The following is a 111,939-nucleotide window of genomic DNA, read 5'->3' on the forward strand; positions in this document are numbered from 1 at the left end:
CGGCGCGCTTGCGCGAGCTGGACCTGTCGATCGAAGAAGCGGCCAGCCGATGGCTGGCAGCAGCCGGACAAGCGTCGGGCGCCTGCGCCGGTCTAACGGCCGACACGGTGCAAATGTGGGAGGGGGCTTGCCCCCGATAGCAGAGTGTCAGTCACTGAAGCTGTGACTGATCCACCGCCATCGGGGGCAAGCCCCCTCCCACATTTTGACCGCGTTCCAGGTTGATCAGGCCGTCCACGGCGACTGGCGAATCACCTCGACAAAGTTCATCGGCTTGAACCCCGGCTCCTGATCCACCAGCACATCGGTCTTCACGTTGCCGAACGTGGTCAGCGGGCGATGGCGCAAGCCGTCGGCGAACGCGCAGATGATGCATTCCTTGAACCCTTCACCGCGTGGATGTGCATGCACCACGGCTTCGCGCTGCACGGGGGTAAATGCGGCGTAGTCCATGCCCAGCACGTCCATCTCGACGCCGGCGGTGACCAGCGCCACGGTCGGCCGCAGATGCTGTGGCACGCCCGGCGTGGTGTGCAGTGCGATGGACAGCCACACCTGTTCGATGTCGTCATCGCTCAGCCCATGCGGCTTGAGGAAGTCCGCCGCCGCGTTGGCGCCGTCGACTTCGAAACGCTGGTCGTCGCTGCGATGGCCTTCGACCAGGCCCAGGTCATGGAACATCGCGCCGACGTAAAGCAGCTCCGGGTTATAGGCCAGTTGCTTGCGCTCACCGCTCAACGCACCGAACAGAAACACCCGGCGCGAGTGGTGGTAGAGCAGGTCGGATTCGATATCGCGGATGTAGTCGGTGGTGGCCCTGGCCAGGGCGCTGTCCGGGATCTTGATGCCGGCGATGCTGGTGCTCATGGTCGTTCTCCGCAAGAAAGCGCCGGGGTGGCGCCGAGGCAGCCAGTCTGGTCGCGCGCCGGGGAAGGGGCTATCGCAGCGAGGGTGCGATGTCGGCCAATGTGCTGCTACATCGTGCCAAGTGAAAGTCGGCTAGGGTGTAGCTGGCGATATCGCCCTTGAAGCCTGCGAAAATCCAAAGGTGGAAGGGCGTTTGCCCCCTCCCACAAGGGTTCTGTGTTTATCCGGTTAGGTAAAGGTGTGCCTGTTCATGAGCAAGACCGTCGGCATTCTGATTTTCCCCGGCGTCCAGTCACTGGACGTGACCGGCCCGCTGGATGTGTTCTGCGAAGCGAACCGTTTCCTGTCGCCCGACGACCAGTACCAGTTGGACGTGATCGGCCTGGACCACGGCAATATGGCCTGTTCCAACGGCCTGTCGTTGCAGGCCCATCGGCATTACCGCGAAGCGTTGCAAGCCTATGACCTGCTTCTGGTCGCCGGCGGGCCGCAGTTGCCTTTCGAGGATTTCGGCGCGCACTTCGATGATTGGCTGCGCGGGGCCGCGGCGCGGGCGCAGCGCTTCGGTTCGATTTGCAACGGCGCTTTCATACTGGCCCGCGCCGGCCTGCTCGACGGGAAAACCGTCACCACCCATTGGGGCGATGCCGCCGACCTGGCGCGGTTGTGCCCCAGCACCCGGGTCGAGGCCGACCATCTCTATATGCAGGACGGCAACCTCTACACCTCGGCCGGGGTCACGGCGGGGATCGACCTGTCGCTGTACCTGCTGGCCCAGGACCACGGGCCGGAAGTGGCGTTGAGCGTGGCCAAGCGCTTGGTGGTGTTCACCCAGCGTGCGGGCGGGCAGTCGCAGTTCAGCCCGTTCCTCACTCCCCACGCCGAAACCACCTCGGCGGTGGCGCTGGTGCAAGTGTATGTGCTGGCGAACCTGACCGGCGACCTGACCATCGCGGACCTGGCCAACGCGGCCAATATGAGTGCGCGCAACTTCTCCCGGGTGTTCGCCCGTGAAGCGCGGATCACCCCGGCGGAGTTCGTCGAGCGGGCGCGAGTGGATGCGGCGCGGGTGATGCTCGAAAGCAGCCGCGCACCGCTCAAGACCGTGGCCTATCAATGCGGGTTTCGCGATGCCCAGCACATGCGCAGCGTGTTCAACCGCCGACTGGGGGTGACGCCGCAACAGTTCCGGCTCAACTTCGCCGCGCCGGTGTAGGGGCAACACCGCAGATACAAGCCCCCTCCCACATTTTGACCGCGTTCCAGGCGGTCAGCGGGCTGGCAGCAGCTTCAGCGTACCGCGCGTATTGGCCGTGATTTCCTCGTCGCTGAAATGCGCCTGCTCATAGCCGCCCTCGATATACGTTTCCGCCTGGTCCCCATAGTGCTTGTCGAACGGCACACCGCTTTGCCCCACCGGGTTGATAGTCAGCGCGTGGGGCACGTCGGCGAAGTCGATCAGGCGCCGGGTCGACGGGCCGTAGGTCACCGGCCATGGCGCCGGGCCGATATTGGCTGACTGGTTGTTCGGCACTTCGTGGCTGCCCGGGGCGGGGAAGGGGCCGACGTTGACGAGCCGGTCCAACGGTTTCTGCGAACCCAGCGGGTGGCCGTGGGTCAGCGTATGGGCCTTGCCCCACTGCCATTGGCCCGGGTCATCGCCGAAGGTCGCCTTGAGGTGCGCGAGGCTGTTGTCCCAGGCGAGCTTGACGGTGTCGGCACGCTTGCCGTTCCACCAGGGCGAATCCGGGCTCGCGGCCAGGCGGGGCAACGCCGCATCGATCACCCGCGTGCTGAGCAGGGTCTTGAACATGGCGTCGCCGAGTTTCGGGTGGAAGGCCGCGTCAGCCAGGTTGAACAGGAACTGGTTGAACAGCGTGGCGCTGGTGGAGTCCAGCGGATAATCGCCTTTCCAGGCCGCCAGTTGCTCCACCAGTTGCAACTGCGCCGGGTCCTTGACCACCTCGCGCAGCACCGGCAACAGCGGTGCCAGCAGGCGCGGGCCGAAGGCGGTGGTGGTGCCCAGTTGCAGGGCCTGGCTGTTGTTCACGTCCCACTTCACGCGCTTGTCGCTCAACTGCGCGTTCAACTGCTGGCCACGGTCGGCCAGGTTGTAATAGCCGGGGATCTCCATGCCGCTGGGCGACACCGGCTGCGCATTGGCCGACACCACATAGCCACGCGCCGGGTTTTCTTCCTGGGGGTTGGCGCTGAACGGGTAGAAGCCCAGCTTGTCGGCCTGGGCCGTGCTGCCGTCGAGGATAAACCCGGGGTTGACGCCGGCCGGGCGGATCGGCAACTGCGCCGCCGCCCACCAGCCGATATCGCCCTGGGCATTCGCCCACACAATGTTCAGCCCCGGCGCCGACACCTTGGCTGCCGCGGCACGGGCCTTGGCCAGGGTGTCGGCGCGGTTGAGCTGGTAGAACCCTTCGAGGATCGGGTTCTGGGTGTCGAGGAACGCCCACCACATCGCGATCGGCGTCTTGCCGGCGTTCTCGCCGAGCACGTCATTGATGATCGGGCCGTGGGGCGATTGGCGCAGGGTCAAGGTGACCGGTGCCTGGCCCTTGACCGCGATCTGTTGCTCGCTGCGGGTCATGTCGACCCATTGGCCGTGGTACCAGACCTGGTTGGCGTTGTCCGGATTGACCTGCTCGGCGATCAGGTCGAGGTCGTCGTTCTGGAACATGGTCAGGCTCCAGCCGAAATCCAGGTTGTGCCCCAGGAACGCCACCGGCACCAGCGCGTTGTGATAGCCGTACAACTCAAAGCCCGGCGCCGACAGCTGCGCCTCGTACCACACCGACGGCACCGAGAAGCGGATATGCGGGTCACCCGCCAGCAACGGCTTGCCACTCTGGGTGCGGCTGCCGCTGATCGCCCAGGCGTTGCTGCCTTCGAACTGCGGCAAGCCGTTGTCGGCCAGGGCCTGTTCACTCAGGGCCGCGATGGCGCCGAGGTTTTGCCAGTCGCTGGCGGCCAGGTTGAGCGCGCCCTTGGGTTGCCAGGCGAGGTCGAACACGTTCAGGTAATCGCTGCCCAACTGGTCGCGTACATAGGTCAGCAATGGTTCGGTACGAAACGCCGCAGCAAAGCTGTAGGCCATATACCCGGCGACGCTGATGGTGTCCTCGGCGGTAAACGGCCGCTTGGGGATGCCCAGCACATCGAACTCCATCGGGCTGGCGTGGTTGTCCTGATACTGGTTGATCCCGTCCAGATAGGCTTGCAGGGCCTTCCAGTGCGCCGACTCGTGGTCCAACTGCGCCACATAAGTGGCGGAGCGCTCGCGAATGCGCAGGCTGCGGAACAGTTTGTCGGTGTCCAGCAGCTTGGGGCCGAGCACTTCGGCCAATTCGCCGCGCGCCAGGCGTCGCATGATTTCCATCTGGAACAGCCGGTCCTGGGCATGCACATAGCCCAGGGCGCGGTACAGGTCGGTCTCGTTCTCGGCGCGGATATGCGGTACGCCACGCTCGTCGTAGCGCACCGTGACCGAGCCTTGCAGGTTCGCCAGCGTTACGGCGCCCTGGCGGGTGGGTTGCTTGCTGTAGACGTACCAGCCGGCACCGACGGCGACCAGCGCCAGCAGCACCGCGAGAACCTGCAAGAGGCGCTTCATGAACATTCCTTACCAAGAGTGGGGCGACGGGCTACGAACCGGTTGGCCACGAACAATAGCAGCCCACCGCCAGGGTGTGAGTGGCATTCACTGCGCGGCCTGCTGCAAGGGCCTTGAGGATCGGCTCGATAAAGCTGTTGCTGGCGTTGCACGTCAGCCCTTCGCTGTAGGGCCCGAAATACGCGAGCTTGCCGCTGCGGTCCCAGATCGCCACGGCCGGGGTCGCGGGTATCTGATCGGCGCCGGGCAGGCTGCTGAGGATTTTCATCTGGCGCAGGTTGTCGGGCAACTGGCCGTGGCTGCCGGGTTTCTGCAGGGCGTAGAACTCGACGCCCTGGGGTGCGTAGTGCTCGATCAATTCGCCGAGGTGCTGCTGGTTGCCGACGTTGCACGGGCAGGCCGGGTCCCAGAAATGCACGAGGCGGATCGGGCCGGGGCCGGCGAGGTCGTCGGGCAGGCGCAGGGCGTCGCCGGAAAACACCGCCGTGTGTTCGCTGAAGGCACGCAGGTAGCGGCCTTGGAACCAGTCATACGCCGCCCATAACACGCCGGCGCAGAGGATCAGCAGCAGGCTGGCGAACAGGGTGGTGCGGTAGGGCTGTCGCATTCAGATCAATCCTCGAAGGACGCGTAGCTTGCCATGCTTGCCCCGACAGATGAATATCGCAGCTCGATATTCCTCTGCGCAGCGCGTGAAGCCCCAAGTCTGGAACCTCTTATGCCCGTCACCTTTGACCCCGATCACCTGCGCGACAGCTTGCGGCCCCTGGTGGATGCGCAGCCGCTCAGCGCCGAGGCGCGGGTCTATCAGCGCTTCTATGGGCTGGACCTGCGCGCGCGCCAGGTGCCGGCGGTGAGCCGCCTTGGCCGGTTCGAGGTCGATGGGTTCGCGGTGGTCGCCCAGGTGTGGTGGCCGCCGGTGCCGGTGGCGACGATGTTCATGTTCCACGGGTTCTACGACCATATGGGGCTGTACCGCCACGTCGTCGACTGGGCGCTGGACCAGGGTTTCGTGGTGATCGCCTGCGACCTGCCGGGCCATGGCTTGTCCAGCGGCGCGCGGGCCAGTATCGATGATTTTGCGGTGTACCAGGACGTGGTGCAGGCGCTGTTCGCCCAGGCCGAAGCGCTGCACCTGCCACGGCCCTGGCACCTGTTCGGGCAAAGCACCGGCGGTGCGGTGGTGGTGGATCACTTGCTCAACCATGGCGCCGACAGCCCGGCCCAGGGTAAGACTTTTCTGCTTTCACCCTTGGTGCGTCCGCGTGGGTGGGGCTGGTCGCAGGTCAGCTATTACCTGCTGCGGCCGTTCGTCAAAGGCATCGCCCGACGGTTCAGCGAAAACACCAATGACCCGGCCTTCAAGCCGTTCCTCGAAGCCGACCCCTTGCAGCCGCGCCAATTGCCGACGGCCTGGGTCGGGGCACTGGCGCGCTGGATCAGGCAAATCGAAGCCGCACCGCGCAGCCCGCGGCGGCCGCTGATTGTGCAGGGCGAAGAGGATATGACGGTGGATTGGCAGCACAACCTGCAGGTGCTGCGGGGCAAGTTCGATCAGCCGGAGGTGTTGATGCTCAAGCGCGGCCGGCATCACTTGGCCAATGAGATCCCGGAGATTCGCCAGGAATACTTCAAGTACCTCACCGACCACCTGAAATAACACGGACCAAATGTGGGAGGGGGCTTGCCCCCGATAGCAGGGTGTCAGTCAGCACATCTGATACTGACCCACCGCTATCGGGGGCAAGCCCCCTCCCACATTTCCTACTGCGCCAGGCTTGAGGTGCTTTGGCCGACCGCCAGCCCTGCGCGAACGGCGGCAAGCGCCGCCTGGTAATACGCCTTACCCTGCGGCGACTCGGCAAACGTAGCGAATTCTTCCAGCTCCGGGTCGGACAAATCCCGATAGACGTACAGCAACGTGTTGTTCAGGTCATTGCCGATCTGTTGCATCAGCCGTTCGCGTTGTCCATCCAGCATGCCCTGGGCCTGGCCGCCGCCCAACAGGCCGGGGATCATCTGGCTCAAGCTGTCGGCCGCCACGCCGGCGATCGCCAGGCTGACTTCGGCGCCGGCTTCGCGGGCGGGCAGGGCCTGGGCCAGGTGGCCGATGATTAGGCTGCGGGTGGCGTCGGCTTCGATGTGCGGCAGGCCTTGGGCATTTTTTGCCAGCTGGTCGCGGCGGGTGGCCAGCAGTTCGGCAGCGACAATCTTGCGCCCCAGCGGCGACTGGAAAAACGCCAGGGCCGGTGCCGGGTCCGCCAGGTGCTTGCGCAGTTGGGCTTCGGCGCGCCGGTCCACGGCCTGGGCGGCGAAGCGCTTGTTGCTGTTGTCGACCAGCGCCTGGTACACCGCTGGCGGCAGGCTGTTGCGGTAGCGTTGCTGGGCGGCACTGAGGGCGTCATTGAAATGCGCGCGTTGTTCGGCCCAGCCGGCGACCTTGTACAACTGGTCATGGCCGTCTGCCCAAGCGGGCAAAACGCAGAACATCAGCAAGGAAAAAAACAAACGACGCATATGGACTCCTGTCAGTCGGCCACTATTGTCCGTGTCGGGCGTAGGATTTGTCGAGAAGTCCTATCAGTCACCTGACTAAAGTGCGTTCAGACGCTCAGCGGCTCTGTCGGATTCACAGGCGTATGGATACTATGCGCGCCATGCAAATATCCCACGATCACCCATTGCTGCAACGCATTGTCGACGACCTGGCCGAAAAGGGCTGGTCGCAGCAAAACGGCTTCCTGCCCCAGGCTCTGACCCTGGAACTGGCGGCTGAGTGCCATAAACGTGCGGCTGAAGGTGAGCTGGCCCCGGCGGCGGTCGGGCGCGGGCCGGCCCAGGAGATTCGCGAGGGTATTCGTGGCGACCATATCCAGTGGCTGGAGGAGGGCGACGCCGTCGTCTGCGACCGCTATATGACGGTGATGGACAGCCTGCGCCTGGCGATAAACCGCAGCTTGTTCCTCGGCCTGGAGGATTTCGAAAGCCATTTCGCGATGTACCCGCCGGGGGCGTTTTACCTCAGGCACCTGGACCGGTTTCGCGACGACGACCGGCGCACGGTCTCGGCGGTGATCTACTTGAACGACGAGTGGCTGCCGGAACACGGCGGCCAGTTGCGCATGTACCTCAAGGACGGCGTCGAACTCGACGTGGTGCCCAGCGGAGGTTGCCTGGTGGTGTTCCTGTCCGGCGAAGTGCCCCACGAAGTGCTGCCTGCTACCCGCGAGCGCCTGTCGCTGACCGGCTGGTTTCGTCGGCGCGGTAACGAGCCGTTTTAAGCATGGAAAAAATTCTCGTCAGCCGCTGCCTGCTCGGGCACAAAGTGCGCTATGACGGCGGCGCCAGCGGGCCGTTCGATCAACTGGCGGCATGGCAGGCCGAAGGCCGCGTGGTTGCGATCTGCCCGGAAGTGGCGGGCGGTTTGCCCACGCCCAGGCCTTCCGCTGAGATTCCGGGCGGGCAGGGTATCGACGTGTGGGAGGGCCGCGCCCAGGTGCTGACCGCCGCGGGCGAGGACTTCAGCGCCGCCTTCCTCGACGGCGCCCGCCAGGCGTTGGCGCTGGTGCAGCGCCACAATATCCGTATCGCCGTGCTCAAGGCCAATAGCCCGTCCTGTGGCAATGTGCTGACCTATGACGGCACTTTCAGCGGTGTGAAGGTGAGCGGCGAGGGTGTCACGGCGGCGCTGCTCAAGCGTCATGGGGTGCTGGTGTTCAGTGAGTTGGAGTTGCTTGAGGCGGCGCAAGCCCTGGCCCGTCTCCCAAGCCCTCCCACATTTTGATTTACTGTGCTTTGACTTCCGCCGTGTCGCTTTCGAGCCACTTCTGCCCCAGCGCCTTCAACCGGCCATCGGCTTTCACCCGTTGCAGCGCATTGTCCAGGCTCGCCTTGAACGCCGGGTTGCCCTTCTGGAACGGAATGGCCAGCGCCGGCTTGTCGCGATAAGGCTCACTGAAATCGAACTGATCCTGCAACTCGGCAGTCATAGCGATATGGTTGATGGCCACGTCGTACTTGCCGCTTGCCACGCCGGGCAGCATGTCGCTGTCGTCGGTGGTGATGAACGAGGGGCGCACATCCATCTCTTTGGCCAGTTGTTCACCGAGTTCCACTTCAAAACCGGTGAGTTTCTCGCCGTCCTTGAAGTTGAAGGGCGGGGTATTGGCCTCGAGGGCGATGCGCAGTTCACCGCGGTCAAACACATCATCGATCAATTCGGCGTGAGCCAAGGGGCTCATCAGAGGAAGCAGCAGTAACAGGCCAGGCGAAAAGCGCATGGTCACTCCTAAATAATTCGAATGTGCGAGGCGCGGTTCAGCATCGCTTTGTTATGGTGTTGAGTGCCTTGGACAGCAATTAGTCGCTAAGTTGTCATAACCCTACAAATTTCATAGAAAAGTGGAGAAGCGAATGAAAGCCCTTTTGTCTCGTGTAACGATTGCCGGCGTACTATTGGGTGCTTCGATGTTGGTGACCGCCGCAGACGGCATCCCTCGCAGCGCGCCACCTGAAAATGCCAAAGTGTTTATCGTTTCGCCGAAAGACGGCGCCACCGTCGATAAAACCTTCACCGTCAAGTTCGGCATGGAAGGTCTGAAACTGGCCCCGGCCACCGACCAGACCCCAGGCACCGGCCACCATCACCTGCTGGTCGACCAGAAGGCGCTGCCCGACGCCAGCGTGCCGATCCCGGCCACCGACAGCGTAATCCACTTCGGCAAGGCCCAGACCGAAACCGAGCTGACCCTGACCCCTGGCAAGCACACCTTGCAACTGGTCGCCGGCGATAAACTGCACATGCAGTTCAACCCGACTGTAGCGTCGAAAGTGATCACGGTTAACGTCAAGTAAGATTTGTTCAGACAAAAAAATGGGAGACCCCTGCGGGCCTCCCATTTTTCGTAGGGCGTTTGAAGCGTTAGAACAACACGCGGCAACGAATCGTGCCGTTGATGTGTTGCAGCTTCTGTTGCGCCAGGTCCGAGTACTCGGCGTCGACGTCGATCACCACGTAGCCGACCTTCTCGTTGGTCTGCAGGAACTGACCGGAAATGTTGATGCCGTTTTCCGCGAAGACCTTGTTGATCTCCATCATCACACCCGGGATGTTCTGGTGGATGTGCAGCAGACGGTGCTTGCCAGGGTGAGCCGGCAGGGCCACTTCCGGGAAGTTGACCGAGGATACCGACGTACCGTTGTCGCTGTACTTGACCAGCTTTTCCGAGACTTCCAGGCCAATGTTGGCCTGGGCTTCAGCGGTGGAGCCGCCGATGTGCGGGGTCAGGATCACGTTGTCCAGGCCACGCAGCGGGCTTTCGAAGATGTCGTCGTTGGAGCGTGGCTCCACCGGGAACACGTCGATGGCGGCGCCGATCAGGTGCTTGTCCTTGATCGCGTCGGCCAGGGCGTCCAACTCGACCACGGTGCCGCGGGCAGCGTTGATCAGGATGCCGCCTTTCTTGATCGCGCGGATTTCCTTCTCGCCGATCATCCACTGGGTCTCAGCGGTTTCCGGCACGTGCAGGGTGACGATGTCGGACATGCCCAGCAGCTCGGTCAGGCTCGACACTTGCGTGGCGTTACCCAGTGGCAGCTTGGTCAGGGTGTCGTAGAAGAACACCTGCATGCCCAGGCTTTCGGCCAGGACCGACAGTTGAGTGCCGATTGAACCGTAACCGATGATCCCCAGCTTCTTGCCGCGGATTTCGAAGGAGTTGGCTGCGCTCTTGATCCAGCCGCCACGGTGGCAGGAGGCATTCTTCTCCGGAATGCCGCGCAGCAGCAGGATGGCCTCGGCCAGCACCAGCTCCGCGACGGAACGGGTGTTGGAGTACGGTGCGTTGAACACCGCGATGCCGCGCTCGCGCGCTGCGTTAAGGTCGACCTGGTTGGTGCCGATGCAGAAGCAGCCGACCGCCACGAGTTTCTTGGCGTGATCGAAGACCTCTTCGGTCAGCTGAGTGCGGGAGCGAATGCCGATGAAGTGCGCGTCGGCGATCTTTTCCTTGAGCTGGGCTTCCGGCAGAGAACTGGTGATGTACTCAATGCTGGTATACCCGGCGGCTTTCAGAACTTCGACAGCCGATGGGTGGACGCCTTCCAGAAGAAGGAACTTGATCTTGCTCTTATCGAGAGAAGTCTTGCTCATCTGCGTAAACCTGTATCCCGGAGAAAAATGGCAGGGAATCGGATCGCCGGATGTGTCCTGATTCACCAATACTGTTCCCGTTTGACGGCGTCTGTTGCCGTCATGCTGCGTTGCCGCTCCTCCCCATAGCCCCAGCTATGAGTCGTCGCGGCGCCTTGCCTGACGACAACAGCCACTCGTCAAACAGAAACGTATTGGTAAATCAGGGCACAGAGCTGACCCGGACGGCAGGAAAGCCGTCACCGCAGAACGCCCTTGGGCTCTGTCCTACGGGGGCGGTATGCTAGCATACGCGCCCCGCTAAACACCTATTCCTGCGACGTGAAGCGTTCTCAGGATGACCATGAATTGTTCGAGAGTTCTGTCGATGACCCATCCTGCCCTGATTGATGAGCTAAAGACCCTGGTTGAGCCCGGCAAAGTGCTGACCGACGCCGACTCCCTGGAGGCTTACGGCAAGGATTGGACCAAGCACTTCGCCCCGGCCCCGACTGCCATCGTATTCCCCAAGACGGTTGAACAGGTGCAGGCCATCGTGCGCTGGGCCAATGAGCACAAGGTCGCGCTGGTGCCGTCCGGTGGGCGTACCGGCCTGTCGGCTGCCGCCGTTGCGGCCAATGGTGAAGTGGTCGTCTCGTTCGACTATATGAACCAGATCCTCGAGGTGAACCTCACCGACCGCACCGCCAAGTGCCAGCCGGGCGTGGTCACCAAGCAATTGCAGAACGTCGCCGAAGAGCACGGCCTGTACTACCCGGTGGACTTCGCTTCGTCCGGTTCTAGCCAGATTGGCGGCAATATCGGCACCAATGCCGGCGGGATCAAGGTCATTCGCTACGGTATGACCCGTAACTGGGTCGCCGGCATGAAGGTCGTCACCGGCAAAGGCGACGTGCTGGAACTGAACCGCGACCTGATCAAGAATGCCACCGGCTACGACATGCGCCAGCTGTTCATCGGCGCCGAAGGCACCCTGGGTTTTGTGGTGGAAGCCACCATGCGCCTGGACCGTGCGCCGAAAAACCTCACCGCGATGGTGCTCGGCACCACCGACTTCGACGCGATCATGCCGGTGTTGCACGCATTCCAGAGCAAGCTGGACCTGACCGCTTTCGAGTTTTTCTCTGACAAGGCCCTGGCCAAAGTCCTCGGCCGTGGTGACGTGCCGGCGCCGTTCGAGACCGAGTGCCCGTTCTACGCACTGCTGGAATTCGAAGCCACCACCGAAGAAGTCGCCAACCACGCCCTGGAAACCTTCGAGCACTGCGTCGAGCAGGGCTGGGTGCTGGACGGGGTGATGAGCCAGAGCGAAACCCAGCTGCACAACCTGTGGAAACTGCGCGAGTACATCTCCGAGACTATTTCCCACTGGACGCCGTACAAGAACGACATTTCGGTGACGGTATCGAAAGTGCCGGCATTCTTGAAGGAAATTGACGCGATCGTCGGCGAACACTACCCCGACTTCGAGATCGTCTGGTTCGGCCATATCGGCGACGGCAACCTGCACCTGAACATCCTCAAGCCGGAAAACCTGAGCAAGGATGAGTTCTTTGCCAAGTGCGCCACCGTGAACAAGTGGGTGTTCGAAACCGTGGCGAAGTACAACGGCTCGATCTCCGCCGAACACGGCGTGGGCATGACCAAGCGCGACTACCTGACCTACAGCCGCTCGCCGGTTGAAATCGAATACATGAAGGCCGTGAAAGCGGTGTTTGACCCGAACGGGATCATGAACCCCGGCAAGATCTTCGCTGTTTAACCGCCCCTGAAGGAGTCGTTCCATGAGCTACCAGCACAAGTATGTCGACGGCACCAACATCCACTTCCCGGTGGGTAAAGTGGTGTGTATTGGGCGTAACTACGCCGAACATGCCAAGGAACTGGATAACCCGGTACCGACCGAACCGTTGCTGTTCATCAAGCCGGGCAGCTGCGTTGTGGCACTGGAAGGCGGTTTCAGCATTCCCACCGACCGTGGTTCGGTGCATTACGAAGCGGAAATTGCGGTGCTGATCGGCAAACCCCTGTCGACCAAGCCCAGCCGCGAAGAAGTGCTCGATGCCATCTCCGGTTTCGCCCCGGCCCTGGACCTGACCCTGCGCGACAAGCAGGCCGAATTGAAAGCCAAGGGCTTGCCGTGGGAAATCGCCAAGTCCTTCGACGGCGCGGCGGTGATCGCGCCGTTCGTGGTCGGCAGCACCTTCCCGGACCTGACCGATATCGGCATTCGCCTGAGCATCAACGGCGAAGTGCGCCAGAATGGCAACAGCGCGGCCATGCTCAACCCGATCATCCCGATGATCCAGTACATGGCCGGCTGCTTCTCGCTGCAGGCCGGCGACGTGATCCTCACCGGCACCCCCGCTGGCGTTGGGCCGTTGAATGTCGATGACAAGCTGGTGCTGGAACTGTCCGGTGTGACCCGCTTCGAAAGCAGCGTTCGCTAACTTCGGCACAACCCTGTGGCGAGCGAACAAGCTCGCTCGCCACAGCTCCCGCACCCGTTTCGGTTGTTTGCATATTTTTCACACCCCATCCGGATAATCTTCAGCCTCTAGCGCGCGGGCCGGTTATTCCTGTGCTATCACCTAACGCTGACTTTCCGGAAAAAGCGCCCAATGGCCGTGTCCCTGCCTACCTTCACCCCCAAGCCACGCTCTCGTTTTGCTCTGCGCTGGTATTCCTGGCTGCTTCTGGTCGGGGCGATCGTGTATGGCGTTGCCTGGGCCATGCATTGGGACGATCGCGGTGTGTTGTGGGTCGTGGAGCGTTTTGAAAGCCCGGCCAAACGCCAAGCGAGCGTGTGGCTCCCGGATTACCGCGCCGTCATCGACGCCAAGCTGCTGCCCGGTATGGAGAAGGACGAGGCCTCGGACCTGTCCTACAACCCGCAGACGAAAACCCTGTTTTCCGTCATGGGCAAAAATCCATTCCTCGTCGAGTTGACCCTGCAAGGCGATGTGCTGCGCAAGATGCCCCTTAACGGTTGGAACAACCCGGAAGGTGTGACGGTGATGGAAAACGGCCTGATGGCCGTGGTCGATGAACGCCAGCACAGCCTGACCATCGTCAAGGTCGACGCCAGCACCACGGCGTTGAACAAGGCCGACTTCCCGAGTTACGACCTGGGCCCGTCCAAAGACCAGAACAAAGCCTTTGAAGGCGTCACCTGGGACAAGCGCAACCAGCAGTTCGTGCTCGGCGAAGAACGCCCGCCAGCGCTGTTCACCTGGAAAAGCGACGGCAGCCAGACCCTGGTCGGTGACAAGCAAAAGCTCGCCAATACAAAGCTCGACATGCGCAACCTCTCGGCGCTGGCCATCGATCCGCGCACCGGGCACCTGCTGGCGCTGTCGGCCGAGTCCCACCTGCTGCTGGAACTGGATGAAAAGGGCGAGCCAGTCAGCTTCATGACCTTGCTCGGCGGCTTCAACGGCCTCAAGAACACGATCCCGCGTGCCGAAGGCGTGACCCTGGACGAGAACGGCAACCTCTACATGGTCAGTGAGCCGAACCTGTTCTATCGTTTCGAAAAACAGAAATAACAACCGATTACGTCGGATATTTCTCTATCCGCGGCATACGCCACACACCGGGCGCGTTTAAGTTTAAATTCAGGCGGGCGTGATATTCATTCGCCATTTTTGACTTTGAGCCCGCCCGATGCGTCGACTTGCCCGCCCCAAACCGGCTTTTTTCATACTGGTGCTGATCGCCTTGATGGGCGCGGGCGTTGTCGCACAACAGTTTCGTCTGTTCGAACGGGCCTGGTTCAATTGGCAGGTGTGGGGCCAGCCTGTTGGCGACCGCGCCATTGGCCTGGCGGATTACCGGGTCAGCGTCGAGGGCCAGGTGATCGAAGGCCTGGATGACGACGTCTCCGCGCTGACCTACGACCCGGTGCGTAAAAGCCTGTTTACCGTCACCAACAAAAACGCCGAGCTGGTCGAACTGTCCCTCGCTGGCAAGATCCTGCGAAGGATTCCCCTGGTTGGCTTCGGAGATGCCGAGGCCGTGGAATTTATCAGCGACAACATCTATGTCATCAGCGATGAGCGCCAACAGCGCCTGATCAAGGTGCATGTGGATGACGATACGCAGTTCCTCGACGCCGCCGACGCGGAGCAGATGACCCTGGGTGTGCATGTGGGGGGCAACAAGGGGTTTGAAGGGCTTGCCTACGACTCGGTGGGCAAGCGCCTGTTCGTGGCGAAGGAACGCGACCCGATGGTGATCTATGAGGTTCATGGGTTTCCCCATTTCAAACCGGAAAAAACCTACTCGGTCCACGTCATCAACAACCCCAAGCGCGATGCCGGGCTGTTCGTGCGCGACCTGTCGAGCCTGCAATACGACGAACGCAGCGGCCATTTACTGGCGCTGTCGGATGAATCGTTCCTGGTGTTGGAGCTGGATATCGACGGTCGCCCGTTAAGCAGTTTGTCGCTGCTTAACGGGCGCCATGGCCTGAATACGCGGGTGCCGCAGGCCGAAGGGATCGCCATGGATGACGCGGGTACGTTGTACCTGGTCAGCGAGCCGAACCTGTTCTACGTGTTCAAGAAACCAGAAGCCTGAACACACCGCCGACCCCACATTCGGTTGTGCGTCAGGCCTTGAGGGTTTTCACGCCTTCCGGGGTGCCCAGCAGCAGCACGTCAGCCGGGCGTGCGGCGAACAGGCCGTTGGTGACCACGCCGACGATGGCGTTGATCTGCGTCTCAAGCTCCACCGGGTTGGTGATCTGCATGTTGTACACGTCGAGGATGATGTTGCCGTTGTCGGTCAACACGCCTTCGCGGTACACCGGGTCGCCGCCCAGCTTCACCAGCTCGCGGGCCACGTGGCTGCGGGCCATCGGGATCACTTCCACCGGCAGCGGGAAGGCGCCGAGTACCGGCACCAGTTTGCTGGCGTCGGCGATGCAGATAAAGGTCTTGGCCACGGCCGCGACGATCTTCTCGCGGGTCAGGGCCGCGCCACCGCCCTTGATCAGGTTCAGGTGCGCGTCGCTTTCATCGGCGCCGTCGACGTAGAACTCCAGGTCGCTGACGGTATTGAGCTCGTACACCGGAATGCCATGGCCCTTGAGGCGCGCGGCGGTGGCTTCGGAGCTGGCCACGGCGCCATCGAACGCGCCCTTGTGCTTGGCCAGCGCATCGATGAAGCAGTTGGCAGTGGAGCCGGTGCCGACGCCGACGATGCTCTTGTCATCGAGTTTAGGAAGGATTAAATCGACGGCGGCCTGGGCCACTGCCTGTTTGAGTTGATCCTGGGTCATGCGGGCTCCGGAACGGGCGGGGAGTAGAGAGGGCGCGAGTATAACCCATCAAAACCTTTGGATTCGTGTGGTCGCCCGGCCAAACGCTGAGTTAGACTCGTCGACCCTGCCCACTCCGCCCAGTGATGCCTGCCGATGCTTGAACAGTACGTCAAAAAGATCCTCACCTCGCGCGTTTACGACGTTGCCATAGAAACCCCGTTGCAGGCCGCCCGCCAGCTCTCCGAGCGGCTGGGCAACAAGGTCTTGCTCAAGCGGGAAGACTTGCAGCCGGTGTTCTCGTTCAAGATTCGCGGCGCGTACAACAAGCTGACCCAGTTGACGGCCGATGAGCGCGCGCGCGGCGTGGTCACCGCTTCGGCGGGCAACCATGCCCAGGGCCTGGCCCTGGCGGCCAAGGTGCTGGGGGTCAAGGCCACTATCGTGATGCCCAAGACCACCCCGGAAATCAAGGTCGAAGGCGTGCGTTCCCGTGGCGGCAAAGTGGTGCTGCACGGTGATTCGTTCCCGGAAGCCCTGGCCTACTCGCTGAAACTGGTCGACGAAAAAGGCTACGTCTACATTCACCCCTACGACGACCCGCACACCATTGCCGGGCAGGGGACCGTGGCGATGGAGATCCTGCGCCAGCACCCTGGGCCGCTGGACGCGATCTTCGTGCCGGTCGGCGGCGGTGGGCTGATCGCCGGTATCGCGGCGTATGTGAAATACCTGCGTCCGGAGATCAAGATCATCGGCGTCGAGCCGGACGACTCCAACTGCCTGCAGGCCGCCATGGCCGCCGGCGAGCGCGTGGTGCTGCCGACCGTGGGGATTTTTGCCGATGGCGTGGCGGTGGCGCAGATCGGCCAGTACACCTTCGACATCTGCAAAGACTATGTGGACGAAGTGATCACCGTCAGCACCGATGAAATCTGTGCGGCGATCAAGGACATCTATGACGACACCCGCTCCATCACCGAGCCAGCGGGCGCCCTGGGTGTGGCGGGCATCAAGAAATATGTCGAGAGCCGTGGCGTCACCGGGCAAACCCTGGTGGCCATCGACTCCGGCGCCAACGTCAACTTCGACCGCCTGCGCCATGTGGCCGAGCGCGCCGAGCTGGGTGAAGGCCGCGAAGCCATCATCGCCGTGACCATCCCCGAGAAGCCGGGCAGCTTCAAGGCGTTCTGCGAGGCCGTGGGCAAGCGCCAGATCACCGAATTCAACTATCGCTACCACTCCGGCCGCGAGGCGCACATTTTCGTCGGCGTGCAGACCCATCCGGAAAACGATCCGCGCAGCGCATTGATCGCCAGCCTGACCAGCCAGGGTTTCCCGGTGCTCGACCTGACCGAGAACGAACTGGCCAAGTTGCACATCCGCCACATGGTTGGCGGGCACGCGGCGAAGGTCAGCGATGAAGTGGTGTTTCGCTTCGAATTCCCGGAGCGGCCGGGCGCCTTGTTCAACTTTCTTAACAAATTAGGCGGGCGCTGGAACATCTCGATGTTCCACTATCGCAACCACGGCGCAGCCGACGGCCGCGTGGTCGCCGGCCTGCAAGTCCCGGCGGACGAGCGCCATCTGGTATCGGCAGCCCTTGAAGCCATCGGCTACCCGTACTGGGATGAAAGCGATAACCCGGCTTACAAACTGTTCCTCGGTTGAGCGACTACGCTGATTGGGGCGGCCTTTAAGGAAGACGACACATGGAAACCCTGACCACCCTCAAAGTTATCCACATGGCGGCGACCGTGTTGCTGCTGCTCAGCGGCCTCGGCCTGGCGCTGCTGGCCTGGCGCAAACGCAGTGCCGGCCCGGCGATCACCGTGCAGCGCCCGTGGGCGTTCGTATGGTTGTTGATGGGGATCTGCCTGATCAGCATGCCGTTTACCGGCTGGTGGCTGGTGCATCTGGTCGGCTGGCCGCTGGGGCAGACCTGGATCCTGGGTTCCAGCCTGCTTTACACCGTCGCGGCGCTGTGCTGGTTCTGGCTGGTGGCGCGGCTCAATCGCTTGCGCAAGGGCGAGGGCGGTAGCCTGAATTTCACCTTGGCATTGGCGGTGGTCAGCCTGGTGGGGTTTGTGGCGATTGCGGGGTTGATGGGGGGCAAGCCGGTTTAAGGCTTGGGACCGAGTTGTCTGCATCGGGAGCAAGCTCCCTCCCACATTTAACCGCGTACATCCGTTGAAATGCAGTTAAATGTGGGAGGGGGCTTGCCCCCGATAGGGCCATCAGCTCCGCAGCGTAATCACCGGCCAGCCGCGTTTTTCAGCCTCAGCCCGCAGATTCGGATCCGGGTCTACCGCGATCGGATACGTCACCTGCTCCAGCAGCGGCAAGTCATTCATCGAATCGCTGTAGAAGTAGCTGTCTTCCAGGCTGTGCCCGGTTTCTTCCAGCCAACGGTTCAGGCGCGTCACCTTGCCTTCGCGAAAGCACGGCACATCGGTGCTGCGCCCGGTGTAGCGGCCGTCTTCCATCTCGCATTCGGTGGCGATCAGGGCGTCTACGCCCAGGCGTGCGGCAATTGGCGCGGTGACGAAGCGGTTGGTCGCGGTGATGATCACCAGCTTGTCGCCAGCGGCGCGGTGCTTGGCCAGCAGTTCAAATGCCTGCGGCAGCATGATCGGCTCGATGCAGTCGCGCATGTAGTCGTTGTGCCATGCCTCCAATTGGGCCATTTCGGTGCGGCCGAGGATTTCCAGGCAAAAATTCAGGTAGGCCGCGTTATCCAGCTGGCCGGCCAGGTAGTCCTGATAGAATTCGTCGTTGCGTGCCTTGTAGGTCACCGGGTCGAGAAATCCGCGTTCACAGAGGTAATCGCCCCAGGCGTGATCGCTGTCACCCCCCAGAAGCGTGTTGTCCAAGTCGAATAAAGCCAGGCGCATTACAGTTACCCGCTGAAAAGTCTGTAAAAAGGCGTCCAGAATACGGTCTTTTCACAAGACTGCACATAAGCTAAGAAGCCTCGTTGCCGCTGGAACAACCTTTGTGGAACAATGCGACGACATGCGTTTGCGAGGTTGTTGCCGTGATCGACCCCGATGGTTTCCGTCCTAATGTCGGGATTATTCTTACGAATGATTCCGGACAGGTCCTATGGGCTCGCCGAATCAACCAAGATGCCTGGCAGTTTCCTCAAGGTGGGATCAACCCTGACGAAACCCCTGAAGACGCCTTGTACCGCGAGTTGAACGAAGAAGTCGGCCTTGAGCGCGAAGATGTGCAAATTTTGGCCTGTACCCGTGGCTGGTTGCGTTATCGTTTGCCGCAACGCCTGGTGCGTACCCACAGCCAACCGCTGTGTATCGGCCAGAAGCAGAAATGGTTTCTCCTGCGCCTGATCTCCAACGAGCAGCGGGTGCGGATGGATTTGACCGGTAAACCGGAGTTCGATGGCTGGCGTTGGGTCAGTTATTGGTATCCGTTGGGCCAGGTGGTGACATTCAAGCGCGAGGTTTATCGTCGCGCTCTCAAAGAGCTTGCCCCGCGCCTTTTAACGCGCGACTGACGACGGAGTTCGACCCCGAGCCATGCTCAATACGCTGCGCAAGATCGTCCAGGAAGTTAACTCCGCCAAGGATCTCAAGGCGGCGTTGGGGATTATTGTGTTGCGCGTCAAGGAAGCCATGGGCAGCCAGGTCTGCTCGGTTTACCTGCTGGACCCCGAGACCAACCGTTTTGTGCTGATGGCGACCGAGGGCTTGAACAAGCGCTCCATCGGCAAGGTCAGCATGGCGCCCAATGAAGGTCTGGTGGGCTTGGTAGGGACGCGTGAAGAACCCCTGAACCTTGAAAACGCGGCTGATCACCCGCGTTATCGCTACTTTGCCGAAACCGGCGAAGAGCGCTACGCCTCGTTCCTCGGCGCGCCGATCATTCACCACCGCCGCGTTGTCGGCGTGTTGGTCATCCAGCAGAAAGAACGCCGCCAGTTCGACGAAGGCGAAGAAGCCTTCCTCGTGACCATGAGCGCGCAATTGGCCGGGGTGATCGCCCATGCCGAAGCCACCGGCTCGATTCGCGGCCTGGGGCGCCAGGGCAAGGGCATCCAGGAAGCCAAGTTCGTCGGCGTACCGGGCTCGCCAGGTGCGGCCGTCGGTACGGCCGTGGTCATGTTGCCGCCGGCCGACCTCGATGTGGTGCCGGACAAGACCGTCAGCGACATCGACGCCGAAATCAAACTGTTCAAGACCGCCCTGGAAGGCGTGCGCGCCGACATGCGCAACCTGTCGAACAAGCTCGCCACCCAACTGCGCCCCGAAGAGCGAGCGCTGTTCGAGGTGTACCAGATGATGCTGGATGACGCGTCGCTGGGCAGCGAAGTCAAAAACGTGATCAAGACCGGCCAGTGGGCCCAGGGCGCGCTGCGCCAGGTGGTCTCCGATCACGTCAACCGTTTCGAATTGATGGACGACGCCTACCTGCGCGAGCGCGCCTCGGATGTGCGCGACCTCGGTCGCCGTCTGCTCGCTTACTTGCAGGAAGACCGTTCCACCAACCTGGTCTACCCCGACAACACCATCCTGATCAGTGAAGAACTGACCGCCACCATGCTCGGCGAAGTGCCGGAAGGCAAACTGGTGGGCCTGATCTCGGTGCTCGGTTCGGGCAACTCCCACGTCGCGATCCTGGCCCGGGCCATGGGTATTCCGACGGTGATGGGCCTGGTGGACCTGCCGTATTCCAAGGTCGACGGCATCGAAATGATCGTCGACGGCAACCGTGGCGAGGTGTTCACCAACCCCAGCGAAGTGATGCGCAAGCAGTACGCCGAGGTGGTGGAAGAGGAACGCCAGCTGTCCCAGGGCCTCGACGCCTTGCGCGAACTGCCCTGCGTGACCCTCGACGGGCATCGCGTGCCGCTGCTGGTCAACACCGGCCTGCTCGCCGATGTGGCCCGCGCGCAACAACGCGGCGCCGAAGGGGTGGGGCTGTACCGCACCGAAGTGCCGTTCATGATCAACCAGCGCTTTCCGAGCGAGAAGGAGCAGCTGGCGATTTATCGCGAGCAACTGTCCGCCTTCCATCCGTTGCCGGTGACGATGCGCAGCCTGGACATTGGCGGCGATAAGTCACTGTCGTATTTCCCGATCAAGGAAGACAACCCCTTCCTCGGCTGGCGCGGGATTCGCGTCACCCTCGACCACCCGGAAATTTTCCTCGTACAAACCCGCGCCATGCTCAAGGCCAGCGAGGGCCTGAACAACCTGCGCATCCTGCTGCCGATGATCTCCGGCACCCATGAGCTGGAAGAAGCCCTGCACCTGATCCACCGCGCCTGGGGCGAGGTGCGCGACGAAGGCGCCGACGTACCGATGCCGCCGATCGGCGTGATGATCGAAATTCCGGCGGCGGTGTACCAGGCCAAGGAACTGGCGCGGCAGGTGGACTTCCTGTCGGTGGGCTCCAACGACCTGACCCAATACCTGCTGGCCGTGGACCGCAACAACCCACGGGTGGCCGACCTCTACGACTACCTGCACCCGGCGGTGCTGCAAGCGCTGCAACATGTGGTGCGCGACGCCCATGCCGAAGGCAAGCCGGTGAGCATCTGCGGGGAAATGGCCGGCGATCCGGCGGCAGCGGTGCTGTTGATGGCGATGGGCTTTGACAGCCTGTCGATGAACGCCACCAACTTGCCGAAGGTGAAGTGGCTGCTGCGCCAGGTCAACCTGAGCATGGCCAAGGAACTGCTGGCCGAGCTGATGACCATCGACAACCCGCAAGTTATCCACAGCTCGCTGCAACTGGCGCTGAAGAACCTGGGGTTGACGCGGATGATCAACCCGGCCTCTGCCAAAACCCTCTAAAACCTGGCGCCGATCAAAAATGTGGGAGGGGCGGTGCGACGATTCGACTTGCCCTCGATTACGGAGTGTCAGTCAGCACACGAGCTTGCTCGCGAAAAACCTGAGGGTACTGCGTGCATTCAGGGGGGGCGCGTCATTGTTGACGTTTTTCGCGAGCAAGCTCGCTCCTACAGGTTGAGTTCGACTTCGCCGAGCCGCCCACCGTGCGGCCCAAAACTGCGCTCCACCATCTGCCGCGTGCCGTCCGCATTCACAATCAGCGCTGTACTCGCCCGTGTCCCATAACTGGGGCTGGCGATAAATACGCTTGATAGCAAACTCTCGGTCGCCAAGCCCACGCCGGTGTCCGGCAAGTCGGCAAACGGCGCGGTCTGCGGGTCGCTCAAGATATCCAGCAAGGTTTCCGGCTGCGGGTTCTCCAGTACCTCGCCCAGCGCTGCCTTGGCCTTGAGCAATTTCGGCCATGGCGTGTCGAGCCCTGCATTGGAAAGGCCGTACACCCCGGCGGGCAGCTGCGTAGGCACGCTGTCGCGGGCGTTGTAATGCCACAGCTCCTCCCGCGTGCCCACCAACAGGTTGAACCCGGCATATTCAATCGCGCGGCCGTTGATCTCCGCCAAATACTGCTCAAGCGGCAGCGAACCGCTGAGAAACCGCGCCACCAATTCCCCACGCGACTTGCGGGCCGGCGGCTGGTGCGGGTCGCGGATATTGGTCAGGGCGGCAAACCGCCCGTCGGCGTTCACCCCCAGCCAGGTGCCGCCCGCTTCCTGGTCGCGGCCGGCATAGACGGCAGGCGCATCCGGCCATTGGGCCAGCGGCAGGCTGGGGCGGGCGTAGAACTCGTCACGGTTGGCCGCGACGATCAGCGGTTGGGCATGGCCCGGCCGCCAGGCGAAAACAATCAGGCACATCAGGCGATCTCCCTTTGTGTGTTTGGCCACTCTACCTACACTGGCGCGGGCGTTCCATCGTATCCAGTTGGGTCGCATGCCTTCCATCCGTTAACATGCCGGACTTGGTTTGGGGGCTCCCATGGAATTTCTGCTGTATTTACTGCTGGGCGCCTGTGCCGGGGTGCTCGCCGGGCTGTTTGGCGTGGGCGGCGGGATCATTATCGTGCCGGTGCTGGTGTTCAGTTTCACCTTGCAGGGCTTCGACCCGCAGGTGCTGACCCACCTGGCCGTGGGCACGTCCCTGGCGACGATCATCTTCACCTCGATCAACGCCGTGCGTGAGCACCATCGACGGGGCGCGGTGCGCTGGCCGATCTTTGTGTGGATGACCGTGGGCATCCTGATCGGCGCCGGTTTTGGCGCGCTGACGGCGGAGGCGATTTCCGGCCCCCACTTGCAGAAGATCATCGGCGTGTTCGCGCTGATCATCGCCGTGCAGTTGGCCCTGGAGGTCAAGCCCAAGGCCAGTCGAACGGTGCCGGGCAAGCTCGGTCTGACCCTGGCGGGCACGGTGATCGGCTGGGCCTCGGCGATTTTCGGGATTGGCGGCGGTTCGCTGACCGTGCCGTTTTTGACCTGGCGCAGCGTGCCGATGCAGCAAGCGGTGGCCACTTCGTCGGCCTGCGGGCTGCCGATTGCGCTGGCCAGTGCATTAAGTTTCATGATTCTGGGCTGGCATGACCCGCTGCTGCCCGCTCATAGTCTAGGGTTCGTGTATTTGCCGGCGCTGCTGGGCATTGCCCTGACCAGCATGGTGTTTGCCCGCTTCGGCGCGCGCCTGGCGCACCGTTTGTCGCCGCGCTTGCTCAAACGCCTGTTTGCCGGGCTGCTGTTTTGCGTGGGTTTGAATTTCTTGCTGTAACGCAGCCTTAATCGCGCCCGGGCATGGTCCCGGTCGCCATAACGAATGATTTAACGAGGAGTCGCAATGCTGCCTTACCCGCAGATCGACCCGGTGGCCCTGGCCATCGGTCCGCTGAAAATCCACTGGTACGGGTTGATGTACCTGATCGGCATCGGCGGCGCCTGGCTGCTGGCTTCCCGGCGCCTGAACCGTTTCGACCCGACCTGGACCAAGGAGAAACTCTCCGACATGGTGTTCTGGTTGTCGATGGGGGTCATCGTCGGCGGACGCCTGGGGTATGTGCTGTTTTACGACTTGCCCGCCTACATCGCCAACCCGACGCTGATCTTCGAGGTATGGAAGGGCGGCATGGCCTTCCACGGTGGGTTTATCGGCGTGATGCTCGCCGCCTGGTGGTTTGGCCGTCGCAACGGCAAGTCGTTCTTCGAGCTGATGGACTTCGTTGCGCCGCTGGTGCCGATCGGTCTGGGCGCCGGGCGTATCGGTAACTTCATCAATGCCGAACTGTGGGGCAAGCCGACCGACGTGCCGTGGGCCATGGTGTTCCCTCCGTTCAGCGACCCGGCGCAATTGCCGCGCCATCCGTCGCAGCTGTACCAGTTCGCCCTGGAAGGTGTGGCACTGTTCCTCATTCTGTACATTTTCTCGCGCAAGCCACGGCCGACCATGGCTGTGTCGGGTATGTTCGCGTTGTTCTACGGCATCTTCCGTTTTGTCGTCGAGTTCGTGCGCGTCCCGGATGCGCAACTGGGCTACCTGGCGTTCGGTTGGGTGACCATGGGCCAGATCCTCAGTCTGCCGATGATCATCGTCGGCCTGGGCCTGCTGTGGTGGGCGTACAACCGTCCGCAACCGTTGAAGAACACCGCGCTTTGAATTCGAATGCCGAGGCCTGCGAGGTCTCGGCTGCACCGATACGGGTAATGACATGAAGCAATATCTCGAACTACTGAACGACGTCGTGACCAATGGCCTGACCAAGGGCGACCGCACCGGCACCGGCACCAAGGCTGTGTTTGCCCGTCAGTATCGGCATAACTTGGCCGACGGCTTCCCGCTGCTGACCACCAAGAAGCTTCACTTCAAAAGCATCGCCAACGAATTGATCTGGATGTTGAGCGGCAACACCAACATCAAGTGGTTGAACGAGAACGGCGTGCGTATCTGGGACGAGTGGGCCACCGAAGACGGTGATCTGGGCCCGGTGTACGGCGAGCAGTGGACCGCCTGGCCGACCAAGGACGGCGGCACGATCAATCAGATCGACTACATGGTCGAGACGCTGAAGACCAACCCCAACAGCCGCCGCATCCTGTTCCACGGCTGGAACGTCGAGTACCTGCCGGACGAGACCAAGAGCCCCCAGGAAAATGCGCGCAACGGCAAGCAGGCCCTGCCGCCGTGCCACCTGCTGTACCAGGCGTTCGTGCATGACGGCCATCTGTCGATGCAGTTGTATATCCGCAGCTCCGACGTATTCCTCGGCCTGCCGTACAACACCGCCGCGCTGGCGCTGCTGACCCACATGCTGGCCCAGCAGTGCGACCTGATCCCCCACGAGATCATCGTCACCACCGGCGACACCCACGCCTACAGCAACCACATGGAACAGATCCAGACCCAACTGGCGCGCACGCCGAAGAAGCTGCCGGAATTGGTGATCAAGCGTAAGCCTGCGTCGATCTATGACTACAAGTTCGAAGACTTCGAAATCGTCGGTTACAACGCTGACCCAAGCATTAAAGCCGACGTCGCCATCTAAAGGCTGCCTCCGTCTAAAGGTGTGGGCTTGTGTGGGAGGGAGCAAGTCCCCTCCCACACTTTGATTCGGTTACCAGGCTGAATTAATGCCCATGGCTTCTGCCCACATGCGAAGGCTCAGCCTCGCTGGCGGCGACACTGCCGCTGACCTCCAGCCGCTGCAATATCCCGCACTGATCCAGCTCCGGCCCGCTGCCACAGCGCTGGCGCAGGTCGATCAGCTGTTCCTGCAATGCCAACAGGCCATCGATCCGTGCTTTGACATGGTGGATATGCTCGTCGATCAGCGCATTCACGTTTTCGCATTGGTCCTGCGGGCTGTCTCGTAAGCCCAGCAGGCTGCGGATTTCTTCCAGGGTCATGTCCAGGCTGCGGCAGTTGCGGATAAACACCAGCCGCTCGGTGTGCGCCTGGGTGTACACGCGGTAGTTGGCCTCGGTACGTGCCGGTGGTGGCAGCAAGCCTTCCTTCTCGTAATAACGGATGGTTTCCACCGGGCAGTCGGTCAGCTTGGCCAATTCGCCGATCTTCATCGCAACAATCTCCAAATGGGTGCTTGACCCTATAGTGGCTACAGGGTCTTTACTTGGCAACAGGCACCTTACGGACGCGACCAGATGAGCGACTCCCATCACACCCCGCACACGCACGATCACGCGCATGACCACGCTCATGCGCCGAAAAAACTGACACCGGTGCATGACCACGGCCACGCCGGTGCCTGCTGCTCCGGCACGCCAGCCCCGGCGTTGGTGCAACTGAGCGCCGCGCCAAGCGCCGATTCGCGCCTGAGCACCTTCCGCATCGAAGCCATGGACTGCCCCACCGAGCAGACCCTGATCCAGAACAAACTGGGCAAGCTTGCCGGTGTGCAGCAGCTGGAATTCAACCTGATCAACCGCATCCTCGGTGTCACCCATGACCTGCCGAGCACCGCGCCGATCATCGACGCCATCAAGTCCCTGGGCATGCAGGCCGATCCGATCGAAGAGGGCACCCCGGCTGCCGCACCGCCGGCGAAGAAACACTGGTGGCCGTTGGCGTTGTCCGGCGTCGGCGCCCTGGCGGCCGAAGTGATCCACTTCACCAACGCGGCCCCGACCTGGGTGATCGCCCTGGTGGCGCTGGTCTCGATCCTCAGCGGCGGCCTGACCACCTATAAAAAGGGCTGGATTGCCCTGAAAAACCTCAACCTGAACATCAACGCGCTGATGAGCATCGCCGTGACCGGCGCGATCCTGATCGGCCAATGGCCGGAAGCGGCGATGGTGATGTTCCTGTTCACCGTGGCCGAATTGATCGAAGCCAAGTCCCTCGACCGCGCGCGCAATGCCATCAGCGGCTTGATGCAGATGACCCCGGAACGGGCCACGGTGCGCCAGGCCGACGGCAGTTGGGCCGAACGGGAAGTGAACAGTGTGGAATTGGGCGCCATCGTGCGGGTTCGCCCCGGCGAGCGCATCGGCCTGGACGGCGAAGTCACCGCCGGCCAGTCGACCATCGACCAGGCGCCGATCACCGGCGAAAGTCTGCCGATTGAAAAAACCGTGGGCGATAAAGTCTTCGCCGGCACCATCAACCAGGCCGGTTCCCTGGAATACGCAGTCACGGCGGCCGCCAGCAACTCGACCCTGGCGCGGATCATCCACGCCGTGGAACAGGCTCAGGGCGCCCGCGCGCCGACCCAGCGTTTTGTCGACCGTTTTGCGAAGATCTACACCCCGGCGGTGTTCCTGTTTGCCCTGGGCGTGGCGCTGATCCCGCCGCTGTTCATGGCTGGCGTCTGGTTCGACTGGATCTACCGCGCCCTGGTGCTGCTGGTGGTCGCATGCCCGTGCGCCTTGGTGATCTCCACCCCGGTGACCATCGTCAGCGGCCTGGCCGCAGCGGCGCGCAAAGGCATCCTGATCAAGGGCGGCGTGTACCTGGAGGGCGGTTACAAACTCGACTACCTGGCCCTCGACAAGACCGGCACCATCACCCACGGCAAACCGGTGCAAACCGACTACCTGGCACTGTTCCCGAATGTCGAAGACAGTGCGCCGGGGTTGGCCGCCGCCCTCGCCGGGCGTTCCGACCACCCGGTATCGCTGGCCATCGCCAACGCGGCTGTGGATAAAAACCTGCCGCGCCATGCTGTGGATAACTTCACTGCCCTGACCGGTCGCGGTGTGCGCGGTGATATCAACGGCGCAACCTACCACCTGGGCAACCACCGCCTGGTGGAAGAACTCGGCCTGTGCTCGCCCGCTCTGGAAGACAAACTCTTCGCCCTGGAGAAACAAGGCAAATCCGTGGTGCTGCTGCTCGACACATCCGGCCCGCTGGCGCTGTTCGCCGTGGCCGACACGGTCAAGGACAGCAGCCGCGAAGCGATCCAGCAGTTGCACGAGCTGGGCATCAAAACCCTGATGCTCACCGGCGACAACACCCACACTGCCCAGGCGATTGCGGCCCAGGTCGGCATCGACCAGGCCCAGGGCGACCTGTTGCCCACCGACAAACTGCTAGCCATCGAAGCCCTTTACGGCCAAGGCCGGCGCGTGGGCATGGTTGGCGACGGCATCAACGACGCCCCGGCGTTGGCCCGCGCCGAGATCGGTTTTGCCATGGCCGCGGCAGGCACCGACACTGCCATCGAAACTGCCGACGTGGCCTTGATGGACGATGATTTGCGCAAGATTCCGGCTTTCATTCGGTTGTCGCGGCAAACCTCGAGTATCCTCAAGCAGAACATCGCCCTGGCGCTGGTGATCAAGGCGGTCTTCCTTGCGGTCACCTTCCTGGGCATGGCCACCATGTGGATGGCGGTGTTTGCCGACATGGGCGTAAGCCTGCTGGTGGTGTTCAATGGCCTGCGCCTGCTGCGCAAATAAATGATGTGAGGGTGGTGTGCTGAGTGCCGAGTTGAAGGCGTTTTTTATGGTCGCCCGCCTGGGCAGCATTACCCAGGCGGCGAAAAAGCTCGGCCTGAGCCAGCCCACCGTCACCACGCAGATCCGCAACCTGGAAAGCCAGTACGGCGTCGAGCTGTTCTATCGCGGGGGCCGCCGCCTGACGGTCAGCGACGAAGGCGCGCGCCTGCTGCCGATGGTCAAGACGCTGTTGCAGCAGGAAGCGGATATCGAGTTTTTCCTGCGTAACAGTGGCCAGGTCCAGGGCGCATTGCGGATTGCCGCGACGGCGCCGTATTACATCCTCGACCTGGTCAAAGCCTTCCGCGAGCGTTTGCCCCAGGTGGAAGTGTCGGTGGAAATCGGCAACTCCCAACAGGTGCTCGAAGCCCTGGATGATTACCGCGTCGACGTCGCCGCGTCCTCGCAACTGCTGGAAGACCCGCGCCTGATTCGCCGTGTGCTGGGCACCGATCCGCTGGTGCTGGCGGTGCATCGGAACCACCCGTTGGCGACGCTCGATCATGTGCCGTTGACCGCGCTGGCCGGGCATACGCTGTTGATGCGTGAAGCCGGCTCCACCACGCGACGCCTGACGGAACAGCTGCTGCAGGGTGCCGGCGTGAGTTACGGGCCGCTGCTGGAAATCGGCAGCCGCGAGTCGATTCGTGAAGCGGTGCTGCGCAATATCGGCATCAGCATCATCGCCCGCCAGGAAGTGCCCCATGACCCGCAGTTGCGGGTGCTGACCATCGAGAACGCGCCGCAGATCGCTGAGTACCTCTACTGCCTCAAGGAAAGAAAAGGCGCTCGCCTGCCAGCTGCTTTTCTCGGGTTGGCGCAGGAAATGTCGCCGATCTGAAATCCGGTGGTGGTCTTGAGGGCGCTATCGGGGGCAAGCCCCCTCCCACACTTGACCGAGTTCCAACATGAGAATGCGGTCAAAATGTGGGAGGGGGCTTGCCCCCGATAGCGCCAGACCTGGCACCCCCCTACCCAAATCCACCAATACCACTATCGCCACGTTTTGCCTTTCTGCCACATCAGGGACGCATTGCCTGCCTAGCATGGCCCTCATCTGTTTGATGAGGTGCCTCCATGAACACAGCCCTGACCCAACCCGGCGCGCCAATGAAGGTGCGCGGTATCCAGAAACGCTTCGGCGCCTTTACCGCGCTGGACAACGTGTCCCTGGACGTCGCCGCCGGCGAGCTGGTGTGCCTGCTGGGCCCGTCCGGTTGTGGCAAGACCACGCTGCTGCGCTGCATCGCCGGCCTCGAGCGCCAGGACAGTGGGGAGCTTTATCTGGGTGAGCGGGATGTTTCCCTGCTGCCGCCGCAGGCGCGGGACTACGGCATTTTGTTCCAGTCCTACGCGCTGTTCCCCAACCTCAGCGTTGAAGCGAATATCGGCTACGGCCTCACCGGCAGCGGTCGCGATGAAGTGCGCAAGCGTGTCGGTCAGATGCTCGAACTGGTCGGCCTGCTCGGCAGCGAAAAGAAATACCCCGGCCAACTCTCCGGCGGCCAGCAACAACGGGTCGCGCTGGCCCGTGCCTTGGCGCCGGCACCCTCGCTGTTGCTGCTCGATGAGCCGATGTCGGCCCTCGACGCCCGCGTCCGTGAGCACCTGTGTACCGAGCTGCGCCAACTGCAACGGCGCCTCGGTGTCACCACGCTGATGGTCACCCACAATCAGGACGAAGCCATGTTGATGGCCGACCGCATTGCCGTGATGAACAACGGTAAGGTCGAGCAATACGCCACGCCCCAAGAGATCTACGACCGCCCGGCCACACCGTTCGTGGCGGAGTTCGTCGGCCAGGGCAATTGGCTGCCGTTCAGCCGCAGCAGCGCGAGCCACGCCCAGGTCGGCGGGATGCACATGCGCCTGGCCGATGATGCTGGCGCGGCCACCTCCGGGCGCCTGTTCTGCCGCCCGGAGGCGATCAGCGTCAACCCGCTGGTGCATGAAGAGAACCTGTTTGCGGCCAAGGTCCGCGAGATCACCTTCCTCGGCAACCGTTGCCGCATGAGCTTTGAACTGGCGCAACTGCCCGGTCATCCGCTGCTGGCCGAACTGGCTCCGGAAGCCATGCCGCGCCTGGGGGCCCAGGACATCTGGGTCGCGTTGCCGCCGCGCAGCCTGCAGGTGTTTGCCTGACATGGGTGCGCTGATGACGCTGCCCATTGCACGCCGGGTGTCCCGCGCCGAGTTGGGCGACCGCCTTTTCGTGCTGGGCGGCAAATGGCTATGGCTGTGCCTGCTGGGTATCGCGGTGTTGTTGCCGCTGCTGGCGATCTTCTGGCGCGGCTTCAGCAGCGAAGCCGGGCAGGGCGGCGGGCTGGTGGCGGCACGGGAACTGGTCAGCAGCGCCAACTTCCACTGGCTGCTTGGGAATAGCCTGAAAGTCTCCCTCAGCGTGGCGGTCATTGTCGTACCGCTGGCGTATCTGTTTGCCTACGCGCTGCAACGCACACTGATCCCGGCCAAGGCGCTTTGGCGCGGCCTGTCGCTGCTGCCGTTGATGGCGCCGTCAATGCTGCCGGGGATCGCGTTGGTCTATCTGTTCGGCAACCAGGGCCTGCTGCGCGGTTTGTTGTCGGAGAATATCTACGGCTTCTGGGGCATTGTCCTCGGTGAGGTGATCTACACCTTCCCACACGCCTTGATGATCCTGTTGTCGGCGCTTTCCCTGGCGGATGCGCGCTTGTTCGATGCCGCCTCGAGCATGGGTGCCAGCCCGGCCCGGGCATTTCGCAGCATCACTTGGCCTGCCACGCGCCAGGCGGTGTTCGCCGCGTTTTGCCTGGTGTTCACCCTGACCATCACCGACTTCGGCGTACCGGTGGTGGTCGGCGGCGATTATCAGGTGCTGGCGCTGGAAGCCTACAAGGCCGTGGTCGGCCAGCAACAGTTCGGGCGCGGGGCGTTGATCGGCATGGTGTTGCTGCTGCCGGCGCTGTTCAGCTTTGGCGTCGATACCTGGCTGCGTCGGCGCCAGGGTGATGCTATGGGCGGCCGTGCCCAGGTGTTCCAGCCGGCCCCGTCGCGGCGGCGCGATGCCTGTTACCTGGCCATCGTGCTGCTGATCTGCGCGGTGTTGCTGCTGGTGTTCGGCATGGCGGTGTACTCGTCGCTGGTGAAGTTCTGGCCCTACAACCTGTCGCTGTCGCTCAACCACTACCAGTTCGAAGACACAGCCGGCGGCGGCTGGCTGGCGTACCGCAACAGCCTGACCCTGGCGCTGTGTACGGCGTTGATCGGCAGCGTGCTGATCTTCACCGGCGCGTACCTGATGGAAAAGACCCAGGGCCAGAAAGGCCTGAACCTGGCGCTGCGCATGCTCAGCTTCGTGCCGATGGCCGTGCCGGGCCTGGTGCTGGGCCTGGGCTACGTCTTCTTCTTCAACCTCAGCGGCAACCCGCTGCATGTGTTCTACGGCACCATGACGCTGCTGGTGGTGTGTACCATCGCTCATTATTTGACCACCGCGCAGATGACCGCCACCACCGCGCTGCGCCAGCTCGATGCCGAGTTCGAAGCCGCCGCGCTGTCGCTCAAGGCGCCGCTGTACCGCCACTACCTGCGCGTCACCGTGCCGATCTGCCTGCCGGCGCTGCTGGACATCGTGCGCTACCTGTTTGTGTCGGCGATGACCACTGTCTCGGCGGCGATCTTCCTCTACAGCCCCGACACCATCCTCGCCGCCGTCGCCGTGTTGAACATGGACGACGCCGGCAATGTGGGCGGCGCGGCGGCCATGTCCACTTTGATTCTGTTCACTTCGGCCAGCGTCTCGCTGCTGCTGGCGTGGGCCTCACGTGGCGCGTTGCGCCGCTCCCAAGCCTGGCGCCAGACCGCGCCGGGCCAATAACCCTGAAGGAGGTATGCCATGTTCAAGCCCCTCGCGTTGGTCGCTGCCGTACTCACTGCATTCAGCCTGAATGCCTTCGCCAAGACTGAATTGACCGTGTACACGGCCCTCGAAGCCGAGCAATTGAAGACCTATAAACAGGCCTTCGAGCAGGCCAACCCCGACATCGAAATCAAATGGGTGCGTGACTCCACCGGCATCATCACCGCCAAGCTGCTCGCGGAAAAAGACCGCCCGCAAGCCGATGTGGTCTGGGGCCTGGCCGCGTCGAGCCTGGCGATCCTCGACCAGCAAGGCATGCTCGAAAGTTACGCGCCCAAGGGCCTGGACAAGATCGGCAAACACTACCGTGACGCCGCCAACCCGCCTGCGTGGGTCGGCATGGACGTCTGGGCCGCGACGATCTGCTTCAACACCGTCGAAGCCGAGAAGCAGGGCCTGAGCAAACCGGTGAGCTGGCAAGACCTGACCAAGCCTGAGTACAAGGGCAAGATCGTGATGCCCAACCCGGCGTCCTCGGGCACCGGTTTCCTGGATGTGAGCGCCTGGCTGCAGACCTTCGGCGAGAAGCAGGGCTGGCAGTACATGGACGACCTGCACCAGAACATCGGCCAGTACGTCCACTCCGGTTCCAAGCCATGCAAGCTGGCGGCTTCGGGTGAATTCCCGATCGGTATTTCCTTCGAATACCCGGCCGTGCAGCTGAAGCGCCAGGGCGCGCCGCTGGACATCATCCTGCCAAAAGAAGGCCTGGGCTGGGACATCGAAGCGACGGCGGTGATCAAAGGCAGCGCCCACGCCGACGCGGCGAAGAAACTCGCCGACTTCTCCGCCAGCACCGCCGCGATGGACCTGTACAAGGACAACTTCGCCGTGCTCGCCCAGCCGGGCATCGCCAAGCCACAGACCGAATTGCCGGCGGACTACGAGCAGCGGCTGATCAAGAACGACTTCACCTGGGCCTCGAAAAACCGCGACAGCATTCTGACTGAATGGCGCAAGCGCTATGACGGCAAGTCGGAAAAACAATAAATTTCACCTCTACCTGTAGGAGCGAGCTTGCTCGCGAAGAACCCATAGACGACGCGGGCTACCTGATAGCGCTGCGTTATCGTTGACGTGCTTCGCGAGCAAGCTCGCTCCTACAGAGGGTTACGTATGTCATGACAGATTTATTGATCATCGGCGCCGGCATCCTCGGCCTGTCCCACGCCTACGCAGCAGCCAAGCGCGGGCTCAAGGTCAAGGTGTTCGAGCGCAGCGCCACACCGTTGGGCGCCTCGGTACGCAACTTCGGCCAGGCCCTGGTCACCGGCCAACCGCCAGGCCCGATGCTCGACCTGGCGCGGCAAAGCCGCGATATCTGGGGCGAATGGGCGCGGCTGGCCGGCTTGCAGCTCAAGCGCAACGGCTCGTATCTGTTCGCCCGCAGTGAAGCCGAAGAACACCTGCTGGAAGCCTTCTGCGCCGGCCGCGCCCAGGCGTATGGCTATAACGTCAAACTGCTGCAGGGCGCGGCGTTGCGGGATCTGTACGGCGGCCAATTCCGTCATCACCGCGCAGCGTTGCACGGCAAGGACGATCAGCAACTGTATTCGCGCGAGGCGATCCCGGCGCTGATCGATTACCTGCGCGAGGAACTGCAGGTGGAGTTTCACTTTTCGACCCTGGTGCGCGACGTCGAGCCCGGCCAGTTGCACAGCACGGCGGGCAGTTTTCGTGGCGCGCAGATCTTGGTCTGCTCGGGCCACGATTACCAAACCCTGCTGGCCGAAGCGATTGCCGAACTCGACCCGCATATCTGCCGCCTGCAAATGCTGCGCGCACGGCCGGCGGTCAACCTGAACCTGCAACATGCCTTGCTCACCGGCCTCAGTTGCGTGCATTACGGCGCGTTTGCCGACCTGCCGGAAGCGGCGGCGGTGCAGGCGCAGATCCTGCGCGAAGCGCCGTACCTGCATGAGCACGGGATTCACTTGCTGATCAGCCCAACGCCCCATGGCGAACTGATCATCGGCGACTCCCACGACTACGGCCGCGATGCGTCGCCGTTCAACGCCGAGCAGGTCGATGACTGGATGCTCGAACTGGCCGAGCAGACCCTGGGTTGCAAGGTCCAGGTGGTCGAGCGTTGGCAGGGCGTCTACGGCGCACGCGGGCGGGTGCCGTTCTCGTTCCTGCGCGTGGCGCCCGGTGTCAGCGCCGCGTTGATGCATACCGGCGTGGGCATGAGCGTGGGGCCGGCGCTGGGCGAGCGCAATATCAGCGCACTGTGGGGGGCGGCATGATGAATCCGCAGCAGGTGATTGCCGAGGTTTTCGGCCTGTACGAGCAACACGGCACGGCGGATTACATCGGCGAGGCGGTGTCGCAGCTCGAACACATGTCCCAGGCCGCGCAGTGGGCCATGGCCGAAGGCTTCGACGATGAAGTGGTGCTGGCGGCGTTTTTCCACGATATCGGCCATCTTTGCGGCCAGGGCGGTGCGAACATGGGCGGCTATGGCGTGGTCAGCCATGAGCGGCTGGGCGCCGATTACCTGCGCCGCGTCGGTTTCAGCGAGCGCCTGGCGCGGCTGGTGGAATATCACGTCGAGGCCAAGCGCTACCTGACATTCAGCCAGCCGGACTACTACGCCCGGTTGAGCGAAGCCAGCCGCCGCACGCTGGCGTATCAAGGCGGGGCAATGACGCCTGACGAAGCGCGGGCGTTCGAGCAAGACCCGCTCTACGCCATCAGCCTGCGTCTGCGCCACTGGGACGAACAGGCCAAGCAAGCGCAGGTGCCGGTGCTCGATCTGCAGGTACTCAAGGCCAAGGCCGCGCGGCTACTGGTTGCGTAGATTGGCCTTACGCCAAACGCAGATGCGCCGCCTAGAGCCCCTGAGGTCGGATCACTAAGGTGGCTTGCTTCTTCAATCCAAGGAGCAACGCTGATGCGCTACTTAAAAGTGACGGCCCAGGACATGAGCGGCAACGGTCGGGCGGACACAGTCATCCTGCACTTCTATGAGCAGCAGGCTGGCTGTCCCGATGAACTGATCCACGAGATCTTCGCCGTGGACATGAGCGCGGACGGCCGGGTCGACCTGCAATGGGCGGACGATCTGAACCCGGTCACCCGTCCCTGTCGGCTGGAAAAACAGCGGGTGGACACCTTCGCCGACTGCTTTTTGAAGTTGAACTGGTTCAATCGGCGCAGCCACTGGCAGCGCACGTTGACGCTGTACGTCGATCATTACGCCAAGGCCGGCACGCCCAACGCGGTCAAGCTGGAATTCCAAGAGCGCACGGCGCCGCAGTGCAAGGGCTCGCTGATCTACAAGGCCGCCGCCTATGACGGCGATGGCGACGGGGTGCTGGAATCGTTTACCAACAGTGACATCGACCGAGACGGTATCGCGGACAAGGCCGATAAAGAGCTGATCCGCACGTTGTGTACGACCTTTCTGGGCTTTGAGTGGTACGCGCGTCAATAAGCGGGGTCAGGCTTCATCGAGCCGGGCGGCCAGGGCTTCGACCTGCTCCTGGCGCTCGGCCTGGCTCAATTTGGCGTGAGGGTTGAGGGACGACCACTGCGGGTGGGCGCGGGCCTTGTGCAGGGCGTCGGGCAGTTTGCCTTCGCGCCAGGTCTTGTCCTGCGGCGTGTCGACCTTGATGCTGTGCATCGCCGCATGACCGCGCAGGTTCAGGGCCTTGAGCAATTGGCGTTGGCGCAGGGCCAGCAGGCGCAGCACGCTGTCGTCGACGGTCAGCTCGCGCTGGCCCTTGATTTTGCCCAGCAGGCGCCCGCCATAGCTGCGCGCGGTTTGCAGCGCGCCACCGGCAATGGCGCCCGCCAGCGCGGCGGCGCCAAGGGTCAACCCACCCACCAGCAGGTCGACCCCGGCACCGGCGGCCGCGCCGGCGGCAATCCCGCCGCCGACGCGCACGCCGAGTTGCTTGAGGGTTTCCGGGTTGAACAGGTCATCGCCCCAGCGCCCGTCGAGCAGCGGCAAGTCGCTGGCGGCGGCGTCCTGCGGGCGGAAGCCGAACAGCTTGAGCAAGGCTTCCACGCAACGCTGCTCGCGCTGGCGCACGGCCTTGCGCAAATCGCCGATGGCTTGCGGTTCCTCTTCAGTGACCACGCTGCGCCGGCACGCGGCGCAGTCGATCAGCAGTTCGGCGATCAGCCGCGCGGCGCTTTGCTGGCGGGCCTGGCGTTGGGTGTGCTGGTCGAGGATCAGCCGTTCCAGTTGGGGCCGGGCGTTTTCCAGCAGCAGGGCGAGGCTTTCATACAGGCGGCGTTCGCCGTCTTCCGGCGGCGCGACGCTGTCGAACCGCACCAGTGCGTGCAGGCCGAGGCGGGCCAGGGCTTCGCGCCAGTCCGGTTCGCGATGATCGTTGCTGCTGACGAAGTTGAGCACGGGCAATAACGGTTTGCCGCAACTGGCCAGCACTTGCAGTTCGTCGCGGTACTTGGCCAGCACCGGCTCGCGGGCGTCGATCACATACAGGCCGGCGTCGGAGGCCAGCAGTTGGCGCAGCACCTTGGCTTCCTGTTCGAAACGCTGACGGGCTTCGCTGCCTTCCAGGAAACGCGCCAGGCGTGCCGGGCCGTCGAGGCGTTCGCCGGGGCGATCGAGGCGCTCCAGATAGTCGAGCAGGGCGATGGCGTCTTCCAGGCCGGGGGTGTCGTAGAGTTCCAGCAGGGCTTCGCCCTCGACCGACAAGCGCGCGCCTTCGACATGCCGCGTGGTGCTGGGGCGATGGGAGACTTCGCCGAAACCGACATCGCGGGTCAGGGTGCGCAGCAGCGAGGTCTTGCCGACATTGGTGTGGCCGACCACGGCGAGTTTCAGGGGTTTAGTCATGGCCGCTCTCCAGCCAGTTCAACGGCGCGCAATCGGCGAAGGGCAGTTCCAGTTGTTGCAGCGCCGCGTGCCAATCGCCCAGGCGCTCGGCGTCCAGCGCCTGGCCGGGTGGCGCTTGCAGCAGCCACACGCGGGTGGCGCTGGCGCTGCGCGCCAGTTCGGCGATCAGCGCCAGGCTGCCCCGGTCGGGCGAGCGGCGCGGGTCGCAGGCGATGGCCAGGCGCGCGGGCGGGAAGCGGGTCAGTTGTTCCAGCAGTTTGTGGCGTGATTCGCGGCTGTCGAGGATGCCGGCGTTCTGCACGTTGCCCGGCAGCTTCGGCGGCCACGGGTGCTGGTCGTCGAGTTCGATGGCGACCACCAGAGCGCCGTCGCTGTGCAGTTCGCTGACGCCGCCGCTGACGGCGTGCAACTGCTCCGGTGCCGCATCGTTGACCCCAAGCCGTTCGCTGCTCGGCATCAGGCGTTCGCGCAGTTGGCTGTAGCCGGGCAGGTTGAGGTCCAGGCGCAGGGCGGCGCGCCCGCGTTTCCAGCGCCACAGGCACAGCAGGGCGAGGGTCAACCGCGGCAACAGGCCGTAGATCAGCAGCACGCCCACCAGCCAGGCAGCCCAGGCCTGGCGGGCGCTGTCGATGTTCAGGGCGGAATCGCCGCTGGCGCGGATCATCTCCACCGTGGGGACGTTGAAACCAAGCAGGGCGGGCAGGGCGCCGAGGGCTTGGGTCACGGCGACGAAGGTGTCGGCGCCGAGGATGGTGGTTTCCCACACAAAACCGTAGCGCCGGGTGGCGAGCAGTGTCAGCAGGATCGCCAGCGCGCTGAGCAATGCGAGTAACCACAGGCTGTTGACCAGCACCCCGACGGCCCAGCGATTGAGCTTCTGGCGCTGCAATAGCAGCAGCAACGCCGGCGCCAGTTGCGCGGCTTTGGCGTCACGCGCGAGTTTTTCGCTGAGCCACAACCACAGCCGGCCGAGGCTGGCGCTGTGTTCTCCGGCAAACAGCAGGCCCAATGCCCAACTGATCAGCAGGATCAGGTTCAAGCCGAGCAGGCTGCCCAGCGCCCAGAACACATTCACCGGGGTCAAGCCGTTACCCAGCGCAGCAAAGACCAGGCCCGCGCCACTGATCACCGCGACTATCGCCAGCAGTATCAGGGCCAAACGCGCGCCTTGCAGCCAGCGGATGAGGGCGGTTGTCAGCCCATCGCGCTCGGCCAGGTACAGGGCGCGCTGTTGAATGCGCGTCGGCAGGTCGCCACCGGCCGTGCGGGCCAGGCGATTGGCTTGCTGATCTTCCAGCGGGCCGGCGTGTTCTTCGCGCAGGCGCACGGTTTCCGTCAGCCAGAGTGTTTGCAGGGGGGTCAGTGCAGTCACGCGCCGTCCTGTTGTGTCAGTGAGCCTGGAGCATAACCGCTGTGCAGCCGGTTGGGGTACGCTTCGCGTGGCTCTGGTATTCTCGTCGCCATGAAAAAAACTCTCCCTCTAAGCCTGATCGCAGCCCTCGGTGAAAACCGTGTGATCGGCGTCGACAACAGCATGCCCTGGCATTTGCCGGGGGATTTCAAATATTTCAAGGCCACCACCCTGGGCAAGCCGATCATCATGGGGCGCAAGACCTGGGATTCCCTGGGTCGACCGCTGCCGGGGCGCTTGAACATTGTGGTCAGTCGTCAGACCGACCTGGCGCTGGAAGGTGCGGAAGTTTTTCCGTCGCTTGAAGCGGCGGTGGCGCGTGCGCAAGCGTGGGCCCTGGAGCAGGGCGTGGATGAGCTGATGTTGATCGGCGGCGCGCAGCTTTATGCGCAGGGGCTGGAACAGGCGGATCGCCTGTACCTGACGCGGGTGGCGCTGAGCCCGGAAGGGGATGCGTGGTTTCCGGCGTTTGATGAGAACCAGTGGAAGTTGGTTTCCAATCTGCAGAACCCAGCCGAAGGTGACAAGCCGGCTTACAACTTCGAAGTCTGGGAAAAAGCCTAAAAGCATCGGGGGCAAGCCCCCTCCCACACTGACCGCATTCACTCGGTCAAATGTGGGAGGGGGCTTGCCCCCGATAGCGGTCTATCAGGCCTGCGCCAACTCCGCATGCTCATCCGCATTCAGCCGTTCTTTATCCGTCTGCTGCATGATCTGGCTGGTAATCGCCCCGGCTGTCATCGAACCGTTCACGTTCAACGCGGTACGGCCCATGTCGATCAGCGGCTCCACGGAAATCAGCAGCGCCACCAGTGACACCGGCAAGCCCATCGCTGGCAGTACGATCAGCGCGGCAAACGTCGCCCCACCGCCCACGCCGGCAACGCCCGCCGAACTCAAGGTCACAATCGCCACCAGGGTCGCGATCCACAGCGGGTCCAACGGGTTGATGCCGACCGTCGGCGCGACCATCACCGCCAGCATTGCCGGGTAGAGACCGGCGCAACCGTTCTGGCCGATGGTCGCGCCGAACGAGGCGGCGAAACCGGCGATGGCGTGCGGGATGCCCAGGCGGCGGGTCTGCGCTTCGATACTCAGCGGGATCGCCGCCGCGCTGGAGCGGCTGGTGAAGGCGAACGTCAGCACCGGCCAGACCTTGCGCAAGAAGCGCAGCGGGTTGATCCCGGCCAGCGACAGCAGCAGGCCATGCACGACGAACATCAGCCCCAGCGCCAGGTACGAGACCACGACAAAACTGCCGAGCTTGATGATGTCTTGCAGGTTGGAGCCGGCGACCACCTTGGTCATCAGCGCCAATACGCCGTAGGGCGTGAGCTTCATCACCAGGCGCACCAGGCGCATCACCCAGGCTTGCAGGGTGTCGATGGCGTTGAGCACTTTCTGGCCCTTTTCCACGTCATCCTTGAGCAGTTGCAGCGCGGCCACGCCGAGGAAGGCGGCGAAGATCACCACGCTGATGATCGAGGTCGGCTTGGCGCGGGCCAGGTCGGCGAACGGGTTTTGCGGCACGAACGACAACAGCAACTGCGGGATATTCAGGTCGGCGACCTTGCCCGCGTAGTCGTTCTGGATCACTTGCAGGCGCGCCATTTCCTGGGTGCCGGCCACCAGGCCTTCGGCGGTGAGGCCGAACAGGTTGGTCAGGCCGATGCCGATCAGCGCCGCAATCGCGGTGGTGAACAGTAGGGTGCCGATGGTCAGGAAGCTGATCTTGCCCAGGGACGCGGCGTTGTGCAGACGTGCCACGGCGCTGAGGATCGAAGCGAACACCAGCGGGATCACGATCATTTGCAGCAACTGCACATAACCGTTGCCGACCAGATCGAACCAGCCGATAGAGGCTTTGAGGACCGGGTTGCCATCGCCGTAAATGGCGTGCAAGGCCGTACCGAACGCCACGCCGAGTATCAGGGCGAACAGGACCTTCTTGGCGAGGCTCCAGTTCGTTCGACGGGTTTGTGCCAGGCCCAGCAACAGGGCCACGAACACCAGTAAGTTGAGAATCAGGGGCAGATTCATTGAAGCTCCGTTGAGAGTGTTGCCAATCGCGTGAGCCTGCGATTGCGAACCGGGAAGCCTAACAGCTTGATATATATTGATTTAATACCAATATGGAATGGTGTCTGTCGTTTTTGGAATAAGTAGTTGGCGCTCAGGCACATGGCAATGGCGGAATCAGAACGCAAGCGGTCGCGACCGGGCGAAAACTGTCACAGGGATTTGTTAGCGTCGATGTCTTTCACTCAGGGAGACAACGCCTATGAAGCTCGCGCCGAAACTACTGGTATCCGCCGCATTCTGCCTCGCACTCGCCGGCCAGGCGTTCGCCGCCACCGAGTTGAAACACTGGCCGGCCCCGGCCGCCAAGCAACTGAACGAAATGATCGCCGCCAACGCCAACAAGGGTAACTTCGCGGTGTTCGACATGGACAACACCAGCTACCGCTACGACCTCGAAGAGTCCCTGCTGCCCTACATGGAAAACAAGGGCCTGATCACCCGCGACAGCCTCGACCCGTCGCTCAAGCTTATGCCCTTCAAAGACACCGCCGAGCATAAGGAAAGCCTGTTCAGTTACTACTATCGCCTCTGCGAAGTGGACGACATGGTCTGCTACCCGTGGGTGGCCCAGGTGTTTGCAGGTTTTACCCTCAAGGAACTCAAGGTCCAGGTCGATGAGTTGATGGCCTCCGGCAAGCCAGTGCCGGTCAGCTATTTCGAAGGCGACGCGGTGAAGAACTCCGAAGTCCAGCCGCCGAAAGTCTTCACCGGTCAGGCTGAGCTGTACAACAAGCTCATGGAAAACGGCATCGAGGTGTATGTGATGACCGCCGCGTCGGAAGAGCTGGTACGCATGGTCGCTGCCGATCCGAAGTACGGCTACAACGTCAAACCGCAGAACGTCATCGGCGTGAGCACCCTGCTCAAGGACCGCAAGACCGGCGAACTGACCACCGCACGCAAGCAGATCACTGCCGGCAAATACGACGAAAAAGCCAACCTCGGTCTGGAATTGACCCCCTACCTGTGGACCCCGGCGACCTGGATGGCCGGCAAGCACGCCGCGATCCTGACCTACATCGACGAATGGAAAAAACCGGTAATCGTCGGCGGCGATACCCCGACCAGCGACGGCTACATGCTGTTCCACGATGTGGACGTGGCCAAGGGCGGCATTCACCTGTGGGTCAACCGCAAAGACAAGTACATGACCCAGCTCAACGGCATGATGGCCAAACACGCGGCCGCCCAGGCCAAGGAAGGCTTGCCGGTGACGGCGGACAAGAACTGGGTGATCGTCAAGCCTGACGAGATCCAGTAACCACGGGTGTACGCCGGTAATTGTGGGAGGGGGCTTGCTCCCGATAGCAGTGTTGACTGACCCACCGCTATCGGGAGCAAGCCCCCTCCCACCTGTTGATCCCCCGTGTGTTGGAGGTTTTCTCCAGGCAAAAAAATGCCCCGCACGGCGCGGATTTTTATCGGGCCTGTGCCGCTGAGCGACGGCTATAGTCAACTATCGGGATGGTCAGGGGACTGCAACATGTGGCTATGGCTATGTCGCTCGATGGTGTTGCTGGCGGTGTCAGGCGGATGCAGTGCGCTGTTCTCGATTCGGGCCTTGGCGGCAGAACCGCAAGCAGTGCCTGTTTCTGGTTTAGTGACGTTGGCCGACAAGCTCAAGGTTTCGCACGGTAGTTCCGTCAATATCGTGCAGTTGGGCGACTCCCATACGGCGGCTGATTGGTTTTCCGGTGAAATGCGCCGTTTGTTCCAACTGCAATATGGTGAGGGCGGAATAGGTTTCGTCGCGGCTACACCGGTCCCAGGCACCCGTTACGATCAAGTGGTACTGGCGGCTGATAGTGACCAATGGCGCCTGATTTCAAGCCGTTATCAGCACAGCGATGAATTCCCGCTCGGTGGTTATCTGGCGTTGCCCGTGGCGCCCAACGCCCACGTCAGGATTGGTGTGCGAGAACCCCATGAAATGCGCTACCGGGTTTCTGCGCTGTACCGAGCTGATGTTGACAGCGGTTTGGTGGCGGATGACGGCATTCGTCACATGGCGGTGCCATTGTTGTCGACTTCCGGGCAATGGCGGTTCAGTCGGGCGCTCGAAAATCTGGCCCTGCCATTGGACCTGGCGATCATCAGTGAACGGGGGGTTGCGCTCGGCGGCTGGAATATCGAGTCACAGCAACAGACTGGAGTGACTTACTCGGCACTGGGTATCAACGGTGCAACCCTGAATTCGGTCGATTCGTGGCAGGCCGGATGGGAGCATACGTTGAACGCGCTGCATCCCGACCTGCTGGTGCTGGCGTATGGCGGTAACGAAGCGTTCGATGACGATCTGGATCCGAGGCGTTATCACGATGAGTTGCTTGAAAAGCTCGCGTTCTTGCGCCGCACATTACCCGCCACCGTGCTTTTGTTGGTCGGGCCGGCAGACTCGATAAAGCAGCGGTCCGGCATGGCGTGCGAAGAGCGTCAGCCGAAAAATCTGTCTCGGGTCATCCAGATCCAACGGCAGGCCGCCTTACGCGCGGGGGCTCTGTTCTGGGACTGGCAAGCGTATATGGGAGGCCCCTGTTCGATTGAGGCTTGGCAGGCCGACCACCTTGCTCAGAACGATCTGGTTCACCTGAACGAGCAAGGCTATCGAAAGAGTGCGGCCGGGCTTTATCGTTATTTGCAAACCCGCTTGGCTGGGCAGTAAACCTTTAACAAAAAGCCCCGCACTGGGCGGGGCTTTTTTATGCGCAGGATTAGGCCTTACAGCCCGTCCAGCATCGCCTTGTTACGCACCGCACCCTTGTCGGCACTGGTCGCCAGCAACGCATAAGCCTTCAACGCAGTAGTCACCTTGCGTGGACGCTTCTCCACCGGCTTCCAGCCCTTCTTGTCCTGCTCGACCCGGCGCGCGGCCAGTTCTTCGTCGCTGATCAACAGGTTGATCGAGCGGTTCGGAATGTCGATCAGTACCTTGTCGCCGTCCTGTACCAGGCCAATCGCGCCGCCGGCAGCGGCTTCAGGCGAAGCATGGCCGATGGACAGGCCCGAGGTGCCGCCGGAGAAACGGCCGTCGGTCAGCAGCGCGCAGGCTTTGCCCAGGCCTTTGGATTTCAGGTACGACGTTGGGTAGAGCATCTCCTGCATACCCGGGCCGCCTTTCGGGCCTTCGTAGCGGATGATCACGATGTCGCCTTCTTTGACTTCGTCGGCGAGGATGCCGCGTACCGAGCTGTCCTGGCTTTCGTAGATCTTGGCGCGACCTTCGAAGACGTGGATCGACTCATCCACACCGGCGGTTTTCACCACGCAGCCGTCGAGGGCGATGTTGCCGTACAGCACGGCCAGGCCGCCTTCTTTCGAATAGGCGTGCTCGACACTGCGGATGCAGCCGTTTTCACGGTCGGCGTCGAGGGTGTCCCAACGGGTCGACTGGCTGAACGCGGTCTGGGTCGGGATGCCCGCCGGGCCGGCCTTGAAGAAGGTGTGTACGGCTTCGTCGTCAGTCTGGGTGATGTCCCACTTGGCGATGCCTTCGGCGAGGGACTTGCTGTGTACGGTCGGCAGGTCGGTGTGCAGCAGGCCGCCGCGCGCCAGGGAACCTAAGATCGAGAAGATCCCGCCGGCGCGGTGCACGTCTTCCATGTGGTACTTCTGGATGTTCGGCGCGACTTTGCACAGTTGCGGCACGTGACGGGACAGACGGTCGATGTCGCGCAGGTCGAAATCGATCTCGGCTTCCTGGGCCGCGGCCAGCAAGTGCAGGATGGTGTTGGTGGACCCGCCCATGGCGATGTCCAGGGTCATGGCGTTTTCGAACGCCTTGAAGTTGGCGATATTGCGCGGCAACACCGACTCATCGTTCTCGCCATAGTAGCGTTTGCACAGCTCGACGATGGTGCGGCCGGCCTGCAGGAACAGTTGCTCGCGGTCGCTGTGGGTGGCCAGCGTGGAACCGTTGCCCGGCAAGGCCAGGCCCAGGGCTTCCACCAGGCAGTTCATCGAGTTGGCGGTGAACATGCCGGAGCACGAACCGCAGGTCGGGCAGGCGCTGCGCTCGTATTCCGCGACCTTCTCGTCAGAAGCGCTGGAGTCGGCGGCGATGACCATGGCATCGACCAGGTCGAGGCCGTGGGAGGCGAGTTTGGTCTTGCCGGCTTCCATCGGGCCGCCGGAGACGAAGATCACCGGGACGTTCAGGCGCAAGGCGGCCATCAGCATGCCGGGGGTGATCTTGTCGCAGTTCGAGATGCACACGATGGCGTCGGCGCAGTGGGCGTTGACCATGTACTCCACGGAGTCGGCGATGATCTCGCGGCTCGGCAGGGAATACAGCATGCCGTCATGGCCCATGGCGATGCCGTCGTCCACGGCGATGGTGTTGAATTCTTTGGCGACACCGCCGGCGCGTTCGATCTCGCGGGCGACCAGTTGGCCCAGGTCCTTGAGGTGGACGTGGCCGGGGACGAACTGGGTGAACGAGTTGGCAATCGCGATGATCGGCTTCTTGAAGTCGTCATCTTTCATCCCCGTGGCACGCCACAGTGCGCGGGCGCCGGCCATGTTGCGGCCATGGGTGGATGTTTTCGAGCGGTAATCTGGCATTTGAGCCCTCCGGGCGGCTAATCAAAACTAATCAGGTGCTAAGGGGAGTGAGCTTCTATGGACGTCTGGAACACCCGAAAAATGGCCGTGGTGTCCGGACGTTGCCGCAAACGTTACGGGATCGCCGTGCGTTTTGGCCTCGAGCTCATAAACCCGCCGGGGGATGACTGGCGATGAATAGGCCGATTCTACACCGCTGGCGGCTGGAGGGAATGGCGAAAAGCGCCGTGGCGACGCACGCCCGGATCAACCAATCTGATGTAGGAGCGAGCTTGCTCGCGAAAAACGAACAGGCGACACGGGCCTCCTGATAGTACGGCGTTATTGTTGACGTTCTTCGCGAGCAAGCTCGCTCCTACAGGGGGGGACATATTCAGAACCACTGTTTAGAGGCCGGTTGACGTCGCTGCGCCTACCGTTTCTCTTTCACTCACAGAAGAGGACGAAGGAATGTCCACCCAGCAACGTGCACATCGGCTGCGCATCGGGCGCTGTTCGGAGTCGGGCCGTATTTACCTGATCACTGCGGTTACCCATCAACGACAATCGGTCTTTCAGGACTGGCGCATCGGCCGCCTGCTTGTCAGTGAGTTCAGGCAGGCTCAGGACGAGGGTGAGGCGACTTCGCTGGCCTGGGTGGTCATGCCTGACCATTTCCATTGGCTGGTCGAGTTGCATAACGGCGACTTGCCAAGGCTGATGCGAATCACCAAGTCGCGAAGTGCCCGTGCCATCAACCAGGCCAGGTGTTCGTTCGGGACCCTATGGCAAAAAGGTTACTTCGACCGCGCACTGCGTCGGGAGGAAGATTTGAAAGCAATGGCCCGCTATATCGTGGCCAATCCCTTGCGTGCAGGGCTGGTCAAGCATATCGGCCAGTACCCGCTATGGGACGCCATCTGGTTGTGACCTCTTCCCCCTTGTAGGAGCGAGCTTGCTCGCGAAGCACGTCAACGATGACGCAGCGCTATCAGGTAGCCCGCGTCGTCTATGCGTTTTTCGCGAGCGAGCTCGCTCCTACAGGGGGACGGTTTTGGTCTTTAGCTATTTGGCAGCAACCGGCAGGTGATGCTCTTGATGTAGCGCGTCTCAACAATCGCCGGATGCACCGGGTGATCCGGGCCCTGGCCGCCGCGCTCGAGCATCTGGATGTTACGGTCCAGGTGGCGGGCGCTGGTCAGCAGGATGTTCTGCAGGTCGTCTTCCGGCAGGTGCATCGAGCACGAGGCGCTGACCAGGATGCCGTCCTTGCTGAGCAGGCGCATGGCTTGCTCGTTGAGGCGGCGGTAGGCGCCTTCGCCGTTCTTCATGTCTTTTTTGCGTTTGATGAAGGCCGGTGGGTCGGCGACGATCACGTCGAAGCGTTCTTCGCTGGCTTTCAGCTCTTTGAGGGCTTCGAAGACGTCGCCTTCGATGCAGGTCATTTTCTCGGCGACGCCGTTCAGCGCGGCGTTGCGCTCGACGCCGTCGAGGGCGAAGGCCGAGGCGTCGACGCAGAACACTTCAGTGGCGCCGAAGGCCGCGGCTTGCACGCCCCAGCCGCCGATGTAGCTGTACAGATCGAGGACGCGCTTGCCTTTGGCATACGGGGCCAGGCGTGCGCGGTTCATGCGGTGGTCATAGAACCAGCCGGTTTTCTGGCCCTGGATCACCGGGGCTTCGAATTTCACGCCGTTTTCTTCCAGCGCGACCCACTCCGGCACCAGGCCGAACACGGTTTCGACGTAACGGTTGAGGCCTTCGGCGTCGCGCGCGGCGGAGTCGTTCTTGAACAGAATGCCGCTCGGCTTGAGCACTTGGGTCAGGGCGGCGATCACGTCTTCTTTATGCGCTTCCATGGTCGCCGAGGCGATCTGCACCACCAGGATGTCGCCGAAACGGTCGACCACCAGGCCCGGCAGCAGGTCGGAATCGCCGTAGACCAGGCGGTAGAACGGCTTGTCGAACAGACGGTCGCGCAGGGACAGGGCGACGTTCAGGCGGTGTACCAGCAGCGACTTGTCCAAAGGCAACTTGATGTCACGCGACAGCAGGCGCGCGCAGATCAGGTTGTTCGGGCTCATGGCCACGATGCCCAGGGTCTTGCCGCCGGCCGCTTCGAGGATGGCCTGGTCGCCCGCCTGGAAGCCGTGGAGTGGGGTGGCGGCCACGTCGATTTCGTTGCTGTAGACCCACAGGTGGCCGTTGCGCAAACGACGATCGGCGTTGGCTTTGAGACGCAGGCTTGGCAGGGACATGACGTCGCTCCGGAAAAAAGAGCGGGAGTATACCGTGTTGCATTACATTTCGTGGCTTGGCCTGATGGGTTGCAGGGGGCGCGCGTGCTGTGGCGTCCATTTGATAGGAGTGCCATTTGGTTTTTTGAGGTGTCGGTCAGCTTCCCATCGGGGTTAGAATCCCCCTCTCGCCCAGAGTGTGTACTTATGTCCCAAGAGCTTTCCGCCGAACAGATCCAGCAGGCCCTGCAAGGCATCAGTGTGCCGCCTCAGCCGCAAATCATGGTGGATTTGCAGATGGAACAGTACATGCCCGACCCGGACCTGGAAGTGATCGCGCGGTTGATTTCTCAGGACCCGGGCCTGTCCGGCGCGCTGCTGAAGATCGTCAACTCGTCGTATTACGGCCTGAGCAACAAGATCGCCTCGATCCAGCGCGCCGTTAACCTGCTGGGCAGCCGTTCGATCATCAACCTGATCAACGCCCTGTCGATCAAGGGCGAGATGAGCGACGACACCATCGTCACCCTCAACCGTTTCTGGGACACCGCCCAGGACGTGGCCATGACCTGCCTCACCCTGGCCAAGCGCACCGGCGCCCAGGCGGTGGACGAAGCCTATGCCCTGGGGCTGTTCCACGATTGCGGCGTGCCGCTGATGCTCAAGCGCTTCCCCAATTACATGGTGGTGCTCGAAGAGTCCTACGCCAATGCCGGTGCCGACTGCCGAGTGGTCGACACCGAAAACAATGCGTTCAACACCAACCATGCGGTGGTCGGCTATTACACCGCCAAGTCCTGGCGCCTGCCGGAACATGTGACCGACGCCATTGCCAACCATCACAACGCCCTGGCGATCTTCAGCGATGAGTCGCCGCGCAATCCGCAGCTCAAGAACCTGCTGGCGATCCTGAAAATGGCCGAGCACATCTGCGCGTCGTACCGGGTGTTGGGCAACCAGCCGGTCGACTATGAGTGGGACGCGATTGGCCATCTGGTGCTGGACTACGTGGGCCTGTCGGACTACGACTTCGAAAGCATGAAGTTGTCGATCCGCGAACTGGGCGCGCACTGACCCTTACCTCACGAGGCACACATGCCCGAGTTACCAGAAGTCGAAACCACTCGGCGCGGGATTGCGCCGCACCTGGAAGGCCAGCGGGTCAGCCGCGTCGTGGTGCGTGAGCGACGCCTGCGCTGGCCGATCCCGGAAGACCTCGATGTACGCCTGTCCGGGCAGCGCATCGTGCTGGTGGAGCGGCGGGCCAAGTACCTGTTGATCAACGCCGAAGTGGGCACCCTGATCAGCCACCTGGGCATGTCGGGCAACCTGCGCCTGGTGGAAGTCGGCCTGCCGGCGGCCAAGCATGAGCATGTGGACATCGAGCTGGAGTCGGGCCTGGCCCTGCGCTACACCGACCCTCGGCGTTTTGGTGCGATGCTCTGGAGCCAGGACCCGCATAACCACGAACTGCTGATCCGCCTGGGGCCGGAGCCGTTGACCGACCTGTTCGATGGCGAGCGCCTGTTCAAACTGTCGCGTGGGCGTTCGATGGCGGTCAAACCGTTCATCATGGACAACGCGGTGGTGGTGGGCGTGGGCAATATCTACGCGACCGAAGCGCTGTTCGCGGCGGGGATCGATCCGCGCCGCGAGGCCGGTGGCATTTCACGCGGGCGCTATCTGAAGCTGGCGATCGAGATCAAGCGCATTCTGGCGGCCGCCATCGAGCGCGGCGGCACTACCTTGCGCGACTTTATCGGTGGCGACGGGCAGCCGGGGTATTTCCAGCAGGAACTGTTCGTCTACGGCCGGGGCGGCGAGGCGTGCAAGGTCTGCGGGAGCGAGTTGCGCAATGTGGTGCTGGGGCAGCGGGCGAGTGTGTTTTGCCCTAAGTGCCAGAGCTGATTGCTGTGTGATGGCGGATATCGCCATCGGGGGCAAGCCCCCATCCCACATTTGAATGTATTCACACATCAACGTGTGGGAGGGGCTTGCCCCCGATGAGGCCCTCACAGACGCCACCAGGCTCAAGCCTTACCGGTAATCTTCCGGTACTTCTCCATCAACTGTTCTTCAGTCTCCGGGTGGGCTTCATCCAGTGGAATGCAATCCACCGGGCACACCTGCTGGCACTGCGGTTCGTCGTAGTGGCCGACGCACTGGGTGCAGAGGTTGGGGTCGATCACGTAGATCTCTTCGCCTTGGGAAATCGCGGCGTTCGGGCACTCGGGTTCGCAGACGTCGCAGTTGATGCAATCGTCGGTGATGATCAAGGACATGGAAACTCCTGCCAGGGCAGTCAGCCAAGGCATCTGGAAAACTAATGCGCGCAATTGTGCCGCATTGGCGCCCGCAGTGCGAGCGGGCGCCGAGTGAGCGGTCTTACTTCTTGAAGCGCAGGGTCAGCGCATCAGCCACGGCCGGATGCACGAACTTGGTGATATCCCCGCCCAGGGCCGCGATTTCACGGACCAGCGTCGAGGAAATGAACGAATAACGCTCCGACGGCGTGAGGAACAGGCTTTCCACGTCCGGCGCCAGTTGGCGGTTCATGTTGGCCAACTGGAATTCGTATTCGAAGTCCGATACCGCGCGCAGGCCGCGCAGGAACACATTGGCGTTCTGCTCTTTGGCGAAATGTGCCAGCAGCGTCGAGAAACCCACCACTTCGACGTTGGGCAGGTGCTTGGTGACCTCGCGCGCCAGCTCCACGCGCTGTTCCAGGGGAAACAGCGGGTTTTTCTTGGGGCTGGCAGCGACCGCGATGATCACATGGTCGAACAAGCGCGAGGCGCGTTCGACCAGATCGCCATGGCCTTTGGTAATCGGGTCGAAGGTACCTGGGTACAACACTCGGTTCATCGCGTCGTCCTGGCGGAGTCCGTTGGGGAACCGGATGGTATCGCAGCCGTCCCGGTCGGCCAAGTCGACTTATGCAGATAGACCCGCGAAATACCCTGTTTTTTCATGCCGTTTTCAGACGTTCGGCCAATGCGCTCGCCAGTTGCGCGGTCAATCCGTACACCGACAACTGCGGGTTGGCGCCAATGCTGGTGGGGAACAGCGAACCATCGTGGATCGACAGGTTGCGCAACTGGTGATGGCGACCGAGGCTGTCGGCCACCGCATTTTTCGGCTCTTCGCCCATGGCGCAGCCGCCCATCACGTGGGCGCTGCCCAGGCAGGTGCGGTGCAATTCCAGGTTGAGGCCGTCGATCAGGCTGCGTGCTTCGGCCAGGGTCTTCACGTAGCGCGCATCGTGATGCAGCGGCTTGACCGACTTGGCGCCCGCCGCGAACTGGATCTCGGCCATGCTGTGGAACGCGCGGCGCAGGCCGTCCCAGGCGTAAGGCGACACCTGGTAATCGAGCACTGGTGTGCCGTCGCCGCGCAGTTCAACGCTGCCGCCGGGGCTGTCGGGGTGGAAGCCATCGCGCAGCAGGGCAAGCATTGCGTGGGTATGTGGCAATTGGCTCATGTCCAGGGCGTTCTGGGTGCCGTAGCCGCCGAGCAGCGTACTGGCCAGCGCCGGGTGCAGCGGCGGCGCTTCGAGCTTGTACGACATTCTGCCGGTGGTGCCGTCCAGCCATTGGAAGTGATCGGAATAGATCGACTGCGGCGCGCCATAGAACGGGTTGATCACCTCGTCGAACAGCGCCGCGGAGAAGTTCACCAAATGCAAAAAGGTGCGCTTGCCCAGCCGCGAATGCGGGTCGGGGGCGGCCGAGCGCATCAGCAGCGCCGGGCTGTTGATGCCGCCGCCGGCCAGCACGTAATGCCTGGCCTTGACCGTGATCTTGCGTCCAGTCGGCGCCACGCAGCGTTCGTCCATGGCCACGCATTCCAGGCTATTGATGCGGTCGCCGCTGTAGACCAGGCGTTCGGCGCGGGCCAGGTACAGCAGCTCGCCGCCTTTCTCCAGGGTGGAGGGGATGGTGGTCACCAGCATCGACTGCTTGGCGTTGACCGGGCAACCCATGCCGCAATAACCCAGGTTGAAGCAGCCGCGCACGTTGCGCGGGATCACATGCCAGCTGTAGCCCAGCTGTTCGCAGCCTTTGCGGATCACGTCGTTGTTGGCGTTGGGCGGCATGGCCCAGGGAGCGATGCCCAAGCGCTGTTCCATTTTTTCGAACCATGGCGCCATGTCCGCGCTGCTGTGGCCCTTGACCGCATATTCGCTGGCCCAGTGGCTGAGGGTGGCGTCCGGGGTGCGGAAGCTGGAGGTCCAGTTGATCAGCGTGGTGCCGCCCACGGCCCGGCCTTGCAGGATGGTGATGGCGCCGTCCTTGCTCATGCGGCCGATGCCTTCTTGATACAGACTGGCGTAGGCCTCGTCTTCGAGCAGCTTGAAATCGCTGCTGGTCTTGAGCGGGCCTTCTTCGATCAGCAGCACTTTGTAGCCGGCGGCGCTGAGGATTTCGGCAGTGGTGCCGCCGCCGGCACCGCTGCCGATGATCGCTACGTCGGCTTCCAGCGTCAGGTCGCGGTCGAGGGCGGCGCCATTGTGGGTTTTCCAGCCGCGGGCCAGGCCGTCGCGGAACAGATCGGGTACAGGCATCGGGGTCGTCTCTTGTTTTTATTGGGGGGATGCGAATCAGATCTTCGGCGGCCCGGGGTAGCCGCAATGGGCCCAGGACGCCGGCCGGAAGTACCAGGCCATGATCACCAGCTTGAGCAACGAACCCTGGCCCATGCGCAGCAGGTTCAGGTAGCTGTTTTCCCAGCGGTGCAGGAAGTTGCGGATCTGTTCGCCACTGGCGTTTTCCCAACTGCCCCAGACCCCGGTCAGTGGGCCACGGGTGATGCCCATGCCCAGCACGTCGAACAGTTGCTGGGTCAGCTTGAACATCTCCGGCGACAGGTGCTGCAGGCTGTAGTCGAGTTTTTTCAGGGTGTCTTCAATCCCGCTGGCGACTTCCTGGGCGCTGGCCACGCCTTCCAGCAGCACCGGGATCACCGCGCGCAGAAACGGCAAGTCGCTGCTGCGCAACAGGGCAAAGCCGCTGGCCGGAGTGCTGCTGGAGCAACCGCTGAGGCTCGCGCCCAGCCCGGCGGTGGCCAGGAAGGCGCTGGCGCACAGGCCGATTTTCAGGACGCCGCGCCGCGACAGCGCGGGTGAATCAGTCAGGCTTGGGTTCATTGTTATGGTTATCCCGAGGGTGGCGGTATCAGCGGATAAACAGCTTCTGGATCAGCTTCTGGATCGATTTGCCGTAGGGCGGGTAGATCAACTTCGCGGCGTTCAGGCGCTGCTTGACCAGCACGCCCTTGGCCTTGCTGAACGTGAGGAACCCTTCATGACCGTGGTAGTGGCCCATGCCTGATGGGCCGATGCCGCCGAAAGGCATGTCGTCCTGGGCCACATGCAGCAGCGTGTCGTTCAGGCATACGCCGCCGGAGTGGGTTTCGTGGAGTACGCGGTTCTGTTCGCGCTTGTTGTAGCCGAAGTAGTACAGGGCCAGTGGGCGAGGCCGCTGATTGATGTAGGCAAAGGCTTGGTCGATGCCGCGATAAGGCACGATCGGCAGCACCGGGCCGAAGATTTCGTCCTGCATCACCGTCATTTCATCGCTGACATTCAACAGCAGGCTGTGGGCCATGCGGCGTGCCTGGCCCTGGTCGTACAGAGGGATCAGGGTGGCGCCCTTGTCGGTGGCGTCCTTCACGTAGGCGTTGAGCCGGGCCAGTTGCCGTTCGTTGATGATGGCGGTGTAGTCCGGGTTGTTGGCCAGCGTCGGGTAAAAACCGCGAAGCGCCTTGCTGTAGGCCTCGACGAAACCCTCGACGCGATCTTCCGGCACCAGCACGTAGTCCGGCGCTACGCAGGTTTGCCCGGCGTTCAGGGCCTTGCCGAAGGCGATGCGTTCGGCGGCGTCCTTGAGGGGCACATCGGCGGAAACGATCGCCGGCGATTTGCCGCCCAGTTCCAGCGTGACCGGGGTCAGATGCTCGGCCGCCGCGCGCATCACATGTTTACCGATGCTGGTGGCGCCGGTGAACAGCAGATGATCGAAGCGCAGCCTGGAAAATGCCATGCCGACGTCGGCCTCGCCCAGCACCACGCACACCAGGTCTTCGGGGAAGACCTTCGCCAGCAGGGTCTTGAGCAGTTCGCCGGTGGCCGGGGTCGATTCGCTGAGTTTGAGCATCACCCGGTTGCCCGCGGCCAACGCACCCACCAATGGCCCGATGGCCAAGTACAGCGGGTAGTTCCAGGGCACGATCACCCCGACCACGCCCAGCGGTTGGTAGATGACTTTGGCCGAGGCGGGCTGGAAGGCAATGCCTACAGCACGGCGGGAAGGTTTCATCCAGCCACTGAGGTGTTTGCTCGCATAGTGAATGCCATGCAGGCTGGGCATCAGTTCGGCGAACAGGGTTTCGTCGGCGCTGCGATGGCTGAAGTCCTGGCTGATCGCGTCGATCAGCGCCTGGCGTTCGTCGCTGAGCACTTCGCGCAAGGCCTTGAGCCATTGCTGGCGTTGCGCGGCCGGCGGCATCGGGTTGGCGGCATAGGCGCGGCGTTGGGCGTCGAACAGGCCCTGGAGTTGATCCAGTGTCTGGGAATCTTGCGGGTAGGCAACGTTGGCAGACATGGTGCAGTTCCGGATTGTTATTGGTCTGCCTGGATTTTTAGAGTTATTGCTCTAAATTGTCAAATGGCATTGCAGCCATAACTGGATTTATCCCGGCAAGGTTAGGCCGTAAGATGGTCGATCACGTGTACAGAAGCTGATCCCCTATGGCACCACGAGTAAAGACCAGCGAGCGCATTGTGCAAACCAGCCTGGAGCTTTTTAACCAGCAGGGCGAGCGCAGTGTCAGCACCAACCATATCGCCGCCCATATGGAAATTTCGCCGGGCAACCTGTACTACCACTTCCCCAACAAGCAGGCGATCATCGCCGTGCTGTTTCGCGAATACGAAGCCTTGGTCGACAGTTTCCTGCGCCCGCCCCAGGGTCGCACCATGGTGGTGGAGGACAAGCGCTTCTACCTGCAGGCGGTCCTGGCCGGCATGTGGCGCTACCGTTTCCTGCACCGTGACCTCGAACACCTGCTGGAGAGCGACCCGGAACTGGCCACCGGCTACCGGCGCTTTTCCCAGCGTTGCCTGATTCAGGGGGGCGCCATTTACCGAGGGTTTGTCGATGCCGGCATTCTCAATATGGACCCGGTGCAAACCGAGGCGCTGACCCTCAACGCCTGGATCATCCTTACCTCCTGGGTGCGGTTTTTGTGTACCACCAATGAAAAATCCACACATCTGAGCGCCGAAGCGATCAAGCGCGGGGTGTATCAGGTGCTGGTGCTGGAAGCGGGGTTTGTCACGCCGCAGGCCAAAGCGGCGGTGGATGCACTGTTCAAAGAGTTTTACGTGCCGTTGAACCAGGCACTGGAAGAAGTGAAGTAGGATCTTTCCCGAATTTGTTCACAGGAGTCTGTCATGCCACTTGCCCAACTGATCAGCCCCCAGCAACTGGCCGAGCGCCAACAGCGCGGCGCTCTGGTGATACTTGACTGCCGCTTTGCCCTGGAAGACCCGGACTACGGAATGTGCAGCTACGCCGAAGGGCATATCGAAGGCGCGCAATATGCCGACCTGGAGCGCCATCTCAGTGGGCCGGTGACCAAGGGCGTGACCGGGCGTCACCCGTTGCCGCAGGCGCAGACGCTCGCCGAGCAACTGCGTGCCTGGGGCATCAATGCCGATACCGATGTGGTGCTCTACGACGACGGCCCGGGTGTTTATGCCGCCCGCACCTGGTGGTCGCTGGCGTGGCTGGGCAAGCGTGATGGCGTGTTTATCCTGGACGGTGGCTTGAAGGCCTGGCACGCGGCCGGCTTCCCGTTAAGCCTGGATGCGCCGGTGATCGAGCGCGGCACCTTTGTCGGCACGCCGGACAATCGCCTGCTGCTGGATGCCAAGCAGCTGCAAAAACGCCTGGGCCAACCGGGCCTGACCCTGATCGACGCCCGCGCCCAGCCGCGCTTTCGCGGCGATGTCGAGCCTATCGACCCGATTGCCGGGCACATTCCCGGCGCGCAATGTGCGGCGTTCACCGAAAACCTGGGCAGCGATGGGCGTTTCCTGCCGGCCGAGCAGCTCAAGCAGCGCTTCGCCGCCCAGTTGCAAGGCCGTTCGCCGGATGAGTTGGTGGCGTATTGCGGTTCGGGCGTGACGGCGTGCCACAACCTGTTCGCCCTGAGCCTGGCGGGTTACCCGTTGGGTAAGTTGTATGCGGGATCGTGGAGCGAGTGGATTACCGATCCAACGCGGGAAATCGCGACGGGCGACTGAGTTGTCCTGCGTGTAAACCCACCTTGTTTAACGGGGTTGTGTCAGCAGCCATTGCGGAATCCGCCGCTCCAGGTAGTAACCGGGGCGCTTCAGCGAACCGTCGACAAACCCCACATGCCCACCCTTGGCCAGCAATTCGAACTCGGTGCAATCCGACAACTCGCTGGCTTCGGGCAGGCTATGGGCGAAGACAAACGGGTCATCGGCCGCCTGGATGATCAGGGTCGGCGTGCGGATATCGCCCAGGTAGTAACGGCTCGACGCGCGGCGGTAATAGTCTTCGGCACTGAGGAAACCATGCAGCGGCGCGGTGACCCGGCCGTCGAAGTCCCAGAACGTGTGCATCTTCTCCAGAGACCCGAGTGCCTCCAGGGCCTTGAGCCCTTCAGCACGACCATCCTGTAAAAAGCGGCTTTGCTTGACGCGGATATACGCCACCATCTCGCGCATGAAGTGCTTCTGGTACACCCGCGAAAAGCCCAGGCCGATGCGATCGGCGCACTGATCCAGACGAAACGGCACCGACACCGCCGCCGCGCCTTGCAGCCCCGAATTCGCGCCGGTTTCGCCCAAATGCTTGAGCAGCACGTTGCCCCCTAGGGAATAACCCACCGCATACAACGGCGCCAACGGCCGCTTGGCGCGCAGATGGGCAATCGCTGCCGCCAGGTCTTCGCTGGCGCCCGAGTGGTAGCTGCGCGCCAACAGGTTCGGCTCGCCCGAGCATCCGCGCCAGTTCAAGGCCGCACTGGCCCAGCCCTGGGCGGCGAGGGCTTTTTGCAGGCCGGCCACGTAAGGCGAGTTGGACGAGCCGGTCAGCCCATGCAGTACCAGCACCAACGGCGCTTGCGCGTCATGGGGGCCATGCCAGTCGAGGTCGAGAAAGTCGCCGTCGTCCAGCCACAGGCGTTCGCGTGGGCGTTCGAGGTGCGTGGTCGGGCGCCACAGCGGCCCCCACAACGTTTGCAGATGAGGGTTGCCGAGGCCGAAGGCGGGTTTGAACAGGTCTGAAGAGGGGGTCATGACACTCTCTGTGGCACGCGGACTCACTGTGGCGAGCGAGCTTGCTCGCCACAAAAGCCCGTTCAGGCCGAGGGCTGTACCGAACGTTGCCACAATGCGTAATACACCCGCCCGGATTTTTGTTCCCGGTGCAGGCGCCAGCTGCCGGGCAGGCCCAGGCTGGATGGCGCACTTTCGCTTTCAGTGTAGATCCACGAGTCCGGCGCCAGCCATTGGCGCTCTTCCAGCAACGCGCACACGGTCGGCAGCAGGTTCTGGTTGAACGGCGGGTCGAGGAACACCACGTCGTATTCGCTGGCGGCCTGGGTTTCCAGGTAGCGCAACGCGTCGGCGGTCTGCACCTGGCCGTTGGTGCAACGCAGGGTGCCCAGGTGTTCCTTGAGGCTGGACACCGCCACATTGCTGGCATCCAGCGCCTGTGCCTGGGCCGCGCCACGGGACAGCGCCTCGAGGAACAGCGCGCCGCTGCCGGCAAACGGGTCGAGTACCTTGGCCCCGGCGATGTAGGGTGCCAGCCAGTTGAACAGGGTTTCACGCACGCGATCCGGCGTTGGGCGCAGGCCCACGACGTCGGGGAAGCTGAGCTTGCGGCTGCCCCATTCACCGCCAATGATGCGCAGTTGGCCCACACCGTTATGCACGTTGTGGACAGGTTTTTTCGGGCGAGATGAACTGGCCATTAATGCTCCGGAACCCCGAGCGGCTGCTCGGCAGGTTTATCAGTGGGGGGCGGTAGTGGCTTTTGCGCAGTCGTCGGGCCGGCGGTCACGATGACCATCTTGTCGGCGCTCAGGTGTTTGTTCAAAGCCGCTTTGACCTGTTCTACGGTCAGGGCCTGGGATTGTTTCATGAAATCTTCCAGATAGCTCAGCGGCAGGTTGTAGAAACCCATGGCGCCCAGCTGCCCGACAATATCGGCGTTGCTCGCGGTGGACAGCGGGAAACTGCCGCTCAGCTCGCGCTTGGCGTCATCCAGCTCCTTTTGCGTCGGGCCGGTCTTGAGGTAGTCGGCCAGCACGTCTTCCACCAGGCGCAGGGTGCCGCCGCTCATTTCCGCGCGGGTCTGCAGGTTGATCATGAACGGGCCGCGCACTTGCATCGGCGAGAAACCGGAGTAGACGCCGTAGGTCAGGCCGCGCTTCTCGCGCACTTCACTCATCAAGCGGGTGCCGAAGCCCCCGCCGCCGAGGATCTGGTTGCCCAGGGACAGGGCGGCGTAGTCCGGGTCGGCGCGATCGATGCCCAGTTGCGCGAACAACAGGTGCGTCTGTTTGGACGGGAACTCGATATGGCTCAAACCGGCCTTGGGCTCGGTCGGCTGGGCGATCTTCGCCAGGGCCGGGCCTTTGGGCAGCGAGGCCGAGACCTTGGCAGTCATGGCTTCGGCCTCGGCGCGGGTCAGGTCGCCCACTACGGCAATCACAGCGTTACCCGCGGCATACGCCTTGGCGTGGAATGCCTGCAACTGCGCCTGGGTGATTGTCGGAACGCTCTCGGCCGTGCCTTCGCTCGGGTGAGCATACGGGTGGTCGCCGTACAGGCGCTTGAACAGCTCCAGGCTCGCCAGTTTGCCGGGGTTCTGCTTCTGATACTCAAAGCCAGCGAGGATCTGGTTCTTGATGCGCGCCAGGGAGTCGGCGGGGAAGGTCGGTTTGCCGATCACCTGGTCAAACAGCGCCAGGGCGGCGTCGCGCTTGTCGCTGTCGCTCAGGCCGCGCAGGGACACCAGCGCCATGTCGCGGTAAGCGCCATTGCCGAAGTCCGCGCCGAGGCCTTCAAAGCCGCTGGCGATCTGGCTCACATTCTTGCCCGGCACGCCTTCGTTGAGCATGGCGTTGGTCATCAGCGCCACGCCGGGGACGTTGCCGTCCTGGCTGCTGCCGGCGGCGAACAGGATACGCATGTCGAACATCGGCAGTTCGTGGGCTTCGACGAACAGCACCTTGGCGCCTTCGGCGGTGTTCCAGGTCTGCACGTCGAGCTTGCGGTTGGTCGGCGCCTTGCCGTCCAGTTCCGCCAGGGATTGCAGTGTGTGGGTCGACTGGGCTTTTTCCAGCGCCGGGCTGGCGACGGATTCGCTTGGGCGCAGGAAATACACCGCGCTCGCCGCGATCAGGGTGACGGCGATCAGGCCGGGCAGGATCAGGCGGCTGCTTTTGCGATCACTCATGAGCGGTCTCCTCAGGCAGGACATGGGCGACGCTGAGACGTTCGCGGGTGAAATAGGTACGCGCGGCCTTCTGGATATCGTCCGGGGTCACGCTTTGCAGGTCGGCCAGTTCGGTGTCCATCAGTTTCCAAGACAGGCCGACGGTTTCCAGGGAACCGATGGCGGTCGCCTGGCTGGTGATCGAGTCGCGCTGGTAGACCAGGCCGGCAATGACCTGGGCGCGGATGCGCTCCAGTTCCTCGGCGGTCGGCGGCTTGGCTTTGAGTTCTTCCAGCAGGCGCCACAGGCCGGCTTCGGCTTGTGCGATGGTCTTTTTCTTCTGCTGGTTCGGTGTGGCGCTCAGGGTGAACAGGCTGTCACCGCGGGTGTAGGCGTCGTAGTTGGTGGAGGCGGAGGAGACCAGCTCTTCACCGCGTTCGAGCCGTTCCGAAATGCGCGCGCTGTAGCCGCCGTCGAGCAGGGCCGAGATCAGGCGCAGGGCTTGTACCGAGCGTTTGTCCGTGGCGGTGGCCAGGCCGGGCACGTTGAAGCCCAGGATCACGCTCGGCAGTTGGGTCTGCACATGCATCGTCAGCAGGCGCTCGCCGGGCTCGGCCAGTTCCAGCGGGATCTTCGCCGGTGGCACGTCACGCTTGGGGATCGGGCCGAAGTAGCGCTGGGCCAGGTTCTTCACCTCGTCCGGGGGCACGTCGCCGACCACCACCAGGGTGGCGTTGTTCGGCACGTACCAGGACTGGTACCAGTGGCGCAGTTCTTCGACCTTCATGCGGTCGAGGTCGGCCATCCAGCCGATGGTCGGCGTGTGGTAGCCGCTGGCCGGGAAGGCCATGGCCTTGAAGCGCTCGAAGGCCTTGGACATCGGGTTGTCGTCGGTGCGCAGGCGGCGTTCTTCCTTGATGACTTCGATCTCGCGGCTGAACTCGTCGGCCGGCAGGCGCAGGCTGGCCATGCGGTCGGCTTCGAGTTCGAAGGCGACACCCAGGCGGTCACGCGCCAGCACTTGGTAGTAGGCGGTGTAGTCGTCGCTGGTGAAGGCGTTCTCTTCGGCGCCCAGGTCGCGCAGGATCAGCGAGGCTTCGCCGGGGCCGACCTTGGAGCTGCCCTTGAACATCATGTGTTCCAGGGCGTGGGACAAACCGGTCTGGCCCGGGGTTTCGTAGCTCGAACCGACTTTGTACCAGACCTGGGAAACCACCACCGGCGCGCGATGGTCTTCGCGCACGACCACTTTGAGGCCGTTATCCAGGGTGAATTCATGGGTGGGTTGTGGGTCGGCAGCCAAGGCTGAGAGGGGCAGACAAACTGTGCTGAGCAGCAGGCCTGCGGCGCGGCGGGCTAGAGCATTCATTCGTTTTTAAACCTGTTGGGCTGCCCGCTTGGTCTTAGCGTCGGCGGGCGAGGAGGTGCTAGGATACTGATCCGATTTGGGGACGGCCACTGCGGTCGTCATACCGTTCTGGATTCAGTTGTAGGAATTTTGAAGTTTGCTACGGTTTTCCCCGACAATCTTCAGCTTTTCGCCGATGTTGTCGCTTCAATTCCATATTGAATCGATTTGTTGAGGCCTTTATTTACGCCTTACAAAATGTTGCGCATGAACGAGCGAGCGTTAAAGCAGTCTGTTCTGCATCGAATTTTTATTTACCGAGGCGCCCTTGGCGCGTCGCTACCTTGAGATAGCCGTCCTCCATGTTTGGTTCCAACGACGACAAGAAGAGTCCAGCTGCGGCTGGCGAGAAAAAAGGCCTGTTCGGATGGCTGCGCAAAAAGCCGCAGGAAACCGTCGTCGAACAGCCGCAGGTTCAATCTGAGCCAATCCCTGAGCCCTTGGTAGGCGCCGAACCGACCGCGCCGGTGGCGCAAGCCGAGCCTGAGCACAAACCGTGGCTGGCACTGCCAGTGGCCGAAGAGCCCGTGGCACTGGTCGAAGATGTGCAGGCCGAGCATGTGACGCCGCCGATTCCGCAGGTTGAGCCGGTGGCGGTCGAGCCGACTCCCGCGCCTGTTGTGGCCGCGGCGCCCGCCGTGATCGCGCCGTCGCCCGTGGTTGCCGCCGAACCGAGCAAAACCGGGTTCTTCGCCCGGCTCAAGCAAGGCCTGAGCAAAACCAGCGCGACCATCGGCGAAGGCATGGCCAGCCTGTTCCTGGGTCGGAAGACCATCGATGACGAACTGCTGGAAGACATCGAAACCCGTCTGCTGACCGCCGACGTGGGTGTCGAAGCCACCGCCGTGATCATCCAGAGCCTGACCCAGAAGGTCGCGCGCAAGCAGTTGACCGACGCCGATGCGCTGTACAAATCCCTGCAGGCCGAGCTGGCCGCGATGCTCAAGCCGGTCGAAGCGCCGTTGGTGATTACTCCGAAGAAGCCGTTCGTGATCCTGGTAGTCGGCGTCAACGGCGCCGGCAAGACCACCACCATCGGCAAACTGGCCAAGAAGCTGCAGTTGGAAGGCAAGAAAGTCATGCTCGCCGCCGGCGACACCTTCCGCGCCGCGGCCGTCGAGCAGTTGCAGGTCTGGGGCGAGCGCAACAAGATCCCGGTCATCGCCCAGCACACCGGCGCCGATTCCGCTTCGGTGATCTTCGATGCCGTGCAAGCCGCCAAGGCCCGCAACATTGATGTGCTGATCGCCGATACCGCCGGTCGCCTGCACACCAAAGACAACCTGATGGAAGAGCTGAAGAAAGTGCGCCGCGTGATCGGCAAGCTCGACGGCGAGGCTCCGCACGAAGTCTTGCTGGTGCTCGACGCCGGTACTGGCCAGAACGCCATCAGCCAGGCCAAACAATTCCACCAGACGGTGCAACTGACCGGCCTGGCATTGACTAAGCTCGACGGCACGGCCAAGGGCGGCGTGATCTTCGCCCTGGCCAAGCAGTTCGGGTTGCCGATTCGGTATATCGGCGTCGGTGAAGGTATCGACGACCTGCGCACCTTTGAAGCCGAACCCTTTGTCCAGGCACTGTTTGCCGAGCGGGAGCGTTCATGATTCGATTCGAACAGGTCGGTAAACGCTATGCCAATGGGCATGTCGGCTTGCATGAGCTGAGTTTTCGAGTGCGTCGCGGCGAATTCTTGTTTGTCACCGGCCATTCGGGTGCCGGCAAAAGTACCCTGTTGCGCCTGCTGCTGGCCATGGAACGCCCGACCACCGGCAAGCTGCTGCTGGCCGGCCAGGATCTGGCCACCATCAGCAATGCGCAGATCCCGTTCCTGCGCCGCCAGATCGGCGTGGTGTTCCAGAACCACCAGTTGCTGTTCGATCGCACGGTGTTCAATAACATTGCGTTGCCGTTGCAGATCCTTGGGCTGTCCAAGGCCGAAATCATCAAGCGCGTGGACTCGGCGCTGGAGCGCGTGGCGTTGTCGGACAAGACCGACCTCTACCCCGGCGACCTGTCCACCGGCCAGCAACAGCGCGTCGGCATCGCCCGCGCCATCGTCCACCGCCCGGCCTTGCTGCTGGCGGACGAACCCACCGGTAACCTCGACCCGCGCCTGGCGGCCGAGATCATGGGCGTGTTCGAAGACATCAACCGCCTGGGCACCAGCGTGCTGATCGCCAGTCACGACCTGGCACTGATCGCGCGCATGCGCCATCGCATGCTGACCCTGCAACGCGGTCGCCTGATCGGCGACGGGGAGGCTGGCGTATGAGTGCGACACGCAGCCCCAAGGTTTCCGAGCGCGTGGCGCCGAAACCGGCCGACCCGCAACCGAAAAAGAAAAAACACGACGAAGACGACGGCCCGGATTTCGCCACGCTGCTGCGTGCCTGGATCGAAAGCCATCGTGCCAGCCTGCTCGACAGCCTGCGTCGCCTGGGCAAGCAGCCGATCGGCAGCTTTTTCACCTGCCTGGTGATGGCCGTGGCCTTGAGCCTGCCCATGGGCTTGTCGCTGCTGCTTAATAATGTGGAGCGCCTGGGCGGTTCCTGGCAGCGCGCCGCGCAGATTTCGCTGTACCTGAACCTGGATGCCAGCGCCAAAGACGGCGAAGCCCTGCGCGAAGAGATCAAGAACCTGCCGGGCGTGGCGGATGCCGAGTACATCAGCCGCGATCAGGCCCTCGAGGAATTCCAGCAACAGTCCGGCCTGGGCGAGGCGCTCAAGGAGCTGCCGCAGAACCCGCTGCCGGGCGTGGTGCTGGTGACGCCGAATGAAGTCGACAAACCGGCCCTGGAAGCCCTGCGACAAAAACTCGCAGAGATGCCCAAGGTGCAACAGGCGCAACTTGATCTAGTCTGGGTAGAGCGCCTGGCGGCGATTCTCAAGCTGGGCGACCGCTTTGTGTTCGGCCTGACGGTGTTGTTGGTGTCTGCATTACTTTTGGTGATAGGTAATACCATTCGTCTTCATATTGAAAACCGTCGCACCGAGATAGAAGTGATTAAACTGGTCGGCGGCACGGACAGCTATGTGCGTCGTCCTTTTCTGTACATGGGCGCGCTTTATGGCTTCGGTGCGGGGATTTTGTCCTGGGGCTTGTTGGCGTTCGGCCTGGACTGGCTGAACGACGCGGTCATCGGGCTGGCCGGCTTGTACGGCAGTGATTTCGCCCTGGCCGGGGTGCCGGTCGCCGATGGTCTGTCGCTCTTGCTTGGCGCGGTCTTGTTGGGGTATATCGGTGCGTGGATTGCGGTCGCACGGCATTTACGTGAGCTGGCACCGAAGTAGTTAATGTCAGATTAATGTGGTTTCGTTTGTATTGACCGTATCAGTGGTTTGGGGAACTTGTCCTACGGTTCCCGGTCAATTTTCGCAGTGCTGAACTGCACGAGTTATGTGAGTCGGAGGTTTTTTCGTATGACCACTTCTTTGCAACCTGTTTATGCCTTGGTCCCGGGTGCGAACCTGGAGGCCTATGTGCACACGGTCAACAGCATTCCATTGCTGACGCCGGAGCAGGAGCGTGAACTGGCCGAGAGTCTCTACTATGAGCAGGATTTGGGGGCGGCTCGGCAGATGGTGCTCGCCCACCTGCGTTTTGTCGTACATATCGCCCGTAGCTATAGCGGCTACGGTCTGGCCCAGGCTGACCTGATCCAGGAAGGCAACGTCGGCCTGATGAAGGCAGTGAAGCGCTTCAACCCGGAAATGGGTGTGCGCCTGGTGTCGTTCGCCGTTCACTGGATCAAGGCGGAAATCCACGAGTTCATCCTGCGCAACTGGCGCATCGTGAAAGTCGCGACCACCAAGGCCCAGCGCAAGCTGTTCTTCAACCTGCGCAGCCAGAAAAAACGCCTGGCGTGGCTGAACAACGAAGAAGTCCACCGCGTGGCCGAAAGCCTCGGTGTGGAGCCGCGTGAAGTGCGCGAGATGGAAAGCCGCCTGACCGGCCATGACATGGCCTTCGACCCGGCCGCTGAAGCGGACGACGACAGCGCCTTCCAATCGCCGGCCAACTACCTGGAAGACCACCGGTACGACCCGGCGCGTCAACTGGAAGACGCCGACTGGAGCGACAACTCCAACCACAACCTGCACGAAGCGCTGGAAGTGCTGGACGACCGCAGCCGTGACATCCTCTACCAGCGCTGGCTGGCCGAAGAAAAAGCCACGCTGCACGACCTGGCGCAGAAGTACAACGTGTCGGCCGAGCGGATTCGTCAGCTTGAGAAAAGCGCGATGAACAAGCTGAAGCTGTCGATCGCCGCTTAAAACTGTGGGAGGGGCGGTGCGACGATTCGACTTGCCCCCGATAGCTGAGTGTCAGTCGACATCAAGGTGACTGATCCATTGCTATCGGGGGCAAGCCCCCTCCCACATTTATTTCTGTGTTGTGTCAGTCGGACCAAGGCGCCTTGCGCGAATTGTTCAATTCAACCAGATAGCCATCCCCACCCAATTGGCTCATCTGCTGGCGAATCCATGCCGCCCGCCGTGCCACATAGGCCGTTGGGTGGCTGGCGCTCCATACCCGAGGATTGGGTAACACCGCCGCCAGGTAGCTGGCCTGCTGCCGAGAAAGCGCCTTGGCACTCACCCCGAAGTGATGCTGCGCCGCCGCTTGCGCACCGAACACCCCTTCGTCCCATTCCACGCTGTTGAGGTACACCTCAAGGATCCGCTGCTTGGGCCACAGCACCTCGATCAGCCCGGTAAACCAGGCCTCCAGGCCCTTGCGCAGATAACTGCGGCCGGACCACAGGAACAGGTTCTTCGATACTTGCTGGCTCAGCGTACTGGCGCCGCGGATCGAGCCGCCGCGCTCGTTGTGCAGGAGCGCCGCCTGGATCGCGCCGAAATCGAAGCCCCAATGTTGTGGGAAACGCTGGTCTTCACCCGCCATCACCGCCACTTTGAGGTCGTTGGAGATCTCATCCCACGGCACCCAGGTGCGCTGCAGGTCAATCGGTTCGCCGTCAAACCAGGATTCGATCTTGCGCTCCACCATCAGCGCCGTGAACGGCGGCGGTACGACACGAAACAGCAGCACCAGCAACACGCTGCCGATGGCAAACCATTTCACGGCTTTGAGAAAACGACTGAAGAGGACACGCAGCATAGAGATGGCTTGGCCGAACCCGTTGAGCGGGCCATTATACAGACCCTGCCCAATGAGTCTGACTGGAGTTCCTCATGCTGCGTGGCTTTCTGATGCTGGCTGCTTTTTTCGGCTTCACTGGTGTCGCCCTCGGTGCGTTCGCCGCCCACGGCTTGAAAAACCGCCTGAGCGCCGAGTACCTGGCGATTTTCCATACCGGCGTGACCTACCAACTGGTCCACACCCTGGCGCTGTTCGGCGTGGCGTTGCTCGCGGCGCACCTGCCGGGCCGCCTGGTCACGTGGGCGGGCGTGTCGTTCGTCGTCGGCATCCTGCTGTTCTCCGGCAGCCTGTACGTGCTGACGATGACTGGCATCAGCAAGCTCGGCATCATCACGCCGTTCGGTGGCCTGGCGTTTCTGCTCGGTTGGTTCCTCCTGGGGCTGGCGGCGTGGCGCTTGCAGCAGGCGGCCTGAAGCGCGCTGCTGATCAAAGGGTCTTGGGCCAGCTACGCCAATCGGGCTAGAATGCTTGCCCCTAAAAACGATGGCGGCCCATGGCATGCACATTCAGTTGAACGGCGAACCCTTTGAACTGCCCGACGGTGAAACCGTTGCGGCCCTGCTGACCCGTCTGGACCTGACCGGGCGTCGCGTCGCAGTGGAGCTCAACCAGGATATCGTCCCGCGTAGCCAACACGTCGAGACTGCGCTCACCGAAGGTGACCAGGTCGAAGTGGTTCACGCCATCGGCGGCGGCTAGTCGTCCGGTGCCCAGGCGCGCCACCCCGGATTCTGCAGAACCTCACCCCACCTCGAGGATTTCCCATGAGCATCGTTCGTAGCGACAAGCCCTTCGTCCTGGCCGGTCGTACCTACCAGTCCCGTCTGCTGGTAGGCACCGGCAAGTATCGCGATATGGAAGAAACCCGCCTGGCCATCGAAGCCTCGGGCGCCGAGATCGTGACCGTGGCCGTGCGCCGCACCAACATCGGCCAGAACCCGGGCGAACCGAACCTGCTGGATATCCTGCCGCCGGACCGCTACACCATCCTGCCGAACACTGCCGGCTGCTACGACGCCATCGAAGCCGTGCGGACCTGCCGCCTGGCCCGTGAGCTGCTCGACGGCCACAACCTGGTAAAGCTGGAAGTGCTGGCCGACCAGAAAACCCTGTTCCCCAACGTGATCGAAACCCTCAAGGCCGCCGAAACCCTGGTCAAGGAAGGCTTCGACGTGATGGTCTACACCAGTGATGACCCGATCATCGCCCGCCAACTGGCCGAAATCGGCTGCATCGCCGTGATGCCGCTGGCCGGCCTGATCGGCACTGGCCTTGGGATCTGCAACCCGTACAACCTGCAGATCATCCTCGAAGAAGCCAAGATCCCGGTGCTGGTGGATGCGGGCGTGGGCACTGCCTCCGACGCGACCATCGCCATGGAGCTGGGCTGCGAAGCGGTGCTGATGAATTCGGCCATCGCCAATGCCCAACAGCCGATCATGATGGCCGAAGCCATGAAACACGCCATCGTCGCGGGCCGCCTGGCCTACCTCGCCGGGCGCATGCCGAAAAAACTCTACGCCAGCGCCTCCTCGCCGCTGGATGGTCTGATCAAGTAAGAGCCATTGATGACTGAATCAAACGAAACGCCGAACACCGTGGAACAGGGCGACGAGTCCAAGCACCGCCGCATCAAGAGCTTTGTGATGCGCGCCGGTCGCATGACCGAAGGCCAGCAAAAGGGCCTGGAGCAAGGCACGCCGCTGTTCGTCCTGCCCCTGGCCGACGCGCCGGTGGACTATGACCAAGTGTTCGGCCGTTCGGCCCCGCGCTCCCTGGAAATCGGCTTCGGCATGGGCCACTCCCTGCTGGAAATGGCCGCAGCCGCGCCGGAACAGGATTTCATCGGTGTGGAAGTCCATCGCCCGGGTGTCGGCGCGCTGCTCAATGGCGTGCTGACCCAGGGTTTGACCAACCTGCGGGTCTACGACTGCGACGCGATTGAAGTGCTCAACCGCTGCATCGCCGACAACAGCCTCGATCGCCTGATGCTGTTTTTCCCCGACCCATGGCACAAAAGCCGTCACCACAAGCGCCGCATCGTCCAGGCGTCTTTCGCGGAGCTGGTGCGCAGCAAGCTGAAAGTCGGCGGTATCCTGCACATGGCCACCGACTGGGAGCCCTATGCGGAATACATGCTGGAAGTGATGAACGTCGCCCCTGGCTACCGCAACCTGGCCGAAGACGGCAAATGCGTGCCACGCCCGGCCGAGCGCCCGATCACCAAGTTCGAACGCCGCGGCGAGCGGTTGGGGCATGGGGTGTGGGATTTGAAGTTCGAGAAAGTCGACTGATCAGCCAGTAATTTGGAATGCGGTCAAAAAATGTGGGAGGGGGCTTGCCCTCGATAGCGGTGGGTCAGTCATAGAGTGGTTGACTGACACTCTGCTATCGGGGGCAAGCCCCCTCCCACATTGGTTTTGTGTTGGGTTTGGGATCAGCGGCGGTCGGCGACGACGCCGATCAACACCAGCACCACCACCAATACCGGCGCCAGGCTGTAGTTATTGAACTGGCTCAGCCCCCGCACAATCCACGGCGTGGCGTAGATCAGCGCCGCGCCGCTGCCGATCATGCACAGCAGGGCCATCAACGGTACGCGCAAGGCGCCGGCAATGCTGCCGAGGCGGGCTTCGACCCAGCCTTTGATATCGGCGCCGAACAGCACCAACAGGCAGCCGACGAGGGCCAGGGAGATTTCCGACAGGTTGCTGCGGCTCCAGCGGGATACGGTGGCGAGCAGGTCGAGTACCAAATCCATTCGATTTCCTTAAGAGCGATCAGCTCAAAAACTTCTGCAACAGGTCATTGAGAAAGAGTTGCCCGCGGTCAGTCGCCGCCAGGCGTGACGGTTCGACCTGCATTAAGCCACTTTGTTCTGCCTCGGTGCGGCCTTGCGCGAGGCTTGCCAGCGCCAGCCCGGTGCGTTCGGCGTAGAGCTTGGCGTCGACGCCTTCGGTGAGGCGCAGGGCGTTCATCAGGAACTCGAACGGCAGCTCTTCGTTGGTCAGCGCGTTCGTGCCGGCCAGGAAGCTTTTGGCCGGGTTGAGGTAGTCCTTCGGTGCGCGGGTCTTCCAGGTGCGGACGATGCGCCCGTCCGGGTGGCTGAGCTTGCCATGGGCGCCGGCACCGATGCCGATGAAGTCGCCGAAGCTCCAGTAGTTGAGGTTATGTCGCGCCGCTCGCCCCGGTTGCGCATAGGCCGAGACTTCATATTGCGCGTAACCGTGTTCGGCCAGCAGCGCCTGGCCGGCTTCCTGGATATCCCACAGGGTGTCGTCTTCCGGCAGCGTCGGCGGCTGGTTCCAGAATACGGTGTTGGGCTCCAGGGTCAGTTGGTACCACGACAAATGGGTCGGTTTGAGCGCGATGGCCTGGCGCAGGTCGCTCAGAGCGTCGTCCAGGGACTGATCGGGCAAGCCATGCATCAGGTCCAGGTTGAAGTTGTCGAACCCGGCCTGGCGCGCCATGCCGGCGGCGCGCACGGCTTCATCGCCGTTGTGGATACGGCCCAGGGCCGCGAGTTTTTCCTGCTGGAAGCTCTGGATGCCGATGGACAGGCGGTTGATCCCCAGCTTGCGGTACGCCACGAACTTCTCTTGCTCGAACGTTCCCGGGTTGGCTTCCAGGGTGATCTCGATGTCGTCGGCAAACGGGATGCGCGCTTCCACGCCCTTGAGCAGACGGCCCAGCGCGGCGGCACTGAACAGGCTCGGCGTGCCGCCACCGAAGAAGATCGAACTCAGTTCCCTGCCATAAACCGCGTGCAGGTCCTGATCGAGGTCGGCCAGCAGCGCATCGACGTACTCTTCTTCCGGCAACACGGGGCTGGCGGTGTGGGAGTTGAAGTCGCAATAAGGGCATTTGCGCACGCACCACGGGATGTGGATGTACAGCGCCAGGGGCGGCAGATGGGGCAGGGCCGCCCGTGGTGTTTGCGCGCCGCCGTGGATCAGCGGCTGCGCGGAGGTGTTCTGGGTCATTTCAAGCCCAGGCGCTGGCGCAGCAAAGCCATGGCGCGGGCGCGGTGGCTGATCTGGTTTTTGTCGGCCGGGCTCAGTTCGGCGCTGGAGACATCGCGCTCCGGCACCCAGAACAGCGGGTCGTAGCCAAACCCATGCGCGCCGCTGGCTGCATGCAGGATGCGCCCGTGCCACAGGCCTTCGCAGAGGATCGGCAACGGATCGTCGGCATGTCGCACCAGGGCCAGCACGCAGACGAACTGCGCGCCACGCTCGGCATCCGGCACGTCCTTGAGCACGTCGAGCAGCTTGGCGTTGTTCGCCGCGTCGCCTTTGCCGTCGGCATAGCGCGCCGAATAGATACCGGGGGCGCCGCCGAGGAAGTCCACCGCCAGGCCCGAGTCGTCCGCCAGCGCCGGCAGGCCGGACAGGCGCGCGGCATTGCGCGCCTTGAGGATGGCGTTCTCGACGAACGACAGGCCCGTTTCTTCGGGCTCGACCTGGCTGAACTCGCCGATCGAGCGCAGTTGCACGGACTCGCCGAGCATGGCCTGGAGTTCTTTGAGTTTGCCGGCGTTATGGCTGGCCAGCACGAGTTGAGTCAGGTTCATCAGTCCGCCGGAAACAGTTCCTGGTTGAATTGGAAACCATGGGCCTTGCCGCCGGTTTCAACGTTGATGGTGAAAACCCGCACTTCCTGTTGCGGTACGTTGTAGGGCGCGAGGTAATAGATCGCACCTTTTTCGGTAATCTGCTTGAACGTCAGGATTTCGCTCCTGCCGCTCAGGTCTTTGATCGTGCCGGTCACTTGCGCGGCCACGGGCGTCACGCCCTTGATCACGGTCACGTTGATCAAGCCCTTGTTCTTGCTGCGTACCACGCCGACAGCCTGGGCCGTATCGGGTTGCAGGAAGCTGGAGGTGAAGGTGTTGTAGTGTACGGTGATATCGCCAAATTCCTTCTGGCGCTTACTGTCGATGGCATCGGCGGCCATGGCGCTGACGCCCAGGCACGCGGTGAGTAGAAATACAGCCAGGCGTCTCATATTCGTCTTCCTCGAAAATAGTTAGACGGCGATCTTGTGGTCTGTCAGGCCCGGGCTGCTGACCCGGTAAATCCCGATTTCACCCAACAGGTTGGGCCATAGTTTACTCGCCCAGCCGTGGCGGTGCTGTTGATCGACGGCAAGGCGGTTGATCACCTTGGCTTCCCGCTCGCCACACAGGGCTTCGAAGTCTTCGAAGGTGCAAAAGTGGATGTTCGGCGTGTTGTACCACGTGTACGGCAGGAAATCCGACACCGGCATGCGGCCCTTGGTGGCCAGGTACCAGCGGCAGCGCCAGTGACCGAAGTTGGGGAAGGTGATGATGCACTGGCGGCCGACGCGCAGCATTTCGTCGAGGATGCGGTCCGGGTAATGCACCGCCTGCAGGGCCTGGGTCATCACCACGACGTCGAAGCTGTTGCTGGCAAAGTTGCCCAGGCCCTTGTCCAGGTCCTGCTCGATCACGTTGATGCCCTTGGCCACGCACTCGGCGATGTTGTCCGGGTCGTTTTCCAGGCCATAGCCGGTGACTTGCTTGTTGTCGCGCAGCCAGCTCAGCAGTTCGCCATTGCCGCAGCCAAGGTCGAGCACGCGGCTGCCGGCGGGTATCCAGTCTTGGATGATTTCCAGGTCGGCTCTCATGGCGTTCTCACAGAGTTATGCGGTTCATGTAGTTACTGAACGCCTGCAGATAACGAGGAATCGGGATCAGGAAGGCGTCGTGGCCTTGCGGAGCATCGATTTCCAGGTAGCAGACGTCTTTCTTCGCCGCCATCAAGGCATCCACCAGTTCCCGCGAGCGGGCCGGCGAGAAGCGCCAGTCGGTGGTGAACGACATCACGCAGAACTTGGCCGACGCGCCCTCGAAGGTTTTCGCCAGGTCGTCGTCGAAGTTGGCGGCCGGGTCGAAGTAGTCCAGGGCCTTGGTCATCAGCAGGTAGGTGTTGGCGTCAAACCGCCCGGAGAACTCTTCGCCCTGATAGCGCAGGTAGCTTTCCACCTGGAACTCGACGCTGTGGAAATCGTAGTTGAGTTTCTCGCTCTTGAGGCCGCGGCCGAATTTCTCGCCCATGGAATCGTCGGACAGGTAGGTGATATGCCCAACCATCCGCGCCAGCATCAAGCCGCGCTTGGGGATCACGCCGGCTTCCTGGAACGAGCCGCCGTGGAAGTCCGGGTCGGTCAGGATCGCCTGGCGCGCCACTTCGTTGAAGGCGATGTTCTGCGCCGACAACTTGGGGGCCGAGGCGATGGCCAGGCAATGGCGCACGCGATCGGGGTAAGTGATGGTCCACTGCAGGGCCTGCATGCCGCCGAGGCTGCCGCCGATCACGGCGGCCCATTGCTGGATGCCCAGCCGGTCGGCCAGGCGCGCCTGGCTGTGGACCCAGTCTTCCACGGTCAGTACCGGGAAGTCGGCGCCGAAGGGCTTGCCGGTTTCCGGGTTGAGGCTGCTGGGGCCGGTCGAGCCGTTGCAGCCGCCGAGGTTGTTCAGGCTGACCACAAAGAACTTGTTGGTATCGATGGGCTTGCCGGGGCCGATGCAGCTGTCCCACCAGCCGGGCTTGCGCTCGTCGACGCTGTGGAAGCCCGCGGCGTGATGATGGCCGGACAAGGCGTGGCAGATCAGCACGGCGTTGCTCGCCGTGGCGTTCAACTGGCCGTAGGTTTCATAGATCAGGTCGTAGGCTGGCAGCGAACGTCCGCAGGCCAGGGCCAGTGGTTCGCTGAAGTGCGCCATTTGGGGCACGACCAGTCCAACAGAATCGGGGGGAAAGGCAGCTGGCATCGACCCTGCTCTCGTTTAAATGAGGCGTAAGTCTAAAGACCGCTGCCCCTAGCGGCAAGCAAAGGCCGGAGGTTATCCGGCCCTGACACGCAAGCGGGGCCGAATCAGATCAGCCCGAACAGCTCTTTGGGCATGAATGCATAGAACGCCAGGCGCGGGATCACCCAGCTTTGCAGGAGCTGGATCGCGATAAACGCGAAGATCGGCGAGATGTCCAGACCGCCCAGGTTGGGGATCAACCGGCGGAACGGCGCCAGCACCGGTTCGGTGATCTGCGCGACCAGCTCGGCTCCAGGGCTGCGGCTGCCGGGTGCGACCCACGAGAGGATCACGCTGATGATCATCGACCAGAAGAGGATCTTCAAAAACAGCGAGAAAACCCCGATCAGCGCCCATGGCAGCAGCAGCAGGGTCAAGGCCTGGTAGCCGTTGAGCATCAGGATCACCGCGAACAGCAGGATCTGCAGCAGCAGCGCCAGCACCAGCGAGGACATGTCCAGCCCGAACAGGCTCGGGATCACCCGGCGCAGGGGCTTGAGCAGCGGCTGGGTGGCCTTCACCACGAACTGGCACAGCGGGTTGTAGAAGTTCGCCCGCACCAGTTGCAGGATAAAGCGCATCAGCACGATCAGCAGGTACAGGCTGCCCAGGGTCTGGATGATGAAAATGGCAGCGTCATTGATTCCGAGCATGTTCGATTCCTATCTAGTCCAGTTGCAGGTTGGGGACGACTATTTGCCCAGTTGCTCGGCCATCTCGGCCGAACGATGTGCCGCGGCACCCAGTGCTTTTTCCACCAGGGCTTCGAAGCCCCCGGCCTGGAACGATTCAATGGCGGCTTGCGTGGTGCCGCCGGGGGATGTCACGCGGCGGCGCAGTTCGGCGGCATCCACGTCGCTGGTCACGGCCATCTGCGCGGCGCCCAGGGCGGTTTGCGCGGCCAGTTGCTCGGCGATGTCCCGGCTCAGGCCCAGTTTCACGCCGGCGGCGGTCATGGCTTCGATCAGCAGGAAGAAGTAGGCCGGGCCGCTGCCGGAGACGGCGGTCACCGCGTCCAGTTGCTCTTCCTGTTCCAGCCACAGGGCGATGCCCACGGCGGACAGCAGTTCCTGGGCCTGGTCGCGCTGTTCGGCGCTCACCTGGGCGGTGGCATACAAACCGCTCACGCCTTTGCGCAGCAGCGCCGGGGTGTTGGGCATGCAGCGCACGATGGGCTGGGCGCCGAGCCAGCGGTTCATGCTGGCGCAGGTGATGCCGGCGGCGATGGACACCACCAACTGGTGCGGCTGCAGGCTCGGGCGCAGGCTTTCGCACACGGCTTTCATGGCTTGCGGCTTGACCGCCAGCACGATCACGTCGACGCCCTGGATGGCCTCGGCGTTGTCGGCGAAGGTGTCGATACCGTGTTCGGCGCTGACGCGGGCGCGGGTTTCGGCGCCCGGATCGCTGGCGCGGATCTGTTGGGCTTGCAGGCCCTTGGCCCGCAGGCCGCCGATCAGGCTGGCCGCCATGTTGCCGGCGCCGATAAAGGCAATACGCGTGTTGCTCATGACAGGTCCTTATTCAGTGGGAAGTCGGCCATTTCACGGCTGACCGTAGTCGCGGGCGCCAAACAGGGCGGTACCGATCCGCACCCAGGTGGCGCCTTGGGCGATGGCCGACTCGAGGTCGTGGCTCATGCCCATGGAAAGTGTGTCGAGCGGCAGGTTCAAACTGGCCTGCAGGTCGCGGACGGCGGCGAACGCTGCATCCTGTGCGGCGCGGTCTTCGGTCGGTTCAGGGATCGCCATCAAACCGCGCAACTTCAAGCGCGGCAGGGCGCTGATCGCGTTGGCCAGCGCCGGCAGGTCGGCGGGCGTGCAGCCGGACTTGCTGGCTTCGCCACTGACGTTGACCTGGATGCAGATGTTCAGCGGCGCCAGGTCGGCCGGGCGTTGTTCGGACAGGCGTTGTGCGATTTTCAGGCGGTCCACGGAATGCACCCAAGCGAAGTTCTCGGCGATCGCGCGAGTCTTGTTCGATTGAATGGGGCCGATGAAGTGCCAACTCAAGGGCAGGTCGGTTAATTCGGCCTGTTTGCCCAAGGCTTCCTGCAGGTAGTTTTCGCCGAAATCGCACATCCCGGCGGCATAGGCTTCGCGCACGGCTTGCGCGGGCTTGGTCTTGCTCACGGCCAGCAGGTGGATGCTGTTTGCGTCACGTTGCACGGCGTCGGCTGCGGCGCGGATGCGCTGGCGAACCTGGCCAATGTTGTCTGCTATCGTCGACATTCAAGATGCGCCCGTGGATATGGAGTCCGCGGCATTCTACTGGAAATGGAAAGCCCTATGGATATCACTGAATTACTCACGCACAGCGTGCGCCGGGGCGCCTCCGACCTGCACCTGTCGGCCGGCCTCGCACCGATGCTGCGGATGGATGGCGAGGTCTGGTCCCTGGATGGGCCAGTGCTGTCACCCACGCATGTGGCGGATTTGCTCAGCCCTTTGCTCAACCAGTACCAACAAAAGGATTTCGAAACATCTCTTGAAACGGATTTCGCCTTCGAACTGCCCGGTGTCGGGCGATTCCGGGTGAATGTGTTCCAGCAGGCACGTGGCATGGGCGCGGTGTTTCGCAACATCCCCGCCCAGGTCCAGAGCCTGGAAAGCCTTGGGTTGGGCGCGGTGTTCCAACGTATCGCCCAACTGCCGCGCGGCCTGGTGCTGGTGACCGGGCCCACCGGTTCGGGCAAGTCGACCACCCTGGCGGCGCTGATCGATCACCTCAACCAGCACCGGCGCCAGCACATCCTCACCTTGGAAGACCCCATCGAATTCATCCACCAGCCCTGCCGGGCCCTGATCAACCAGCGCCAGGTGCACCGCGACACCCACAGTTTTTCGGCGGCCTTGCGTTCGGCACTGCGGCAAGACCCGGATGTGATCCTGGTGGGTGAACTGCGTGACCTGGAAACCATCCGCCTGGCGCTGACGGCGGCTGAGACCGGGCATCTGGTCTTCGGCACCCTGCACACCGCATCGGCGGCCAAGACCGTGGATCGCCTGGTGGACGTGTTTCCGGTGGGAGAAAAACCGATGGTCCGCTCGATGCTCTCGGAGTCGCTGCAGGCGGTGGTGTCCCAGGTGCTGGTCAAGAAGATCGGCGGCGGGCGCGTGGCGGCCCATGAAATCATGCTGTGTACGCCCGCCATTCGCAATTTGATCCGCGAAGACAAGGTGGCGCAGATCGTATCGGCGATTCAGACCGGTGGCGCATCGGGGATGCAGACGTTGGATATGCGCTTGAAGGCCTTGGTCACGCAGGGCGTGATCAGCCGGGAGGCGGCGCGGGAGAAGGCGAGGGTGCCTACAGACATATGAGACTTGTGGGCAATGAAATCAAATGAGGGAGGGGCAAGCCCCTCCCACATGGGTACTGTATTCCAGCGTCAGATCAGCGTTGGACGATCCGCAGGTTGTTCTGTTCTTTCGGCAGAACCCGCTTGGCGATCACGTAGTTCTTGTCCCAGAACGGCTTCTTCAGGGTATCGATGCTGACCGACTTGCCACGGCGCGGTGCGTGGATAAAGCGGTCGTTGCCCAGGTAGATGGCAACGTGGTTAACCCGGCGGCTCTTCAGTTTGAAGAACAGCAGGTCGCCCGGCTTCAAGTCCTTGCGGTCAACCTTCTGCCCGTGGCCGGCGGCCATGGCGTTGGAGGTGCGTGGCAAATCCACCGCGGCAACGTCGTTGAATGCATATTTTACCAGGCCGCTGCAGTCGAACCCTTTACTTGGGCTGCTGCCGCCCCAACGATAAGGTGTACCGAGCACATTCACGGCGCGGCTGAGGACGGTGCTGCTTTGCTTGGTGTTACCCGCCATCAGGCCGGGTGTTGCCTTACCGTGGGCCTTGCTCAGTTGAGTCGGGCGGCTGACGGTAGGCTTTACGGATTTGGCCGTGCTGGGTGTGCTGTGGACTTTCGGGGTGAAGCCGTTGACGTTAGGAAGTCGTTGCTCACGATTGGTGGCGTGGGCGGCCAGTGGCATTAATAGGCAAATGGTTAGCCATGTCTTGAAAAATGGTCGCATTAGGCGTGGCTCTTATGGGTTTGCGCGCAACTTTATAACAGCTTTTTGTGTCGTTCTCAGGCCGTTTGTCGACTGAACCTTGGGGTCAAACTCAGGAAATACGCGACGAATCGCCGCAATTGTCTTACACAAGTCAGGTGGCATCAGGCTTTCAGGGGAGCGAAGATACCATCGGCCATACGTCGGGTGCATGTAAAAAAGTCACAAAGAAAGTGAAAAAATTTATCTATCGCAGCAAAAGAGGTACGCCATGAACACCTATCGACAGGATGTTTCGCAGCAAGACACCCACAGCAAGGTGATCGGTTACCTGCTCTGGATTTTTGGTTTTACCGGGGCGCATCGCTTCTATTACGGCAAACCCGTCACCGGGACGATCTGGTTTTTCACGTTGGGCTTGCTGGGTATTGGCTGGCTGATCGACTTGTTCCTGATTCCGGCGATGGACCGTGAAGCCGACCTGCGTTTTACCGCCGGCCCGATCGAATACAACGTGGCCTGGATTCTGTTGGCGTTTCTCGGGGTGTTCGGCGTACACCGGATGTACCAGGGCAAATGGATCACCGGCCTGCTGTACCTGCTGACCGGCGGCCTGTTCCTGGTGGGGGTGCTGTATGACTTCTGGACGTTGAATACGCAGATATCGATCCGTAACGCCGAGCTAAGAGGCGGGCGCTGATCTCTCAAGCTCTATAGAGAACCCAATGTGGGAGGGGGCTTGCCCCCGATAGCAGTGGGTCAGCTACAGATAAGCTGACTGGTCCACCGCCATCGGGGGCAAGCCCCCTCCCACATTTTTTACCGAGCCCGCTTTAGGCCTGGTAGCTGATGCGTCCGTCCACCAGGGTGTAGCGCACGCTCGCCGGCAGGCTATGGCCGATGAACGGGCAGTTTTCGCCCTTGGACAGCCAGTGCTCGCCGGCAATCGTCGAGCTGGCCGGATCGAACAGCACCAGGTCCGCCGCTGCCCCCACCGCCAACTTACCCGCCGGCAGGCGCAAGGCTTCGGCAGGGCCTGCACTCAGGCGCGCCAGCAGCGTCGGCAGGTCGAGCAAGCCATCCTCCACCAGCGTCATCGCCAACGGCAGCAACAGCTCGACGCTGCTGATACCCGGCTCGGTCGCGCCGAACGGTGCCAGCTTGGCATCGCGCTCGTGGGGCTGGTGATGGCTGGAAATCGCCGACACCACACCGGACTTCACCGCCGCACGCAAACCCTCGCGGTCGGCACGGGTGCGCAGCGGCGGTTGTACGTGATACAGGCTGGAGAAGTCGGTCAGCGCCTCGTCCGTCAGGATCAACTGATACAGCGCCACGTCCGCCGTCACCGGCAAGCCGCGGGCCTGGGCCTGGGCGATCAGGGCCACGCCGCGGGCGCTGGTCAGTTGGCTGAAGTGCGCGCGCACGCCGCTTTGTTCCACCAGCAGCAGATCGCGGGCCAGGGCCACGGTTTCCGCGGTCTCCGGGATGCCCGGCAGGCCGAGGAAGCTGGCCACGGCGCCTTCATGGGCCAGGCCGCCTTCGGCCAGGTCGCGGTCCTGGGAGTGGAAGATCACCGTCAGGTCGAAGGTGGCCGCGTATTCCAGGGCACGGCACAGCGTGCGGGTGCTGCGGAAACTCTCCAGGCCGTTGCCGAAGGCCACGCAACCGGCATCGCGCAGCGCGATCAGTTCGGCCAGTTGCTCGCCTTCCAGGCCTTTGCTCAGGGCGCCGATGGGGAACACTTTGCAATTGCCGGCTTCGCGGGCGCGGTCGAGGATCAGCTCGGCCACGGCCGAGGTGTCCAGCACCGGTTTGGTGTGCGGCGGGCAGCACAGGCTGGTGACGCCACCGGCGGCGGCGGCGCGGGTTTCGCTGGTGATGTTGCCTTTGCGGCTGTAACCCGGCTCGCGCAGGGCGACGTTCAGGTCGACCAGGCCAGGCGCGGCCACCAGGCCCTTGGCGTCGAGGGTCTCACTGGCGCTGAAGCCAGCGGGCGCAGCGCCGATGGCGATGATCTTGCCGGCTTCCAGATGAAGATCGGTGACTTGATCCAGGCCACTGGCCGGATCAATGACGCGGGCGCCGAGAATGCTGAGCTTCACTGGGCCTTCTCCTGCTCGAATTGACGTTGCGCGGTTTGCCCGCTCATGGCCATGGACAGCACCGCCATGCGTATGGCGATGCCGTAGGTCACCTGGTTGAGAATCACCGACTGGTTGCCGTCGGCCACCGCCGATTCGATCTCCACCCCTCGGTTGATCGGCCCCGGGTGCATCACGATGGCATCCGGCTTGGCTCCGGCCAGACGCGTGGTGGTCAGGCCGAACAGGCGGTAGAACTCGCCTTCGCTCGGCAACAGGCCACCGGACATGCGTTCGCGTTGCAGGCGCAGCATGATCACCACGTCCACATCCTTGAGGCCTTCGGTCATGTCGGTGTAGACCTTCACGCCGTACTGCTCGATGCCGATCGGCAGCAGGGTTTTCGGCGCGATCACGCGGATATCCGGGCAACCCAGGGTTTTCAGGGCCAGCATGTTCGAGCGCGCTACCCGCGAGTGCAGGATGTCGCCGACGATGGCCACCGAGAGGTTTTCAAAGCTGCCTTTGTGCCGACGGATGGTGAGCATGTCGAGCATGCCCTGGGTCGGGTGGGCGTGACGGCCGTCGCCGCCGTTGATGATCGCCACCTGCGGGCAGACGTGCTCGGCGATGAAGTGTGCGGCGCCGGAGTCGCCGTGGCGCACCACGAACATGTCGGCGGCCATCGCTTCAAGGTTGCGCAGGGTGTCGAGCAGGGTCTCGCCCTTGCTCGCCGACGAGGTCGACACGTTCAGTGTGATCACGTCGGCCGACAGGCGCTGGGCCGCCAGTTCGAAGGTGGTGCGGGTGCGCGTGGAGTTCTCGAAGAACACATTGCAGATGGTCTTGCCGCGCAGCAGCGGGACCTTCTTCACCGCGCGGCCACCGACTTCGAGGAACGAGTCGGCGGTGTCGAGGATTTCGGTGAGCAGTTCGCGGGGCAAACCGTCGAGGGACAAGAAGTGTTGCAGCTGGCCCTGAGCATTGAGCTGCAGCGGGCGCTTGGCATCTAGAGGCGTCATCGCGGGGACTCTTTACAAGGCGGTTTAAAGGGCAAGGTCTTGCAGTTCGAGTACGAGCGGCGTGGGACCGGACAATTTTACCCGCTGCTGGGCTGAAAGCGACAGGGTCGCGCCGACCACATCCGGGCTGATCGGCAGCTCGCCGGCGTCCAGGTCCAGCAGGCAGACCAGCGTCACGCTGGCGGGGCGGCCGTAGTCGAACAGCTCGTTCAGCGCGGCGCGGACGGTGCGGCCGCTCATCAGCACGTCGTCGATCAGCACCAGGTGCTGGCCTTCGATCTCGAACGGCAGGGCCGACGGGCGCACTTGCGGGTGCAGGCCGTTCTGGCTGAAGTCGTCGCGGTAGAAGGACACATCCAGCGTACCCAGCGGCGAATCGTTGCCCAGCTCTTGCAGCAGCGCCTGGGCCACCCACACGCCACCCGTGCGAATGCCGATGAAGCGCGGCTCGCTGATGCCACGGTGTTTCAGGTGGGCCTTGAGGCGAATCGCCATCTGGCTGATCAGTTCGGCGGGGTTTGGCAGGCTCATGGTCGCTCCTTCAAGGCCTTGCGCGGCAGGGTTTGCCAGCAAGGACCGGGCTCAAACGTAAAAAGACGCGGCAAGCCGCGTCAGTCAGGATTCAAATAACGCGGTGTTTTCATCCAGCCAACCCTGCAACAGCAAGGCCGCGGCGATGGCGTCCACTGGGTTGTCGCGGTAGCTGCCTTTCTGCCCGCCACGGTCGCGGCGCTCACCCTTGGCTTCGAAGGTCGTCAGGCGCTCGTCGTGGGTATAAAAAGGCAGGTTGTAGCGGCCGTTGAGGCGGCGCGCGAACTTTTCGGCGCGCAGGCACATGTCGCTGGGGGTGCCGTCCATGTTCAAGGGCAGGCCGACCACCACCGCGTCGGGCTTCCACTCCTTGATCAGGGCTTCGACCTGGTTCCAGTCCGGTATGCCGTTCTGGGCTTTCAAGGTACACAGCTCGCGGGCCTGGCCAGTGATGACCTGGCCGACAGCGACGCCGATCTGTTTGGTGCCGTAGTCAAAACCGAGGATCAGACGCAAGGCCATCAGGCGTGCCCCGCCTGGCTGGTCAGCAGGCTGAGGTTGACCCGCAGCTTGGCCGCGGCCGCGTCCAGGCGCAGCTCGGCGGCAGTGTTGAACAGAATGTCGGCATCGTAGGGGCAGGTCAGCCAGGCGTTACTGGCCAGCTCGGCCTCCAGTTGCCCGGCTTCCCAGCCAGCGTAGCCGAGGGTGATCACGCTCTGTTCGGGGCCGACGCCGTCGGCGATGGCGAACAACACGTCCTGGGATGTGGACAGCGACACGCCGTCGAGGTCCACCGTGGCCTGGAATTTCGGCCCGGTCGGGTGCAGCACGAAGCCGCGATCGGTCTGCACCGGCCCGCCGATATAGATCGGCACGCCCTGGCAGCGGGCTGGCGGGTCGATCTCCGGGCGCAGTTGCTCGAGGATATCGGCCAGGTTCAGCTCTTGCGGGCGGTTCACCACCAACCCCATGGCACCATTGGCCGTGTGCTCGACAATGTAGGTCAAGGTCTGCGCAAAGTTCGGGTCGGCCATATGGGGCATGGCGATCAGGAATTGGTGCTTGAGGTAGGTCGGGCTGACATTTTTCATGTCCGCTAGTGTGGCGTTGGAGGGGCGAACTGACAAGCTGGGAGTGATCCGAATACAGCGCCGTCGCCTTTTCTGTAGGAGCGAGCTTGCTCGCGAAAAACGCCAACGATAACGAAGTGCTCCAGGTAGAACCGCGTCGCTCTCAAGTTTTTCGCGAGCAAGCTCGCTCCTACAGTGATTGGTGTTGATTGGGGTTATCAGTTGCTGGACAGGCGATCGCCCTTGGCAAACCGCCAGGTGCGGATGATTTCCAGGCGGTCCACGTCATTCAGGTCGCCGCTGAACGGCGCAAAGGGCGCGGCCAGGCGCACGATGCGCTGGGCGGCCTGGTCCAGCAGCGGCTGGCCGGACGATTCGAGTACCTGCACTTCATATAACGTGCCGTCGCGGTTGATCGACACCAGCAAGCGCAAATTGCCGTAGATCTGCTGGCGGCGGGCCTCGTCCGGGTAGTTGAGGTTGCCGATGCGCTCGACCTTCTTGCGCCACTCGTCCTTATACCAGGCGCCTTTGTCGCGCATGGTGGACGCCGCGTTCAGGCGGTAGATGCGCGGGCGCTTGGCGTACAGCTGTTGCTCATTGGCCAGTTCGGCTTCGAGGCTGGAGATCTGGTCGGAGAGCTGCGAGCTGTCGAAGGTCGGCGCCGGCTTGACGGGCTCGGGTCGCGGTTCGGTCTTGGTTTTCTCGCGCTGGGTCGCGGCTTTTTGCGGTTTCGGCGCGACGGTGGTCACCACAGGCTTGGGCGCGGCCTGGGGGACTTCGGGCTTGGGCGTCGGTGGCGGGGAGACTTTATTTACCTTGTTGTCCTGGAACGGCGCCACTTCGGTGGTCTTGGGCACGGCTTTCTTGTCCAGCGTGCCGCTGCCTTGCTGATTGTCCTGGGCGAGAAAATCGGCCTTCTCGGGCTTCTTTTCGCTCTTGAACGTGGCGAGGGTGATTTCCAGGGTCTTGGTGATTTGCTTGGGTTCGACCATGGTGAAACCCACGCCGAGGATCAGCGCCAGGTGGATCAATGCCGCGAGAAACAGGGTAAATCCGAGCCGATCAGCCGGGCGCACGCCGCTGGGGGAGGGTTCGAAGGGCAGATCGGACGGGAGTGTCATGACAAGAAAACCAACATCGCGTGTTTCACAGGTGGCGCATGATAACGCAATGTTGGCGGGTGTCCGGCTGTTCTATGTCACTTGGCTTGTAGCTTGCGCTCAATCGCGGCCATCAGCATTTCGCCGATGTTCGTGCCAAATGCATTGTCGATCTCGCGAATACAGGTCGGGCTGGTGACGTTGATTTCGGTGAGGTGTTCACCAATTACGTCGAGGCCTACGAACAGCAAACCTTTTTCCCGCAGGGTCGGGCCGACCTGGGAAGCAATCCAGCGGTCCTTGTCCGACAAAGGCCGGGCTTCGCCACGACCGCCGGCCGCCAGGTTGCCGCGGGTCTCGCCGGCTGCCGGGATGCGCGCCAGGCAATAATCCACCGGTTCGCCGTCGATCATCAGGATGCGCTTGTCGCCGTCCTTGATCGCCGGCAGATAAGCCTGGCCCATGATCTGCTGGGTGCCCAGGGCGGTCAGGGTTTCGAGGATCACCGACAGGTTCGGGTCGCCGGCGCGGTGGCGGAAGATCGAGGTGCCGCCCATGCCGTCCAGCGGTTTGAGGATCACATCGCCGTGCTTGGCGGCGAATTCGCGCAGCACATCGGCGCGGCGGCTGACCACGGTCGGCGGCGTGCAGTGCGGGAACAGCGTGGCGAACAGCTTCTCATTGCAGTCGCGCAGGCTCTGCGGCTTGTTGACGATCAGCACGCCGGCGCGCTCGGCCTGCTCCAGCAGGTAGGTGGAGTAGACGAATTCCATGTCGAACGGCGGGTCCTTGCGCATCAGGATCACGTCCAGGTCGCTCAGGGGGCTGTCGATTTCGTCTTGCAGCTCGAACCACTTTTCAGGGTTGGCGAACACCTCGAGCGGACGCATCCGCGCACGCGCCTCGCCGTCGCCCTGGTAAAGGTCGCGCTGTTCCATATAGAACAGGCTCCAGCCGCGGGCCTGGGCGGCCAGGAGCATGGCCAGCGAGCTGTCCTTTTTATAGGAAATGCTGGCGATAGGGTCCATGACAATGCCGACGCGAACGCTCATGGGGGATTTCCTCTAGCAAATTAGGGCGCATAAAAGTGGCGTCAGAGTGGCGCTGCGACTGTTGTGGGTCAAGGAAAAACCACCTGGCGGGTCGCTCGATAGATTGCTCCACGAGACTGTGCTAAAAAGACTGCCACGGCGCAGCAGCCCCTGAATTCCAAGGCTTGTGACGCTCATCCTGGGCAGTATCAGGCCGTACACACCGAAAACCGATTCGCTGTGGCGATGGTAGAGCAGATATGGAACAGCATTCCAACGCCTTGAGAGTGATGGTGATCGACGATTCGAAAACGATCCGCCGCACCGCCGAAACCCTGTTGAAGAACGTGGGCTGCGATGTCATCACGGCCATCGATGGTTTCGATGCCCTGGCCCGGATTGTGGATCATCACCCGCACATTATCTTTGTCGACATCATGATGCCGCGCCTGGATGGCTATCAGACGTGCGCCCTGGTGAAGAACAACCCGGCGTTCAAGTCGATCCCGGTGATCATGCTGTCTTCCAAGGACGGCCTGTTCGACAAGGCCAAGGGGCGTATCGTCGGTGTCGATCAGTTTTTGACCAAGCCTTTCAGCAAGGAAGAACTGCTGGGCGCGATCAAGGCCTACGTGCCGGGTTTCGCCGCAGTAGAACAAGCACACTGACGCAACCTCACAAGGGCGTGCGTCTTCCAATGTAGTGGGGAAAACCATGGCACGTGTTCTGATCGTCGACGATTCGCCGACCGAAATGTACAAACTGACCGGCATGCTGGAAAAGCACGGTCATCAGGTCTTGAAAGCGGAAAACGGTGCCGACGGCGTGGCCCTGGCCCGCCAGGAAAAGCCCGACGCGGTCTTGATGGACATCGTGATGCCGGGCCTCAATGGCTTCCAGGCCACCCGCCAGTTGTCCAAGGAGCGGGAAACCAATGGCATCCCGATCATCATCATCACCACCAAGGACCAGGAAACCGACAAAATCTGGGGCGCGCGCCAGGGCGCCAAGGATTACCTGACCAAGCCGGTGGACGAAGCCACGCTGATCGCCACCCTGAACAAGGTCTTGGCCCGCTGACGGCACGCCATCATGACCGAGTCGCTAACCGCCTTCGAGCTGCTGCTGGACATCGACCGCCGCTGTCGCCTGCTGGCCGCTGACCTGCCGTCCCAGGAAACCCGCCTGCAAGGCTGGAGCGGGATCGGCTTTCGCGTGGGCGAACAGTGGTTTGTCGCGCCCATGCGCGAAGTCGCCGAAGTGCTGCATGAGCCGCGCTGCACTTTAATGCCCGGGGTCAAGACCTGGATCAGAGGAGTCGCTAACCTGCGTGGGCGCCTGCTGCCGGTGATGGATCTCGGTGGGTTCCTCGGCCATGCGCTGTCCAAGGCAGACAAGCAGCGGCGGGTATTGGTCGTGGAATACCAGGACATATTTATCGGGCTGCTGGTGGACGAGGTGGTGGGTATGCAGCATTTCGCACAAGACACCTTGTTGCCCAGCGCCACCCCCGGCGTGCCCTTTATCAGTGGCCGGTTCGACGCTGATCAGCAGTGGCAGGTCTTCAGCCCCTTCGCTCTGGCCCAGGCCCCTGGCTTCATGGATGTTGCCGCATGACCACCGCTACCACGCCCAAACCCCAGGCAGGCTCACGCAGCCGCTCGCAGATCATCGTGCTGTTTATTGCGCTGATCGTGTTCATCATGTTGCTGTTCGCCAACTTCGCGTACCTCAACACCCAGTCCACCTACGACAAGCAGTACATCGGCCACGCCGGCGAGTTGCGGGTGCTGTCCCAGCGTATCGCCAAGAACGCCACCGAAGCCGCCGCCGGCAAGGCCGCGGCGTTCAAGTTGCTGGCGGAGGCGCGCAATGACTTTGCCCGGCGCTGGGGTTACCTGAAAAAGGGCGACCCGGACACCGGCCTGCCCGCCGCGCCCAGTGCGGTACGTGCAGAGATGCGGGCGGTGCAGACCGATTGGGAAGCGCTGCTGAAAAACACCGACGCGATCCTCGCCAGCGAACAGACCGTGCTGTCGTTGCATCAAGTTGCCGCGACCCTGGCCGAAACCGTGCCGCAACTGCAGATGGAATCGGAAAAGGTCGTGGATATCCTGCTGCAACGCGGCGCCCCGGCCAGCCAGGTGGCCTTGGCCCAGCGCCAGTCGCTGCTGGCCGAGCGGATCCTGGGGGCGGTCAACACCGTGCTGGCCGGTGACGAAACCGCCGCGCAGGCCGCCGATGCCTTTGGCCGCGATGCCAACCGCTTCGGCCAGGTGCTCACCGGCATGCTCCAGGGCAACCCCGGGCTGCGCATCACCCAGGTCGAGGACCACGACGCACGGGCGCGCCTGGCGGAAATCGCCGAACTGTTCGAGTTTGTCTCCGGCTCCGTGGACGAGATTCTCGAAACCTCGCCGCAACTGTTCCAGGTCCGGGCCTCGGCGAGCAATATTTTCAACCTCTCGCAAACCCTGCTCGATGAAGCCTCGCACCTGGCCACCGGCTTTGAAAACCTCGCCGGCGGGCGCAGCTTTGACACGATCGGCGGCTATGTGCTGGGCTTGCTGGCGCTGGCCTCGATCATCCTGATCGGCCTGGTGATGGTCCGCGCCACCAACCAGCAACTGCGGGAAACCGCCGAGAAGAACGAGCGCAACCAGAACGCGATCATGCGCCTGCTGGATGAAATCGAAGACCTGGCCGACGGCGACCTCACCGTGACGGCCTCGGTGACTGAAGACTTCACCGGCACCATCGCCGACTCCATCAACTATTCCGTGGACCAACTGCGCGACCTTGTCGCTACCATCAACCTCACCGCCGGCCAGGTCGCCGGCGCGGTGCAGGACACCCAGGCCACCGCGATGCACCTGGCGCAGGCCTCGGAGCATCAGGCCCAGCAGATCGCCGAGGCCTCCACCGCGATCAAGCAGATGGCCCAGTCGATCGATCAGGTGTCGGCGAACGCCGCTGAATCCTCGGCGGTGGCCGAGCGCTCGGTGGAAATCGCCAACAAGGGCAATGAAGTGGTGCACAACACCATCCACGGCATGGACAACATTCGCGAGCAGATCCAGGACACCGCCAAGCGCATCAAGCGCCTGGGCGAGTCGTCCCAGGAGATCGGCGACATTGTCAGCCTGATCGATGACATCGCCGACCAGACCAACATCCTTGCGCTCAACGCCGCGATCCAGGCAAGCATGGCCGGGGATGCCGGGCGCGGCTTCGCGGTGGTTGCCGATGAAGTGCAACGCCTGGCCGAGCGCTCCTCGGCGGCCACGCGGCAGATCGAAACCCTGGTGCGGGCGATCCAGGCCGACACCAACGAAGCCGTCATCTCGATGGAACAGACCACCACTGAAGTGGTGCGCGGCGCACGGCTGGCCCAGGACGCCGGGGTGGCGCTGGAAGAGATCGAAGGCGTGTCGAAAACCCTGGCGGCGCTGATCCAGAGTATTTCCAACGCGGCGCAGCAACAGACGTCGTCGGCGGGGCAGATCTCGCTGACCATGAACGTCATCCAGCAGATCACCAGCCAGACCTCATCGGGCTCGACTGCCACCGCCGAGAGCATCGGCAACCTGGCGAAAATGGCCAGCCAGCTGCGCCGCTCAGTATCGGGCTTCACCCTCCCGGCTGCTAAGCAGGCTGATGATTGAAATGCAATCCAAATGTGGGAGGGAGCTTGCTCCCGATGGCAGTGGGTCAGTCAATGAATCAGGTGACTGATACACCGTCATCGGGAGCAAGCCCCCTCCACATGTGATCTCGCTCTTTGTTTCAAGAACACCAGCAACTCATGAATTCTAAGCGGAGCAGTTATGGTTGATCGGCACGACTACGTGGCCCTCGAATGGGTCAAGGGCGACATTGCCGAAACCCTGAAACAGGCCCGTTCGGCGCTGGACGCGTTTGTCGAAACCACCGACAACGACACCCTCGGCGACTGCCTGGCGTGCATCCATCAAGTGCATGGCGCCTTGCAAATGGTCGAGTTCTACGGCGCGGCGCTGCTCGCCGAAGAAATCGAAGCCCTGGCTCTGGCCCTGCAGGCCGGGCGCGTCAGCCAGCGCGATGAAAGCATCCGCCTGCTACAACAAGCCCTCGGCCAATTGCCGCTGTACCTGGACCGCATCCACAGCGCGCGCCGCGACTTGCCGCTGGTGGTGTTGCCGCTGCTCAACGACCTGCGCAGTGCGCGCGGCGAAAGCCTGTTGTCCGAAACCAGCCTGTTCAGCCCGCAACTGCTGTCGATTGCGCCGTTGTCCGAAGAAACGCTGGCGCAACGCGCGCCGCCGGACCTGAACGAGCAGGTGCGCCAGTGGCACTTGCTGCTGCAACAAGCCCTGGCCGGGTTGCTGCGCGAAGATCACGGCCCGAGCAACCTGGAAGACATGGCGCGGGTCTTCGCGCGCCTCGAAGCGCTGTGCCAGGGCGCGCCGCTGTTGCCGCTGTGGCAAGTCACCTCGGCGCTGGTCGAGGGCATGTTGACCGGCGTGATCGCCAACAGCCCGGCGCTGCGCAGCCTGCTCAAGGCCAGCGACAAGCAACTCAAGCGCCTACTTGTCCAGGGCATTGGCGGCATCAACCAGCCGGCGCCGGATGAACTGCTCAAGAGCCTGCTGTTCTACGTCGCCAAAGTCACCCGGCCAACGCCGCGCATGCAAAGCCTGAAAGAACGCTACGGCCTCGATGAAGCCTTGCCCGACAGCGCCGTGGTCGATGCCGAACGGGCGCGCCTGGCCGGGCCGGACCGCAATGCGATGGGCTCGGTGCTCGGCGCGTTGTGCGAGGAGCTGGTGCGGGTCAAGGAACGCCTCGACCTGTTCGTGCGCAGCGACCGTCAACACACCAGCGACCTCGATGCGCTGTTGGCGCCGCTGCGGCAAATCGCCGATACCCTCGCGGTGCTGGGCTTTGGCCAGCCGCGCAAAGTCATCATCGACCAGCTTGCGGTGGTGTTGAGCCTGGCCCAGGGCCAGCGCGAACCCAACGATGCGGTGCTGATGGATGTCGCCGGCGCGTTGCTCTACGTCGAAGCCACGCTGGCCGGGATGGCGGGCACGGTCGAGCCGGAAAACCGCGAAGAAAGCCGCCTGCCCACCACCGACCTGACGCAGATTCATCAGTTGGTGATCCGCGAGTCCTGCCAGTGCCTCAAGCAAGCCAAAGAGCTGGTGATCGACTGCATCGACGCCCAGTGGGAGCGCCAGCGCCTGGAGTCCCTGCCGGAGCTGTTGAGCCAGGTGCGCGGCGCCCTGGCGATGATTCCACTGCCACGCGCAGCGAGCCTGATGCGCGGTTGCACCGATTACGTCGATGAACAACTGATGATCAACGACGCAGTGCCGTCCGCAGAGCAGTTGGAGCATTTCGCCGACGTGATCAGCGGCCTGGAGTATTACCTGGAACGCATGCTCCAAGACCCCGACGCCGCTGGCGAACGGGTGCTGGAGCTGGCCACCCGGGGCCTGGCCGCGCTGGGTTACCTGCCTGCCGAAAAGCCCTGGCGCCAGGCGCTGGTGGCGCCGGATGGCGCGCTGTCGAGCGAGAGCACGCCGAGCCAGTCCCAGTTCGACGCGCTGGCCAATCCCGCTTCGCGCTTGAACCCGCCCGCCCTGCAACGCCCCGGCAGCCTGCTGCCACCGCCGGCCGGTGAAGAGCCGATCGACGACGAACTGCGTGAAGTGTTCCTCGAAGAGACCGCCGAAGTCCTCGAGGTGCTGCACCACCATCTACCGAGCGGCGTCGATAAAACCGCCCTCGGCGAAATGCGCCGAGCCTTCCACACCCTCAAAGGCAGCGGCCGCATGGTGCGGGCCCTGGTGCTGGCGGAACTGGCCTGGGCCGTCGAGAACCTGCTCAACCGCGTGCTGGAGCGCAGCGTGGCCGCCGGCCCCGAGGTGCAACAGGTGCTGGATGAAGCAGTGGCCCTGCTGCCGGAACTGATCGCCGACTTCGCCGCCGGTGCCCAGCGCCAGCGGGACGCGGTCGACGCCCTGGCCGCGCGCGCCCACGCGTTGGCCAGCGGCACTGCTGTGGCGGCTGCCGAACCCCATGACCCGATGCTGCTGGAGATCTTCCGCAACGAAGTCCAGAGCCACCTCGACAGCCTCAACCATTTCCTGCGCCAGGCCGCCGAGCATGTGCCGCTGCAAGTCAGCGATGAGCTGCAACGCGCCTTGCACACCCTCAAAGGCAGCGCCTACATGGCCGGCGTGCTGCCGATCGCCGAACTGGCGCGCCCGCTCGATCACCTGACCCGCGAGTACAAGGCCCACCGCCTGCCGTTGGACCTGGATGAAGTGGAACTGCTGCTGGAGGCCGAGGGCCTGTTCCAACGGGGCTTGCGCCAGTTGAACGGCGACCCGCTGATGCCGATCCAAGGGGCCGCCGACCTGATCGGTCGCACCCAAAGCCTGCTCGATCAGCAGCTTCAAGCCCAGCTCGAAGCGCCGAGCACCGGGCTGCGGATCAAGCGTGATCCGCAGTTGATCAACAACTTCCTGGCCCAGGGCATGGACATCCTGCTCGACGCCGAAAGCCTGCTGCGCCGCTGGCAACAACACCCCGGCGAACGCCAGGAACTGACCGCGCTGCTGGATGAATTGACCACCCTGGGGCAGGGCGCGCACCTCGCCGACCTGCACGCCATCGACGAACTGTGCGAAGCCCTGCTCGACCTTTACGGCGCCGTGGAAGAAAGCAGCCTGGCGGTCAGCGAGCGGTTTTTCCAGGAGGCCGAACAGGCCCACGAAGCGCTGATCAACATGCTCGACGAACTGGCCGCCGGCCAGGAAATCAGCCCGGCCCCGACGCGCATGCAAGCCTTGCGCGAGCTGCTGGATGGCGCCCTCGATCCGTCCGCCACCGGCCTGATCAAAAGCGACGGCAGCCGTGCGCTGAGCATCTCCGAACTGGGCGCCGCGACGGCCCGCCTGGATCGGCACGCGGTGGTAGATGATGAGATCGTCGAGATCTTCCTCGAAGAAGCCGTGGATATCCTCGACAGCGCCGGGCAATCCCTCAAGCGCTGGTTGCTGGAACCCGAGGGCGTAGCGCCGTTGACCTCGTTGCAGCGCGATATGCACACCCTCAAGGGCGGCGCGCGCATGGCCGAAATCGGGCCGGTCGGCGACCTTGCCTACGAGCTGGAAGGCCTTTACGAAGGCCTGGCGGACCGCCGCTACAGCTATTCCGGCGAGCTGTCCCAGGTACTGATGTCCAGTCATGAGCACTTGGCGTTGCAGTTGGACCAGTTGCAAGAGCATCAGGCGCTGAGCGATTCCAGTGAGTTGATCGCCAAAGTCCGGGCGTTGCGCCACAGCGGCCCGCCCGCAGCGCCGGCCGCGGCCGCGCATACCTTGGGCATCGACCCTGAATTGCTGGATATCTTCCTCGAAGAAGCTGCCGACATTCTCGACAGCTCGGGCGCGGCGTTGCTGCGCTGGCAGGCTGAGCCCCATAACCGCCAGGAAGTCGAAACCCTGCTGCGCGACCTGCACACCCTCAAGGGCGGTGCGCGCATGGTCGAGATCGGCCCGATCGGCGACTTGGCCCATGAGCTGGAGTTTCTCTACGAAGGCTTGTCCTCCGGTTTGCTCGTGGCGTCCTCTGAGTTGTTCGCCTTGCTGCAAGGTTGTCACGACCGCCTGGCGCAGATGATCGATGCGGTGGCGGCGGGCTTGCCGGTGGGCTCGGTGGACAAACTCATCGAGCGCATCAAGAGCCTGGTCCACCCCAGCGATGAGCCGGTGGCGGCGGTGGCGTTGGTGACGGGCAAGGCCGAAGCGGCTGTCGAACCGACGGCCGACATGGTGAAAATCTCCGCCGACCTGCTGGACGACCTAGTCAACCTGGCCGGTGAAACTTCGATCTTCCGTGGCCGAATCGAACAGCAGGTCAACGACGCGCAGGTTGCCCTCAACGAGGTGGAAACCACCCTCGAGCGCATGCGCGACCAACTGCGTCGGCTCGACAGCGAAACCCAGGGCCGCCTCTTCAGCCGTCAGCAGGCCGAAGCCGAGCGCTTGGACTATGACGAATTCGACCCGCTGGAAATGGACCGTCATTCACAGTTGCAGCAACTGTCCCGGGCGTTGTTCGAGTCTGCCTCCGACTTGCTCGACCTCAAGGAAACCCTCGAACGCCGCAACCAGGATGCCCACGACCTGTTGCAGCAACAGGCGCGCATCAACACCGAATTGCAAGAAGGCCTGATGCGAACGCGCATGGTGCCCTTTGAACGCATGCTGCCGCGCCTCAAGCGCATCGTGCGCCAGGTCGCGCAGGAGTTGGGCAAGGACGTGGAATTCGTGGTCGGCAATGCCGAGGGCGAGATGGACCGCAACGTGCTGGAACGCATGGTCGCGCCGCTGGAACATATGCTGCGCAACGCCGTCGATCACGGCCTGGAGTCCCGCGAGGCGCGGCTGCTGGCCGGCAAGCCCGAGAAGGGCCGCGTCACCCTGGACCTGACCCACGAAGGCGGCGATATCGTCTTCGACCTGCGCGACGACGGTGCCGGCGTGTCTCTCGATGCGGTACGGCGCAAGGCGATCAAGCGCGGCCTGCTCGCCGCTGATCAAGAGATCAGCGACCATGACGTGTTGCAGTTCATCCTGCAGCCGGGGTTCTCCACCGCGGAAAAGATCACCCAGATTTCCGGGCGTGGCGTGGGCATGGACGTGGTGCATGAAGAAGTGCGCCAGCTTGGCGGCTCGATGTTTATCGATTCGATACCGGGGGCGGGCGTGCATTTTCGTATTCGCCTGCCGTTCACCGTGTCGGTCAACCGTGCGCTGATGGTGCAGTGTGCGGACGATCAATACGCGATGCCGCTCAACACCATCGAAGGCCTGGTGCGCGTGTTGCCCCATGAGCTGGAAGGGCACTATCAACTGGACCCGCCGCGTTATGAATACGCCGGCCAGCGCTATGAGCTGTTTTACCTCGGCGACCTGCTGCACACGGTCGCCCGCCCGAAACTGCTGGGCCAGTACCAACCGCTTCCCGTGCTGTTGGTGCAGTACAACGAACGGCACGTGGCGGTGCAGGTGGACAGCATGGCGGGGAGCCGGGAAATCGTGGTCAAGGGCCTGGGGCCGCAGTTTGCCGGGGTGAAGGGGCTCTCCGGGGCGACCATTCTCGGCGATGGCCGCGTGGTCTTGATCATCGACCTGCTCGCCCACATCCGCGCCCGGCAACCGGCCTTGCCGGCGCAGGTGGTGGATGTCCCGCTGCTGCTCAACGCGCCGCTGAAAAAGCGCCCGCTGCTGGTGCTGGTGGTGGACGACTCGGTCACCGTGCGCAAAGTCACCAGCCGCCTGCTCGAGCGCAACGGCATGAACGTCCTCACCGCCAAGGACGGCATCGACGCCATGGCCGTGCTGGAAGAACACACCCCGGACCTGATGCTGCTGGACATCGAAATGCCGCGCATGGACGGTTTCGAAGTGGCCATCCAGGTGCGCAACGACCCACGGCTGATGCGCTTGCCGATCATCATGATCACCTCCCGCACCGGTCAGAAACACCGCGACCGCGCCATGGCCATCGGCGTCAACGACTACCTCGGCAAGCCGTATCAGGAGTCGGTGCTGCTGGAAAGCATCGCCTATTGGAGCAAGTCCCATGCTTGACCACCGCACCAGCCAACTCACCGGCCTGCTCCTGCCCCTGGCCGACCGCCACCTGGTGCTGCCCAATGTCGCCATCGCTGAACTGATCGACTTCCAGCGCGGCGAACCGGCCAGCGACGCACCGCCCTGGTACCTGCGGCAAGTGACCTGGCGCGACCGGCAATTGCCGCTGATCAGCTTCGAAGCGGCCTGCGGTGAAGCCAGCGTGACCGGCGAGCGCTCGCGCATCGTCGTGCTGAACGCCCTGGGCGGGCGGCCGTCATTGAAGTTCATTGCGATGGTGATCCAGGGGATTCCCCGCTCCTACAAACTCGATAGCCAGTTGAGCTACGTGGATGTGCCGCTGTGCCCGCTGGAACTGGCGGCGGTGCAGGTGGGGGAGCATGTGGCAAAAGTGCCGGATTTGATGGGGTTAGAAGCCCTGCTGGTTGAATCCGGCCTGGCCTGAACATAAGCCTTGCGATGATCCCGATGTGGGAGGGGCTTGCTCCCACACAGGTTGGCGTTGAGCGCACTGATGTCAGAATTAAATGTTGTTTATGTAGGCAAGTTCTTTGCCTGGATTGGACAGGTTTTCTGGCCTGAATGGGACTCCCTTTTGGGGACCGCCATTTAAAAGACACCACCGAACAAATGTGGGAGGGGGCTTGCCCCCGATGGCGGTGTGTCAGTCTCAGTATCTGTAACTGAGCCACTGCCATCGGGGGCGAGCCTCTGTCGGAATGGGATGTTGTTTATGTAGGCAATTTCTTTACTTTGATTGGGCAGGTTTTCTGGCCTGAGTGGGATGCCAATTTCAGCACCCCTCACTGCCAACAAGGACCGGCACATGGCCGTACCGTTAATGCCGCCTGGTGTTTCACTTCTAGAAAATATGGCAATAGCCAAATGCAAGCGTGTTCATCTCCAGTCAGGCTCGGCGTTCGCCTACTCCTGGTTTTATTCTCAGGTCAGAGCTGCCGGGCCATGGAACTACAAGAAGCGAGGGCGCCAATACGAGGCTTTTGGTAACTTCAATTACGGTGCAACTGGTACGGTGTTGGGCATTCCTGAGCACGTGTTGCTGCGCGCCGCTGGTGTTGCTCAGACCATCGCAAAAACCACCCATCCGGATTTTGGATCATGGTGGGGAGGTGATCCTTTTGGTGATGACCCGCGAGATCAATATTGGATAAGGAGAGGTATTGAGTATGCGATTTCTCAAGGCCACTGAAGGCTTCATACCGATCCTGCGTAACTGCCTGTTAGTGGTCTGCCTGATTTATATCGCGGGCAGTTGGGTCATGTCGCCCGGGACACCGGATCTGGATGAGGTGGTGTTGAAACATTCCTTGGGCAACGGCACCTCAATCTACGGCGCGCGGGATGGGCAGGGTGGTGCGACGGTGGGCTTTTCCTACAGGTACTACGTTCATAAGGACCTGGGGAGTGATCAGGAAATACTCACAGGGTTGGTGTCGGCTCATCCATTTCTGAAAACCAAAGAACCCGATGTGCAAGTAAGTGAGCATGAGGGCGTGCTTCGGTTGGATATTCAGGGGGGCGTGTATGAGTACAACAGCTACGCCCTCGAAGGTCTTGGAGCGGTCAAGGTGGTGATGGAGTTGTGATGAGTCAGCGTTCGGATTCTTCCTGCAATATTTTGCGCCCTGCATGAACGTGTCGCTCGCAGCGCGCAATCATGCTCGGAATCCAGCAAATGGCGGCTTTGGGGCAGTTGCTGGTCGACAGAGCGCGGGATCAAGTCAGCCCTTCTCCAGCATCTTGAAACGTTCCCAAACAGCGACTGATCACTCCCTTTTGGGGACCGCTATTTAAAAGACATCACCGAACAAATGTGGGAGGGGGCTTGCCCCCGATGGCGGTGTGTCAGTCTCAGTATCTGTAACTGAGCCACTGCTATCGGGGGCGAGCCCCCTCCCACACAGGTTAGCGCTCGTCTTCAGAGCTCAATCAATCCGCTGCTCCCAATGCTCGGCCTGCCACACGTCGTAGGCGCTCGCCCGCACCCTGACTGCCAACCACTGCCGTCATAGCCGATTGGCAGAATATGTGACTGCCAACGCATCTGCCATCTTCGTGCTCGAATAGTTAAGTATTTGTTATCAATCAATAAAAAACACATTTCCGCTCTTGGCATGGCGCGTGCTAACTGCCTGGTCATGGCCCGTTGCGATAAACGACGGCGGCGTCATCTGCCAATGGCAGTGCTGTGTGACACATGCGCTTGCCCGCGGGATAAAGTTCCAACATTGAGTGCTGACGATATGACTGAACTATTGAGTACCGTGCATAAGAACAACACCAGTACTTATCTCCAGTTAGGGGGAGAGGCGGGTATCCATAAACTGGTCGACCGCTTTTACGAATTGATGGAGGTGCTGTGCGAGGCGCGAAGAGTGCGCCAGATGCACCCGCCGAGTCTTGCCGGCAGCGCCGACAGTCTATTCAAGTTCCTGAGTGGCTGGCTTGGCGGCCCGCCACTGTTTCAACAGGAACGTGGCCACCCGCGTTTGCGCATGCGACATGCGCCCTTTGCAGTCAGTATTGTCGAGCGCGACGAATGGATGCTGTGCATGCGTCAGGCAATCAACGAGCAGGTGGATGACGCAGTCCTGAATGCGAAGCTGCAACGTATGTTTTCCGAAATGGCCGACCACATGATTAATACCGATGGCAGCCGCGCAGGTGTTGCGGCGCCGCTTTGAACGTCGGTTAACTCTCCCAACTGGACGCTTCCCAAATACCATGATTAAAACTGCCCACGATCTTGTAGTAGACGCTAAAGCCCGTATCGAAGAAGTTGCCATCGAAGACGTTGACCTGGCTATCCAGAATGCGGATGTACTTATTGATGTACGTGAAGCCGACGAGTATGCCGCAGGTCATATCTTGGGCGCTGTGCATGCCTCGCGCGGAATGCTGGAATTTAAACTGTCCAACGATACCGCACTCAGTTCGCGAGACCTTAAGGTCGTGCTGTACTGCAAAACGGGGGGGCGTGCAGCACTCGCGGCTGTATCGCTGCTTGATATGGGCTACCTGCACGTAACATCGATCACCGGAGGGTTCGACGCATGGGTGAGTGCGCAAAAGCCGACGGTGGTTCCGCATTTACCTCGCTTCGAGTAGCGCCGTGGGTTGTTTTGGGGGGCATGTTGCTCCCCATTAGGCTTAACCCCGTGTCTGTCGCTGATTCATTACTCCAGCCGTAACGATCCGCCGCCCAGCTTGATTGATGCCCCTCTGAATCACTCCTAAGGTACAGCCCGCGACAGCAAACCCGTGGAGCGACCATGACAACAATAATTACCCCCGACTCGCGCTGGACGCGGCGGCGCGACGAGAAGCAGCGGCGGCTCGGGCTGGTCAAGCAGTATGCGGATGGGGCCGTGCTGCCCAGCGACAAAATCGTCGAGGCCCTCGAAGCCCTGATCCTCCCCGGCGACCGCGTGGTGCTGGAGGGCAATAACCAGAAGCAGGCGGATTTCCTCTCGCGCTCCCTGGCCAAGGCTGACCCGGCCAAGCTCCACGATTTGCACATGATCATGCCCAGTGTCGGCCGGTCCGAGCACCTGGACCTGTTTGAAAAGGGCATCGCGCGCAAGCTCGACTTCTCTTTCGCCGGCACCCAATCCCTGCGTATCAGCCAGTTGCTGGAAGATGGCCTGCTGGAAATCGGCGCGATCCACACCTACATCGAACTCTACGCCCGGCTGGTGGTGGACCTGATCCCCAATGTGGTGCTCTCGGCCGGTTTCATGGCCGACCGCGCCGGTAATATCTACACCGGCGCGAGTACCGAAGACACCCCGGCGCTGATCGAGCCGGCAGCGTTCAGCGATGGCATTGTCATCGTGCAGGTCAATCAGTTGGTGGATGACGTCACCGACTTGCCCCGCGTCGACATCCCGGCCAGTTGGGTCGACTTCGTGGTGGTGGCCGACAAGCCGTTCTACATCGAACCGCTGTTCACCCGTGACCCGCGCCACATCAAGCCGGTGCATGTGCTGATGGCGATGATGGCGATCCGCGGCATCTACGAAAAACACAACGTGCAGTCGCTCAACCACGGCATCGGCTTCAATACCGCCGCCATCGAATTGATCCTGCCCACCTACGGCGAATCCCTGGGCCTGAAGGGCAAGATCTGCCGCAACTGGACCCTCAACCCGCACCCCACGCTGATCCCCGCCATTGAAAGCGGCTGGGTCGAAAGCGTGCATTGCTTCGGCACTGAACTGGGCATGGAACACTACATCGCCGCCCGCCCGGATGTGTTTTTCACCGGCCGCGACGGTTCCATGCGCTCCAACCGCATGTTCTGCCAACTGGCCGGCCAATACGCGGTGGACCTGTTTATCGGCGCCACCCTGCAAGTCGACGGCGACGGGCATTCCTCCACGGTCACTCGCGGGCGCCTCGCCGGTTTCGGCGGCGCACCGAACATGGGCCACGACCCGCGTGGCCGCCGCCATGGCACCCCGGCCTGGCTCGACATGCGTCACGAGGATGCTCCCGAAGCACTCTTGGAGCGCGGCAAAAAGCTCGTGGTGCAAATGGTCGAGACGTTCCAGGAAGGCGGCAAACCGACCTTCGTCAACACCCTCGACGCGGTGGAGGTGGCGCGCAAAAGCGGCATGCCCCTGGCACCGATCATGATCTACGGTGACGACGTCACCCACTTGCTCACCGAAGAAGGCATCGCCTACCTGTACAAGGCGCGCTCCCTGGAAGAGCGCCAGGCGATGATCGCCGCCGTCGCCGGGGTGACCGCCATCGGCATGCGCCATAACCCCAAGGACACCGCGCGCATGCGCCGTGAGGGCCTGATCGCCTGGCCCGAAGACCTCGGCATCCGCCGCACCGACGCCACCCGTGAGTTGTTGGCCGCCAAGAGCGTGGCCGACTTGGTGGAGTGGTCCGGCGGTTTGTACAACCCTCCCGCCAAGTTCAGGAGCTGGTAAATGCGCGCCCTCAAACTGCACCCACTCAGCGTTGCCGAACGCCTGGCGGACCTGGCCGTCGACGCCCTGATCGACGAAGCCGACCTGTCGCCCAAACCGGCCCTGGTGGACCGTCGTGGCAACGGCGCCCACCGCGATTTGCACCTGGGCCTGATGCATGACTCGGCGCTGTCGCTGTGGCCGATGTTCCTGGCAATGGCCGAAGCCGCCCGCGACATCGGTGAAGTCGGCTTGCCCCTGCGCGAAGCCCTCGGCCGCATCGGTCGTGAGGGTGAACAGGCGATGCTCGTCACCACCCTCGGCGTGAACACCCATCGCGGTGCGATCTGGGCCCTCGGCTTACTCACTGCGGCAGCGGCACTGGAACCCCAATCCCTTCACCCGAATGCCGTAACCCTGACAGCGGCAAAACTGGCCCTACTCGATGATCGCCATGCCCCGCAACCCATGAGCCACGGCGCGCAGGTGGCGCAACGCTACGGCGCACGCGGTGCCCGTGAGGAAGCCCAACTGGGTTTCCCCTCGGTGCTGCAACGCGGCCTGCCGCAACTGCACAAAAGCCGCCAGCAACAGGCCGGTGAACAGAACGCGCGCCTGGATGCGTTGCTCGCGATCATGACCGCCCTGGCCGACACCTGCGTGCTCTACCGCGCCGGCACTGCGGGCCTGCACGCCATGCAACACGGCGCCCAAGCGGTGCTCGACGCAGGCGGCAGCGCGACCCTGGCCGGTCGCCGCCATTTGCACGAACTCGACCAACAGCTGTTAGCCCTGAATGCCTCCCCCGGCGGCGCCGCCGACCTGTTGGCCGCCTGCCTGTTTATCGACCGCCTCGATGGAGCGTTTTGATGGAAACCTTATCCTTTGAATTTCCCGCCGGGCAGCCGCCCAAAGGTCGCGCGCTGGTGGGGTGTGTCGGTTCGGGCGACCTCGAAGTGCTGCTGGAACCGGGCACGCCCGGCATCCTGAGCATTCAGGTACAGACCTCGGTGAATGGCGCCGAACAGCGCTGGCAGCACCTGTTCGAGCGGATCTTCCAGGAGCACACGCCGCCCGCGTTGAACATTGATATCCACGACTTCGGTGCCACGCCCGGCGTGGTGCGCCTGCGCCTGGAACAGGGCTTCGAGGAGATCGGCCATGACTGACTTGCTCAGCAAACACAGCTTCGTCGAACTGGGCGCACGGCAACGGGCCAGGGCCTTGTTGGACGCAGGTTCTTACCGTGAACTGATCGACCCGTTCGAGCGGGTCATGTCGCCCTGGCTCAGCCGTCAGGGCGTGGTGCCCCAGGCCGACGACGGTGTGGTGATCGCCAAAGGCAATATCGCCGGCAAGCCGGTGGTGATCGCCGCGATCGAAGGCAACTTCCAGGGCGGCAGCCTCGGTGAGGTCGGCGGCGCAAAAATCGCCGGCGCCCTTGAACTGGCGGCCGAAGACAACCGCAACGGCATCCCGACCCGCGCCGTGCTGCTGCTGGAAACCGGTGGCGTGCGCCTGCAGGAAGCCAACCTGGGCCTGGCGGCGATTGCCGATATCCACGCCGCGATTGTCGATCTGCGCCAGTATCAGCCGGTGATCGGCGTGGTGGCGGGCAGCGTCGGTTGCTTTGGCGGGATGTCCATCGCCGCCGGGCTGTGCAGCTATCTGCTGGTGACCCGCGAAGCGCGCCTGGGCTTGAACGGTCCGCAGGTGATCGAGCAGGAAGCCGGCCTGGATGAATACGATTCCCGCGACCGGCCCTTTATCTGGAGCCTGACCGGTGGCGAACAACGCTTCAACAGCGGCTTGGCCGACCGTTACGTGGCGGACGATGTCGCGCAGATTCAGCAGACCGTCAGCGCGCTATTGCAGCTCGGCTTGCCCGCTCAACAACGCAGTCGCCGCGCCGACTTCTATCTGGCGCGCCTGGCTGAACTGGACGCCGAACCGCAAATCGACCCGGCGACGGTTCGCGATCTGTATCAGGGAGAACGCTCATGAGAGGCTTGCAGTGGTTCAACGCGTTGAGTGCCGGCGCCCAACCCGTGGAAGGGTTGCCGGACTCGCTGAAAGTCGCCGATGGCGTATTGGGTGAACACAAGGTGCGCTTTATCGCCGTGGTCCCTGACGCGCAAAACCGCTTCCCCCGCGCACGCAATGGCGAAGTCGGCCTGCTCGAAGGCTGGGGGTTGGCCAAAGCCGTGGATGAAGCCATTGCGACCGGCGACCAGCGCCCGTTGATCGCCATCGTCGATGTGCCGAGCCAGGCCTATGGCCGTCGCGAAGAAGCCCTCGGCATCCATCAAGCCCTGGCCGCCGCGGTCGACAGCTACGCTCGGGCCCGTCTGGCCGGGCACCCGGTGATCGGGTTGTTGGTGGGCAAGGCCATGTCCGGCGCGTTCCTCGCCCACGGTTACCAGGCCAACCGCCTGATCGCCCTGCGCGACCCCGGCGTGATGGTTCACGCCATGGGCAAGGCCTCGGCGGCGCGGGTGACCCTGCGCAGCGTCGAAGAGCTCGAAGCCCTGGCCGCCAGTGTGCCGCCGATGGCCTATGACATCGACAGTTATGCCAGCCTCGGTTTGCTCTGGGAGACCTTGTCGGTCAGCCAGATTGAACAGCCGACGAAGGACGATGTGGCGCGGGTCAGCGATTGCCTGGTCAGTGCGATCAAGGATGTCGATGGCCGTGATTTGAGCGGTCGCCTGGGTGCGCCCCATCGCGCCGCCTCCAGCCATGTGCGCCAACTGCTGCGGGCGCAATGGTGAACGCCCACGACCTGCTCTGGGGCATGACCCCGGCGCATGTGCCTGCCGATGCGCCGGCCTGGGTGCTGGAGGCGCTCGGTGCCGGGCAGCCGGTGGTGGTCCGCCGCGCCATTGCGCAACCGGGCCAGGTGGCGGTCGGCGTGCGCGGGCGTTTGCGCGAGCAGCGTTTCGCCGCCCAGATGCCGCTGGCGCTGGTGCGGCGGCGCGTGACGCCGCAAGCCCTGCGCGAGGTGACATCGCCACGGGATTTGCCGGCATTGCGGGCGCTGGCTCAACTGCGGCCGCTGCTGGCGCAGAAGGATTGGGGCGTCAGCGGCAGTGCGGGTTTTGAATTGGCCACGGGCATCGAAGCGCTGCATGACGCCAGCGATCTGGATTTGATCCTGCACACCCCCGAGCCGCTGGAGCGACGCGACGCCGAGGACTTGCTGGCGATCCTGGACACGGCGGTCTGCGCCGTGGACCTGCAACTGCAAACCCCGTTTGGCGCCGTCGCCTTGCGCGAATGGGCCGGCTCGTCACGTCGCGTATTACTCAAAACCGCCAGCGGCGCGCACCTGGTCATCGATCCCTGGCAGGCGCTGGTATGAGCAGCCTGCTGGTGTTTCCGGGGCAGGGTGCGCAACGCCCTGGCATGCTTCGGCATTTGCCCGCGTCGGTGCTGGACGAAGCCAGCGAGGCCTTGGCTGAAGACGTTCGCCAACTCGACTCTGCGCGAGCCTTGGCCAGTACCCGCGCTGTGCAGTTGTGCCTGTTGATTGCGGGTGTGGCCCATGCGCGCCTGTTGGCGCGCACGCCGGACTATGTGGCGGGTTTGTCCATCGGCGCTTACCCAGCGGCGGTGATTGCCGGTGCCCTGGACTTTGCCGACGCCGTCCGGCTGGTCAGCCTGCGTGGCGAACTGATGCAGCAGGCTTATCCACAGGGCTACGGCATGACCGCCCTGATCGGCCCGGATTTATCCACTGTCGAAACCCTGCTGGCCGACATCCATAGTCCAGAAACCCCGGTGTACCTGGCCAATATCAACGCCGACAACCAGACGGTGATCGCCGGCAGCGATGAAGCGATGCAGCGTGTCGCCCAGCGCGTCAAAGGCAACGGCATCGCCAAGCGCCTGGCCGTCAGCGTGCCGTCCCATTGCGCGCTGCTGGAGCGCCCGGCCCAGGTGCTGGCTGAAGCGTTCGTCACGCTCAAGGCTCCGCGCATCAGCTACTTGAGCAGCACCCGGGCGCGGCCGATCCGCGACCCTGCGCAATTGCGCGACGACCTGGCCTTCAACATGTGCCGCGTCGTCGACTGGCGCGGCACCGTGCAAAGCGCCTATGAGCGCGGCGTGCGCCTGCAGATCGAACTGCCCCCCGGCGCCGTTCTCACCGGCTTGTCACGCCGCGTGTTCGAACACGGCACGGTGATCGCCTGCGAAGGTGCGCGCCTGGACACCTTGCAGGCCCTGCTGGAAGAGGAGGAGCGCCGCCACCGATAAAGCACCACCCAAGGCTTTCGAAGCACAACAACAAAAAATCGATCGAGCACTTTGAGGACAACAACAATGATTATTTACGGTGTGGCATTGCTGGCGATCTGCACGCTCGCGGGCGTGATCATGGGCGACATGCTTGGCGTGTTGCTCGGCGTCAAATCCAACGTGGGCGGGGTGGGCATCGCGATGATCCTGCTGATCTGCGCACGGCTGTGGATGCACAAACGCGGCGGCATGACCAAGGATTGCGAAATGGGCGTCGGCTTCTGGGGCGCGATGTACATCCCCGTGGTGGTGGCGATGGCCGCACAGCAAAACGTGGTCACCGCTCTGCACGGCGGCCCGGTCGCGGTACTCGCGGCGATTGGTTCGGTGGTGGTGTGTGGTTGCACCATCGCGTTGATCAGCCGCACGCACAAGGGCGAACCGCTGCCCGATGAAGAACCGCTGATCACACCGACACCTGTCGTAGGAGGCCGCTGATATGTGGGCTCTCATTGAAAAGGGTTTGGAGCATAACGGCCTGGTCACTGCCTTTGCGTTCGTGGGCGTGGTGATGTGGATTTCCGTGGTGCTGTCCAAGCGTCTGACGTTCGGGCGCGTTCACGGCTCGGCGATTGCCATCGTGATCGGCCTGGTGCTGGCCTGGGTCGGCGGCACCATGACCGGCGGGCAAAAAGGCCTGGCGGATATATCGCTGTTCTCCGGCATCGGCCTGATGGGCGGCGCAATGCTGCGCGACTTCGCCATCGTCGCCACGGCGTTTGAAGTGCAAGCCACCGAAGCGCGCAAGGCCGGGATGATCGGTGTGATTGCGCTGCTGCTGGGCACGATCCTGCCGTTTATCGTCGGTGCAAGCATGGCCTGGGTGTTCGGTTATCGCGATGCGATCAGCATGACCACCATCGGCGCCGGCGCCGTGACCTACATCGTCGGCCCGGTGACCGGTGCGGCGATCGGCGCGACCTCGGATGTGATGGCGCTGTCGATTGCCACTGGCTTGATCAAGGCGATTCTGGTGATGGTCGGCACGCCGGTCGCGGCGCGTTGGATGGGCCTGGATAACCCGCGTTCGGCGATGGTGTTCGGTGGGCTGGCCGGTACGGTGAGTGGCGTGACGGCGGGGCTGGCGGCGACAGATCGGCGCCTGGTGCCGTATGGCGCGCTGACCGCGACGTTCCACACCGGGCTTGGCTGTTTGCTCGGGCCTTCGTTGCTGTACTTCATTGTGCGAGGGTTGGTGGGCTGACTTTGGGGTGTTGCGGTGATTGGGCTGGCGCTATCGGGGGCAAGCCCCCTCCCACATTTGGAGTGCGTTTCAATGTGGGAGGGGGCTTGCCCCCGATGACGGTCTGTCAGGCTGTCACCTGCCGATTGGCATACATCCGACATTCGGCCAACAACGCCAGCAAATTCGGATCACGCTCCTTGGCCTTCAAGAACACCACCCCGATATGCTGCTGCAACCGATACCGGGGTTGCAGCGGTATCAGCTTCACGCGGTTCTCATACACCGCCGCAATCCTTCCCGGCAGCAGCGCATAACCGACCCCCGAACTGACCATGCTCAGCAGGGTGAAGATGTCATTGACCTGCATCGCCACCTTCGGCTCGAACCCCGCTTGCTTGAACACACGGTTGCCGTCCTGGTGGGTGGCGAAGCCTTGGGTGAGGGTGATGAACGTGGCGTCGCGCACGTCGGCCAGGTCGATCTGCTGGTCGCGGTCGAAGGGCGAGTCGGCGGGCGTGGCGAGGAAGATGTCGTCGGAGAACAACGCGATCTGTTCGCAATCGGGGTCGTTGGCGCGTTCGTCGAGGGAGATCAGGATCGCGTCGACTTCCATGTTCTTGAGCTTATACAGCAGGTCGAAGTTGGAGCCGAGGATCAGGTCGATGTTGAGTTCGCTGCGGCGCAGTTTCAGGCCCATGATCAGCTGCGGCACGGTTTTCACCGTCAGCGAATACAGCGAGCCGAGCTTGAAGCGTTCGGCGGAGAAGCCGGCGGCTTCGCGGGTCAGGCGGATGCTGTCGACTGCGTCCTGCACCAGCTTTTGTGCGCGCTCTTCGAGCACGTAGGCGCTTTCCAGCGGGGTGAGGTTGCGGCCTTCATGCTTGAACAGCGGGCAGCGCAGGGCGTTTTCCAGGGAGTGGATGGCGCGGTGTACGCTGACGTTGCTGGTTTGCAGCTCGGCAGCGGCGCGGGCCAGGTTGCCGGTACGCATGAAGGCCAGGAAGATTTCCAGCTTTTTGAGGGTGAACTCTTCGTCGATCAACATGGCCGTGGCTCTTGTTCGAATGCTGCCGATTGTGCGCGCAAAACCGTGCGGCGTCGCCGGAACGTCATAAGGCCCTTGCACTCTGATGCGCAAGGCGGGACGCTTGCCAGCCAGCGGTCAACGGTTACGGGAGGTCAGTGACAGATGTACCACGGGGAACGATTCAACGCCTGGAGCCATTTGCTCGGTGCAGTCGCGGCGTGTGTGGGCGCGGTGTGGATGTTGGTGGTGGCGAGCCTGGACGGCAGCCCCTGGAAGATTGTCAGCGTGGCGATTTATGGGTTTACGTTGATGGTGCTGTACAGCGCGTCGACGGTGTATCACAGCGTGCAGGGGCGGCGAAAAGCGATCATGCAGAAGGTCGATCACTTTTCGATCTACCTGTTGATCGCCGGCAGTTACACGCCGTTTTGCCTGGTCAGTTTAAGAGGGCCGTGGGGCTGGACGTTGTTCGGGATCGTGTGGGGGCTGGCGGTGATCGGCATTCTGCAGGAGATCAAACCGCGTTCCGAAGCACGGGTTCTGTCGATCGTGATCTATGCGGTGATGGGCTGGATCGTGCTGGTGGCGGTCAAGCCGCTGATTGCCGCGCTGGGCACGGCGGGGTTTATCTGGCTGGCGGCGGGCGGGGTGTTGTACACCGTCGGCATCATCTTTTTTGCCCTGGAGGATCGCCTGCGGCATTCCCATGGGATCTGGCATCTGTTTGTGATCGGAGGCAGTTTGCTGCATTTCGTGGCGATCATGCATTACGTGCTCTAACGCACGACGCGGTCTAAAAAATGTGGGAGGGGGCTTGCCCCCGATGGCGGTGTGTCAGTTGGCAAATATGCTGGCTGAACCACCGCCATCGGGGGCAAGCCCCCTCCCACATTGGTTCTTCAGTGGGGTTGAGGGCGCTGACTACAGGCGTTCGAGCAGCTCCCGGGCACGTTCACCGAAGATCTGCAGCAGGTTGGCCAACATGTGCGGCGGCGGTTCGTCGGCGCGGGTCAGGGCGTACAGGGTGATCGGCAGCGGCGGTGTGAGCGTGCGGATGCAGGTGGTCGTCGTCGACGCGCCGAGGGCGGTGAAGGGGTCGATGACGGTCAGGCCGGCGCCGGATTCCACCATCGCGCGAGCCAGGGAGTAGGTCTGCACCGAGAGGCTCACCCGTGGTGGCGGGTCGACTTTCTCCAGGTAACTGTCGAGCTTTGCCGCCAACGGGTCGGCGCTGGACAGGCCAATCAACGGCGCTCCCGCCAGCTCCGCCAAGGGCAGCGGCTGGTGGGTTTGCGCGTCGCTCCAATAACCCTTGGACGCCAGCGCGACCAAGGCTCCGTTGGCCAGCACTTGGGTGGTGAGCCCCGGGTGGCCGGCGAAGTTGAGGGTCAGCGCCAGGTCGATTTCGCGCATCAACAGCTTCTGCACCAACTCGCGGCTATGGTCGCTGGACAGTTCGCAGGCGATGTCCGGGTAAGCGCGTTTCCATTGCAGAATCGCCGGTGGCAGCAACGACAGCGCCAGCGCCGGGATCGCACCGATCCGCACACTCTGCGCCGGCGACCGGCGCAGACTCTTGGCCAGGCGCCTTACGCCTTGCAGGCTTTCGCTGACTTTCTCGACTTCGCGTTCCAACGCCAGGGCTTCCGGCGTGGGCTGCAATTTGCCGCGCACGCGCAGAAACAGCGGGAAGCCCAGTTGCAACTCGGCGTGCTGCAACACTTTGCTCACCGCCGGCTGCGAGACGTGCAGCAATTGCGCGGCGGCGCTGATGGAGCCGGTTTGGCGGATGGCCTGGAAGATTTCGATATGACGCAAGCGCATGGCGAGTCCATAACCTTTGCTTATAGGTGACCCATCTTTATTCATTGTCGCGGGCCTGTCACCTGCCCCTACGCTTGAGCCGTCTTATTCAACGGCGAGGAGCGGGGATGGCCAGGCAGGTTTGTATCATCGGGGGTGGGGTCATCGGCCTGGCAAGCGCCTACGCGCTGGTGCGCGCCGGGCATGACGTGACGCTGATCGACGCGCGCGACACCCTGGGCCGCGAAACCAGTTTCGCCAACGGTGGGCAGTTGTCGTATCGCTACGTTGCGCCGCTGGCCGATGCCGGCGTGCCGCTGCAAGCGCTTGGCTGGCTGCTGCGCGGTGATTCGCCATTGAAGCTGCGCCCGCGCCTCGACCCGCAGCAATGGCGCTGGATGGCGGCGTTCCTCGGCGCCTGCCGTGGCTCGGTGAACCGGCGCAATGCCGCCCACCTGCTGCGCCTGGCGAGCCTGAGCCAGGCCACCTTGCAGCAGTGGCGCGAGGATGATCGCCTGGACGGCTTCGACTGGCGGCGCAACGGCAAGCTGGTGACGTTTCGCAACGCCGACACCTTCGAGCATGCGCGCCGCAAGGTCACGGATATCCTGCAACAGCAGGTGCTGTCGGCGGCCGATTGCACCCGCCTGGAGCCGGCGCTGGCGAGCGGTGGTTTTGTCGGTGGGATCTACACGCCGAACGAGGAAGTGGCCGATTGTCACGCCTTCTGCCAACGCCTGGCGGCGCGCCTGCAAGCGTCGGGGCATTGCCGCTTCTTGCTGGGGCGCAAGGTCACCGGGATCCGTCACAGCGCCGGTGCGGTGCAGGCCATTGAGTTGGGTGAGGAGGTAATGCCGGTCGAGCAACTGGTCCTCGCCGCCGGGCATCGCAGCGCTGAGTTGGGGTTGCCGGGGCTGGCGCTGCCGCTGTATCCGCTCAAGGGCTACAGTCTGAGCGTGCCGATTGGCGCGCAGCATCGGGCGCCGAATGTGAGCATCACCGACTACGACCGCAAGATCGTGTACGCCCGGATCGGCGAGCAATTGCGGGTGGCGGCGATGGTCGATATCGTCGGTTTCGACGCCGGCCTCGAGCCCAAGCGGCTCGCGTTGATCAGGCGCCAGGCGGTCGAGACATTCCCCTTGGCCGGCGACTACGCCCAGGCGGTCGAATGGGCCGGCATGCGTCCCGCCACGCCGACCGGGGTGCCGCTGATTGGCGCCAGTGCCTATCGCAACCTGTGGCTGAACCTGGGCCACGGCGCGCTCGGTTTTACCCTGGCCTGCGGCAGCGGCCAACTGCTGGCCGAACTGATCGGCCAGCACATGCCATCAATTGATATGCAGGGCCTGGCACCCCGCGCCGCTTGAATCGTCACACACCAACGGAGAATAACAATGAGAAAAATCCTGTTGACCGGTTGCACCCTGGGGCTTTTGTTCGGCGCGCCGGTTCAGGCGAATGAACCGCCGACAGAGGGCACGTTGAGTAAGATCGCCAGCACCCAGTCCATCACCTTGGGTTATCGCGATGCGTCGGTGCCGTTTTCCTACGTGGGCGACCAGAGCGGCAAGCCCATGGGCTATTCGGTGGACCTGGCCAACAAGATTGTCGAGCGCATCCAGCAGAAAACCGGGGTGGCCAACCTTAGCGTGAAGTACAACCTGGTGACTTCCCAGACCCGTATCCCGCTGGTGCAGAACGGCACCGTCGACCTGGAGTGCGGTTCTACCGGGGTGACCGCGGAGCGGCAGAAGCAGGTGGCGTTTTCCTACGGCTTCATCTACGTGAAGGGGCAACTGCTGACGGCGAAAGACAGCGGCATCCAAGGCTTCGCCGACCTCAAGGGCAAGAACGTGGTGACGACCGCCGGCACCACCAACGAACGCTTTCTCAAAAGTTACAACGCCGAGCACAACGGCAACCTGTCGGTGATCAGCGCCAAGGACCACGGCGAAGCCTTCAAGATGCTCGAGACCGGCCGCGCAGCCGCGTTCTATATGGACGATGCGTTGCTCTACGGCGAGCGCGCCAAGGCCAGGGACCCACATCGCTGGGTGGTGGTGGGCGAGGAGCAGTCGCGGGAGATCTACAGCTGCATGGTGCGCAAGGACGATCCGCAGTTTCTCGCGGTGGTCAACGACACCTTGGGCGATCTGTACCGTACCGGTGAGATCAACGGGATTTACCGGCGCTGGTTTGAACAGCCGATCCCACCGAAGGGCCTGAACCTGGAGTTTCCGATGACCGCCGAGTTGAAGGCGATCTTCGCCACCCCGGTCAGCGACCCGGTGGAATAAACCCGCTCCTCGGGCCGGTCAGAAGTCGCCCCACAGTTGTTGGGCGACGGCCAGCGCGACGACCGGCGCGGTTTCGGTGCGCAACACGCGCGGGCCGAGGCGGGCGGCGTGGAAGCCGGCGTCTTGGGCGGTGTCGACTTCAGGGTCGGTCAAGCCGCCTTCGGGCCCGATCAGGAACGCCAGGCTCGATGGCTTGGCATGGCTGACCATCGGCTCTGCCACCGGGTGCAGCACCAGCTTCAGGTCCGCCTCGGTCTGCTTCAGCCAATCGGCCAGTAGCAGCGGTGGATGAATCACCGGCACCGTCGAGCGCCCGCATTGCTCGCAGGCGCTGATCGCCACCTGGCGCCAGTGCAGCAGGCGTTTGTCGGCGCGTTCGTCCTTGAGGCGCACTTCGCAGCGTTCGCTGAAAATCGGCGTGATGGCGTTGACGCCCAGTTCGGTGGCTTTCTGAATCGCCCAATCCATCCGCTCGCCGCGGGACAGGCCCTGGCCGAGGTGAATGTGCAGCGGCGATTCGGCCTGCCCGGCGAATTGCTCGGTCAGTTGCACGCTGACGTGTTTTTTACCGACCTCCAGCAACGTGCCGCGAAACTCCTGGCCGGAACCGTCGAACAGTTGCACGGCATCGCCTTCGCCCATGCGCAGCACGCGGCTGATGTAGTGCGCCTGGGCTTCAGGCAGTTCGTGATCGCCGAGGCTCAGCGGGGTGTCGGTGAAAAAGCGGGACAGTCTCATGTCTGTTCTCTGGAAAAAATACAAAGCTTGAAGGGCAAATCAACCTGGATCGCGAAAGCCTGGGTGGAAGTCTTTGGGCACGGCAACGCTCACCTTGCTGTTGGTGGCGATATCGATCCCTTCGCTGGCCACTTCCGCCAAAAAGTCGATCTGCTCCGGCGTAATCACATACGGCGGCAGGAAGTACACCACGCTGCCCAACGGCCGCAGCAGCGCGCCGCGCGTCAGGGCGTGCTCGAACACCTTCAGGCCACGGCGCTCCTGCCAGGGGTAGGCGGTCTTGGTGGCTTTGTCCTGGACCATCTCGATGGCCAGCACCATGCCGGTCTGGCGCACTTCCGACACATGGGGGTGGTCCGCCAGGTGCGCGGTGGCCGTGGCCATGCGCTGGGCCAGGGCCTTGTTGTTTTCGATGACGTTGTCTTCTTCGAAAATATCCAGGGTCGCCAGGGCCGCCGCGCACGCCAGCGGGTTGCCGGTGTAGCTGTGGGAATGCAGGAAGGCACGCAGGGTCGGGTAGTCGTCGTAGAAGGCGCTGTAGACATCTTCGGTGGTGACCACCGCCGCCAGCGGCAGGTAGCCGCCGGTGAGGGCCTTGGACAGGCACAGGAAGTCCGGGCGGATGCCGGCCTGTTCACAGGCGAACATGCTGCCGGTGCGGCCGAAGCCCACGGCGATTTCGTCGTGGATCAGGTGTACGCCGTAGCGGTCGCAGGCTTCGCGCAGCAGCTTGAGGTATACCGGGTGGTACATACGCATGCCGCCGGCGCCCTGGATCAGCGGTTCGACGATTACGGCGGCGACTGTGTCGTGGTTGTCCGCCAGGGTCTGTTCCATGGCCAGGAACATGTTGCGCGAGTGTTCTTCCCAGCTCATGCCCTCGGGGCGCAGGTAGCAGTCTGGGCTTGGCACCTTGATGGTGTCGAGCAGCAGCGCTTTGTAGGTTTCGGTGAACAGCGGCACGTCGCCCACCGACATCGCGGCGATGGTTTCGCCGTGGTAGCTGTTGGTCAGGGTGACGAAGCGTTTTTTGTTCGGCAGGCCGCGGTTGAGCCAATAGTGAAAGCTCATCTTCAACGCGACTTCGATGCACGACGAACCGTTATCGGCGTAGAAGCACCGGGTCAGGCCTGCGGGCGTCATCGCCACCAGGCGCTCGGACAGTTCGATCACCGGCTGGTGGCTGAAACCGGCGAGGATCACGTGTTCCAGCTGGTCGACCTGGTCTTTGATGCGTTGGTTGATGCGCGGGTTGGCGTGGCCGAACACGTTGACCCACCAGGAGCTGACGGCATCGAGGTAGCGCTTGCCTTCGAAGTCTTCCAGCCACACGCCTTCACCGCGCTTGATCGGGATCAGCGGCAGTTGCTGGTGGTCTTTCATCTGGGTGCAGGGATGCCACAGCACCGCAAGGTCGCGTTGCATCCACTGGTTGTTCAAGCCCATCGTCTATCTCCTCGAAGCGGTCCTGCGCCCGGCGCAGGTGAAACAATCGCGCAAGCCTATGCAATGGAGGCCCGTGTCACAAGCCATTGTGGGGCAATTCGCAGTAAACACAGGACGGTCTGTCACGTTTCTTAGGAATAGTCTTAATCCCTCGTTAACGTATTGTGCCTAGGCTTATGATCATATTTCTCGATATTTCAAAGCAAAAAATTGCGCTTTAATTCGATAGGTAAATCGTTAGTCTTGAGCACAGTTCTTACGGGATTAAGTACATGCAGCTACGTAACTCACCAGCCCGCTACGGCTGGGTCAGCATGGTATTGCACTGGGGCGTGGCCCTGGTGGTGTTTGGTCTATTCGCCCTGGGCTTGTGGATGGTCGGTCTCGACTACTACAGCGCATGGCGCAAAGACGCGCCGGATCTGCACAAAAGCATAGGCATCACGCTGTTCGCCATCATGCTGGTGCGTATCGTCTGGCGCCTGATCAGCCCGCCGCCACCGGCGCTGGCCAGCTACAGCCGGCTGACGCGGATCGGTGCTGCATTTGGCCATGGGTTCCTTTATGTCGGCTTGTTTGCCGTGATGATCGCCGGTTACCTGATTTCCACCGCGGACGGTGTGGGTATCCCGGTGTTTGGCCTGTTTGAGATTCCTGCCTTGGTTTCCGGCTTGCCGGACCAGGCAGACACCGCAGGCGTGGTGCATCTGTACCTCGCCTGGGTGCTGGTGGTTTTCGCCGGCCTGCACGGCGTGGCCGCGTTGAAACACCACTTTATCGATCGTGATGCGACCCTCACGCGAATGCTGGGGCGCAAAGCCTGATGTTCAACCTCGACTCACAAGGAATAGAAAGCATGTTGAAAAAGACACTCGCTGCTCTGGCAATCGGTTCTGCTCTGCTGTCCGCAGGCCAGGTGATGGCCGCTGACTATGTTGTCGACAAAGAAGGCCAGCACGCCTTCGTCGACTTCAAGATCAGCCACTTGGGCTACAGCTTCATCACCGGTACGTTCAAGGACCTGGACGGCAAGTTCAGCTTCGATGCCGCCAAGCCTGAAGACAGCAAGATTGAGTTCAACGTCCGCACCGCCAGCGTGTTCACCAACCACGCTGAACGTGACAAGCACATCTCCAGCAAAGACTTCCTGGACGTTGGCAAGTTTGCCGATGCCAAGTTCGTCTCCACCAGTGTTAAAACCACCGGTAAGAATGCTGCGGGCCAAGTCACTGCCGACGTGACCGGCGACCTGACCCTGCACGGCGTGACCAAGCCGATCGTCGTCAAGGCCACCTTCCTGGGTGAAGGCAAGGATCCATGGGGCGGCTACCGTGCCGGTTTTGAAGGCACCACCAGCTTCAATCGCCAAGACTTCGGCAAGCAGATGGACCTGGGCCCAGCGTCCAACAATGTTGAGCTGTACGTGACGTTTGAAGGTGTGAAAGCGAAGTAACGCTTCACTTGTTGGAGCGAGGTTGCTCGCGAAAAACGTAGAGACACCGCGTTTTTTCAGGCTGCCAGCGTTATCGTTGACGACCTTCGCGAGCAAGCTCGCTCCTACAGGCAAAAAAACCCGTATCTCGCGATACGGGTTTTTTTTTATGCT

Annotated in this window: 112 protein-coding genes and 2 pseudogenes (1 of these 114 only partly in view); 67 read left to right on the forward strand and 47 right to left on the reverse strand. The window is 62.7% G+C overall.

The window, feature by feature from the left end:
• Positions 1–225: 225 nt before the first annotated feature.
• Positions 226–867 (reverse strand): HD domain-containing protein, encoded by a 642-nt coding sequence (locus C8K66_RS11245; RefSeq protein ID WP_108524846.1) that lies wholly within the window; start codon positions 865–867, stop codon positions 226–228.
• A gap of 250 nt (positions 868–1,117) precedes the next feature.
• On the opposite strand from C8K66_RS11245, the gene C8K66_RS11250 reads away from it, so the two are divergent.
• The gene (locus tag C8K66_RS11250) at positions 1,118–2,083 is read left to right on the forward strand and encodes a GlxA family transcriptional regulator (RefSeq protein ID WP_108524848.1); all 966 of its coding nucleotides are present in this window, start codon (positions 1,118–1,120) and stop codon (positions 2,081–2,083) included.
• A gap of 54 nt (positions 2,084–2,137) precedes the next feature.
• Here the strand turns inward: C8K66_RS11250 and C8K66_RS11255 are convergent, their stop codons facing one another.
• Positions 2,138–4,492, reverse strand: a complete 2,355-nt coding sequence (locus C8K66_RS11255) for a penicillin acylase family protein (protein WP_108524850.1) — start codon at positions 4,490–4,492, stop codon at positions 2,138–2,140.
• 31 nt (positions 4,493–4,523) lie between these two features.
• Positions 4,524–5,099, reverse strand: a complete 576-nt coding sequence (locus C8K66_RS11260; RefSeq protein ID WP_046381720.1) for a DUF6436 domain-containing protein — start codon at positions 5,097–5,099, stop codon at positions 4,524–4,526.
• Between the two features lie 111 nt (positions 5,100–5,210).
• On the opposite strand from C8K66_RS11260, the gene C8K66_RS11265 reads away from it, so the two are divergent.
• On the forward strand, positions 5,211–6,152 hold the full coding sequence (locus tag C8K66_RS11265; protein ID WP_046381721.1) for an alpha/beta hydrolase: 942 nt from the start codon (positions 5,211–5,213) through the stop codon (positions 6,150–6,152).
• A 104-nt stretch (positions 6,153–6,256) separates the two neighbouring features.
• On the opposite strand, the gene C8K66_RS11270 is transcribed toward C8K66_RS11265, so the two are convergent.
• Positions 6,257–7,009 (reverse strand): DUF2059 domain-containing protein, encoded by a 753-nt coding sequence (locus C8K66_RS11270; protein ID WP_017845071.1) that lies wholly within the window; start codon positions 7,007–7,009, stop codon positions 6,257–6,259.
• 131 nt (positions 7,010–7,140) lie between these two features.
• Here C8K66_RS11270 and C8K66_RS11275 point away from each other — a divergent pair, with 131 nt between their 5' ends.
• Positions 7,141–7,773: a 2OG-Fe(II) oxygenase gene (locus C8K66_RS11275; protein ID WP_108524852.1), complete on the forward strand. Its 633-nt coding sequence runs from the start codon at positions 7,141–7,143 to the stop codon at positions 7,771–7,773.
• Positions 7,774–7,775: 2 nt separating this feature from the next.
• Positions 7,776–8,276, forward strand: a complete 501-nt coding sequence (locus C8K66_RS11280) for a DUF523 domain-containing protein (RefSeq protein WP_079444887.1) — start codon at positions 7,776–7,778, stop codon at positions 8,274–8,276.
• A gap of 1 nt (position 8,277) precedes the next feature.
• On the opposite strand, the gene C8K66_RS11285 is transcribed toward C8K66_RS11280, so the two are convergent.
• Positions 8,278–8,772 (reverse strand): transporter substrate-binding domain-containing protein, encoded by a 495-nt coding sequence (locus tag C8K66_RS11285; protein ID WP_046381723.1) that lies wholly within the window; start codon positions 8,770–8,772, stop codon positions 8,278–8,280.
• Between the two features lie 133 nt (positions 8,773–8,905).
• Here C8K66_RS11285 and C8K66_RS11290 point away from each other — a divergent pair, with 133 nt between their 5' ends.
• Positions 8,906–9,346: a DUF4399 domain-containing protein gene (locus C8K66_RS11290; protein ID WP_046381724.1), complete on the forward strand. Its 441-nt coding sequence runs from the start codon at positions 8,906–8,908 to the stop codon at positions 9,344–9,346.
• A gap of 67 nt (positions 9,347–9,413) precedes the next feature.
• Here C8K66_RS11290 and serA read toward each other — a convergent pair whose 3' ends face one another.
• Complete coding sequence (gene serA, locus C8K66_RS11295) at positions 9,414–10,643, reverse strand: phosphoglycerate dehydrogenase (RefSeq protein WP_017845066.1); 1,230 nt, start codon at positions 10,641–10,643, stop codon at positions 9,414–9,416.
• Between the two features lie 367 nt (positions 10,644–11,010).
• On the opposite strand from serA, the gene C8K66_RS11305 reads away from it, so the two are divergent.
• The 4 genes from C8K66_RS11305 (at position 11,011) to C8K66_RS11320 (ending at position 15,224) form a co-directional block, all read left to right on the forward strand.
• On the forward strand, positions 11,011–12,405 hold the full coding sequence (locus tag C8K66_RS11305) for an FAD-binding oxidoreductase (protein ID WP_046381725.1): 1,395 nt from the start codon (positions 11,011–11,013) through the stop codon (positions 12,403–12,405).
• Positions 12,406–12,427: 22 nt separating this feature from the next.
• Complete coding sequence (locus C8K66_RS11310) at positions 12,428–13,093, forward strand: fumarylacetoacetate hydrolase family protein (protein ID WP_108524854.1); 666 nt, start codon at positions 12,428–12,430, stop codon at positions 13,091–13,093.
• A 171-nt stretch (positions 13,094–13,264) separates the two neighbouring features.
• Entirely contained in the window at positions 13,265–14,191 is a 927-nt protein-coding gene (locus C8K66_RS11315) for an SdiA-regulated domain-containing protein (protein WP_108524856.1), read from the forward strand.
• 118 nt (positions 14,192–14,309) lie between these two features.
• Positions 14,310–15,224 (forward strand): SdiA-regulated domain-containing protein, encoded by a 915-nt coding sequence (locus C8K66_RS11320; protein WP_108524858.1) that lies wholly within the window; start codon positions 14,310–14,312, stop codon positions 15,222–15,224.
• Between the two features lie 31 nt (positions 15,225–15,255).
• Here the strand turns inward: C8K66_RS11320 and rpiA are convergent, their stop codons facing one another.
• Positions 15,256–15,927, reverse strand: coding sequence for a ribose-5-phosphate isomerase RpiA (rpiA, locus tag C8K66_RS11325; protein WP_079444884.1), 672 nt, complete (start codon positions 15,925–15,927; stop codon positions 15,256–15,258).
• A 135-nt stretch (positions 15,928–16,062) separates the two neighbouring features.
• Here rpiA and ilvA point away from each other — a divergent pair, with 135 nt between their 5' ends.
• Positions 16,063–17,577 carry a threonine ammonia-lyase, biosynthetic gene (gene ilvA / locus C8K66_RS11330; RefSeq protein WP_017845060.1) on the forward strand — a complete coding sequence of 505 codons (1,515 nt, stop codon included), beginning with the start codon at positions 16,063–16,065 and terminating at the stop codon, positions 17,575–17,577.
• A gap of 41 nt (positions 17,578–17,618) precedes the next feature.
• Positions 17,619–18,032, forward strand: coding sequence for a DUF2269 family protein (locus tag C8K66_RS11335; protein ID WP_108524860.1), 414 nt, complete (start codon positions 17,619–17,621; stop codon positions 18,030–18,032).
• Between the two features lie 111 nt (positions 18,033–18,143).
• On the opposite strand, the gene C8K66_RS11340 is transcribed toward C8K66_RS11335, so the two are convergent.
• Positions 18,144–18,800, reverse strand: coding sequence for an HAD family phosphatase (locus C8K66_RS11340; RefSeq protein ID WP_046381729.1), 657 nt, complete (start codon positions 18,798–18,800; stop codon positions 18,144–18,146).
• A gap of 143 nt (positions 18,801–18,943) precedes the next feature.
• On the opposite strand from C8K66_RS11340, the gene C8K66_RS11345 reads away from it, so the two are divergent.
• Complete coding sequence (locus C8K66_RS11345; RefSeq protein ID WP_026139795.1) at positions 18,944–19,423, forward strand: RNA pyrophosphohydrolase; 480 nt, start codon at positions 18,944–18,946, stop codon at positions 19,421–19,423.
• 22 nt (positions 19,424–19,445) lie between these two features.
• On the forward strand, positions 19,446–21,725 hold the full coding sequence (gene ptsP / locus C8K66_RS11350) for a phosphoenolpyruvate--protein phosphotransferase (protein WP_017845056.1): 2,280 nt from the start codon (positions 19,446–19,448) through the stop codon (positions 21,723–21,725).
• A gap of 167 nt (positions 21,726–21,892) precedes the next feature.
• On the opposite strand, the gene C8K66_RS11355 is transcribed toward ptsP, so the two are convergent.
• Positions 21,893–22,639: an NRDE family protein gene (locus C8K66_RS11355; RefSeq protein ID WP_057003971.1), complete on the reverse strand. Its 747-nt coding sequence runs from the start codon at positions 22,637–22,639 to the stop codon at positions 21,893–21,895.
• 121 nt (positions 22,640–22,760) lie between these two features.
• Here C8K66_RS11355 and C8K66_RS11360 point away from each other — a divergent pair, with 121 nt between their 5' ends.
• From C8K66_RS11360 to C8K66_RS11370, 3 genes are all read left to right on the forward strand, one after another.
• Complete coding sequence (locus tag C8K66_RS11360; protein WP_017845054.1) at positions 22,761–23,543, forward strand: sulfite exporter TauE/SafE family protein; 783 nt, start codon at positions 22,761–22,763, stop codon at positions 23,541–23,543.
• 66 nt (positions 23,544–23,609) lie between these two features.
• Positions 23,610–24,422: a prolipoprotein diacylglyceryl transferase gene (lgt, locus tag C8K66_RS11365; RefSeq protein ID WP_057003970.1), complete on the forward strand. Its 813-nt coding sequence runs from the start codon at positions 23,610–23,612 to the stop codon at positions 24,420–24,422.
• A gap of 52 nt (positions 24,423–24,474) precedes the next feature.
• Complete coding sequence (locus C8K66_RS11370) at positions 24,475–25,308, forward strand: thymidylate synthase (protein ID WP_057003969.1); 834 nt, start codon at positions 24,475–24,477, stop codon at positions 25,306–25,308.
• 82 nt (positions 25,309–25,390) lie between these two features.
• Here C8K66_RS11370 and cadR read toward each other — a convergent pair whose 3' ends face one another.
• Complete coding sequence (cadR, locus tag C8K66_RS11375; RefSeq protein ID WP_017845051.1) at positions 25,391–25,840, reverse strand: Cd(II)/Pb(II)-responsive transcriptional regulator; 450 nt, start codon at positions 25,838–25,840, stop codon at positions 25,391–25,393.
• Positions 25,841–25,924: 84 nt separating this feature from the next.
• On the opposite strand from cadR, the gene C8K66_RS11380 reads away from it, so the two are divergent.
• From C8K66_RS11380 to C8K66_RS11415, 8 genes and pseudogenes are all read left to right on the forward strand, one after another.
• Entirely contained in the window at positions 25,925–28,183 is a 2,259-nt protein-coding gene (locus tag C8K66_RS11380) for a heavy metal translocating P-type ATPase (RefSeq protein ID WP_108524862.1), read from the forward strand.
• 16 nt (positions 28,184–28,199) lie between these two features.
• Positions 28,200–29,063 (forward strand): LysR family transcriptional regulator, encoded by an 864-nt coding sequence (locus C8K66_RS11385; RefSeq protein WP_017845049.1) that lies wholly within the window; start codon positions 28,200–28,202, stop codon positions 29,061–29,063.
• Positions 29,064–29,299: 236 nt separating this feature from the next.
• The gene (locus C8K66_RS11390; protein WP_046381733.1) at positions 29,300–30,364 is read left to right on the forward strand and encodes a putative 2-aminoethylphosphonate ABC transporter ATP-binding protein; all 1,065 of its coding nucleotides are present in this window, start codon (positions 29,300–29,302) and stop codon (positions 30,362–30,364) included.
• 1 nt (position 30,365) lies between these two features.
• The gene (locus tag C8K66_RS11395) at positions 30,366–32,078 is read left to right on the forward strand and encodes a putative 2-aminoethylphosphonate ABC transporter permease subunit (protein ID WP_104904286.1); all 1,713 of its coding nucleotides are present in this window, start codon (positions 30,366–30,368) and stop codon (positions 32,076–32,078) included.
• Between the two features lie 18 nt (positions 32,079–32,096).
• Positions 32,097–33,110 (forward strand): putative 2-aminoethylphosphonate ABC transporter substrate-binding protein, encoded by a 1,014-nt coding sequence (locus C8K66_RS11400; RefSeq protein ID WP_046381735.1) that lies wholly within the window; start codon positions 32,097–32,099, stop codon positions 33,108–33,110.
• Between the two features lie 125 nt (positions 33,111–33,235).
• Positions 33,236–34,366, forward strand: a pseudogene (locus tag C8K66_RS11405) (TIGR03364 family FAD-dependent oxidoreductase); the annotation flags it as partial.
• Positions 34,366–34,920 carry a phosphonate degradation HD-domain oxygenase gene (locus C8K66_RS11410; protein ID WP_026139794.1) on the forward strand — a complete coding sequence of 185 codons (555 nt, stop codon included), beginning with the start codon at positions 34,366–34,368 and terminating at the stop codon, positions 34,918–34,920. The pseudogene C8K66_RS11405 and the gene C8K66_RS11410, both read left to right, overlap by 1 nt.
• 93 nt (positions 34,921–35,013) lie before the next feature.
• The gene (locus C8K66_RS11415) at positions 35,014–35,556 is read left to right on the forward strand and encodes a hypothetical protein (RefSeq protein WP_046381737.1); all 543 of its coding nucleotides are present in this window, start codon (positions 35,014–35,016) and stop codon (positions 35,554–35,556) included.
• 6 nt (positions 35,557–35,562) lie between these two features.
• Here C8K66_RS11415 and C8K66_RS11420 read toward each other — a convergent pair whose 3' ends face one another.
• Together C8K66_RS11420 and C8K66_RS11425 are read right to left on the reverse strand one after the other, a co-directional pair.
• Positions 35,563–36,930 carry a DUF3482 domain-containing protein gene (locus C8K66_RS11420; protein ID WP_046381738.1) on the reverse strand — a complete coding sequence of 456 codons (1,368 nt, stop codon included), beginning with the start codon at positions 36,928–36,930 and terminating at the stop codon, positions 35,563–35,565.
• Positions 36,923–38,302, reverse strand: a complete 1,380-nt coding sequence (locus tag C8K66_RS11425) for a DUF2868 domain-containing protein (protein ID WP_108524865.1) — start codon at positions 38,300–38,302, stop codon at positions 36,923–36,925. Before C8K66_RS11425 ends, C8K66_RS11420 begins: the two co-directional genes overlap by 8 nt.
• Before the next feature lie 90 nt (positions 38,303–38,392).
• Between C8K66_RS11425 and C8K66_RS11430 the strand changes: the two genes are divergently transcribed.
• Positions 38,393–38,905: a dihydrofolate reductase gene (locus C8K66_RS11430; RefSeq protein WP_046381740.1), complete on the forward strand. Its 513-nt coding sequence runs from the start codon at positions 38,393–38,395 to the stop codon at positions 38,903–38,905.
• 84 nt (positions 38,906–38,989) lie between these two features.
• Here C8K66_RS11430 and C8K66_RS11435 read toward each other — a convergent pair whose 3' ends face one another.
• Positions 38,990–40,381 (reverse strand): L-cystine transporter, encoded by a 1,392-nt coding sequence (locus tag C8K66_RS11435; RefSeq protein ID WP_108524867.1) that lies wholly within the window; start codon positions 40,379–40,381, stop codon positions 38,990–38,992.
• Between the two features lie 241 nt (positions 40,382–40,622).
• On the opposite strand from C8K66_RS11435, the gene C8K66_RS11440 reads away from it, so the two are divergent.
• Together C8K66_RS11440 and C8K66_RS11445 are read left to right on the forward strand one after the other, a co-directional pair.
• Positions 40,623–41,684, forward strand: a complete 1,062-nt coding sequence (locus C8K66_RS11440; protein WP_046381742.1) for a hypothetical protein — start codon at positions 40,623–40,625, stop codon at positions 41,682–41,684.
• A gap of 222 nt (positions 41,685–41,906) precedes the next feature.
• Complete coding sequence (locus tag C8K66_RS11445) at positions 41,907–43,085, forward strand: GDSL-type esterase/lipase family protein (RefSeq protein WP_057004027.1); 1,179 nt, start codon at positions 41,907–41,909, stop codon at positions 43,083–43,085.
• Between the two features lie 56 nt (positions 43,086–43,141).
• Here C8K66_RS11445 and ilvD read toward each other — a convergent pair whose 3' ends face one another.
• On the reverse strand, positions 43,142–44,983 hold the full coding sequence (gene ilvD / locus C8K66_RS11450) for a dihydroxy-acid dehydratase (RefSeq protein ID WP_057003962.1): 1,842 nt from the start codon (positions 44,981–44,983) through the stop codon (positions 43,142–43,144).
• Positions 44,984–45,433: 450 nt separating this feature from the next.
• On the opposite strand from ilvD, the gene C8K66_RS11455 reads away from it, so the two are divergent.
• Positions 45,434–45,892, forward strand: a complete 459-nt coding sequence (locus C8K66_RS11455) for a transposase (protein WP_046381744.1) — start codon at positions 45,434–45,436, stop codon at positions 45,890–45,892.
• 131 nt (positions 45,893–46,023) lie between these two features.
• Here C8K66_RS11455 and C8K66_RS11460 read toward each other — a convergent pair whose 3' ends face one another.
• Positions 46,024–47,220, reverse strand: a complete 1,197-nt coding sequence (locus C8K66_RS11460; RefSeq protein WP_046381745.1) for a class I SAM-dependent rRNA methyltransferase — start codon at positions 47,218–47,220, stop codon at positions 46,024–46,026.
• A gap of 240 nt (positions 47,221–47,460) precedes the next feature.
• On the opposite strand from C8K66_RS11460, the gene C8K66_RS11465 reads away from it, so the two are divergent.
• A complete protein-coding gene (locus C8K66_RS11465; RefSeq protein ID WP_169850532.1) occupies positions 47,461–48,273 on the forward strand; it encodes an HDOD domain-containing protein in 813 nt (270 codons plus the stop codon).
• Positions 48,274–48,294: 21 nt separating this feature from the next.
• Positions 48,295–49,107 carry a bifunctional DNA-formamidopyrimidine glycosylase/DNA-(apurinic or apyrimidinic site) lyase gene (gene mutM / locus C8K66_RS11470; protein ID WP_017845033.1) on the forward strand — a complete coding sequence of 271 codons (813 nt, stop codon included), beginning with the start codon at positions 48,295–48,297 and terminating at the stop codon, positions 49,105–49,107.
• 122 nt (positions 49,108–49,229) lie between these two features.
• Here the strand turns inward: mutM and C8K66_RS11475 are convergent, their stop codons facing one another.
• The 5 genes from C8K66_RS11475 to C8K66_RS11495 all read right to left on the reverse strand — a co-directional run bounded on the left by C8K66_RS11475 (position 49,230) and on the right by C8K66_RS11495 (position 53,801).
• Positions 49,230–49,481: a YfhL family 4Fe-4S dicluster ferredoxin gene (locus C8K66_RS11475; protein ID WP_003195146.1), complete on the reverse strand. Its 252-nt coding sequence runs from the start codon at positions 49,479–49,481 to the stop codon at positions 49,230–49,232.
• 103 nt (positions 49,482–49,584) lie between these two features.
• The gene (gene coaD, locus C8K66_RS11480) at positions 49,585–50,064 is read right to left on the reverse strand and encodes a pantetheine-phosphate adenylyltransferase (RefSeq protein WP_003176711.1); all 480 of its coding nucleotides are present in this window, start codon (positions 50,062–50,064) and stop codon (positions 49,585–49,587) included.
• A 103-nt stretch (positions 50,065–50,167) separates the two neighbouring features.
• Positions 50,168–51,763, reverse strand: coding sequence for a GMC family oxidoreductase (locus tag C8K66_RS11485; RefSeq protein ID WP_046381747.1), 1,596 nt, complete (start codon positions 51,761–51,763; stop codon positions 50,168–50,170).
• 36 nt (positions 51,764–51,799) lie between these two features.
• On the reverse strand, positions 51,800–52,345 hold the full coding sequence (locus C8K66_RS11490; protein ID WP_108524869.1) for a twin-arginine translocation pathway signal protein: 546 nt from the start codon (positions 52,343–52,345) through the stop codon (positions 51,800–51,802).
• A 28-nt stretch (positions 52,346–52,373) separates the two neighbouring features.
• Positions 52,374–53,801 (reverse strand): coniferyl aldehyde dehydrogenase, encoded by a 1,428-nt coding sequence (locus C8K66_RS11495; protein WP_057003959.1) that lies wholly within the window; start codon positions 53,799–53,801, stop codon positions 52,374–52,376.
• Between the two features lie 146 nt (positions 53,802–53,947).
• On the opposite strand from C8K66_RS11495, the gene C8K66_RS11500 reads away from it, so the two are divergent.
• Together C8K66_RS11500 and C8K66_RS11505 are read left to right on the forward strand one after the other, a co-directional pair.
• On the forward strand, positions 53,948–54,619 hold the full coding sequence (locus tag C8K66_RS11500; protein WP_017845029.1) for a TetR/AcrR family transcriptional regulator: 672 nt from the start codon (positions 53,948–53,950) through the stop codon (positions 54,617–54,619).
• A 33-nt stretch (positions 54,620–54,652) separates the two neighbouring features.
• Complete coding sequence (locus C8K66_RS11505; protein WP_017845028.1) at positions 54,653–55,507, forward strand: sulfurtransferase; 855 nt, start codon at positions 54,653–54,655, stop codon at positions 55,505–55,507.
• A gap of 27 nt (positions 55,508–55,534) precedes the next feature.
• Here the strand turns inward: C8K66_RS11505 and C8K66_RS11510 are convergent, their stop codons facing one another.
• From C8K66_RS11510 to C8K66_RS11525, 4 genes are all read right to left on the reverse strand, one after another.
• Complete coding sequence (locus C8K66_RS11510) at positions 55,535–56,530, reverse strand: hydrolase (protein WP_046381750.1); 996 nt, start codon at positions 56,528–56,530, stop codon at positions 55,535–55,537.
• Positions 56,531–56,592: 62 nt separating this feature from the next.
• Positions 56,593–57,210, reverse strand: a complete 618-nt coding sequence (gene rsmD / locus C8K66_RS11515) for a 16S rRNA (guanine(966)-N(2))-methyltransferase RsmD (protein WP_017845026.1) — start codon at positions 57,208–57,210, stop codon at positions 56,593–56,595.
• Positions 57,210–58,700: a pitrilysin family protein gene (locus tag C8K66_RS11520; protein WP_046381751.1), complete on the reverse strand. Its 1,491-nt coding sequence runs from the start codon at positions 58,698–58,700 to the stop codon at positions 57,210–57,212. The genes rsmD and C8K66_RS11520 overlap by 1 nt, the downstream gene beginning before the upstream one ends.
• On the reverse strand, positions 58,693–60,048 hold the full coding sequence (locus C8K66_RS11525) for a pitrilysin family protein (RefSeq protein ID WP_108524871.1): 1,356 nt from the start codon (positions 60,046–60,048) through the stop codon (positions 58,693–58,695). Before C8K66_RS11525 ends, C8K66_RS11520 begins: the two co-directional genes overlap by 8 nt.
• Before the next feature lie 341 nt (positions 60,049–60,389).
• On the opposite strand from C8K66_RS11525, the gene ftsY reads away from it, so the two are divergent.
• The 4 genes from ftsY (at position 60,390) to rpoH (ending at position 64,365) form a co-directional block, all read left to right on the forward strand.
• Positions 60,390–61,694, forward strand: coding sequence for a signal recognition particle-docking protein FtsY (gene ftsY / locus C8K66_RS11530; RefSeq protein ID WP_017845022.1), 1,305 nt, complete (start codon positions 60,390–60,392; stop codon positions 61,692–61,694).
• Entirely contained in the window at positions 61,691–62,362 is a 672-nt protein-coding gene (ftsE, locus tag C8K66_RS11535) for a cell division ATP-binding protein FtsE (RefSeq protein WP_017476533.1), read from the forward strand. The genes ftsY and ftsE overlap by 4 nt, the downstream gene beginning before the upstream one ends.
• Positions 62,359–63,381, forward strand: a complete 1,023-nt coding sequence (gene ftsX / locus C8K66_RS11540; RefSeq protein WP_017845021.1) for a permease-like cell division protein FtsX — start codon at positions 62,359–62,361, stop codon at positions 63,379–63,381. Before ftsE ends, ftsX begins: the two co-directional genes overlap by 4 nt.
• Before the next feature lie 129 nt (positions 63,382–63,510).
• The gene (gene rpoH / locus C8K66_RS11545) at positions 63,511–64,365 is read left to right on the forward strand and encodes an RNA polymerase sigma factor RpoH (protein ID WP_017845020.1); all 855 of its coding nucleotides are present in this window, start codon (positions 63,511–63,513) and stop codon (positions 64,363–64,365) included.
• A gap of 124 nt (positions 64,366–64,489) precedes the next feature.
• Here rpoH and mtgA read toward each other — a convergent pair whose 3' ends face one another.
• Positions 64,490–65,212 (reverse strand): monofunctional biosynthetic peptidoglycan transglycosylase, encoded by a 723-nt coding sequence (gene mtgA / locus C8K66_RS11550; protein ID WP_046487827.1) that lies wholly within the window; start codon positions 65,210–65,212, stop codon positions 64,490–64,492.
• Between the two features lie 74 nt (positions 65,213–65,286).
• Here mtgA and C8K66_RS11555 point away from each other — a divergent pair, with 74 nt between their 5' ends.
• From C8K66_RS11555 to trmB, 4 genes are all read left to right on the forward strand, one after another.
• A complete protein-coding gene (locus C8K66_RS11555; protein ID WP_017845018.1) occupies positions 65,287–65,667 on the forward strand; it encodes a DUF423 domain-containing protein in 381 nt (126 codons plus the stop codon).
• Positions 65,668–65,752: 85 nt separating this feature from the next.
• Positions 65,753–65,953 carry a sulfur carrier protein ThiS gene (thiS, locus tag C8K66_RS11560; protein ID WP_046381754.1) on the forward strand — a complete coding sequence of 67 codons (201 nt, stop codon included), beginning with the start codon at positions 65,753–65,755 and terminating at the stop codon, positions 65,951–65,953.
• Between the two features lie 65 nt (positions 65,954–66,018).
• Complete coding sequence (locus C8K66_RS11565; protein ID WP_017845016.1) at positions 66,019–66,813, forward strand: thiazole synthase; 795 nt, start codon at positions 66,019–66,021, stop codon at positions 66,811–66,813.
• Positions 66,814–66,822: 9 nt separating this feature from the next.
• Positions 66,823–67,548: a tRNA (guanosine(46)-N7)-methyltransferase TrmB gene (gene trmB / locus C8K66_RS11570; protein WP_017845015.1), complete on the forward strand. Its 726-nt coding sequence runs from the start codon at positions 66,823–66,825 to the stop codon at positions 67,546–67,548.
• Between the two features lie 143 nt (positions 67,549–67,691).
• Here the strand turns inward: trmB and C8K66_RS11575 are convergent, their stop codons facing one another.
• The 9 genes from C8K66_RS11575 to C8K66_RS11615 form a co-directional block, all read right to left on the reverse strand.
• Positions 67,692–68,015, reverse strand: coding sequence for a DUF3392 domain-containing protein (locus C8K66_RS11575; RefSeq protein ID WP_003176691.1), 324 nt, complete (start codon positions 68,013–68,015; stop codon positions 67,692–67,694).
• Positions 68,016–68,034: 19 nt separating this feature from the next.
• Entirely contained in the window at positions 68,035–69,237 is a 1,203-nt protein-coding gene (gene hemW, locus C8K66_RS11580) for a radical SAM family heme chaperone HemW (RefSeq protein ID WP_046381755.1), read from the reverse strand.
• Positions 69,234–69,830, reverse strand: coding sequence for an RdgB/HAM1 family non-canonical purine NTP pyrophosphatase (gene rdgB / locus C8K66_RS11585; RefSeq protein WP_026139793.1), 597 nt, complete (start codon positions 69,828–69,830; stop codon positions 69,234–69,236). Before rdgB ends, hemW begins: the two co-directional genes overlap by 4 nt.
• The gene (locus C8K66_RS11590) at positions 69,827–70,261 is read right to left on the reverse strand and encodes a DUF4426 domain-containing protein (protein WP_046381756.1); all 435 of its coding nucleotides are present in this window, start codon (positions 70,259–70,261) and stop codon (positions 69,827–69,829) included. Before C8K66_RS11590 ends, rdgB begins: the two co-directional genes overlap by 4 nt.
• 21 nt (positions 70,262–70,282) lie before the next feature.
• Positions 70,283–70,903, reverse strand: coding sequence for a methionine biosynthesis protein MetW (gene metW / locus C8K66_RS11595; protein ID WP_017845011.1), 621 nt, complete (start codon positions 70,901–70,903; stop codon positions 70,283–70,285).
• Positions 70,904–70,910: 7 nt separating this feature from the next.
• Positions 70,911–72,050, reverse strand: coding sequence for a homoserine O-acetyltransferase (locus tag C8K66_RS11600; protein WP_046381757.1), 1,140 nt, complete (start codon positions 72,048–72,050; stop codon positions 70,911–70,913).
• Positions 72,051–72,154: 104 nt separating this feature from the next.
• Complete coding sequence (locus C8K66_RS11605; protein ID WP_017845009.1) at positions 72,155–72,742, reverse strand: YggT family protein; 588 nt, start codon at positions 72,740–72,742, stop codon at positions 72,155–72,157.
• A gap of 39 nt (positions 72,743–72,781) precedes the next feature.
• Positions 72,782–73,600, reverse strand: coding sequence for a pyrroline-5-carboxylate reductase (gene proC, locus C8K66_RS11610; protein WP_017845008.1), 819 nt, complete (start codon positions 73,598–73,600; stop codon positions 72,782–72,784).
• A 33-nt stretch (positions 73,601–73,633) separates the two neighbouring features.
• Complete coding sequence (locus C8K66_RS11615; RefSeq protein ID WP_017845007.1) at positions 73,634–74,320, reverse strand: YggS family pyridoxal phosphate-dependent enzyme; 687 nt, start codon at positions 74,318–74,320, stop codon at positions 73,634–73,636.
• 57 nt (positions 74,321–74,377) lie between these two features.
• Between C8K66_RS11615 and C8K66_RS11620 the strand changes: the two genes are divergently transcribed.
• Entirely contained in the window at positions 74,378–75,412 is a 1,035-nt protein-coding gene (locus tag C8K66_RS11620) for a type IV pilus twitching motility protein PilT (RefSeq protein ID WP_108524873.1), read from the forward strand.
• A gap of 73 nt (positions 75,413–75,485) precedes the next feature.
• Here C8K66_RS11620 and C8K66_RS11625 read toward each other — a convergent pair whose 3' ends face one another.
• Positions 75,486–76,121: a C40 family peptidase gene (locus C8K66_RS11625; RefSeq protein WP_046381760.1), complete on the reverse strand. Its 636-nt coding sequence runs from the start codon at positions 76,119–76,121 to the stop codon at positions 75,486–75,488.
• Positions 76,122–76,371: 250 nt separating this feature from the next.
• Here C8K66_RS11625 and C8K66_RS11630 point away from each other — a divergent pair, with 250 nt between their 5' ends.
• Complete coding sequence (locus C8K66_RS11630; RefSeq protein ID WP_017845004.1) at positions 76,372–76,800, forward strand: TM2 domain-containing protein; 429 nt, start codon at positions 76,372–76,374, stop codon at positions 76,798–76,800.
• A gap of 133 nt (positions 76,801–76,933) precedes the next feature.
• Here the strand turns inward: C8K66_RS11630 and C8K66_RS11635 are convergent, their stop codons facing one another.
• From C8K66_RS11635 to gshB, 7 genes are all read right to left on the reverse strand, one after another.
• Positions 76,934–78,205 (reverse strand): dihydroorotase, encoded by a 1,272-nt coding sequence (locus C8K66_RS11635; RefSeq protein WP_046381762.1) that lies wholly within the window; start codon positions 78,203–78,205, stop codon positions 76,934–76,936.
• Positions 78,202–79,206, reverse strand: a complete 1,005-nt coding sequence (locus C8K66_RS11640; RefSeq protein ID WP_017845002.1) for an aspartate carbamoyltransferase catalytic subunit — start codon at positions 79,204–79,206, stop codon at positions 78,202–78,204. The genes C8K66_RS11635 and C8K66_RS11640 overlap by 4 nt, the downstream gene beginning before the upstream one ends.
• Before the next feature lie 24 nt (positions 79,207–79,230).
• Positions 79,231–79,737, reverse strand: coding sequence for a bifunctional pyr operon transcriptional regulator/uracil phosphoribosyltransferase PyrR (gene pyrR / locus C8K66_RS11645; RefSeq protein WP_017845001.1), 507 nt, complete (start codon positions 79,735–79,737; stop codon positions 79,231–79,233).
• 84 nt (positions 79,738–79,821) lie between these two features.
• Entirely contained in the window at positions 79,822–80,259 is a 438-nt protein-coding gene (gene ruvX / locus C8K66_RS11650) for a Holliday junction resolvase RuvX (RefSeq protein ID WP_005792259.1), read from the reverse strand.
• A complete protein-coding gene (locus C8K66_RS11655) occupies positions 80,259–80,828 on the reverse strand; it encodes a YqgE/AlgH family protein (RefSeq protein WP_017845000.1) in 570 nt (189 codons plus the stop codon). Before C8K66_RS11655 ends, ruvX begins: the two co-directional genes overlap by 1 nt.
• A gap of 197 nt (positions 80,829–81,025) precedes the next feature.
• Positions 81,026–81,931, reverse strand: coding sequence for an energy transducer TonB (locus C8K66_RS11660; protein ID WP_017844999.1), 906 nt, complete (start codon positions 81,929–81,931; stop codon positions 81,026–81,028).
• 77 nt (positions 81,932–82,008) lie between these two features.
• Positions 82,009–82,962: a glutathione synthase gene (gene gshB / locus C8K66_RS11665; RefSeq protein ID WP_017844998.1), complete on the reverse strand. Its 954-nt coding sequence runs from the start codon at positions 82,960–82,962 to the stop codon at positions 82,009–82,011.
• Positions 82,963–83,201: 239 nt separating this feature from the next.
• Between gshB and pilG the strand changes: the two genes are divergently transcribed.
• The 20 genes and pseudogenes from pilG (at position 83,202) to madM (ending at position 103,037) form a co-directional block, all read left to right on the forward strand.
• Positions 83,202–83,609, forward strand: a complete 408-nt coding sequence (gene pilG, locus C8K66_RS11670; protein ID WP_010564379.1) for a twitching motility response regulator PilG — start codon at positions 83,202–83,204, stop codon at positions 83,607–83,609.
• Between the two features lie 46 nt (positions 83,610–83,655).
• The gene (gene pilH, locus C8K66_RS11675; RefSeq protein WP_017844997.1) at positions 83,656–84,021 is read left to right on the forward strand and encodes a twitching motility response regulator PilH; all 366 of its coding nucleotides are present in this window, start codon (positions 83,656–83,658) and stop codon (positions 84,019–84,021) included.
• A gap of 12 nt (positions 84,022–84,033) precedes the next feature.
• On the forward strand, positions 84,034–84,558 hold the full coding sequence (locus C8K66_RS11680) for a chemotaxis protein CheW (protein ID WP_108524875.1): 525 nt from the start codon (positions 84,034–84,036) through the stop codon (positions 84,556–84,558).
• Complete coding sequence (locus C8K66_RS11685) at positions 84,555–86,606, forward strand: methyl-accepting chemotaxis protein (RefSeq protein ID WP_046381764.1); 2,052 nt, start codon at positions 84,555–84,557, stop codon at positions 86,604–86,606. The genes C8K66_RS11680 and C8K66_RS11685 overlap by 4 nt, the downstream gene beginning before the upstream one ends.
• Positions 86,607–86,768: 162 nt before the next feature.
• Complete coding sequence (locus C8K66_RS11690) at positions 86,769–92,588, forward strand: Hpt domain-containing protein (protein WP_108524877.1); 5,820 nt, start codon at positions 86,769–86,771, stop codon at positions 92,586–92,588.
• Entirely contained in the window at positions 92,581–93,036 is a 456-nt protein-coding gene (locus C8K66_RS11695; protein WP_017844993.1) for a chemotaxis protein CheW, read from the forward strand. Before C8K66_RS11690 ends, C8K66_RS11695 begins: the two co-directional genes overlap by 8 nt.
• Positions 93,037–93,417: 381 nt before the next feature.
• Entirely contained in the window at positions 93,418–93,801 is a 384-nt protein-coding gene (locus C8K66_RS11700; RefSeq protein ID WP_079444867.1) for a polymorphic toxin type 44 domain-containing protein, read from the forward strand.
• The gene (locus tag C8K66_RS11705) at positions 93,779–94,198 is read left to right on the forward strand and encodes a hypothetical protein (protein ID WP_046381766.1); all 420 of its coding nucleotides are present in this window, start codon (positions 93,779–93,781) and stop codon (positions 94,196–94,198) included. Before C8K66_RS11700 ends, C8K66_RS11705 begins: the two co-directional genes overlap by 23 nt.
• A gap of 56 nt (positions 94,199–94,254) precedes the next feature.
• A pseudogene (locus C8K66_RS31610) lies at positions 94,255–94,356 on the forward strand (DUF6124 family protein); the annotation flags it as partial.
• A 499-nt stretch (positions 94,357–94,855) separates the two neighbouring features.
• Entirely contained in the window at positions 94,856–95,296 is a 441-nt protein-coding gene (locus C8K66_RS11710; RefSeq protein WP_017844991.1) for a group II truncated hemoglobin, read from the forward strand.
• A 43-nt stretch (positions 95,297–95,339) separates the two neighbouring features.
• Positions 95,340–95,720: a rhodanese-like domain-containing protein gene (locus C8K66_RS11715; RefSeq protein ID WP_046385155.1), complete on the forward strand. Its 381-nt coding sequence runs from the start codon at positions 95,340–95,342 to the stop codon at positions 95,718–95,720.
• Positions 95,721–95,884: 164 nt separating this feature from the next.
• Positions 95,885–97,555, forward strand: coding sequence for a malonate decarboxylase subunit alpha (gene mdcA, locus C8K66_RS11720; protein ID WP_046381767.1), 1,671 nt, complete (start codon positions 95,885–95,887; stop codon positions 97,553–97,555).
• On the forward strand, positions 97,556–98,404 hold the full coding sequence (locus tag C8K66_RS11725; protein ID WP_108524879.1) for a triphosphoribosyl-dephospho-CoA synthase: 849 nt from the start codon (positions 97,556–97,558) through the stop codon (positions 98,402–98,404).
• Entirely contained in the window at positions 98,404–98,703 is a 300-nt protein-coding gene (locus C8K66_RS11730) for a malonate decarboxylase subunit delta (RefSeq protein WP_046381769.1), read from the forward strand. Before C8K66_RS11725 ends, C8K66_RS11730 begins: the two co-directional genes overlap by 1 nt.
• On the forward strand, positions 98,696–99,538 hold the full coding sequence (locus C8K66_RS11735; RefSeq protein ID WP_108524881.1) for a biotin-independent malonate decarboxylase subunit beta: 843 nt from the start codon (positions 98,696–98,698) through the stop codon (positions 99,536–99,538). Before C8K66_RS11730 ends, C8K66_RS11735 begins: the two co-directional genes overlap by 8 nt.
• The gene (gene mdcE / locus C8K66_RS11740; RefSeq protein WP_046381771.1) at positions 99,535–100,305 is read left to right on the forward strand and encodes a biotin-independent malonate decarboxylase subunit gamma; all 771 of its coding nucleotides are present in this window, start codon (positions 99,535–99,537) and stop codon (positions 100,303–100,305) included. Before C8K66_RS11735 ends, mdcE begins: the two co-directional genes overlap by 4 nt.
• Positions 100,299–100,895, forward strand: coding sequence for a malonate decarboxylase holo-ACP synthase (locus tag C8K66_RS11745; protein ID WP_046381772.1), 597 nt, complete (start codon positions 100,299–100,301; stop codon positions 100,893–100,895). Before mdcE ends, C8K66_RS11745 begins: the two co-directional genes overlap by 7 nt.
• Positions 100,892–101,791, forward strand: a complete 900-nt coding sequence (gene mdcH, locus C8K66_RS11750) for a malonate decarboxylase subunit epsilon (protein WP_108524883.1) — start codon at positions 100,892–100,894, stop codon at positions 101,789–101,791. Before C8K66_RS11745 ends, mdcH begins: the two co-directional genes overlap by 4 nt.
• Before the next feature lie 66 nt (positions 101,792–101,857).
• Positions 101,858–102,271, forward strand: a complete 414-nt coding sequence (gene madL / locus C8K66_RS11755; protein ID WP_017844982.1) for a malonate transporter subunit MadL — start codon at positions 101,858–101,860, stop codon at positions 102,269–102,271.
• Position 102,272: 1 nt separating this feature from the next.
• Positions 102,273–103,037, forward strand: a complete 765-nt coding sequence (gene madM / locus C8K66_RS11760; RefSeq protein WP_017844981.1) for a malonate transporter subunit MadM — start codon at positions 102,273–102,275, stop codon at positions 103,035–103,037.
• A 106-nt stretch (positions 103,038–103,143) separates the two neighbouring features.
• Here the strand turns inward: madM and C8K66_RS11765 are convergent, their stop codons facing one another.
• Complete coding sequence (locus C8K66_RS11765) at positions 103,144–104,064, reverse strand: LysR substrate-binding domain-containing protein (protein WP_017844980.1); 921 nt, start codon at positions 104,062–104,064, stop codon at positions 103,144–103,146.
• Positions 104,065–104,208: 144 nt separating this feature from the next.
• On the opposite strand from C8K66_RS11765, the gene C8K66_RS11770 reads away from it, so the two are divergent.
• Entirely contained in the window at positions 104,209–104,826 is a 618-nt protein-coding gene (locus C8K66_RS11770; protein ID WP_017844979.1) for a hemolysin III family protein, read from the forward strand.
• Between the two features lie 141 nt (positions 104,827–104,967).
• Here the strand turns inward: C8K66_RS11770 and C8K66_RS11775 are convergent, their stop codons facing one another.
• Positions 104,968–105,870, reverse strand: coding sequence for a LysR family transcriptional regulator (locus C8K66_RS11775; RefSeq protein WP_046381774.1), 903 nt, complete (start codon positions 105,868–105,870; stop codon positions 104,968–104,970).
• A gap of 107 nt (positions 105,871–105,977) precedes the next feature.
• Here C8K66_RS11775 and C8K66_RS11780 point away from each other — a divergent pair, with 107 nt between their 5' ends.
• Both C8K66_RS11780 and C8K66_RS11785 read left to right on the forward strand, forming a co-directional pair.
• On the forward strand, positions 105,978–107,219 hold the full coding sequence (locus C8K66_RS11780; protein WP_108524885.1) for a D-amino acid dehydrogenase: 1,242 nt from the start codon (positions 105,978–105,980) through the stop codon (positions 107,217–107,219).
• A 27-nt stretch (positions 107,220–107,246) separates the two neighbouring features.
• On the forward strand, positions 107,247–108,149 hold the full coding sequence (locus tag C8K66_RS11785) for a transporter substrate-binding domain-containing protein (RefSeq protein WP_046381776.1): 903 nt from the start codon (positions 107,247–107,249) through the stop codon (positions 108,147–108,149).
• Between the two features lie 18 nt (positions 108,150–108,167).
• Here the strand turns inward: C8K66_RS11785 and C8K66_RS11790 are convergent, their stop codons facing one another.
• Both C8K66_RS11790 and C8K66_RS11795 read right to left on the reverse strand, forming a co-directional pair.
• Entirely contained in the window at positions 108,168–108,887 is a 720-nt protein-coding gene (locus C8K66_RS11790) for a 16S rRNA (uracil(1498)-N(3))-methyltransferase (protein WP_017844975.1), read from the reverse strand.
• 39 nt (positions 108,888–108,926) lie between these two features.
• Complete coding sequence (locus C8K66_RS11795; protein ID WP_046381777.1) at positions 108,927–110,333, reverse strand: adenosylmethionine--8-amino-7-oxononanoate transaminase; 1,407 nt, start codon at positions 110,331–110,333, stop codon at positions 108,927–108,929.
• Positions 110,334–110,605: 272 nt separating this feature from the next.
• Here C8K66_RS11795 and C8K66_RS11800 point away from each other — a divergent pair, with 272 nt between their 5' ends.
• Both C8K66_RS11800 and C8K66_RS11805 read left to right on the forward strand, forming a co-directional pair.
• The gene (locus tag C8K66_RS11800) at positions 110,606–111,157 is read left to right on the forward strand and encodes a cytochrome b (RefSeq protein ID WP_017844973.1); all 552 of its coding nucleotides are present in this window, start codon (positions 110,606–110,608) and stop codon (positions 111,155–111,157) included.
• Between the two features lie 32 nt (positions 111,158–111,189).
• The gene (locus tag C8K66_RS11805) at positions 111,190–111,786 is read left to right on the forward strand and encodes a YceI family protein (RefSeq protein ID WP_017844972.1); all 597 of its coding nucleotides are present in this window, start codon (positions 111,190–111,192) and stop codon (positions 111,784–111,786) included.
• 146 nt (positions 111,787–111,932) lie between these two features.
• Here C8K66_RS11805 and C8K66_RS11810 read toward each other — a convergent pair whose 3' ends face one another.
• A protein-coding gene (locus tag C8K66_RS11810) for a DEAD/DEAH box helicase (RefSeq protein ID WP_108524887.1) crosses the window boundary here: on the reverse strand, positions 111,933–111,939 show its final stretch. 1,895 nt of this gene lie beyond the right edge of the window; only the last 7 of its 1,902 coding nucleotides appear in the window; its start codon lies off the right edge, out of view; its stop codon occupies positions 111,933–111,935.

The organism is Pseudomonas sp. GV105 (assembly GCF_003058185.1).
Classification (GTDB): domain Bacteria; phylum Pseudomonadota; class Gammaproteobacteria; order Pseudomonadales; family Pseudomonadaceae; genus Aquipseudomonas; species Aquipseudomonas veronii.

Coding starts and splice junctions, on each gene's coding strand:
- C8K66_RS11355 (WP_057003971.1), bottom strand. CDS start 22,639: ATGTGCCTGATTGTTTTCGCCTGGCGGCCGGGCCATGCCCAACCGCTG.
- trmB (WP_017845015.1), top strand. CDS start 66,823: ATGACTGAATCAAACGAAACGCCGAACACCGTGGAACAGGGCGACGAG.
- C8K66_RS11310 (WP_108524854.1), top strand. CDS start 12,428: ATGAGCTACCAGCACAAGTATGTCGACGGCACCAACATCCACTTCCCG.
- C8K66_RS11640 (WP_017845002.1), bottom strand. CDS start 79,206: ATGACGCCTCTAGATGCCAAGCGCCCGCTGCAGCTCAATGCTCAGGGC.
- C8K66_RS11395 (WP_104904286.1), top strand. CDS start 30,366: ATGGGTGCGCTGATGACGCTGCCCATTGCACGCCGGGTGTCCCGCGCC.
- C8K66_RS11430 (WP_046381740.1), top strand. CDS start 38,393: ATGAAAAAAACTCTCCCTCTAAGCCTGATCGCAGCCCTCGGTGAAAAC.
- C8K66_RS11725 (WP_108524879.1), top strand. CDS start 97,556: ATGCGCGCCCTCAAACTGCACCCACTCAGCGTTGCCGAACGCCTGGCG.
- C8K66_RS11485 (WP_046381747.1), bottom strand. CDS start 51,763: ATGCCTGTACCCGATCTGTTCCGCGACGGCCTGGCCCGCGGCTGGAAA.
- C8K66_RS11490 (WP_108524869.1), bottom strand. CDS start 52,345: ATGAACCCAAGCCTGACTGATTCACCCGCGCTGTCGCGGCGCGGCGTC.
- C8K66_RS11685 (WP_046381764.1), top strand. CDS start 84,555: ATGACCACCGCTACCACGCCCAAACCCCAGGCAGGCTCACGCAGCCGC.
- C8K66_RS11745 (WP_046381772.1), top strand. CDS start 100,299: ATGGTGAACGCCCACGACCTGCTCTGGGGCATGACCCCGGCGCATGTG.
- C8K66_RS11475 (WP_003195146.1), bottom strand. CDS start 49,481: ATGTCCTTGATCATCACCGACGATTGCATCAACTGCGACGTCTGCGAA.
- C8K66_RS11390 (WP_046381733.1), top strand. CDS start 29,300: ATGAACACAGCCCTGACCCAACCCGGCGCGCCAATGAAGGTGCGCGGT.
- pilG (WP_010564379.1), top strand. CDS start 83,202: ATGGAACAGCATTCCAACGCCTTGAGAGTGATGGTGATCGACGATTCG.
- C8K66_RS11455 (WP_046381744.1), top strand. CDS start 45,434: ATGTCCACCCAGCAACGTGCACATCGGCTGCGCATCGGGCGCTGTTCG.
- coaD (WP_003176711.1), bottom strand. CDS start 50,064: ATGAACCGAGTGTTGTACCCAGGTACCTTCGACCCGATTACCAAAGGC.
- metW (WP_017845011.1), bottom strand. CDS start 70,903: ATGAGAGCCGACCTGGAAATCATCCAAGACTGGATACCCGCCGGCAGC.
- hemW (WP_046381755.1), bottom strand. CDS start 69,237: ATGACCCAGAACACCTCCGCGCAGCCGCTGATCCACGGCGGCGCGCAA.
- C8K66_RS11280 (WP_079444887.1), top strand. CDS start 7,776: ATGGAAAAAATTCTCGTCAGCCGCTGCCTGCTCGGGCACAAAGTGCGC.
- C8K66_RS11400 (WP_046381735.1), top strand. CDS start 32,097: ATGTTCAAGCCCCTCGCGTTGGTCGCTGCCGTACTCACTGCATTCAGC.
- C8K66_RS11620 (WP_108524873.1), top strand. CDS start 74,378: ATGGATATCACTGAATTACTCACGCACAGCGTGCGCCGGGGCGCCTCC.
- C8K66_RS11265 (WP_046381721.1), top strand. CDS start 5,211: ATGCCCGTCACCTTTGACCCCGATCACCTGCGCGACAGCTTGCGGCCC.
- C8K66_RS11705 (WP_046381766.1), top strand. CDS start 93,779: ATGCGATTTCTCAAGGCCACTGAAGGCTTCATACCGATCCTGCGTAAC.
- C8K66_RS11305 (WP_046381725.1), top strand. CDS start 11,011: ATGACCCATCCTGCCCTGATTGATGAGCTAAAGACCCTGGTTGAGCCC.
- mdcA (WP_046381767.1), top strand. CDS start 95,885: ATGACAACAATAATTACCCCCGACTCGCGCTGGACGCGGCGGCGCGAC.
- mutM (WP_017845033.1), top strand. CDS start 48,295: ATGCCCGAGTTACCAGAAGTCGAAACCACTCGGCGCGGGATTGCGCCG.
- C8K66_RS11800 (WP_017844973.1), top strand. CDS start 110,606: ATGCAGCTACGTAACTCACCAGCCCGCTACGGCTGGGTCAGCATGGTA.
- C8K66_RS11245 (WP_108524846.1), bottom strand. CDS start 867: ATGAGCACCAGCATCGCCGGCATCAAGATCCCGGACAGCGCCCTGGCC.
- proC (WP_017845008.1), bottom strand. CDS start 73,600: ATGAGCAACACGCGTATTGCCTTTATCGGCGCCGGCAACATGGCGGCC.
- C8K66_RS11690 (WP_108524877.1), top strand. CDS start 86,769: ATGGTTGATCGGCACGACTACGTGGCCCTCGAATGGGTCAAGGGCGAC.
- C8K66_RS11445 (WP_057004027.1), top strand. CDS start 41,907: ATGTGGCTATGGCTATGTCGCTCGATGGTGTTGCTGGCGGTGTCAGGC.
- C8K66_RS11440 (WP_046381742.1), top strand. CDS start 40,623: ATGAAGCTCGCGCCGAAACTACTGGTATCCGCCGCATTCTGCCTCGCA.
- ptsP (WP_017845056.1), top strand. CDS start 19,446: ATGCTCAATACGCTGCGCAAGATCGTCCAGGAAGTTAACTCCGCCAAG.
- C8K66_RS11680 (WP_108524875.1), top strand. CDS start 84,034: ATGACCGAGTCGCTAACCGCCTTCGAGCTGCTGCTGGACATCGACCGC.
- C8K66_RS11730 (WP_046381769.1), top strand. CDS start 98,404: ATGGAAACCTTATCCTTTGAATTTCCCGCCGGGCAGCCGCCCAAAGGT.
- C8K66_RS11495 (WP_057003959.1), bottom strand. CDS start 53,801: ATGTCTGCCAACGTTGCCTACCCGCAAGATTCCCAGACACTGGATCAA.
- C8K66_RS11565 (WP_017845016.1), top strand. CDS start 66,019: ATGAGCATCGTTCGTAGCGACAAGCCCTTCGTCCTGGCCGGTCGTACC.
- C8K66_RS11795 (WP_046381777.1), bottom strand. CDS start 110,333: ATGGGCTTGAACAACCAGTGGATGCAACGCGACCTTGCGGTGCTGTGG.
- C8K66_RS11695 (WP_017844993.1), top strand. CDS start 92,581: ATGCTTGACCACCGCACCAGCCAACTCACCGGCCTGCTCCTGCCCCTG.
- C8K66_RS11655 (WP_017845000.1), bottom strand. CDS start 80,828: ATGAAAAATGTCAGCCCGACCTACCTCAAGCACCAATTCCTGATCGCC.
- C8K66_RS11555 (WP_017845018.1), top strand. CDS start 65,287: ATGCTGCGTGGCTTTCTGATGCTGGCTGCTTTTTTCGGCTTCACTGGT.
- ruvX (WP_005792259.1), bottom strand. CDS start 80,259: ATGGCCTTGCGTCTGATCCTCGGTTTTGACTACGGCACCAAACAGATC.
- C8K66_RS11520 (WP_046381751.1), bottom strand. CDS start 58,700: ATGAGTGATCGCAAAAGCAGCCGCCTGATCCTGCCCGGCCTGATCGCC.
- C8K66_RS11575 (WP_003176691.1), bottom strand. CDS start 68,015: ATGGATTTGGTACTCGACCTGCTCGCCACCGTATCCCGCTGGAGCCGC.
- C8K66_RS11500 (WP_017845029.1), top strand. CDS start 53,948: ATGGCACCACGAGTAAAGACCAGCGAGCGCATTGTGCAAACCAGCCTG.
- C8K66_RS11785 (WP_046381776.1), top strand. CDS start 107,247: ATGAGAAAAATCCTGTTGACCGGTTGCACCCTGGGGCTTTTGTTCGGC.
- C8K66_RS11460 (WP_046381745.1), bottom strand. CDS start 47,220: ATGTCCCTGCCAAGCCTGCGTCTCAAAGCCAACGCCGATCGTCGTTTG.
- C8K66_RS11615 (WP_017845007.1), bottom strand. CDS start 74,320: ATGTCGACGATAGCAGACAACATTGGCCAGGTTCGCCAGCGCATCCGC.
- C8K66_RS11315 (WP_108524856.1), top strand. CDS start 13,265: ATGGCCGTGTCCCTGCCTACCTTCACCCCCAAGCCACGCTCTCGTTTT.
- madL (WP_017844982.1), top strand. CDS start 101,858: ATGATTATTTACGGTGTGGCATTGCTGGCGATCTGCACGCTCGCGGGC.
- rpoH (WP_017845020.1), top strand. CDS start 63,511: ATGACCACTTCTTTGCAACCTGTTTATGCCTTGGTCCCGGGTGCGAAC.
- madM (WP_017844981.1), top strand. CDS start 102,273: ATGTGGGCTCTCATTGAAAAGGGTTTGGAGCATAACGGCCTGGTCACT.
- C8K66_RS11790 (WP_017844975.1), bottom strand. CDS start 108,887: ATGAGACTGTCCCGCTTTTTCACCGACACCCCGCTGAGCCTCGGCGAT.
- gshB (WP_017844998.1), bottom strand. CDS start 82,962: ATGAGCGTTCGCGTCGGCATTGTCATGGACCCTATCGCCAGCATTTCC.
- C8K66_RS11260 (WP_046381720.1), bottom strand. CDS start 5,099: ATGCGACAGCCCTACCGCACCACCCTGTTCGCCAGCCTGCTGCTGATC.
- cadR (WP_017845051.1), bottom strand. CDS start 25,840: ATGAAGATCGGCGAATTGGCCAAGCTGACCGACTGCCCGGTGGAAACC.
- C8K66_RS11660 (WP_017844999.1), bottom strand. CDS start 81,931: ATGACACTCCCGTCCGATCTGCCCTTCGAACCCTCCCCCAGCGGCGTG.
- thiS (WP_046381754.1), top strand. CDS start 65,753: ATGCACATTCAGTTGAACGGCGAACCCTTTGAACTGCCCGACGGTGAA.
- C8K66_RS11525 (WP_108524871.1), bottom strand. CDS start 60,048: ATGAATGCTCTAGCCCGCCGCGCCGCAGGCCTGCTGCTCAGCACAGTT.
- C8K66_RS11290 (WP_046381724.1), top strand. CDS start 8,906: ATGAAAGCCCTTTTGTCTCGTGTAACGATTGCCGGCGTACTATTGGGT.
- C8K66_RS11360 (WP_017845054.1), top strand. CDS start 22,761: ATGGAATTTCTGCTGTATTTACTGCTGGGCGCCTGTGCCGGGGTGCTC.
- serA (WP_017845066.1), bottom strand. CDS start 10,643: ATGAGCAAGACTTCTCTCGATAAGAGCAAGATCAAGTTCCTTCTTCTG.
- pyrR (WP_017845001.1), bottom strand. CDS start 79,737: ATGAGCCTGCCAAACCCCGCCGAACTGATCAGCCAGATGGCGATTCGC.
- lgt (WP_057003970.1), top strand. CDS start 23,610: ATGCTGCCTTACCCGCAGATCGACCCGGTGGCCCTGGCCATCGGTCCG.
- C8K66_RS11625 (WP_046381760.1), bottom strand. CDS start 76,121: ATGCGACCATTTTTCAAGACATGGCTAACCATTTGCCTATTAATGCCA.
- C8K66_RS11255 (WP_108524850.1), bottom strand. CDS start 4,492: ATGAAGCGCCTCTTGCAGGTTCTCGCGGTGCTGCTGGCGCTGGTCGCC.
- C8K66_RS11770 (WP_017844979.1), top strand. CDS start 104,209: ATGTACCACGGGGAACGATTCAACGCCTGGAGCCATTTGCTCGGTGCA.
- C8K66_RS11710 (WP_017844991.1), top strand. CDS start 94,856: ATGACTGAACTATTGAGTACCGTGCATAAGAACAACACCAGTACTTAT.
- C8K66_RS11285 (WP_046381723.1), bottom strand. CDS start 8,772: ATGCGCTTTTCGCCTGGCCTGTTACTGCTGCTTCCTCTGATGAGCCCC.
- ilvD (WP_057003962.1), bottom strand. CDS start 44,983: ATGCCAGATTACCGCTCGAAAACATCCACCCATGGCCGCAACATGGCC.
- C8K66_RS11805 (WP_017844972.1), top strand. CDS start 111,190: ATGTTGAAAAAGACACTCGCTGCTCTGGCAATCGGTTCTGCTCTGCTG.
- C8K66_RS11275 (WP_108524852.1), top strand. CDS start 7,141: ATGCGCGCCATGCAAATATCCCACGATCACCCATTGCTGCAACGCATT.
- C8K66_RS11700 (WP_079444867.1), top strand. CDS start 93,418: ATGGCCGTACCGTTAATGCCGCCTGGTGTTTCACTTCTAGAAAATATG.
- C8K66_RS11630 (WP_017845004.1), top strand. CDS start 76,372: ATGAACACCTATCGACAGGATGTTTCGCAGCAAGACACCCACAGCAAG.
- rpiA (WP_079444884.1), bottom strand. CDS start 15,927: ATGACCCAGGATCAACTCAAACAGGCAGTGGCCCAGGCCGCCGTCGAT.
- mtgA (WP_046487827.1), bottom strand. CDS start 65,212: ATGCTGCGTGTCCTCTTCAGTCGTTTTCTCAAAGCCGTGAAATGGTTT.
- C8K66_RS11415 (WP_046381737.1), top strand. CDS start 35,014: ATGCGCTACTTAAAAGTGACGGCCCAGGACATGAGCGGCAACGGTCGG.
- C8K66_RS11735 (WP_108524881.1), top strand. CDS start 98,696: ATGACTGACTTGCTCAGCAAACACAGCTTCGTCGAACTGGGCGCACGG.
- C8K66_RS11510 (WP_046381750.1), bottom strand. CDS start 56,530: ATGACCCCCTCTTCAGACCTGTTCAAACCCGCCTTCGGCCTCGGCAAC.
- rsmD (WP_017845026.1), bottom strand. CDS start 57,210: ATGGCCAGTTCATCTCGCCCGAAAAAACCTGTCCACAACGTGCATAAC.
- C8K66_RS11435 (WP_108524867.1), bottom strand. CDS start 40,381: ATGAATCTGCCCCTGATTCTCAACTTACTGGTGTTCGTGGCCCTGTTG.
- C8K66_RS11780 (WP_108524885.1), top strand. CDS start 105,978: ATGGCCAGGCAGGTTTGTATCATCGGGGGTGGGGTCATCGGCCTGGCA.
- ftsY (WP_017845022.1), top strand. CDS start 60,390: ATGTTTGGTTCCAACGACGACAAGAAGAGTCCAGCTGCGGCTGGCGAG.
- C8K66_RS11250 (WP_108524848.1), top strand. CDS start 1,118: ATGAGCAAGACCGTCGGCATTCTGATTTTCCCCGGCGTCCAGTCACTG.
- ilvA (WP_017845060.1), top strand. CDS start 16,063: ATGCTTGAACAGTACGTCAAAAAGATCCTCACCTCGCGCGTTTACGAC.
- C8K66_RS11765 (WP_017844980.1), bottom strand. CDS start 104,064: ATGTTGATCGACGAAGAGTTCACCCTCAAAAAGCTGGAAATCTTCCTG.
- C8K66_RS11600 (WP_046381757.1), bottom strand. CDS start 72,050: ATGCCAGCTGCCTTTCCCCCCGATTCTGTTGGACTGGTCGTGCCCCAA.
- C8K66_RS11505 (WP_017845028.1), top strand. CDS start 54,653: ATGCCACTTGCCCAACTGATCAGCCCCCAGCAACTGGCCGAGCGCCAA.
- mdcE (WP_046381771.1), top strand. CDS start 99,535: ATGAGAGGCTTGCAGTGGTTCAACGCGTTGAGTGCCGGCGCCCAACCC.
- C8K66_RS11340 (WP_046381729.1), bottom strand. CDS start 18,800: ATGCGCCTGGCTTTATTCGACTTGGACAACACGCTTCTGGGGGGTGAC.
- C8K66_RS11605 (WP_017845009.1), bottom strand. CDS start 72,742: ATGCTCGGAATCAATGACGCTGCCATTTTCATCATCCAGACCCTGGGC.
- ftsX (WP_017845021.1), top strand. CDS start 62,359: ATGAGTGCGACACGCAGCCCCAAGGTTTCCGAGCGCGTGGCGCCGAAA.
- pilH (WP_017844997.1), top strand. CDS start 83,656: ATGGCACGTGTTCTGATCGTCGACGATTCGCCGACCGAAATGTACAAA.
- C8K66_RS11590 (WP_046381756.1), bottom strand. CDS start 70,261: ATGAGACGCCTGGCTGTATTTCTACTCACCGCGTGCCTGGGCGTCAGC.
- C8K66_RS11320 (WP_108524858.1), top strand. CDS start 14,310: ATGCGTCGACTTGCCCGCCCCAAACCGGCTTTTTTCATACTGGTGCTG.
- C8K66_RS11410 (WP_026139794.1), top strand. CDS start 34,366: ATGAATCCGCAGCAGGTGATTGCCGAGGTTTTCGGCCTGTACGAGCAA.
- C8K66_RS11370 (WP_057003969.1), top strand. CDS start 24,475: ATGAAGCAATATCTCGAACTACTGAACGACGTCGTGACCAATGGCCTG.
- C8K66_RS11420 (WP_046381738.1), bottom strand. CDS start 36,930: ATGACTAAACCCCTGAAACTCGCCGTGGTCGGCCACACCAATGTCGGC.
- C8K66_RS11380 (WP_108524862.1), top strand. CDS start 25,925: ATGAGCGACTCCCATCACACCCCGCACACGCACGATCACGCGCATGAC.
- C8K66_RS11270 (WP_017845071.1), bottom strand. CDS start 7,009: ATGCGTCGTTTGTTTTTTTCCTTGCTGATGTTCTGCGTTTTGCCCGCT.
- ftsE (WP_017476533.1), top strand. CDS start 61,691: ATGATTCGATTCGAACAGGTCGGTAAACGCTATGCCAATGGGCATGTC.
- C8K66_RS11335 (WP_108524860.1), top strand. CDS start 17,619: ATGGAAACCCTGACCACCCTCAAAGTTATCCACATGGCGGCGACCGTG.
- mdcH (WP_108524883.1), top strand. CDS start 100,892: ATGAGCAGCCTGCTGGTGTTTCCGGGGCAGGGTGCGCAACGCCCTGGC.
- C8K66_RS11775 (WP_046381774.1), bottom strand. CDS start 105,870: ATGCGCTTGCGTCATATCGAAATCTTCCAGGCCATCCGCCAAACCGGC.